We start from the raw sequence: 111,238 nt of genomic DNA on the forward strand, positions 1-111,238 counted from the left end.
GTCCGCATCCGGGGTCGCGCGAGCCGGAAAATTCGGCCGCGCGCAGGTAGCTGACCTGGGTTTTCGTCCGGTACCGGAATTTTCCCGCGAATTCGGCGTTTGGCAGAGCGTGCGCGTGGGCACCTCACCGCACGCGGAGAGGCTCTCCGTGTCGAGTCGGAGGCGACACGGAGAGCCTCTTCGTATTTTCGTGCGCGAGCCGGGTTTCGTGCGCTGGGCAGAAAAGCAGCCACGCGCGACCGGCCTTGCTGCTCCGGTCGCGCGTGGCCTTCAAAGGTTCGGCCCCAGCGCGGATAGGGGGTCGAGCCGTGGCTGGTCTCGGCCGCGCCAAGGCGGCCGAGCGATCTAGTTGGCAGGCACTGCCTGCCCGCCAAGGGTGACCTGCACCGTGCGGCCGTCGGCGAGGGTGAAGGTCGTCTGGTCGTTCGGGGCGCGGGTGCGGATTGCGGCGACGAGCGTGTTGGCGCTGTCGATGACGCGGTCGTCGATCTTGGTGACCACGTCGCCGGACTTCAGGCCAGCCTTCTCCGCCGGGCTGCCCGGCGTGATGTCGCCGAGCTGGGCGCCGCCCTGCGGCGCGTCGGTGACCTTCGCGCCGATGAACGTCTGCGTCGCGTGCCCGGTCTTGATGATGTCCTGCGCGGTACGGCGCGCCTGGTCGATCGGGATGGCGAAGCCGATGCCGACGTTGCCGCCCTCGGATCCGCTGCCCTGGCCGCGTCCCGAGTTCGGGCTGTAGATGGCCGAGTTGATGCCGATGACCTGGCCGCTCATGTTCGACAGCGGACCGCCCGAGTTGCCGGGGTTGATCGCCGCGTCGGTCTGGATCGCGTCCATCACCGTGGTCTGGTCGGTCTCGTCGCCGCCCGCCTGCACCGGGCGGTGCAGCGAACTCACGATGCCCGAGGTGACGGTGCCGGTCAGCTCGTAGGGCGAGCCGATGGCCACCACCTGCTGCCCGACCCGCAGGTCGTCGGACCGGCCCAGCTCGACCGGCGTGAGGTTGCTGACGCCGGACACCTTGACCACGGCGATGTCCGTGGTCGGGTCCCGGCCGACGACCTTCGCCGCGGCCTTCTTGCCGTCCTGGAACACGGCCTGGATCTGGCCGCCGTTCGCGGCGACCTGGACGACGTGGTTGTTCGTGAGGATGTAGCCGTCGCTGCTGAGCACGAAACCGGAGCCCTCGCCCGCCGCGGTACGGCCGGACACCTGCAGCTCGACGACGCTCGGCGACAGCTTCTGCGCCACCGATTCGACCGAGCCGGCCGGCGCGTTGCCGGTCTGCTGCGCGGGTTTCGGCGCGTCGAGCGCGCTCACCGACGAACCGGACCCGCCGGTGAGGTAGCCGACGGTCCCGCCCGCCACGCCGCCGATCACGAGCGAGATGGCGGCGACGCTCGCGAGGAGCTTGCCCGCCGTGCCCTTCTTCTCGCGCTGCGCGGGCACGCTGTACACCGAGGTTCCCGGTGCGCCGTAAGGATTGGCCGGGGCTCCGGCGGGCGGAGTCTGCGTTCCGCCGGGGTACTGGCTGCCGTACGGCTGGCCCGCGGTGGGCTGCTGAGCGCCGGGGATCGGGCCGCTCTGGGGAGACGCAGCCGCGGCCTGAGCTGACCACGGATTCGGCGCGCCACCGGCCGGAGCGGCACCGTACGGCGTCTCGCTGGACGGGGCGGCCCCATAGGCACCGTACTGACCCGCAGGCGCTCCATACGCGCCGGAAGCGTCGCCGCTCGGCGCACCGGAGCCGGACGTTCCTGCCGAGCCCTCAGCGGCCGAGCCGTACGCGGCGGTCGCGTTCGAAGCCGGCTGACCCGCGTCCCCGCCAGCCGAATCGGCTGACGTGGGCTGGCTCGCGGATTGCGCCGGTTGAGCCGGGGTCTGCTGCCAGGCCGCCTGGCCTTCGGCGCCCGGCTGGGCACCCGGGTCCTGGCGACCCGCCGCGGAGTCGGGCACGTGGGGGTCGTTCTCGGTCATATCCTCACCTAAGCGGCTGGGCCTGAGAGGTTCCTGAGTCGAACCTGTGTTTCGTAGATGAGTATGCCGCCAGTTCCGGTCAGCCTGCCGCGCGAAGCCGCTCCGCGATCTGTTCCGGCGTGGCGTCGTTGATCCAGACCGCCATGCCGGACTCGGAGCCGGCCAGGTACTTCAGCTTGTCCTTGGCCCGCAGCACCGAGAACAGCTCCAGGTGCAGCCACGACAGCTCCCGGTCCCGCCGCACCGGAGCCTGGTGCCAGCCCGCGATGTAGGGCAGCGGACGGTCGTACAGAGCGTCGCATCGGCGGAGCACGTCCAGGTACACGCGGGAAAAGTCGTCGCGCTCGGCGTCGGTGAGCGACGGGAGGTCCGGCGTCTGCCGGTGCGGCACGATCTGGATGTGCACCGGCCAGCGCGCGGCAGGCGGCACGAAAGCCGTCCAGTGCTCGCCGGTGGCGATCACGCGCTCGCCCGATTTCTGTTCCGCCGCCAGGACGTCGCCGAGCACCGAGCCGCCGTGTTCGCGCGCGACCGCCAGCATCCGCTCGGTTTTCGGGGTGACGAACGGGTAGCCGTAGATCTGGCCGTGCGGATGCGAGAGCGTGACGCCGATTTCCTCGCCGCGGTTCTCGAACGGGAAGACCTGTTCCACGCCAGGCGTCTGGGCGAGCGCGGCGGTGCGGTCGGCCCAGGCGTCCACCACGAGCCGCACCTGGTCCGGTGTCAGCCGGGAAAACGCGCCGTCGTGGTCGCTGGTGAAGCACACGACCTCGCAGCGGCCGAGGCCCGGCGCGGTCGGCACCAGACCCAAGCCGTCCACAGTGGACGGTTCGCCGGTGGCCTGCTGCGAGAACGACGGGAACCGGTTCTCGAACACGACGACGTCGTAGTCGGCTTCGGGAATCTCGCTCGGCTTGCCCGGCCGGGTCGGGCAGAGCGGGCAGAGGTCGGCGGGCGGCTTGTACGTGCGCGTCTGGCGGTGCGCCGCCATCGCGACCCACTCGCCGGTGAGCGGGTCGCGGCGGATCTCCGAGGCAGCCGCGACCGGCGGGAGATCCCGGGTGTCCTCGGCGAGCCGCTCGTGGACGTCGGTGTGGTCGAAATAGATGATCTCCCGGCCGTCGGCCAGGTGCCGCACAGTGCGTTTCACGCTTCTTCTGCCTCGAGGTTCTCCGCCGTTTCGGCGATCATGAGTTCTCCGACCCGCTCCGCGAGGTCTTCCCGCGCACGGTCGTCCAGTCCGTCGTCGGTCACCACGACCTGCGCTTCTTCCAGGTCCGCGATCGTGGAAATGCCGACGGTGCCCCACTTCGTGTGGTCGGCGAGCACCACCAGCCGCCGCCCGGCCTCCACCAGCGCGCGGTCGGTTTCGCTCTCGGTGAGGTTCGGGGTGGTGAACCCGGGCCCCACCGCCATCCCGTGCACGCCGAGGAACACCAGGTCGAGGTGCAGCGTGCGCAGGCTCTGCACGGCGACCGGGCCGACCAGCGCGTCCGACGGCGTCCGCACCCCGCCGGTGAGGACGACTGTGCGATCTGGCTGCCCCGCATTGCGCAGCACGTCGGCGACCTGGATCGAGTTGGTGACGATGGTGAGGCCCTCGATGCCGTCGAGCGCGTGTGCGAGCGTCCAAGTGGTGGTGCCCGCGGAGAGGCCGATCGCGGTGCCCGGCTTGACGAGGGTGGCCGCCAGTTCGGCGATCGCTTCCTTCTGCGCGCGCTGCCGCACCGATTTCGCCTCGAAGCCCGGCTCGTCGGTGCTCTTGCCGACCAGCGACGTCGCGCCGCCGTAGACCTTCTCCACCAGGCCGCGGCCCGCGAGCACGTCGAGGTCGCGGCGGACCGTCATGTCGGAAACGCCGAGCCTCGCGACGAGGTCACTGACCCGGACCGCACCGGTCCGGCGTGCTTCCTCGAGGATCACCGCCTGTCGCTGCCGCGCGAGCACCGCCACTCCCCAAGCACACCCATCAACTACACAAAATCCTACACGATTCAACATCAGGTGTGCGCGACGTGCAGATCGAGCGTCCCCCTGCCGGGCGACGGCCAAGCGTGGCGGGCCGGATCAGGCGATCGGCGCCCCCGGTAGCCGGATGGTGAGCAGAGCACCGCCTTCGGGTGCCCGGTTGGCGTAAACCGTGCCGCCGTGCCGTTCCGCCGCGTGCTGCACGATCGCCAGCCCGAGGCCGGATCCGGGCAGGGTGCGCGCCTCCGACGAGCGGTAGAAACGGTCGAACACCTTGGGCAGGTCTTCCTCGGCGATGCCGGGTCCGGAGTCCGCGACCTCGACCACCGCGGTGCCGTCGCCGAGCGGACGCAGCGTGACCCGCACCCGCGAGCCCTGCGGCGAGAACTTCACCGCGTTGTCCAGCAGGTTCAGCACTGCCCGTTCGAGCGAGCTGTTGTCGCCGGTGAGCACCCACGGCTGCAGCGAGACCTCGAACTCGATCTCGCCCGCCCGGCGGCGCGCCCGGTCCAGCGCGCGCTCGACCACGTCCATCAGGTCGACGCGTTCGGCCTGCTCACGCGGTTCGTCCTGGCGGGCCAGCTCCACGAGGTCGCCGATGAGCTGGGTGAGTTCGTCGAGCTGGCCGCGGATGTCGGCCTCGATGTCGGCGCGGTCCTCGTCCGGCAGCGACGGCGCGCCCGGACGGCTCGCGGACAGCAGGAGTTCCAGGTTGGTGCGCATGGACGTGAGCGGGGTGCGCAGCTCGTGCCCGGCGTCGGCGACCAGCTGCCGTTGCCGTTCCTGCGAGTCCGCGACCGTGCCGAGCATGATGTTGAAACTGTGCGTGAGCCGGGCGAGTTCGTCGTCGCCGCTCACCGGGATCGGACGCAGGTCACCGGTCGCGGCCACCCGTTCGGCGGCGGACGTCAGGCGGTCGACCGGGCGCAATCCGGCGCGCGCGACCGCCGTGCCCGCGCCCGCGGCCACCACGATTCCGGCACCGCCGACCAGGAACAGCACCACGGACAGCTGGTTCAGCGCACGCATCGTCGGCGCCATCGACTGCGCCAGCACGATCGCCTGCCCGTGCCCGAGCGGGACCGCGGCCACCCGCATGCCCGTGGTCACGTCGGTGCGCAGCGACTGCGGAAGCACACCGGTCGCGACGCGCATCTCGGCCGGGCCCACCGGCGGCCGCGTGCCCGGCTGCGGATAGATCAGGTCGCCGGTGAGGCCGTTGAGCTGGCCGATCTGCAGGTCAGCGCTGGCGAGCAAGGCTCCCGGCACCTCGCGCAGCTGGTCGGTCGGCACCTGCGGCGAGTTCGCCGCGGCTTGTGCGCGGGCCAGCAGGTTGTCGTCGAGCTGGGTGAGGAGGTTGTTGCGCACCACCAGGTACGCGCACAACGAAACCAGCGCCACCGCGCCCGCCACACACGCGGCGGCGAGCAGCGTGACGCGACCGCGCAGCGAAAACCGGCGAGTGCTCCACCGGGTGCCGCGCGGATCGGGGACCTCCCCAGCCGGCGCGGCCTGCTCGCCCGCCGGGTGATCGGTCACGGCGGGGTCTCGCGCAGGACGTACCCCACTCCACGCACCGTGTGGATCAGCCTCGGTTCGCCCTCCGCTTCCGTCTTGCGGCGCAAATAACCGACGTAGACCTCCAGCGCGTTGCCCGACGTCGGGAAGTCGTAACCCCATACTTCCTCCAGGATCCTTCCGCGGGTCAGCACGTGCTTGGGGTACGAGAGGAACAGCTCGAGCAGCGCGAACTCGGTGCGGGTGAGGCTGATCTCGCGGCCGCCGCGGCGGACCTCGCGAGTGCCCGGGTCCAGCGTGAGGTCGGCGAACGACAGCACCTCCGAAGTCTCGCCCTGCTGCGCGTCCGGAGCGGCGCGGCGCAGCAGCGCGCGCAGCCGGGCGAGCAGTTCCTCCAGAGCGAACGGCTTGGGCAGGTAGTCGTCGGCGCCGGCGTCGAGGCCGGAAACCCGGTCGGAGACGGTGTCGCGCGCGGTCAGCACGAGAATCGGCAGGTCGTCACCGGTGCTGCGGAGCCGGCGGGCCACTTCGAGCCCGTCGAGACGCGGCATCATGACGTCGAGAACCATCGCGTCCGGACGGTTGGCGAGGATCGTCTCCAATGCCTGCGCACCATCGCTCGCCAGCTCCACGGTGTAGCCGTTGAACTCCAAAGACCGCCTGAGCGATTCACGGACGGCACGGTCGTCGTCCACTACGAGGATGCGCATGCCGTCAGTCTTACGCAGAGTGCTGAGACCCGCCTAAGAACACACGCAGAACACACAAAGAGCATCCGGGACGACTGCGGGCACGAGGCACATCCGCACTGGCCGCGCCGGGGATCGCGGACGCGGAAATCACAGCGAACGCTCTTCCGGCGGCCGCGCGACGGGAGCGTTCCAGTGTCGCCAGAGCGTAAGCACCCGGATCGCGACCACGACCACGGCGGAGAAGGTGGTGACCACCCCGGCCGGGAGGCTCAGCGCGTGCCCCGCCCAGACGCACACCGCGCCGGTCAGCGCGGCCATCGCGTAGATCTCCTTGCGCAGCACGAGCGGAATCTCCCGCAGCAGCAGGTCGCGGACCGCGCCTCCGCCGATGCCGCTGGTCATCCCGATCAGACAGGCGGCGTACCCGGTCGTGCCCGCGTTGAGCGCCACCGTCGTCCCGGAGGTGGCGAACACGCCGAGCCCGACCGCGTCCGCGAGCAGCACCGCGTGCCGCAGCCGGGCGACCTGCGGATGGAAGGCGAACACCACCAGCGCCGCCGCCGCGCAGACGGCCAGGTACGGCCAGTTGCGCAGGGACGTCGGCGGGTGAATGCCGAGGAGCACGTCGCGGATGACGCCGCCGCCGAGCGCCGTGGTCAGGCCGACCACGACGACGCCGAACACGTCCAGCCGCGCCCGGACCGCGGCCAGCGCCCCGGACGCCGCGAACGCCACCAGCCCGAGGAACTCGAGCGCGGTCAGCAGCATCTGCTGGTTCTACTGGTCGAGAAGCCCGCCGCGATAGGCCAGGAGCGCGGCCTGCACCCGGTTGGCCGCGCCGATCTTCGACAGCACCGCCGAGACATATCCCTTCACCGTCGCCTCGGACAGGTGCAGCCGCCCGCCGATCTCGGCGTTCGAAAGCCCCTGCCCGATCAGCGCGACGACCTCGCGTTCGCGTTCGGACAGCGAGGCCAGGAGTTTGCGCGCCGGCTGCGCGGCCCGCTGCTCGTCGCGGTGGCTCTGGACCATCCGCACGGCCACGCCCGGGTCAAGGACGGCACCGCCTTTGGCCAGGTCGCGCACGGCCCGCAGCAGCGCCGCCGGGTCGATGTCCTTCAGCAGGAAGCCGTTGGCGCCGAGCCGCAGCGCGAGGCTGACGTACTCGTCGATGTCGAAGGTGGTGAGCATGGCGACGGTCGGCGGATCAGGCAGGGCGAGAATGGCCCGAAGCGCGCGAATGCCGTCGTCAGGGGCGCGCATCTTGATGTCGAGCAGCGCGACGTCCGGGTGATAACGACGGGCGACCTCGACCGCCGATCTGCCGTCGCTTGCCTCGCCCACGATCTCGATGTCCGCGGCCCCGGACATCATGGCGCGCAGCCCCGACCGAACTAGTTCCTCGTCGTCGGCGAACATGAGCTTGATCAACGAAGCCCTCCGGCAGACCGTGGGTTGGAGGCGGCTCCCCGCACCCGTTACGGAAGATTACCTACTGTTGTTCACGGTTTCGAAACCAGACACGACCAGGTGACTCGACTGGTCCACCGGAGCGGCTGAGAACAGGACCCAACCCGGTTGCATGTCACCCACTTGAGTGAGTTCATGAGGTGGGTCTCACCGGGTTGCGTAACCGATCCAGAGGAAAGGATCAGCTGTCCGGGCGTTCGTTCCTGGCTTCGGGGTTATCCGGCGGTGAGTTCCGCGCGCACCCTCGCTGGCCCCCGCGGTGACTCGACGGCGATGACCTGGGTCACATCCGAAACAGCTCCGGGTTGACCGTGCCGCAGCGGCATGGTTTCGACTGGAGTCCGTCCGGCCGCGAACGGAATGAGAGACCCCATGGCTTGGAGCACGCGCGAGATCGCCGAGCTAGCCGGCACCAGCCTGCGCGCGGTCCGGCACTATCACGAGGTCGGCCTGCTCGCCGAGCCGGAACGTCTCGCCAACGGGTACAAGCAGTACGGCGTCGTTCACCTAGTCCGGCTGCTGCGCATCAAACGCCTCGTCGGCCTGGGGTTTTCCCTCACGCAGATCGCCGACCTCGGCGAACGCGACGACCATCCGGCGGAGGCTCTACGCACCCTCGACGCCGAACTGGCGGCCACGATCGAACGCTTGCAACGAGCCCGCGTCGAACTCGGGTTCATCCTGCGCGAGTCGGCCCCGACCGAACTGCCCACCGAACTCGCCACGGCAGCCGACCGTCCGATGACCGAGGCGGACCGTTCGTTCGTCACCGTCATGAGCCGCGTACTCGGCCCCAAGGGCATGACCGCCTACGCCGATTTCGTGCAGAACCCGACCGCCGATCCCGTCGGTGACGAGTTTGAGTCTCTGCCGCCCGATGCCGATGAAAAGACCCGCGCCGAGCTGGCTCAGCGGATGTTTCCGTACCTGCGCTCGATGTACCGGGAGCATCCGGGGTTGACCACCCTGGGCGAGGACGCACCGCGCGGCAAGAAGTACGCCCGAGAGACGATCGACAAGGCGTTCGCGGACCTCTACAACCCGGCCCAACTGGACGTCCTGCGACGGCTCAGCGAGACGATCCGTAGTGCCTCACCTGAGCTGAGGTGACGACCGGTGCCGCGGCGATCATCAGTGCGCTGCGAAGCCCTCGCGCAGCGCCGTGAACAGCCGCTCGAGACGACGGCGGTGATCTTTCGCCAACGCTTTGTCCGGCTCGCCTTCGACGCGGCGGCGGGCAGTTTCCACCAGCACCGCGCTGTAGCCAGCCATGAAGAATGCCGCGAGCAAAACCCGGTCTCCCTCGAAGTTCGGGTCTTGGAACAGCTCGTCGGCCAGCGTGGTCTGGAGTTCGGCACCGATAGCTCGCGCGCGGGCGATCAGCGCGGGCGAACCGGCGACGGTCCGGAAGAACGGTGCCGCACGAGCGCTGAGTCCCGATAGCGGTGCGCGCTCGTCGCAGAGGCGGAAAGCCAGGTCCTGCAAGGAAGTCAGGACATCGACGTCCGGCGCGCGGTCTCGGACGGCGACGCGCAGCAGGTCGGCGGCGTCGGTCGCTCGGTCCAGGAAGAGGTCTTCCTTGCGCGCGAAGTGATTGAAGACCGTCACGCTGGAGACGCCAGCCTCGCGCGCGACCTCGGCGACCGTGACGGCCTCGTATCCGCGCTCCAGGAACAGCCGGTTCGCCACCTCCAGGATCCGGGCACGCGTCTGCGGGCCTCCTCGTTCGCCGGTTCGGGGCATGGGATCCTACTTTCTTGTGTCACTAAATTTAGTCAGTTAAGATAGCAGCAGAGGGGGTCAGTCATGAGCGAGCGAGCGTTTCCCGCGCCGTCCACTGTCAGCGAGCAGGCCAGGGCCTGGCTGGCTTTCGACGTCGGCGAGTTGACGTATCCGGACGCGGACGACACCGACGGCTGGCTCGCGCTGGCCGCCCAGGCGAATCAGTCGACGGCTCGGCGGTTCCCCATCGCCGAACTGCCGGTGGCGGTCGAAGACTTCGAGGCCGACGGGGCGATCGGGTACGCAGCCAGGCCGCACGGGGCCGACGGCGAGGCGATCTTTCTGTGGATGCACCCGGGCGGCCTCCTGGTCGGCGGCGGCGAAGCATGCCGGGCGACGACTGCCAAGACCGCGTTGTCGACGGGCATGCTCGTGTGGGGCGTCGACTATCGGCTGCCGCCGTTGCATCCGTATCCGGCCGCGTTGAACGATGCGCTGTCGGTGTACCGCCGCGCGCTGCGGGAGCGTGAACCGTCGCAGGTGTTTGTCGGCGGGGATTCCGCGGGCGGAAACATCGCCGCCGCGCTTCTGTTGCGCGCCAAGGATATGGGGTTGCCAATGCCTGCCGCGTTGGTGCTCAACACCCCGCAGATCGACCTGACCGAATCTGGCGACACTTTCCAGACCCTCAACGGCGTCGACAACGTCCTCCGCAGTTTGGCTCCGACAAACGCCCTCTACGCGGCGGGAGCCGATCCGCGAGATCCTTACCTGTCCCCGATTTTCGGCGATGTTTCCGGCTTTCCGCCGACCTTTCTCAAGAGCGGCACCCGCGATTTGTTCCTGTCGAACACAGTTCGGATGCATCGAAAGCTGCGCGCCGCGGGCGTGCCGACCGAGTTGCACGTGTTCGAGGCGATGCCGCATGGCGGGTTCGGCGGCGACAGCCCAGAGGACCTGGACGCGGCGGCGGAACAGCGACGTTTCCTTGCCCAGCACGGAGCGTTGCGCCGAGGCTGAGAAAAACCGTTTGCCGCCGCGCAGCTCCGCTCGCTATTGCTAGAAAGAGCAGACGGAGAGGCAATGACGGACGAACGCAAGACTTTCGAGATCAGGGTCGGTGTTTACGCGACCGAGGATCAGGCGCGGGAGCTGATTGAGCGGATCAAGCTGCTGCTGTGCCCGGAACCCGAGCATGCCTCGCCCTGTCCGGTTCCCTGGGGGATTGGCTTGCTGGCCGAGGACGATTTCCCGGACGACGTCAGCTATCCGGAACTCGAACAGCAGTATCTGATCGAACGCGGGCTCGGTCGCGAGTAGACCTCGTGGAGGCGGTCAGCTGCTGATCGTTGACCGATGCGGCTCGAACGCAGGTTGTGGTGCGTCGCAAAGAACATCGGGCCGTTCCGTGATGAAACCGGGACCGGCGAATCGGAGAGCGCCAGCGGCCCGTCACGACCCCCTCGACCGTGCGGACCGCTGGTCGCGCCTTCTCGATCATCCTCGCTCGCCCACCGGTTGCAAGTCAAGTGTATTATGTCAGCACCGAGGGAAAGGGCTGGCGTGCCGAAGAAGGTCGACCACCGTGAGCGCCGGGAGGAGATCGCCCGCGCGCTGTGGCGGGTGGTGGAGCAGCAGGGCTGGAACCGGGCGACGATGCGCGAGGTCGCCCGCGAGGCGGGGGCCTCGCTCGGGCAGGTGCAGCACTATTTCTCGACCCGGACGGCGATGCTCACGTTCGCGATGGAGTTCGCCGCGGAGCACACCTCGCACCGGGTCGCCGAGGGCCTGGCCGGTGCCACGCATCCTCGCGAGGTGCTGCGCGTGACGCTCGCCGAGATGCTGCCGCTGCACCCCGACTCCCGCGCGACGAGCCGGATGAGCGCCGCGTACGTCCTCGAAGCCCTGCACGACCCGGAGTTGCACGCACGGCTGCGCGACGAGTTACGAGAGAAGCGCGCGATCGTCGAGCACCTGCTCCGGCAGGCCATCGCTGACGGGCACATTCCCGCGGATCGCGACCCAGAGGTCGAGACGAACCTCGTTCTCGCGCTGACCGGGTTGACGCCGCTGCTGGACCTCGACGTGATCGAGCCCCGCGCCGCGCTCGCGGCTATCGATCGGCATCTGGACCAGCTGTTCGTCCAGCCGCCCCGACGAGGCAGTGCTGCACGAGCGGGCCGAACCGGCTGACCAGCTCGTCGATCGACGACGACGCGATCGGCTCGATCCGCACGACGTACCGCGCCACGGTGAGGCCCAGGAGCTGGACGTTGACCATGCCCGCCCGGTCCGCGGCGTCCGGAGTGTCGAGCAGCTTCGCCAATCGCTGGGTGATTTCCCGGTCGACATACTCGCGAATGAGCGTGTCGGACTGGTCCTCGGCCGGGGCTGACCGGGTGAACATCGCGAGCGGGGTCCGGCCCGAGGCGTCCAGGTTCTCCAGAAGCGTCCGGACGATGCGCTCGCCGAGGCCGTCGAGTCCGCCGGCGAACACCGCCTCGATGGCCGGCGGGAGCTGCGCGGACATCTCGACCGCCGCGGCGAAGAGGCTCTGCTTGTTGCCGAAGAAGTAGAACACCATCGCGGGATCGACACCCGCCTCGGTCGCGACCGCGCGCACCGTCGTGCCGCCGTAACCGCGCTCCCGGAACAGCGCGCGTGCCGCGTCCAGGATTCGCTGCTTGCTCTCCGCCCCGGTTCGCCAGCGTCCGGGGCGCGCACTCTGTTCTGCCATGACGCCGGTGAGTCTAGCCGAGCTTTCTTCATCGTTGGTGGAGTTTCGAGTCGAGTCGCGCTAGCCTGAACTTCATCAGTGATGAAGAAAAAAGGGGCACGGATGAAAGTGATCGTGATCGGCGCAGGTCTGGGTGGGTTGACGCTCGCGCAAGGGCTGCGTCAGGCGGGGATCGACGTCGCCGTCTACGAGCGAGACGGCGCGGAGGGGCGCATGCAAGGGGTAAGCCTGCATGTGGACGATCGGGGCGCTTCGGCGTTGCGCGGATGCCTGCCGCCGGCACACGCCGCGATGGTCGAAGCCACGATGGGCGGGCTGCGCGAGCAGACGCTTTCGGTGTCCGAAGTGGACGGAGCACTCGCGGTCGTTGGCGCTCAACCGTCCGCCGCGCGACCTGGACGGCAAACGCATCGTCCTTTGCTGCGTGCGGTTTTGCTGACCGGCTTGGCGGACGCGGTCCACTTCGGAGCGGAGTTCACGCGGTTCGAGCAGCAAACGGACGGCACGGTCAAGGTGTGGTGTGCCGACGGTCGCACGGACACGGCGGACGTCCTGGTCGGCGCGGACGGGATCGGCTCGGCGGTCCGCCGTCAGTATCTGCCGCAGGCGCGAGTGGTCGATTCGGGGCAGCGCATGCTCATGGGCGCTACCGCGTTGCGGTTTGCGGCGGGATTGCCGGACTTGATCGGCAGCAACCCCGCCGTCGCCCGGGTGGGAGACCTGACGATGGTGCTGGCCGCGCTGCGGTTCACCTCGCCGCCGATCGTGGCGCGGCAACGATTGCTGCCCGCTCTGCACCACGATGCGGTCGCCTCGCTCGAGGACTACCTGATGTGGGCACTGCCGGCCACGCGGGAACAGCCGGACCTGCCTCCCGTCCTGCGGCGGATCGTCGACGAGGCGTGGCCGGAAATGACGTCCACGCTGCGCATCGGGACGATCCCGCCGGTCCCCGCCTGGCCAGCCAGCCCGGTGACGGTTCTCGGCGACGCCATCCACCTGGCGCGAGGGTTCGGCGGCAACCTCGCGATGCAGGACGCACACCGTCTCCGCGAAGCCTTGATCGAGGCCGACCGCGGCCGGGTCGATCTGGTCGAGGCGATCGGTGCCTACGAAGACACGATGCGTGCCTCCGCTCCGGTGCCGGTCAAGGCGAGCGCATGAGCTTCTCCGTCCTAACTGAGAAGTCGTTGTCCCTGTTCGCCGCGATGGGCGGCTGGCGCACGGTCGCCGAAGGCGTCGCTTCCCGGGTGCTGTTTCTGATCACCTATTTGGCAACCGATCAGGTGTCGACCTCCGCGTTGGTCGCAGTCGGTGGAGTGGTGGTTTTCGCCGTGATCCGGGTCTTCACCGACCGGAAGTACTGGCAGCCGGCGATCGGGCTGGCCATCTTCGGAGTCTCGGCGTTACTGGCCGGGAGCACCGGGAACGCGGTCGACTTCTACCTGCCAGCCGTGCTCACCCAGGCAGTCGGAGGCGCGGTGTTCCTGCTGTCCATTCTGGTGCGGTGGCCAGTGCTCGGACTGGTGCTGGGCGCGGCCCGCGGCGAACGGTTCAGCTGGCGGCGGGACCCTTCACAGCGCCGACGTTACCAACTGTGCACGGCGATCTTCCTGGCGAAGTACGTCCTCGCCACGGCGGCGTTGCTGCCGTTGTACCTGACCGAGCGAGTGACCCCGCTCGGTATCGCCGCGACATTACTGGGCGGCGCACCCGCGATGGGCGTGTGCGCCTACCTGTGCTGGCGGGTGCTGCGCGCTCAAGCCGCCTGACTAGTCCCCGATTTCCTCAAGGGGAAACCGATCGCTGAACGCAGGTTTGAGGTCGCTCAACCAGACCGCGGCAGGGTCGTACTCAGCGAAGAACGGCCTGCCGACCAGATCCGGATTGCGGGCTTGGATCAAGTGCAGGGCGAACACCTTCCGACCCGCCACCTCGACCACCCCGTCCACGCAGACCTTGCCCGCCGTGGTCGACATCGAGGGCCCCCGCACGGTCCGCGCCAGGCCGGAGACCGCGGCATACGCGCCGCGAAAGATCTCGTACCCGCGCGCGAGCGGCACCGCGAAGTAGTCCGCCGGACCGGTGTCCCGCTCTACGAACATGTAATACGGGACCATGCCAAGGCGCACCTGCCGGCGCCACATCGCTTCCCACACCTCGCGCGAATCGTTAATGGAACGGATCAGCGGCGCCTGGGTGCGGATCACGGCCCCGGTACTGCGGATCCGGGAAATCGCCTGCTCGACAATCGGGGTTTCGAGTTCTCGTAGATGGGAGAAATGGGCCATCAAGGCCAGATTCCGGCCCGAGCGGACGACCTGCTCGAAAAGCGCAAGCAAATCCGCGGCGTCCGGATCGGTGACGAACTTGCGCGGCCAGAACGCCAATGCCTTGGTGCCGACCCGAATAGATTCGATCTGGTCGAGCGCGAGCAGGGGTTCCACATACCGCCGCAGCACCGTCGCGCTCATGATCATCGCGTCGCCGCCGGTGATCAGCACATTGGTGACCTCGGGGTGTGCGAGCAGATAATCAACGAGTTCCTCGGCTCCACCGTCATCGGCCGCGATCCGCAAGCCGGGCTCACCGACGAACTGCGGCCAGCGGAAGCAGTAACTGCAATAGGCGTGGCAAGTCTGCCCCTGGCGCGGGAAAAACAGCACCGTCTCGCGGTATTTGTGCTGCAAGCCCTCCAGCACGTTTCCGTCCAAAACCGGCCGGTTGAGCTGCATCTGGCCCGCCGGGTGCGGGTTGAGCCGCATCCGCACCCGATGGACGGCCTGCTGTACCTCGTGCTGCGGTGCGTCGCGACGCAGCAGGTCGGCGATGTGCGCGACGTCCTCCTCCGGCAGCATGTCCTTCTGCGGGAACATCAGCCGGTAGATCGGGTCGTCCGGGGCCGATGACCAGTCGATCAGCTCATCGACCACGTAGTTGTTGGTCCGGAACGGCAGGACTTCCGCCACCGCTCGCACCGCCAGCCGCTCGGCGGGCGGCAATCCCGCGCGGGCGGTCAACTGGTCCAGGTGTCTCGCGGTGAAGGCGCGGAATCCGCGCTTCATCGAGGTTGGCTGGGTGGTATCCATCAGGGTCACGTGCGCACCTTCGCTCCGTTGACGGAGGCCGCGAAGCGCTCGCTCGATGAGGGCGTCTTCGCGGCTCAGCGTTCATGGTCGTCGTGTTTCTCCTTGAGAAAAGAGCGTCAAGAAACCAGCGCACCATGATTCACCAGGGGAATCCGCGCGCTGCTATTATGCTCGACGCTTTACACTTCGGACGCTAAAGAAAGTCTCGTCGCACATCGTCCCCCATTCAGCCGAGCCCGAACGGCCGGTATTAGCGGTGCTTGAACTGTGGCGTGCGTTTGGCGAGGAAGGCGTCCATGCCTTCGCGCTGGTCTTCCGTGCCGAACAACGCTTGGAACATGCGCCGCTCGTAGGTCAGCCCCTCGGAAAGCGGGCTTTCAAACGCCCTGTTCACGCAATCTTTGGCAAGCATCACGCTGGGCATGCCCAGGCCGCAAATGGTGTCGGCCGCGCTCAGCGCTTCCGGGATCAGCGCATCGGCTGCCACCACCCGCGACACGAGCCCGGCGCGCTCAGCCTCGGCGGCGTCCATCATCCGGCCGGTCAACACCATGTCCATCGCCTTGGCTTTACCGATCGCACGCGGAAGCCGCTGCGTCCCGCCAGCGCCAGGCACGATGCCCACCGTGATCTCGGGCTGGCCGAACCTGGCCGTGTCGGCGGCGATGATGAAGTCCGCCATCATCGCCACCTCGCAGCCGCCGCCGAGTGCGTAGCCGGCCACCGCGGCGATGACCGGCTTCCGCACCTGGCGCATCGTTTCCCAGTTGCGCGTGATGAAGTTGGTTGTGTAGGCCTGCATGAAGTCGTAGTCCTTCATCGCCGCGATATCGGCCCCAGCGGCGAATGCTTTCTCGGTGCCGGTCAGCACAATGCAGCCGATGCCCTCGTCCTGGTCGAAGGCCAGCAGTGCCGCGCCCAGTTCGTCCATGACCTGGTCGTTGAGGGCATTCATCTGCTTCGGCCGGTTGAGCTGAATCAGACCGGTCTTCAGCGGGCGTTCGCCGTGCTCGCTGGTGAGCAGGTATTCATACGGCATGGCGTTCCTCCTGGACGGTGGGGGTCAGGTGGGCCGACCGCTGGATTCGTCGAGCGATCGGCTCATCTGATCAACTGCTGGACGCTGCAGCAGGTTGACACCCGCGGCGACCGCCAGCAACACCGGCGACACCCAGAAGCCGGCCGAGATGTTTCCGGTGGCATCCGAAATCGCGCCCGCCAGCACCGGGGAGACGGCCTGTCCGAACGCGAACGCGACCGTCAGCAACGCAATGGCCGCCGTCCACGACGAGACCGGCAGCTGCCGCTGCGCCACGATCGTGATCGCGGTCGGACCGGCCAAGAAGCTGCCCCCGAAAAGGATCGCGGACACGAACATCGCCGCCGCGCTTCCGGGAAAGATCAAAACCGGCAAGGTGCCCAGCATGACCGTCGCGAACACCATGGACGGCCCCCGCGACTCCCGGATAACGCCAAGCACCTTTCCCCAGAGCAGGGTCGCCACGGCCGACACCAGTCCCAGTACCGACCAGAACCAAATCACCTGTCCGCTGCTGCGCCCTGCTCCTGCAACAACGCGATAATGAACGTCATGTAGCCGACATAGCCGGCTCCGAACAGCCCATATCCGACAAAAGTGGGCGCGACCTTGCGGAATTCCCGGCCCCGCAACAAGGCGATGCGGCCGCCCGTCGGCTCTTGCACGCTACGGGCGGCCCACCACGCTGCTGGCAGGCACACGGCACCGATGAGGCCGAGAACAATCCACCCCTCCGGCCATTGCTGCGGGCCACTGCCCAGAACGATGGGAATGGCCACGCCAGCCAGCACAATGCCGACCCCCACGCCGGCGACGTAAAGACCGACGAGCGTGCCGCGCCGGCGCGGGTCCTGCGCCGGGCAGATCGCGGACGCCAATCCGGCCCCGAGGATAAAGGTAAGCGCCGTCGAGGCTCCTCCGATGGTCCGCAACACCACGAGGGTGAACACATTCGTGGTGGCCGCGGTAACCAGGAGAATTGCGACACTTACGGCGAAACCCAGGAGAAACGTACGCGCCATACCCCAGCGGTAAGCGATCCATGCCGCTACCAGCGCACCCACGACGTAACCCGCTCCGTTCGCGGTATTCATCGCGCCAGCCTCGACGTACGTCCATCCCAGGTCCGCCCGCATTGGCGGCAGCAGCAAGCCGTAAGAGAAGCGGGAGAGTCCCAATGCGACCGCCGCACCCCCGGACAACCCCAGCGCTGTGATGACCTCCCGCCACATTCGCCGTCGACTGTCGTCAGCTTTCGGGGGTAGCTCTGCTGCCACTGCCAGTTACCTCGAGACGCCGTTGTGAAGGAACACCGGTTAGCTGCTCCGCGTCCGTTACGGGGCAGCCCGTTCCACTGTAGCGAGGGGCTGGTCGTTGTTCACCACGAAGAAGCACAACACCTTCAGCGGATCGGGGCCGGGCACCCGCGCGTAATGCACCGCGTCAGTGGGAACCGTATAGGAACTGCCGACGACGTGGTGCTGATCCGGCTTGCCTTCGACGCACAAGTAGAACTCGCCGCCGATCACGTAGCCGGTCTCGATACCGGGGTGGGTGTGCGGAGACGCGCTCGTGCCGGCCGGGACCTCGATGATGCTCGTGTTGATGACGTATCCGTTGGGGAACTCGGTCTTCTGCAGAAGCGTCCGCTTGATGCCTCCCTGGACATGCACAGCGGCGGTTGGTTCGTTGGAAACTTCGACGTCGGGCATGCTGCTCCTCCTAGGGCGGATTCCTACATTTTCTTGTCAGGCACTACGCCTTGACGCCAACTGCCGCCAGAGCGGTGCGCGGGACTTCCGCGATGTAATGCTCTTGCTCGCGTCGGACCGAGATCGGCCCGAGCGTCTCCTCGACGAGAGGTTCAAGACTCGCCTCGATGTCCTGCTGCGAACCGGAGATCTTGCAGAGATCGTAGGCGCGGTATAAATGCATGAGCGCGTTGCGCTTTGCTTCCTCAGCCGTCTGCGCCTCCAGGATAAACGGGTCATTCATATCATGGATTTCCACCTCGGGAAAGCCAGCATCCGCGAATAGGTTGCTGATTTCCTCCCGAGTGAGGTGTTTGTGGGGATGGCCCGTGCGCGAATACGGATGCACAACATCGTCGAAGAACCGCGCAGCACCTTCGCCGGCCTCGAATGCGTGCACCACGAGCCGGGCGCCGGGCTTGAGCGTGCGATATGACTCCGCGACGGCCAACTGCCGCACTTCCGGGCTCAGGAGTTGCGTGCCGTAGCCAATGAGAACGCCGTCCAATGAGTCGTCTCGAAACAGGCTCCTGGCCGCGGACTGGCGAATATAGGGCAACTCCCCTGCCCGGCACGAGCTGATCATCAGGTTCGAGATATCAGCCGTGAACACGGTAGGAGCATCGTTTCCGAGAGTCGCCGCCAGCCGCGCTACGGTGCCGCTGCCGCCCAGGACATCAAGCACCCGAAGGTCTGGTCCGGGGGTGTCGCGAGAGAACCGCTCCAGGAGGCTCACCATGCCGACCCGCCGGCTGTTCGAACTGTTCTGCGCTTGGCTCCAAGCCTGCCCGCGGCCTCCCGTGTCCTGATCTTCGAACTCCCAGGACAACGTGTTGAGTTCCTTGAGGTAGTCCTCGATCGCGTCGGCCTCGATGCGTTCCGGGTCGAGCAGTTCGTACAGCCTGGGGTACTTCGTGCGGATCTCTTGCAGATACCCTTCAAAGGTAAGATCGGCTATGTAGGTGCTGCTGGTCATCGGACTGCCTCCGAACGAATATCAGGCGTAGCCGTCGAGCGGGTAGGACCAACTGTGGCGATGTCGTCGAAAATTCCGAGCACGATCCGTTCGGCGTCGACGGTCTGTCTCGACATAATTCCCGGCCGCGGCAAGGCATGGGTGTAGAAATGCGGGCCTTCGACCACGTACCCGACGGCCCACATCCTGGAGTGCACTCGGCCGTCAGCCTTTTTCACCCGCAGGTTCTCGTCGATGTCGATCCCGGACGGATGGTAATCCCCGTTCATAAACGGCCGGATCACACCGCGCCGCACAAGGTTCGCGGACAGTGGAGACGAGTCAGTACAGGGCGAGTACTTGTCGAGCCTTGAAGAAATTACCACATCAGCGGCGATCTTTACTGGACCGTCCGGGAAGTCGAGTGAGATCCGGTAGTTGTTATCCGGCGTCTCAATCCTGCTGGCAGCACCGCCGGCGACTTCGAGGATCCCAGCCTCGAACAGAGCCAGCCATTCTTCATTGCGGCGCAACGGAGGGCCAAAGGTAACCCGGTTCACGATCGGGTCGAACTGCTCGACGAAATAACGATGCGAGGCCGGGGTCAAGCCGCCGTACTCCACCGCTGCGCGGAACCCCTCGCGAGAATCCCGCAGGACGTCCGTCGCGGCCTTGACACCGCTTGTGAGGTTTCCCCGATACGCTTCGCTGAGATCGTTGGTCATGAGCGTCAGGAACCACTGGCGAAACTCGGCCGGCGAGCTGAAGTGCTCGTCTTCCAGCGGCCACAGGATCTTCCGGATCAACCGAGTTTCCTCGGGCGTCGGCGTGAAGCCGGATGCGTCGACCTGCTCGTCGCTTTCGGCCATCCGGTAGGCATAGGCCATTTCAGTAATGAGCAGCGGGAGAAGGTCAGCCTTGAAGTCGATCCGCGCATCGCCCCGCGCCATGGCGTCGGCACGAAGTTTGGCCACTGCCTGCGGTGTGAAGAACTGGCAGATGTGGCGTCCAGTCTGCCCTTTCTGGTTGATCCCGCGGGCTGCGAAAGGCAGTGCCTGACGAGAGCAGAGCCAGAGCCGCGGCTCGCGTCCGGAGGCTTTGTACACCAACTTGCCCTGCTCAGTCCGGTACGTGCCACCACGGCCCAAGGTCAGCGCGGAGACCACATCGTGCGCAGTAAGACCGAGCCCCTGGACCGCCACCCGCGCCTGGCTCGCGATCGTGTCCAGCTTACTGATGGGATAGGGAGACGCGAAGTAAGCGAGATGCGGATTCGCGGCTCGGTTATCTTGCGCGAAGGCAGCCAGCCGCCGATCCTCGTCTGTCGGCACGCGTTGGCCGTGCCCCATGGCGAGCACGGAATAGCGAGCAAAAACTGTCTGCCCGTTGTCGAGATCAATCGCGTACGCATCGTTCTCGAACCGCACGTCAAGCGCCCGTGCACGCACGTGCTGGACCTGGATATTGAGAGGCAACGCGGAGACGATCTCACGGCCGAAGGCCGCCAGGTACTCGCCGAGGACGACGCGCGGAAGGTGGGTCATCTCCGCGCTATTGCCCTGTTTGACGGCCCAGTCGAGCACCGATGGCGTGCTGTCATCTCCGACCGCACTCACCGGCGGGCGCACCGTGACCTGAGACGCGAGCGTGTTGATCAGAAGATGGCTGGGCTGATCCGTGGGATGGCTTCCCTCGCCGAGGTTTCCAGGATCAATCACCAGCACGTCAAGGCTTACGTCGTGCGGCAGCCGCGCGCGATGCTCCACCAGCCGCTCAAGGATGGTGAGCGCCCGGGGGCCGCCGCCGATGATGGCGAGCCGGAAGCTAGACATTGGCCGCGTCCGCGCGCGAGTCTTCGAAAGCCAGGCTGGCGACCGGGGCGGTGTGCACCATCGCGATGTCCGGACTGAGCGGGGAGGAGGGAAAAGCGGTCCGCACCAACGGATCGTGCCCCGGGATGATGTGGTCCAGGCTCTTGGCGCGGGCCGCGATACGCTCGTAGGCGTCGAGATACTCCTCCAGGTCGACAAAGCTCTGGAAGGGAATTCCCCGACGCAGATTCTCGTAATAGTGCACGGCATCGCTGGCGAGGATGATCTCCCCGCGCGCGGTGGCGACCGTGACGAACTGCAGCCCTTTGGTATGACCGCCGCACAGGTGCACAGAGATGCTTGGCGCGATCTCCTGGTCTCCCTCGACGAAGTTCAGCCGGCCCTCGTACAGGCTCTGCACGGCGGCAGCCACGTCGTCGGCCTCGTAGGTCTTTCGCAATTGCTGATGTCGCATGCTAGGCCCGGTGCAAAACCGCATCTCAGCGGTTTGCATATGGACCTGCGCGCCAGGAAATGCGGAGATGTTCCCAGCGTGGTCATAATGCATGTGCGTCACGATGACGTCGCTGACGTCGTTCGCGGTGACACCCAAGCGTCCCAGCAGGTCGAGCGGATGCGAGTGGTAGTGCCGCTCACGCCGGACAGCGGTTTCAGCCGTGAAACCGGTGTCGACCAGCACGGTGCGCCCTTGCCCGCGAATCAGCCAGACAAAGAAGTCCAGCGGCATGTCCGCCTCGTGAAACGGGTCCACGCCGAGAAAGTTGGCAGCGCTCTTACGGCCGTAGTGCGAGGCGTAGCGCAGAGCGAAAACCTCGTAGACAGGCGAATCGGAAACGCTTGGGGCCATCACTGGGCCGCCCCCGGTAGACCTTGAGAGATCATGGCTCTAGAACGTAGCGGACATCAAACACACTGGGCAACAGTTCTCGTTGACTAAGCGGAAAATAACCGACCGCGCACGACTGCACCATCCGGTCAAACCTGTTGGCGCACAACGAAAAGCCCGACGCACGGCCGGGCTCTTCGGTCATGAACGACAAGCGCGGTACAGTTCTGAAATCCAGAACTCAGAAGTCGCCTGTGGCACCTCGTTTGTATCGGCTTTCTATCCCATTTAATGAGCGCCTTTGACTGAGGCCAGCGCCAGCCTGGACGTCGGCGCAGCCCACGGCCAGTTAAACGCCTGGTTGCGGTCCGACGCGCGGGCCGATACGATTAATCGCGTACCCCCAGAACAGACACTACCCGGTATTGCGATTCGGCTGCCTCAGTTCCTCGGCAAGGTTTTTCCACCGTTCAGCACACACCAAGGCGAGTTCGGCGAAGTTGTCTCGGCGGTATTCAGGAAGACCCTGAATGAGATTGTTCCGCTGGTCGTCATTGATGTCGCAGATACTGAGCCATTGCAGTAAGGTCCGCGCGACGGCGTTGAACCGCAAGGAAGGATCCTTGCGCAGGCCCTGCAAGTCCGGACCGGTCGAACGCTGCCGAGACGGCCCCGGGATCACCCTGTTCTTCGCATACTTGATCGGCACCGGGTCGTCACCGCGCCGCAGCCGATCACGGACATCGCGAGCCGTTCCCGTCGAGATTCCGGCCGTGCTCGCGATCTCACGCAACGGAGCATCCGGCCGTTCCGCGATGATCTTGGCAGCTGCCCGCCGCCCTTCCGCGGTGTTCAGCGGCCGCACCCTGCCGTCTTTGCCGATCCGCGTGTGCGACTGAGAGGAATTGCCAGTCGCACGGCTTCGGATCGCCCCCACCGTCGGCGCGCTCAGCCCGGTCACGTCGGCGATAGCCCGATCGGACCACGCCGGTTGCGACTCCAGAATCCGCAAGACCGCCGCCTCGCGATCTGCTCGGGTAAGCGGAAGCCCATGCCGCACATTCGACTGTACGGACTGCACGAATGCTTCGAAATCCGTGCCCTCGAAGTACTTAACCGCGATTTCCGTGTCTCCACGCCGACGAGCAGCGAGGATTCGGTGGGTCCCATCGATCACCCGCATAGTTGACCGATGCACCAGAACCGGCGGCAGCCGCGCACCCGCGCCGGCGAGCAATTCGACGTGCTTAGAGTCCTCCCCGTCAAGCCGCGGCGAGCCGGCAAGTATCAACGCATCAAGCGACACTGAATCTGACACTGTTTCCCCCAGCCCAGATGCCCGAGTCGTTCACCTCAGACCGAGATACCACTGTCGCAGACGTGATCCCTCGTTGGCAATCGTTCATCCGGGCAAGCCGACAGGTCATGGCAGCGGACGCTCGCAGTCCCTCATCGCATGGCCCGGAGGCGGAGGCGTGCACCCTGGCTTCGGCCCATGCAGCTCCATCGTCCCGACGGCTGGACCGGCAGTCGTCCTGCCGATCGTGCTGTCCGCATTCCCGTTCATCGGCGTACAAACAGGACGGAATGCCACCCAGCCAGACTGTCATGGAAAGTCACTTCAATGGTCCGGCTTTTGTGGATCATACGGGGCGGCATTCGGCGTTGGTGATCGATAGTGGTCTCACCGTCCCGTCGCCTGATGCATCCGGCCGCGATTCCAGCGACTGTCACCCGCAACCGCGCTGAAGCCGTCGGGTTGCCGGACGATCAGCACAGGCAGAATGGATCGCTCTCCGGTCGGCATAACCTGAAAATCGTCGCCGGACGTTTTCCCGCAGCAGGCTTCAGCACGGTGTCGCATAGCGCAGGACCTGAGCGGAATTGAGCAGTTCTACGTAGGTCCTGGAGAGTAGGTGCACCCGGTTTGCGCAGGTAGGTGCCCCGTTCGGGGGTAGCAAGGTTGATCTAGCCGTCCTTGCACCCGTAGCGTGACAGGCCGACTACGGGAGGGGTCTGATGGGGTTCAGAACGGTGCCGGACGCGTTGAGAGCGGCGGGCGGTGCGGCTAGGGAGAAAGTGGGCAGGCTGCGCGAGGCGGACTGCGCCGAACCGGTAGGACGGATCGGCGGAGCAGTGCGGGGCGGTAAAGCCGAGGCCGCAGCCGGGAACTGCCGGGCGTCCTTGTCTGCGACATTCGCGCAGTGGTGCGCTCAGGCACAGCGCTTCGGCGAGCACCTCGGCGATGCAGCCGGTCGGTATGAACGCGGCGACCACGCGGCGGCAGGGGTTTTCCCGTCCGCGCCGGGGATGCGGGCACCGCGCTGATGGTGTCGCTGGCCGATGTCCGCGCCTGGAACCCCGGCGCGTTGGACGAGATCTGCTCGACGCTGCGGGCCCGGACACAGATCCTGATCAACGACGGCGACGACTACGGCAAGGTCATGCCCGTCGAGGGCTGGACCGGTCCTGCCGCCGACAGCGCCGCCGACCAGCACCGAGCGCACATGCGCGGCCTGGACAGCATCGCGGCCGGCGCCGCGGCCCTAGGCAAGGCGGTCGGGCAGGCCGCTGATGCGATCCTCGGTGTTCAGGCTGCGGTGAAGAACGCCGACGAACTGGCCCGCAAGTACGGGTTCGCGATCACCGCCGACGGCGCGATCGTCTGCGTCTACGCGGACCAGCCGCCACCCGAGCTGCACCCCGAAGACCGGGCCCGGGCACAGGCGCAGCTGACCGACGACGTCGCGCAGATCCTGCGCACCGCCAACGACATCGACGCCGATCTCGCCACGGTGCTGGACCGGGCCGCGGCGGGCCAGTTCGGCACCGGCGACGAGTCCACCGTCGCCGCCGCGGCCGCCGACGGGCTGAAAGGCCCCGGTTTGACTCTGCCCGAACCGCCGGCGGGCGCGACTCCGGCCCAGAACGCCGCCTGGTGGGCGACCCTGTCCCCAGCGGGCCGGGACATCCTGCTCCGGGACCGGCCGGGCGCGATCGGGGCCATGGACGGCTTGCCAGGCTCGGTCCGGGACACCGCGAACCGAGCAGTGCTCCACCAGCAGCGCGCCGACCTGCAACGCGAGCGAGAGGACCTGCGGCACCGGTTGGACGGGGTGAAACGCAGCGACCCGGCACAGCAGCGGGAGTACCACGAGCTGAGCAACCAGCTGGAAACGCTGGGCACCAAGATCGCGTCTCTGGACTCAGTCCAGGCGACGATGGACAAAGGCGGGCGACAGCTGTTGTACCTCGATGCGAGCAAGCCCCGCGTTGAAGCAGCCATCGCTGTCGGGAACATCGACACCGCTCGCAACGTCGCGGTGTTCACACCGGGATTCACCACGTCAGTCAACGGCGATCTTGGAAACTACGACCGGAACATGGACGACCTCAAAAAGGAGGCCGGACGGATGGACGATCGCTATGGCGGAGGTCCGACGGCGACAGTGACCTGGATCGGCTACCAGGCTCCGCAGTGGGATGGGATCGCCGACCCCAGTCAGTCGGTGCTGACTCCGGACGCGGCCAGAGCGGGCGGCGAGAGCCTGGCGAAGTTCTACAACGGGATCGGTGCCGGGCATGAGGCGTCGAACACGCCGCTGCACCTGACCGCGCTCGGGCACAGCTACGGGTCAACCACCACCGGCTACGCCCTCGGCCACGACACCCCGGTGCAGGACGCGATGCTGTTCGGCTCTCCCGGCCAGGGCACCGACCATCTCAAAGTTCCGGAGGGGCACCTTTTCGCCGAGCAAGACTCCGGAGACACGCTCGTCCCGAATTACGGCAACACCGGCGCGCTCGGCCCCAGCCCGTACTTCAGCCCGGACGCGAGCAGCTATCACCAAATGTCCACCGACGCCAGCATCACCGAAGCTGGCCCCCGCAACGCGGCCGAAGGCCACTCCGGCTACCTCGACGCCCAGTCGACGAGTATGTACAACATGGCCGCCATCACCACCGGACATGCCGACCTCGCCCAGTACAAGGGCACTGTCTACGCCGACGGTCCCCGATGACCCGAACACCGGCGTTTCTTGCCGTGGCGTTGCTCGCCCTCGCCTTGGCCGGGTGCAGCGTCGAGAAGTCGCCCTTCCCAGGAGACAAAGTGGACCGAGACCCGGAAGAAGTCTGGGCGGCCTTGATGCGGCTGCCCGACAGCGACCAAGCCCGCCAGCAATACCGGCAACTCGACGCGGAACTGCGCCAGGCGCTAACCGCTGCCATCCCCAAACTGTCTCCTTGGAAACTCAGCGAGAACAACCCCGGCTCACGGGCGGCGTGCGGTGCCCGGTTCCCCGGCGTCGGCAATGACGGAGAGAGCGAAAGCCTGGGAGATCACAGGGTTCCCGGAAACCTGCCGGACGCCGATTACGAGAAGGCGCTGACCATCATCGGTACCGTCGCGCAGCGCTACGGATTCGACCCACGCCCGCAACGGCTGCACGACGCGCCCGGCTCGCACGACGCCATGTTCCACAACATCGCCGACGAAGGGGAATTTCGTTCGGCACCGCGCAGAACACCAGCCTCGGCCTCGACCTCGGCTGTCATCTGCTCCCCGCTGCCAAGAAACGAGGCACGCCCTCGGGCTGAGCAGCAGGCATGCTCTCGCCGCAGCGACAAAGGTGGCGCGGCACTGACGTCGGGGCGTGCAGTCCCCTTGAACTACTGGCGAGCCTATGGGAGTCCGTCGCGCCGCGTACGAGTAGATGCAACGATTCCGGGGCCTTCCGAGTTCGAACTTCCCTGCTCGAATCCGGCCTGACCTGTGAGAGTGTGCCCCCGGCAGGGCTGCCAAAGGATGGGAACGGGTCTGGCCAGGGAATCTTCACCGGGACGTTGGTAGTTGAGGCGAGCTTTGTCCCGTCCGCTCGAACTCTTCGTGCCGGTGCCCGGCCGAGGTGGGGTCCAAAGGCAGGTCCAGATGGCGAGAACGGGACTGTTCGGGCCTGGTCTTCGGGTTCGGTGTCGTGAACCGTTCTATTGCAGTGCTCGGCAGATGCGAGATGAGCTGGCGGGCCACGGGCGAGAGATTCGCTGGTGCTCTTGTCGACGGTTCGCGTGCCCTTGACGTTGTCGGCGATCTTGCGAATCGACAGGGGACGTCTTCTGGGTATCCCGGTCTGGGGCCTGGCCATCGGCTGGCCGTGTTGCCAGTGGCGGGTTACGGGTGGCGAGTGGTGTCCAGCGCGCGCAGGCTTGTGCGGAGGTCGTCGGCGCGGGGATGGCCGTATTGGTCGTAGAGGGCCAGCGCGTCGCGCCAGCAGGACTTGGCCCGGTCGATGTGGCCGGTGTCGCGCAGGCAGGCACCGAGAGTGTCCAGGATCCCGGCAGTGTCTTGGGGAATGCGGTGGTGGGGTTCGATGGCGAGAGCGTTCTCGCACTGCGCGATTGCCTCCCGGAGATCTCCTAGGCCCTGTCGGGCCCGCGCGATCTGGTGTAACGCGAAGGGTTTTCCCTGGTCGTCGTGGGCGGTCCGACGGAGGGAAAGACTGCGTTCAGCGTGCCGCAGGCCCTGCTGGTAGTCCCCCAGCCCGGTGCAAAGGTCGCTGAGATTGCCCTCGACCACCCCTTCCAGTCGCCCCCTCTGAGAACCCGATGCCAGTGGGAGCGCTGCCAGGAAGCGGTCCCTCGCCTGCGCGTGCTGCCCCTGTTCCAGCAGCACCAAACCGAGGTCGTTGAGCGCCCATGCCTGCAGTTCCCGATTGCCGAGGTCACAGGCCAAACCAAGTCCTTCCAGTGAGGCGTTGTGGGCCTCTCGCAACTGCCTCACCGTCCAATGCGTGGTGCCCAGGTCCAGGAGAGCGTGGGCTTCGACGGTGCGATCTCCGCCGCGGCGGGCAGCGGCCAGCGCAATGCGCGAAAGGTCGAGCTGTCTCTTCTGCCGCCCCAGCCGATACAGGAACCCCGCCGCGGCGGTGGCGAGCAGGATGGTGAGCGGGATGCGGCCGTGCCGGTCGGTGTCGCGGGCCACAGCCACCAGGTTGTCCTGTTCGCTCTCAATCCACGCCCAGGCCCGTGCGGCGTCGGGAAACTCGATCCGCGGATCGGCACGGACTTCCAGGTTCAGCGCTGGACGCCAGCCGCAGTGTGCGGGAAACAGGACCTGGTGGGCGGTTTTGGCGTGGTGGGCGTACCACTGCCACATCCGCTCGCGTGCCTGCTCGCGGTGCTCGGGCGGGTCGTCGGTTTCGGCGCGGTGGGATGCGTAGGCTCGCAGCAGGTCGTGCAACCGGTACCGGCCCCGTCGCACGGGTTCGATCAGATGCGCGGCGGCGAGCGCGCCCAGCACCCAGCGAGCCCCGGGCAAATCCAGGCCGGTGACAGCGGCGGCCGCTTCGGCACAGAACTCCGGCCCGGGGTGCAGCCCCAGCCGCCGGAACACCCGCGCTCGTTCGTCGTCCAGCTGCTGGTACGACCAGTCGAACACCGCGCGCACCGCCGCCCGTTCGTCCCCCTCCCGCGACAGGACGTCCAGTCGGTAGCGCTCGTCCGCCATCTCCGCGATCACCTCGGCCACCGTGGTGTCCGGCCCGGACGCGTAGCCGGCGGCGATCCGCACCGCCAGCGGCAGCCGCCCGCAGCACCGGACCAGCTCCCGGACCGCGTCCGGCTCGGCGGCCGCGCGGTCCTGACCCACGATCCCGCTCGCCAGCGTGATCGCCTCCGGCTCGCTGAGCAGATCCAGGGTGAGCCTGGCCGCGCCCTCGGTCACCACCAGCCCGGTCAGCCGGTCCCGGCTGGTCACCACCACCACGCATCCGGCCGTCCCCGGCAGCAGAGGCCGCACCTGCTCCGCGGCATTGGCGTTGTCCAGCACCATCAGTACCCGCCGCCCCGCCAGCAATGACCGGAACGTCGCGGCCTTCTCCGCCGTGCCCGTCGGGATCCGCTCGCCCGGCAGCCCCAGCGCTCGCAGGAACCCTTCCAGCACCTCGCCCGGGCTGGCGGGATCACCCGGACCGTAGCCACGCAGGTTCGTGTGCAGGGTGCCGTCGGGAAAGAGGTGCTGCACGCGATGCGCCCACCAGACCGCCAGCGTCGTCTTCCCGATCCCCGCCGCGCCGTCCACGGCCGAGATCACCACCGACCCGCCGGTACCCGCATCGTCGACGGCACCGTCACTGCTGGGCTCGGCTTCCGCGGGCAGGAGTGCGTCCAGCGCCGCTACCTGCTCCGCGCGGCCGGTGAAATCCCGGACCACCGACGGCAGCTGCCGAGGCACCGAACCTCCGGTGCCCGTCGCGGTGCCGGCCAGTGACAACTGACCGATCGACCCGGCCTGCACCACTGTGCCGCGAACCTCGCCACTCGTCTCGTTGCGGAAACCCGCCCCTTCCGACACGAAACCAGTGTCGCGCCAGCTGCCCCGGCGGCGGTGCGGGAACAACCAGCTCCACCCGCACGGACCACGAGTGTCCCCGACCCGGCAACTGGTCTCGGCTCCCTCAAGATCGTCTGCGGTGTCAGGTATGCCACTCACCCAGCGTCGTTTCAGGCTTCTCGCTGGTCGAGCTTGTGAGCACGCAGGCGGCAGCTGTCCGGATCGGTGGTCGTCTCGATCAGCCTCGCAGGGTCAGCAGGCGACGGGGTGTGTGGTAGTCGTACTGGTAGCCAGGGTCGCGAAAACCCAGGCACAGAGCGAACGGTTTGCTGCCGAATTCCCGTTGAAGGGAACGCCAGTTTCGGGCTAGGTATTCAGTCGCCGCCCACGTCGTATCTCCTCGACGCCCTAGGCAAAATATCACCGTCGTGCCACGTGCGGTGTCGTGTATTTTTTCGACTACGGCGAGGTCTAGGGATTCTGATGTGACCAGTTGACCGAGACCTGCTCCGTTGAGCACCTCGACGTACTTCATTTCGGGCGGCGGCCGCTGATCGTCGGTGTCCGAGTATTCGTTGGAGATTCGGAGACTTATCAGATTCTCCTGCAGATACAGTCCGCGGATGCTGTTGCGGGTGGCTGCGCCGACCACGATGAGGTTGCCGCTCAGGTCGGAGAAATGCTTGGGGTCATCGCTTGACGCGGGGCTCACGTTGTTGCGGAAGTCGTAGCGGTGACGCCCCAGGTAAATCGCGTCGACCAAACCGCGGACCAGATCCGGAAGGCGAAAGGACGCCGAGCCGAACAAGCGGGTGATCGCCTCGGATGCGCGCAGTTCATGCAAGGAAATAGAGTAGCCTCGCGGGCGGGAACTTGTCGCGGTGGTCCACAGGTTAGACAGGCAGACGATCAATTGCTGATTCGTGTGCAAGCCGAAGAAGCTGCGGAAGCGCCGTTGCGCGATCCTTGCCATCATTGCGACTGCGAGGCCTAATCCGAGCCAGAACACGATGTTTGCGATGACGTTGGTAGCGATGTCCAACAACATTCGATCAGCATCGTCGCTGTACTGGTCTCACCTCCGGGCAGTGACCCAATCGTTATGCGGAGCACCACGGCAGGAGCTATCCGCGCTCGTCGGAAGACATCAGCGGCGCTTGATCAGCGGCATAGCGAATGCTCGCTGGAGCTGGCAGCCGCTCCTGGCCCGGGTCGGACGTCGAGTGCCGCGGTGGCCGGAACTGGTGCAGGCCGAGGATCTGCCCGAAGACGCCGCTCGGTGACAGGACAAACAAAATCGGGAGAGATGTCGGACATCTCCCGTTCCCATCCTTGCTGTGCCCCCGGCAGGATTCGAACCTGCGACACCGGCTTTAGGAGAGCCGTGCTCTATCCCCTGAGCTACGAGGGCCTTGACGCGCTGCAGCCTACATCCTAGCGGTGGCCTGAGCCGGGTCTGCGGCTGGTGAAGTCAGGTACGCCAGTGCCATTTCCGCCGCCTCCTCGGCCCACCTGGTCCATGACTGGTCATCTGGCCAGAAACGGCAGGTCGCGGCCCGGTGGATGCAAGCTCCGATGATCGTTCGGGCGGCCATGTCCAGACCGGCCGGGCGAGGTGACAAGGCTTCCAGCAGGGCGTCCTGGATCGCGGACAGCGCGGCCAGGCCGCGGTCTCGGCCGTCGGAGCGTTGGGCGTCCAGCAGGTCGGGGAAGATCCGGTCGTGCTCGGCGAAGGTGTGCGCTAGGGCAGACACGAAGGCGGTGAACGTCGGGCGAAGGCCGGGGGACGCCGAGCTGAGGGCGTCCCGGACGTTGGTTTCCAGCTGGGTCAGCAGCTGATCCTTCACCGCGTACAGCAGCTGCTCCTTGCCGTCGAAGCGGCGATAGATCGTGCCGACCGACATCCCCGCTCGAGAGGCGACCTCGGCGATCGTGAACGACTCCAGGCCGCGCTCTGCCAGCACGTGTTCGGCGGCCGTCAGCACCTTCTGCAGCGAGGCCCGGCTGCGCGCTTGTTGCGGCGGGCGGAAGCCCTCGCTGTTCTGACTCACCTGCCGCACGGTACCCGAACCAGATGCGAATGGTAATTTCGGTTCACATTGAGGGAGGGGCCATGGTGAGCATCGAGGTGCACCGCGCCTACGTCGACTTTCCGATCTTCGACGCCAAGACCCGGTCGCTGAAGAAGCGCGTGCTCGGGAAGGTCGGCGGGAGGATCGGCACCGGGGCGAGGGTGCCGGTGATCGAGGCGCTGCGGGACGTGTCGTTCCGGCTTGCGGAGGGGGCTCGGGTCGGGCTGGTCGGGCACAACGGGGCCGGGAAGTCCACGCTGCTGCGGTTGCTGTCCGGGATTTACGAGCCGACCCGGGGCGTCCGGAGGGTGACGGGGCGGGTCGCGCCGGTGTTCGATCTCGGGGTAGGGCTGGATCCGGAGGTGTCCGGGCGGGAGAACATCCTGGTCCAGGGCCTGTTTCTCGGGATGAGCCGCAGGCAGATGGCGAAGCGGGTCGAGGAGATCGCGGAGTTCACCGAGCTTGGCGACTATCTGCACCTGCCCTTGCGCACGTACTCGGCCGGCATGCGGGTGCGGCTCGCGCTCGGGGTGGTGACGACGATCGATCCGGAGATCCTGCTGCTCGACGAGGGGCTCGGCGCGGTCGACGCGGCGTTTCTCGCCAAGGCGCGCGATCGGCTCAAGGATCTCGTGAAACGGTCCGGGATTCTGGTGTTCGCGAATCACTCCGACGAACTGCTCGCGGAGTTTTGCGATACCGCGCTGTGGATGGACGAGGGGCAGGTTAAGCAGCAGGGGTCGTTGGCCGAGATTCTTGCTGCGTATAAGTCTGCGGTCGGTTAGAGCGGAAGAAGCGATCCGCTGCGTTTCACTGTGCGGACTACGGGGGCGGTTTCCATTTGCTGGATCCCGTCCAGCGATCCGATTCGGTCGGTCAGATACTCGTACAGGTGCGCGGCGTTACGGCAGGCGATCGCGGCGACCAGGTTCGCTGGACAGGTGGTGACAGCGGCGAACTGCACCTCTTCGTGTTCCGCCAAGGCCTTCGCGACCGATGCTACCGCTGATGGGCGGACGACCACCCACAACCGCGCCTCTGCCTGGAATCCCAGCGTACGGAGGGAAATGTCCAGCTGATACGACAACACGCCAGCCTGGCGCAAGGCTTCGATCCGACGCTTTGCGGTCGATTCGGAGAGGCCGGACGCTGCGGCGAGTTCGCCGTAGCCCGCACGGCCGTCCTCTGCCAGGACCTGCACGAGGCGGCCGTCTGCTTCGTCGAAAGTGATCTCTTCAGCTGGATCGACTGGTACTCGCAGTTCGGCAATCTGCTTGTCCGACAAAGCCGATAGACCGCCTGGGCGCGCGAATCCCCGCAGCATCTGATGTGCGGAGACGGACGTGATGCGGCTGCTTCGCGGGAGTTTGTCCAGCAGCAACACATCTGGTTCCGCAGCGATGGACGACTGCGTCGTGCACGCGATTTCCGTGCCGCCGGAGAGCAAATGGACCCAGAACGTGTCCGGACGCTTGGCCAGCGCCGCCGCGATCGGCATTCCGGACCCGGGTGTACAGGAGAACCGGACCGTCCAAAGCGCGTATCCCAGCTTCGCACTGGCGACCGCACCGACGACTCGAAGCACCCCGGCCTGCCGCAGCCGCCGGTAGCGCCGGCCGACGGTGTTCTCCGAAACGCCGAGCACGTCCGCGATCCGCGCGAATGAGGCCCGGCCGTCGAGGTCGAGGGCGTGGATCAGCTGGCGGTCCACGGAGTCCAGCGTGACGGGTTTCATCACTTCACGGTAGCTGATGACGGTATCCGTCATTGGAGGGCAGTTTGCTTGAGGTGTACGCCGTGGCTCGATCACTCTTCGGGAGCTGATCGAGAGAAAGGAACCGGCTGTGCGCAAATGGGGACCGTTGGCGGCGATCTGCCTCGGGTCGTTCATGTTGATCGTTGACACCACTGTCGTGACGGTGGCGTTGCCGGAGATGGCTCGAGGGCTGGGAGCCTCGCTGGCCAGCATGCAATGGGTGGTCAATAGCTACACCTTGGTGCTCGCCGTTCTCGCGTTGAGCGCGGGGGCGATCGGTGATCTTTTCGGGCAGCGCAAGGTGTTTGCCGGCTCAATCACGGTGTTTGCCGTGGCGTCGTTAGGGTGCGCGCTCGCGCCGAATGCCGGGGTGCTGATCGGAGCGCGAGCGGTGCAGGGAATCGGCGGCGCGGCGATGATGGTGGCCGCGATGTCGTTGCTGGGAGCCAGTTATGAGGGCAAAGAGCGCGGCACCGCGTTCGGGGTCTGGACCGCGGTGCTCGGCGGAGCCGGCGCGGCGGGGCCGTTCCTCGGCGGCGTTTTGACCCAGTGGGCGGGCTGGCAGGCGATCTTCCTCGTCAACCTGCCGTTGAGCGTGCTGACCTTGCTGCTGACCAGGAAATTCCTGAGCGAGTCGCCGAAACAGCCGTCCGACGTCCGGATCGATTTCGGCGGCATGCTGTCGTTCGGTGTCGGTTCCGGTGCGTTGGTCTACGCGTTGATCCGGGCCGAGGACAGCTGGACTTCCGTGCCCACGTTGGGTTTCTTCGTCCTCGCGGCCGTGGCACTGGCCGTTTTCGGGATGGTCGAACGACGTGCCGCGCGTCCGATGCTCGACCTCACGCTGTTCCGCCGGGCGGCTTTTGTGACCGTGCTGATCGTGGTCGTCGCGAGCGCGTCCGTCTTCGCCTGCCTGATTTACGCCTCGATCTGGCTGCAATCGGTGCTGCACCTCAGCCCGACCGCGGCGGGGCTCGCGCTGCTTCCGCTGGCGGCGACCTCTTTCGTCTCCTCGATGCTGATCGGCAAGCGGCTGCACGCCATACCGCCGGGTATCGTCCTCGGTATCGGTGCCCTGCTTGCCTTCGCGGGCTGCGGGCTGGCCTGGGCAATGCTCGACCGCGATTCGCTCAGTCTCCTGCCCGGACTGATCGTGACCGGTGCCGGAATGGGCATCGCCGGACCGGCCGCCAGCACCGCGATCCTCAGTTCGGTGCCCCGGGACCGCGCGGGGATGGCGTCCGGTGCCATGGCCACTTTCCGTCAGCTCGGCCAAACCCTTGGCGTCGCCGTGCTCGGACTCGTTTACACCAGCAGGGCGGAACTCGCGGACGTTTTCCTAGTCACGGCTGGGCTCAGTCTCGTCGCCGCCGTGCTCAGCTACCTCGTGCTTACTCGAAACACTGCCGGTGCGCCGTCACGAACTCGCGGAAGCTCCGCGGCCGCTGGCCGGTGACGTCCTCGACGGTGGAAGTCACGGTTTCCGCGCCGCCGTCCAGGTACGTGTTGCACACCTCGACCAGCGCCTTCGCGTGAAACGCGGACATTCCGGCTTCGGCAAGCGCGGAAAGGGCTTGCTCGTTGGACATTCCCCGGTACGCGATCGGACGGCCGAGTACCTCGGACAGCACCGCCGCGGCCTCGTCGTAGGTCAGCGCTTCCGGGCCGGTGAGCGCGTACGCCTTGTGCTCGTGACCGTCCTCGGTCAGCGCGCGAAACGCCACGCGGGCGATGTCTTCGGCGTCCACGAACGCGATCCGCGCGCGGATCAGCGGGCTGGCGAAGAAATTCCCGGACCGGATCGTCGCGGCCCAGTTGCCCGAGAAGGCCTGCAGGTAGAAGTTCGCCCGCAGAAACGTCCAGGACAGCGGCGACGTTTCCAGCATCCGCTCGACCGGACGGTGCAGCCGGGCGATCGGCGTGAGTTCCTCGTCCGCCCGCCACAGGGACTGCTTGACCACGTGCGAAACCCCGGCGGACACCGCGGCTTCGACCACATTGGACTCATTGCCGGTCTGGCCAGGGCTCATCGCGCCCAGCAGGAACACCTTCGACACCCCGGCCAGCGCCGGTTGCACGGTGGCCGGATCGGACATTTCGACGGTGACCGCGTCGATTCCGTCCGCGGCGGCTTTCCTGGCTTTCTCCGCGGAATGGTAGGCGGCGCGGAAGGGCACCCCGGCCGCGCGCAGCTGGGTGACCAGCGCCGAACCCACATTGCCGCTCGCACCCGTCACCAGGATCATGCGCCCCACCTTCGTATGTAAGACGGGGCAGTCTAGTGGATCAGGCGTTCGCCTGGGCTGATTCCGCTTGAGCCCGGCGCTGCACCAGCTCCTCGACCGCGGACGGCAGCGTCGTTTCGAAATCGATGAGTTTCGCCCAGGTCGGCGTGACGACGATGCGGACCATGCCGTCGGCGTAGAGGGAGCGGATTTCGGCCTCCCATTCGACCCGCTGCTCCGGCGTGATCTCGTAGGAACCGTTCATCTCAAGGTATTCGTCCGGAATCCCGTCGACGTAGTCCAGCTCGGCGCGACCGCGGATGAGCAGGATCTTCGGCGGGTGCACCTCGGTGTCGATGGTGAGCGCGACCATCGGATTCGCCCGCAACGCCGCCAGTTTCGCCGAGTTTTTCGTGGTGCACATGACGACCTCGGCGCCGTTCCAGCTGAACGAAATCGGGATGCTGCGCGGCGTGCCGTCCTTCGCGACGTAGGCCAGCCGGGTCAGGTCGCGGGCGAGCAGCTCTTGGCTGAGCGGGCGGTTCAGGACTTCTGGCGATCCGCTGCGGTTCCATCTCGGTCTCCTTCGCTTGGTGCGGCCAGGTACTGCGGAGACGGAGCCCGGACAGCGTTCTCGACATGGCCTCGATAGTGACCTGAGTCACACTGATAACTACAACACTTGTACAACTGCTTGACAGTTATCCGGCGAGTGGCGTTGAGTGCTTCTGGTGCCTGGAAAACGCGGGGAGGTGAGGGCGATGCGCGATACGAGCCCGGGGCGAAGTACGCCTCCTGAACCCGGATCGTCCCCGCTTTCCGGCATCCCCGGTTAATCCGGGGTGCCCCGATCGGCCCAGCACGACGGCCGAGAGGAGTGTTCGTCATGGCCACCGACACCACCGTCCGCATCGACCGGCGCACCACCGCGGTCCTCGACGAGGAGCACGTCGGCGACATCCGCGGCGCGCTCGGCACCATCGAAGCGGGCGATTCCGCGCCGCGGACCGGCCTCAGCGCCAAGCTCAAGACCCTGCTCGCGATCGTCGGGCCGGGGTTGATCGTGCTGGTCGGCGACAACGACGCCGGCGCGTTCGCGACCTACGGCCAGGCCGGGCAGAACTACGGCCCGAAACTGCTGTGGACCCTGCTGCTGCTCGTGCCCGTGCTTTACGTGAACCAGGAAATGGTGCTGCGCCTCGGCGCGGTCACCGGCGTCGGGCACGCCCGGCTGATCCTCGAACGCTTCGGCCGGTTCTGGGGCGCGTTCTCGGTGATCGACCTGTTCCTGCTCAACGCGCTGACCCTGGTCACCGAGTTCATCGGCAGCACGATGGCGACGCGCTACCTCAGCCTGCCGACGGTGCCGTCGGTGGTGCTGGCCGCGGCCGTCATCATCGGAGCCGCGTTCACCGGCAGCTTCCGGCGGTTCGAGCGGATCGCGATCTTCTTCTGCCTCGGTTCGCTGACGCTGATTCCGGTGTACGTGTTCGCGCACCCAGCGTCGGCTGGCATGCTCGGCGGCCTAGTGCCGACCATGCCAGCGGGGCCTGGCGGGATGGCTGAGCTGATGCTGCTGATCATCGCGATCGTCGGCACCACGGTCGCGCCGTGGCAACTGTTCTTCCAGCAGTCCTACGTGATCGACAAGCGCATCACGCCGCGGTTCATGCGTTACGAGAAGGCAGACCTGTGGATCGGGCTGGTCGTGGTGACGATCGGCGCGGCCGCGATCATGGGGATCGCTTCGGCAGCCTTCGCAGGGACCGGCACGTCGTTCACCGACACAGCTGGCGTCACGAACGGCATCGAGGCTTACGCGGGACGTACGGCGAGCGCGCTGTTCGCCGTGGCACTGCTGGACGCGTCGATCGTCGGGGCCTTCGCTGTGTCGCTTTCGAGCGCGTACGCGATCGGTGACGTCTTCGGGATGAAACACTCGCTGCACCGTGGGGCGCGGCACGCGAAGGGCTTCTACGCGGTGTACGCCGGTCTCGTCGCGCTGTCGGCCACCATTGTGCTCATCCCGGGCTCGCCGCTCGGCCTGCTCACCACGGGGGTGCAGACGCTCGCCGGGGTGCTGTTGCCGTCGGCGACGGTGTTCCTGTTGCTGCTGTGCAACGACAAAGCGGTGCTCGGACCGTGGGTCAACGGACGGCTCACCAACCTGTTCACCTCCGTGGTCGTCGGGGTGCTGGTGGTGCTGTCAGTGATCCTCACCGCGGCGGTGCTGTTCCCGGACATCAGCGCGGACCAGATCTTCCTGATCATGGCGATCAGTGGAGCGATCGGCGTCCTCACAGCTGGGTACGCGCTGCTTCGCCGCCGTCGAAGCAGCGCGCCGATCGATCGCACCGGGCGCGCGGAGTGGCGAATGCCGCCGCTGCCGTACTTGCCGCCGCCGGAGATGTCGACCGGGCGCAAGATCGGGCTGACCGCGCTGCGCACGTATCTGCTCCTGGCGATGGCCCTCGTCATCGCGAAGCTCATCCAGCTGGCGTTAGGTTAACTCTGCGTGAGATTACTTCTCAGCGTGCACACAGGGAGTGTGCACAACAGTGGGAAACCATGACGCCCCGGCACAGGAAGGTCCGATGACCTACCCCCATGACAGACGTGCCGCCGCGTCCCGAGCCGCGGCGGCGCGCGCTGTCGCAGCCCGTGCCGCGGCCCGGCGGCGACGGATCACCGGCCGGGTCGCGCTGGCCCTCGCGGCCGCGTTGACGCTCTCGCTGACCGGCTACGGCTGGGCGGCCTACCACGGCGTCGTGTCCGGTTTACAGGTCTCCGACGTGCTCGACGGGGAATCGACCTCCAGCGGCGGCGACACCAACATCCTCATCATGGGCCTCGATTCACGGCTCGACGAGAACGGCAATCCGCTGCCGAAGGACATCTACAATTCGCTGCACGCCGGGGATCAGCAGGACGGCGGCTACAACGCCAATGTGCTGATGCTGCTGCACGTCCCCGGCAACGGCGGCAAGGCAACGTCGATCTCGATTCCGCGCGACGATTACGTTCCGCTCGCGGGCTGTCCGGACAACGTGTGCAAGGGCAAGATCAAGCAGGCCTACGGGCTGGCGTTCGACGAAAAGGCCAAACAGCTCGTTTCGCAGAACGTCACCAAATCCCAGCGCGAACAACAGGCGCGGGACGCGGGCCGCCGGGCGGAAATCGACACCGTGCGAAAATTCCTCGGCAATGTCCCGATCGACCATTTCGTCGAGGTCACCCTGGTGGCGTTCCTGGAGATCGCGCAGGTCGTCCAGCCGATCACGGTGTGTCTCAACGAGGACACTCAGGACAGTTACTCGGGCGCGAACTTCCACGCTGGCCAACAGGAGATCTCCGCCGAGCAGGCCGTCGCTTTCGTCCGGCAGCGCCGGGATTACGTGCACCCGAAACTCAACTTCACCGACCTCGACCGCGAACGCAGGCAACAGGCGTTCATCTCTTCGCTGGCTTACCAGCTCAAACAGGGCGGGGCCTTCACCGATCCGACGAAACTCCAGGGAATTCTGGACGTCGCGAAACAGAACACCGCGGTCGACAGTTCACTGGACCTGCTCGCGCTCGCGAAACAGGCGACCAGCTTGACCGGCGGCAATGTCCGTTTCGTGACTCTTCCCGTTGACCATTTCGGCAAGAACCCGTCGGGCGAAGACGTCAACTTCGTCAATACCGCGCAAATCCAGTCAACGGTCGCGCAACTGCTCAGCGACGCCCCGGAGCCGAGCCCCGCCGCCTACGTGACGCCGATGACACACGAAACCAGCAGCACCCCCGCGTCGCCGCCGGTCTTGGGCGGAGGCGGAATCCCTTGTGTGAAATAACTTCAGCGGACGGCCCGCGCGCCTTAATGTCCGCTCGGGGCGGATAAGGCACAATCGGCCCGGCGCGTTCTTTCCGGCGCCGAACAATTCGGCGGACGGCGGGTGCGCGAGTGAGTAAGACACGGAACAGACGAAGCCGGGTTCCGGTCGCGATCGTCGGCTGGCTGTCCCGGCCGCTGGCGTCGTTCCACCTCGTGCTCGCGCTGTGCGGTCTGCTCACCCTGCTCGGGGTGATCATGGTGCTGTCGGCGTCGTCGGCACAGCCCGGCGGCGTGTACAGCACCTTCCAGAAGCACGTCATTTTCGTCCTCATCGGCCTGGTCGCGTTGTGGGCCGGGCTGCGGATTCCGTTGCGCCGGATCAGATCCCTCTCGCCGATGCTGATGCTCGTCACGCTGGGGCTGCTCGCGCTGGTGCTCACCCCGCTCGGCGCGAAGGTGAACGGCGCGCAGCGATGGTTCGCGCTCGGTCCGCTGACGCTGCAGCCGGTCGAGGTCGCGAAAGTCGCGTTGACGTTGTGGGGCGCGCACATTCTCGTGGTGAAGGCCCGGCTGCTGCACCACTGGCGGCACCTGCTGGTGCCGTTGGTGCCGGTCGCGCTGCTGATCTTCGCACTGGTGATGGCGCAGCCGAACCTCAGCGGGACGATCTCGCTCGGCATCGTGCTGCTGTCCCTGCTGTGGTTCTCCGGCGCGCCCGGACGGCTTTTCGGCGCGCTGCTGGCCGGCGGCGTGGCCGGTTTTGTGGTGCTCGCGCTGGTCGCGGACTACCGGCTCGCGCGCGTGTTGTCGTTCCTCTCCCCCGACGCGGACACCTCCGGCGCCGGATATCAGGCGGTGCAGGCGCAGTACGCGCTCGCCGAGGGCGGGTTGTTCGGCGTCGGGCTCGGACAGGGCGCGTCGAAGTGGAAGTACCTGCCGAACGTGCAGAACGACTTCATTTTCGCGCTGATCGGCGAGGAACTCGGGTTCCTGGGCTGCGCGGTGGTGCTGCTGCTGTTCGCCGGGCTCGCGCTGGTCGGCCTGCGCATCGCGACGCGCAACCTCGACCCGTGGATCCGCATCGTCGCCGCGACGATCACCGTGCTGCTGGTGGCACAGGCGGCGGTGAACATCGGGTACGTCGTGAACGCGCTGCCGGTCACCGGGGTCACGCTGCCACTGGTGTCGTACGGCGGGACGTCGCTGATCGTGACGATGTTCCTGTTCGGCGTACTCGCCAGCTGCGCCCGTCACGAACCGGCGGCGGTGGCGGATTTGAACCATCTTGGCCCGGGCAAGATCGGCCGGATCCTGCGGTTGCCGGTGCCGGAGCCGTACCGACCGGTGCGGACATCGGCGAAAACGACTCGGGCACGGCGGCCGGAGTCAGCGCCCAAACGCCGGAGGACACCGCAGCTGGCGGAGGGACAGCGGGCGAAGCGTTAGAGCAGCGCCCGGAGGTGCGCGGCTTCCGGCGCGGGAATCGACCGAGCCAGGTATCGCTCTCGAACGCGGCCTCGCCGCCTCGGCGCGAAGGCCATCACCGAGCAACTGGCGCACGGACAACGCGCGAAAAGCTAAAGCAGCGCCCGAAGATGCGCGACCTCCGGTGCCGGAATCGACCGAGCCAGATACCTCTCGTCCAGTGGCCGCACCTGCGCACGCAACTCCCGCGCGGCCTTACGCGGCAAGCCATTCAACGCCCACCCGAGCCGGATTCGCGCGACTTCCGGGTCATCCGTCGGGCCGTCATCGTCGCCGTGCTCCGTGTGCCGGTCCAGTTGCCGGTAGGACGCGTGGACGAAGCGGTTCCACGCGGCGAGCGCTTCGGCGATTCCACCGAGGTAGAGATGGGCGCGTTCGTACTGCGCGATTGCCCGCAGTGCCGAGGAGGAAACGCGCGGAACTTGCGCGTGCGGCGGCTTGGCCTGGACGTAGTCCGGCTCGCGGAACCGCAACCGTGCCGGGGGTCTACGCGGCATGGCCCTTTCTGATCTTCATACCGGCCATCCTGCCAGATTTCACCGCTTCGGCCAATGCCACGAAGGCTGGTCAAGCCGCCCCTGCCCGGCCACCACCGTCGCGCCGAATTCCTTTTCCAGTTCCAGTACTGAGGCGTCCTCCAGGAAGCGCACCAGCAGCTGTGAATGCGACACCACCAGCAGTTGCGTCTTCTTCGCCGCGGCGGTGATCAGCGCGGCCAGCGCCGGCAGGAGGTCTGGGTGCAGGCTCGTTTCCGGTTCGTTCAGGACCAGCAGCTCCGGCGGGCGCGGGCTGAGGAGGGCGGCGGCCCACAGCAGGTAGCGCAGGGTGCCGTCGGAGAGTTCGGTCGCGCTCAGCGGGCGGAGCAGGCCGTGCTGGTGGAAGCGGAGGTCGAAGCGGCCGTCGGTGGTGGTGACTTCGACCGACGAGCGGGGGAAGGCGTCGTCGATCGCGGTGGTCAGGGCGTCGGCGTCGATGGATTCCTGGATGGTGCGCAGGGCCGCGGCCAGGTCGCCGCCGTCGTGGTCGAGGGCCCACGTGCGGGTGCCGATGCGGCTTTGCCTCGCGGGCGCGTCGGCGTCGGTGCGGAAGTGGTCGTAGAACCGCCAGGCGCGGACTCGGTCGCGCACGATCAGCAGTTCCGGGCACAGGCGCGGGTCGGCGAACTCGCTCAGCATGCTGTCGGTCAGGGCGATCGAGTGGCCGCTCTCGGCCCACAGGCCGGACTCGTCGCGGATGCGGACCCTCGTGCCGGAGCGGTCGGCCAGCAGCGCGGACGGGCGCAGGACCGGGCCGTGCCAGACGCATTCGCGTTTGTATTCCGGGTCGAGGTTGAAGGCGGTCGGAGGTTTTGCGCGAACGGGGACGGGCAGGCCGAAGTCCAGTGCGTAGCCGAATTCGTCGCCGGAGTAGCCGAGTCGCAGGCCGATGGGTTTGGTCCGCTGCAACGGTTGCACCGGGGTCCGGCCTTCGCGCACGGACCGGCCGATGGTCTCCGGGCCGGCCCACAGCGTCGACGGCAGGCCGCCTTCCCCGGCGAGGGCGGCGACCGCGCCGTTGCGGCCGGCGTCGGCAAGCAGCCGCAGCGCGCGGTACAGGCTGGATTTGCCGGTGCCATTCGCCCCGACGATCACGGTGAGCTGCGACAACGGCAGCACCAGGTCGCGCAGCGAGCGGTAGTTCTGAATCGCCAGGGTGGTCAGCATGTCACCTCCGGGGGCAGGTCGAAGCGGGGGAACAGCTCGGGTTCGAGGAACCAGGTGACGGTGCGGATCCGGTCTCCCCACGGTGCCAGCACGAGGATTCCGGCGGGGCGCGCGGTAGTTCCGCCAGGTTCGGTGAGGTAGCAGGCGAAGGCCGGATGGGTGTTGGCCCGCGTTGGGAGCAGCCGGAACCGGCGGGTGCCGCGCCATTCGCTGAACATCGTGAGGAACGCGGCGACCGCTTCCCGGCCGACGTATTCGTGTGGTGCGGGCGGCATGGCGAGCCAGCCGTCGTCGGTCAGGAGCGCGACCACGCCGTCGACGTCTCCCTCGCTGAACGCGTCCGCGAAGCGTTGCGCAATCTCTCGTTCCCGTGGTGCCGGCGGAGCGGGTTCGACGGTTTGCCTCAGCTGGGCCCGGGCGCGTTGCAGAGCGCCCTTGACCGCGGTGGCGCTGGTGTCCAGCAGGTCCGCGACCTCGGCGGTGGAGTAGTCGAGGACGTCCCGGAGCACGAGGACGGCGGCCTGGCGCGGTGGGAGTTTCTGCAGCGCGGCGACGAACGCCAGCTCGAAGGTTTCCTTGGCACCGTAGTGGACGGCGGGGTCTGGTGCGGGCTGCAGCCAGGTCACCTCGGTGCGACGGCTGGGCTCGGTCGGGGTGAACGGCGGCGACGGTTCGGCGGGGATGCGGCGGCCGGCGTCGCGCAGCGCGTTGAGGCAGCGGTTGGTGGCGATGCGGTACAGCCAGGCGCGCACCGAGGCTCGGCCGGCGTAACCGTCCAGGCCGCGCCAGGCGGCGAGGAGCGTCTCTTGCAGCAAGTCTTCGGCGTCGGTGAGGGAGCCGAGGAGGCGGTAACAGTGCACCTGCAGCTCGTGCCGATACGGCTCGACCAGCTCGCGGAAGGCGTGCGCGTCTCCGGCGCGAGCACGGTCGAGGATGTCCTGGGCCACCTTCCGCATCCTGCCACCGTTCCGTTTCCGGGGCGGGCGGTGTCTCTATCGGTGACCCGTGAGAAAGGCGAAACGATGAACCCTGTCGACGACCTGGCTGCTGTCCTCGATTCCACCAGTGCGCTGGTCGCTGGCGTGTCGCACTGGGACGCGCCGACGCCGTGCCCGGAGTGGACTGTCCGCGAACTGGTGAACCATCTGGTCCTCGGACACCGGCTGTTCACCGGCGTCCTGCGTGGCGAGGCGGGTGGCTCGCTGGACCCGCGCACTGCCGACGCACTCGGTGACGATCCGGTCGCTGCTTATCGGGAAGCGGTGGTCAGGTTGCTCGCGGCATTCCGGCAGCCGGGGGTGCTGGAACGGGTGGTCGAGGTCCCAGCCGGGAGGGTTCCGGGGATCGCCGCGGTGCATCTGCGGATCGTCGAGGAACTCGTGCACGGCTGGGACCTCGCCCGCGCCACTGGGCAGGAACCGAGCTTCGCGGATGACGTCGCGGAGCGGGAAATCGGGTTCAGCGCGGCGAAACTCGGTGATCTTCCGCCGGAGCGGAGTCCGTTCGCACCGCCGGTGCCGGTCGCCGAGGATGCGCCGCCGTTGGACCGGCTGGTCGCGTTGCTCGGCCGCTCGCCGAGTTAAGCGACCCGGAATTCCAGCAGGCCGCGCTGATCGGTCAACGGGGCCGCCGATTCCAGCTTCAAACCCGCCGACTCGGCCAGCGTGCGGAATTCCTCCACGCGCCGCTCCCGGCCGCCGAAATGGACCAGCATGACCAGGTCCATTTCGGTGCGCGCGTGAATACCGCTGACGGCTTCAATGGCAAGAATCCGACCGGACGAGCCCGCCGCCTCCGCGCACCGCTCCAGGACGCGGCGGGCGTTCGCGTCGTCCCAGTTGTGCAGGATGTCTACCAGCACATAGGCATCCGCGCCGGACGGGAGCGGATCGAAGAAGCTGCCGCCGTGCACCGTCACCCGGTCGGCGAGTCCGCGGGAAGCGAAGGCGGCACGGGCTTCGGTCGCGGTTGGTTCGAGGTCGATTAGCTGGGCACGCAATTTCGGATTCGCTTCGAGAATCGCGGCGAGCAAATCTCCCCGGCCGCCGCCGACGTCGACCACCGTGTCGAAGGCAGACCAGTCGATTCCGGCGAGCACCTGTGGTATCTCCGTGCGGAAGCGAGTGATCATCTGCCGGTCGAAGGACTGCCGCAGATGCGGTTGCTCGGACAGATCAGTCCAGAAATCCTTGCCATACCGGCGGGAGTAGGCCGCCTCGCCCGTCCGGACGCTGTGCGCCAGCTCGACGAACGCGAGTTCGGCGCGACCGGCGGCGCGGTCCAGGTGCAGGAGGTTGGCGAGGCCGTTTTCGTTGTCCGCACAGAGATTCGCGCCGTATGCGGTGGTCAGGTAGCTGTCGCCGGCGCGTTCGACCACGCCGAGAGTGACCAGGTGGCCGAGCAGGACGTCGAGCGCGATCGGCGAGAGGTCCAGTTCGGCGGCGACGTCGTCGACGGTGCCGGGGGCGCGCAGCCGGTCGGGCAAACCCAGGGTGACCGCGACTCGCAAGGCCATCGGGGTCGCCAGGCTGGCAGCGCGGAGGAGGTGGTTCACGTCATCACTCACGTGACTCCACTTTGCCAGCCTGGTCAACCGACTTTTCCGGGCCACACGGCGGTTTCGGCGAACTCGGCGAAGCTGCGCGGCGGACGGCCGAGCGCGCGTTGAACACCGTCGGAAACGTGCGCGTCGCGGCCTTCGCGGAGCGGTTCGATGACGTCGGCGAAGATCTCGGCTTCCACCCGCGGCAGGCCTTGGTCAACCAATTCCGCGATGTAGTCCTCGATAGACAGTGGAACGTAACGGATCTCGCGGCCGGTTACCGCGGAAATCGTGGTGACCGCTTCATCCAGCGACACGGCGCGCGGGCCGGAAAGTTCATAGCTCTGGCCCGCGTGGCCGTCTTCGGTCAGCGCGGCGACGACCACCGAGGCAATGTCTTCAGCATCCACAAAGGTCGCCGCGCCGTCGCCCGCGGGCAGCCGCAACTCGCCAGCAGCGATGGCGTCGGCGAAAAATCCCTCGTTGAAGTTCTGCGCGAACCAGCCAGGGCGGCTGATCGTCCACTCCAGACCGCTTTCCCGCACGGCCGCCTCGCTGTCCGCGATACCGTCGCGCATTCCGGTGCGGTCGCGGACGTAACCCGGGTCGTCGATGCCGCGTCCAGAGGCCAGCACTATCCGCCGCACGCCGTGCTTGCGAGCCTGCTCAACGAAAGGCCGCACGAGATTGGTGCCGTCGAGTTGCACGAGGTAAGCCGCGCGGACGCCCTCCAGCGCGGCGTCCCAGGTGCTGGCGTCGGTCCAGTCGAAGGGGTGTTCGCCGGAGCGGGCGGCCGCGCGGACGGGATGCCCGGCGGCGCGCAGCCGGGAGACGACGCGACGGCCGGACTTGCCGGTCGCGCCGGTGACCAGGATCGGATGTTCAGCCATGCGGCCAGTCAACTGGCCGAACAACGGCCGGGACATGGTTGAGAAGCTCGCGTCGATGTCTGTGCGGATACGCTGGCCGGGTGGACGCGGTAGCGGAATTGCTCGCGGACGTCCGGGCGCGCGGCGCGGTCTTCCGCCAGACGGTCATGCCGTCGCCGTGGGCCTTGCGGGTCGCCACCGGGACGCTGACCCTGGCCCGGATGCTGCGCGGAGAAGCGTGGATCGTGCCCAACGGTTTCGAGCCGGTCCGGGTCGGCGCGGAGGACGTCGCGATCGTCCGCGGCGACGTGCCGTACGTGGTGGCCGACGATCCAGCCGCCAAACCAGCGCACACCGTCACCGCCGCCGACTACTGCCCGCCGCCCACCGCCGGTCGCACCTGCGGAGATCCGGACGAGAACGCCGCCGTGCTGCTCAGCGGAGCGTTCGAAAGCCGCGAAGAGCCCAGCGGACGGTTGCTGCGGGCGCTGCCGGAGGTACTGGTCGTACCGGCCTGCAGCCCGCACCCGCCGGCCGAGGCGTTCGCCGACGAAGTCGGGAAAGACCAGCCAGGACAACAGCAGATCCTTGACCGGATGCTGGACTTGATGCTGGTTTCCGCACTGCGCACCTGGTTCGGCACCACGCCGGTACCGACCGATCCCGTGGTGAGCGCCGCACTGAAACGCATGCACGAGAACCCCGCCCGTGCCTGGACAGTCGCGGAACTGGCGGCGGAGGCGGGAGTGTCGAGGGCGGCGCTCACCCGGCGGTTCACCACGCAGGTTGGCGAACCGCCCATGGCCTACCTGACCGGCTGGCGTATCTCAGTGGCCGCCGAGCTACTACGCACCACTGAGTACACAGTGGACACTATCGCCCGGAAAGTAGGCTACGCCAACGCTTTCGCGCTCAGCGTAGCCTTCAAGCGACGGCGCGGCATCCGACCGAGCGAGCACCGCGCCAGTCACAAAAGCTCGGTGTGATACTTCGCCGCGAGCGCCTGTGCCCGCTGGTCTCGCTCGGCCTTCTCCGCGTCGGTCAGCTGCGGCGGCGTCGAATCGATGCTCGGCACCGGATCCGCGACCTGCCGGAACAATTCCTCCTGCCCGGCCGGGGTGCACATGCAGTACATCCGGGCGGGCCGGTCGGAGAGGTTGCGGAAGAAGTGCGGCGCGTTGGCCGGGATGTTCACCGTTTCGCCGGCGTGCACGACTGTTTCCTCGCCGCGGAAGGTGAATCGCAGCTCGCCTTCGAGCAGGGTGAACATTTCCTCGAAGTCGTGCCGGTGCGGCGGCGGGCCGCCGCCGGGCGGGACCCGCATGTCGATGAGGCAGTAGCGGCCGTCGGTCTGGTCGCCGGAGACCAGGATCGAGTAGAGGTCGCCGGCCAGCGCGAGGTGCTCGGCGTCGTCCGGGCGGGCGACGGTGAGCTGGCGGCCCGGATCGTCCGGGGGAAGAGCGGTCATCGATTCTCCCTGCGAGGCAACGAAATCCGAGCGCGGACACCGTGGCAGAAATCCGGAACATTTCGTCCGCTTATTCAGACTAGCCTAGTCTGACGGACAGTGTCCAGGCACCGCGAGGAGAACCGATGTCCCGTCCGCGCAAGGTCCGCAAGGACGCGGAGGCCAACCGCGAACGTCTGCTCGCCGCGGCCGCCGCGGCGATGCTCCGGGAGGGCCGGCACGTTCCGCTGGCCACGATCGCGGCCGAGGCCAGCCTCGGCATCGGCACGCTCTACCGCAGCTACCCCGACCGGGACGCGCTGCTGCAGGCGTTGGAGCACCGCGCGTACGGCCTGCTCAACAGCCTCCTCGACCAGATCGAGGCCAGCGACGACGGCACCGGCCTCGACGCGGTCGCCCGCTACCTCGAAGGCACCGTCGAGATCGCCGACCAGCTGGTGCTGCCGCTGCACGGCGCTCCCCCGCTCGTCACCCCGGAAGCCGTGGCGGCCCGGAAGTCGATTTACCGGCGGCTCGACTTCTTCCTCGCGACCGGCCGCGCGGACGGCAGCATCCGCGGCCCGGTCAACGCCACCGACCTCATCGCGTTCAGCACCCTGCTCACCCAGCCGAAGGCGTCCGTCCTCGACTGGGCCCACCTGGCGAGACGCCAGATCGCGCATTTTCTCAACGGCATCGCGACCGCGGGACCGGTGGAAGTGCCTGGTCCGGCCGTCGAGCGCGACGACGTCGAGCAGGCCTTCGAGACGCGGGTGAACAGTTAGAAGGTCTTCCGAACGATCGGCCATGTTACCGTCGGGCGTCGTCAAGGAGGTGGGGATGCCCGCAGCAGGCACCCGCAAGCCGATGCGCGAGCGGTTCCGCGAGCAGGTCCGCGAGGAGGTCAAATCCGCCGCGCTCGACCAGCTCGCGGCCGGCGGCGCGCAAGCGATCTCCATCAACGCGATCGCCAAGCAGCTCGGGGTATCCGGACCGGCGCTGTACCGCTACTTCTCCAGCCGCGACGAGCTGCTGACCGTCCTCGTCATCGACGCGTACAACGACCTCCGCGAAGCCATGGCGGACGCTCTCGACACCGAAGCGCCCGACGCGGAAGCACGGATCCGGCTGCTGGCCGCCGCGTACCGGGCCTGGGCCCGGGAAGAACCGCATCGGTACGAACTGCTGTTCAAGGCACCGTTTCCGGGGTACGACGCGCACGCCAAACCACTCGCCGAAGCGGCCCGGTCGCTGATGGGCGTGGTGCTGGGAGTGCTGCACCACCCCGATTCCGCCGCGGAAAAGCCGGCCGCGTACCAGAACGAGGAAGTGCTCGAAGCCCGGTCCGCGAACACCGAGAACCACCAGCTGGCGGTCGCGTTGTGGTCGCGGCTGCACGGCTTTGTCAGCTTGGAGATCGGCGGCGGCTTCACCGCGATGGGCCTCGACGCCGACACGCTGTTCGAGACCGAAGTACAGGTGCTGACTGACCGGGTGCGCCGCGCCTCGTAATCACCGGCGGGACGCGCGCGGCTTCGCTCCCAGCAGCACCGCGACCACGGCTCCCGCCACCATGCACGCGCCGACCACCCACAGACCGGTCCGTTGTGTACCGGTCAGATCGCGCAGCCAGCCCGTCACATACGGCGCGACGAACCCGCTCAAGTTGCCCAGTGCGTTGATCAACGCGATCCCGCCCGCAGCCGCCGTGCCGGACAGGAAGTTCGACGGCAGCGCCCAGAACGTCGGCAGCGCCGCGCACACGCCCATCGCGCAGATCGTCACCGCGGTCATGGTGGCGTAAGGGTTTCCGAGATACAGCGCGACCGGGATCGCCGCGCCGCCGACGAGCATCGGCAGTGCGACGTGCCACTTCCGTTCCCCGGTCCGGTCGCCGTGCCGCGCCCACGGGACCATCACCAGCGCCCCCACGACGTACGGGATCGCGTTCACCAAACCCGCCTGCAGCACGGTCAGTTTCGTGCCGAACTCCTCGCCGAACCCGGCGATGATCGTCGGCAGGAAGAAGCCAAGCGCGTACAGGCCGTAGACGACCGCGAAGTACACGAAGGCCAGCCCGAGGATCCGCGGGTGCGTGAGCGCTTTCCGCAGCGGCCAGTGGTGTTCGGCTTCGGTGGCGCGGCGTTCGGCGTCGAGTTCGCTGGTGAGCCAGTCGCGTTCCTCCGCCGACAGCCACTTCGCGGTTTCCGGCCGGTCGCTCAGGCAGAACCACGTGACGACCGCCAGCAGGATCGCCGGAACGCCCTCCACCAGGAACATGAACCGCCAGCCGGACAGCCCGAACACGCCATGCCCGCCGGTGATCAGCAGGCTGGAGACGGTCGAGCCGATCGCGCTCGACACCGGCACCGCGCACATGAACAGTGCGACCGCCTTCGCCCGCTGCGCCGCCGGGAACCAGTACGTCAGATACAAAATGATGCCGGGGAAGAACCCCGCCTCGGCGACGCCGAGCAGGAACCGCAGCACCACCAGCGTCGCGGTGTTCGGCACGAAGGCCATCGCGACGGCCACCGCGCCCCAGGTGAGCATGATCCGCGCGATCCAGCGACGCGCGCCGAAGCGGTGCAGCGCGAGATTGCTCGGCACCTCGAGGATCAGGTAGCCGATGAAGAAGATCCCGGACGCGAGCCCGAAGGCGGTCGCGGTGAGGCCGAGTTCCTTGTTCATCCCGTTCGGACCGGCGAACCCGATGTTGACCCGGTCCAGGTAGTTGACGAAGTACAGCAGCATCAGCAGCGGCATGATCCGCGCCGCCGCCTTGGCCATGACCCGGTTGCCCAGCGCGCTCGTCTTCGTCGACATGTCCGGATCTCACCCGTCCGGACCCCGCCGCGTCAAGACTTCGCGTACTGCTCGGCGACCGCGGTGAACGCTTCCTTCGGTTCCCAGTTCAGCCCCGGGTACGCGGTGCCCGAACGGCCCTCCAGCACCTTCACCAGCCCGAAGCTCGCCAGGTCAAGATCGTCCGGGTAGTTGTAGAGCGCGAACAGGAACACGAACGCGCTGTCCACGCCTTCCGCGTCGAAGATCTCCAGCAGTTCGCGCAGGTACGCGGCCTGCCCGGCTTCGTCCCGCTCGTACTCGCCGTCGATACGGAGTGGCTCGCCGGTTTCCTTGTCGTACTCGACGATTTCCATGCTCCGCGGCGCGACGTCGCCGGAACCGCGCCAGGTCGCCGTGCCGAATCCGGTGATCGCGACCGGTTTCCCTTGCGCCACCAGCGTTCGTACGCCTTCCTGGAAGATGTCGGCGACCTCGGCGGAGCGGATGAGTTCCACCGTCACGAAGTCGAACCGGCTCCAGTCGACCTGCTCGAACTGGATGCACGCGTAGGTGATCTTGCCGTGGAACCGCGCGCGCACGACCCGGACCGCGGTGTCGAGAAACGAGTCGAGTTCCTTGACCACCGCGGCCAGCCGCTCGGCGCGGCCTTCCGGTTCGGAGAGCAGCAAACCGACGCGTTCGGTGACGTCCGCGCCGGGCAGGAAGCCGTGGTTCATCACGCTCAACTCGACGCCGGTCACGAACACGACGTTCGCCCCGGTGGCGCGCAGCCGCTCCGCGCGGGTGGCGCAGTCGGCGAAGAGGGCGAGGATCTCGTCGTGGGTCAACTCCAGCGGATACGGCGAGAACCACACCTCCAGCCCCAGTTCGGCCGCCCACCGCGCGGCCTGTTCCAGCCGCTCCGGATCGCCGCCGACGATCTGCACCGCGGTGCAGTGCAGGTCGTCGCGGATGATCGCCAGCTCCCGCTTCACCACCTCCGGTTCGAAGCTCTCCCGCGATGACCGTCCATTTCGGACGAACCCGGTCTCGTACGTCATTCCCTTGCCACGCATGGCGGATTCCTCTCGGTCGGGGACGCCGCCCACCTTACGCAGAAAACTTGCGTGCACGCAAGTTTGCGTATGCGCACAAAGACTGCGAGACTGACCGCGTGACCGGATTGCGCGAACGGAAGAAGCAGGCCACCCGCGTCGCACTGCGCGAAGCGGCGCTGCGACTGGCGATCGAACACGGCCCGGCGAACGTGCGCGTCGACGACATCGCCGAGGCGGCCGGCGTCTCGCCGCGGACCTACAACAACTACTTCTCCAGCCGCGAGGAGGCGATCGTCGCGGCGGTCACCGCGGACCGCGAGAACCGGATCGCCGCCGCCGTCGCCGCACGCACCCCGGACACCCGGCTGGCCGAGGCGATCCTCGACGCGATCGCGGAGCAGTACACGGATCCCGGCGAACAGAGCCGCGACACCCTGCTGCTGATCACCACGAATCCCGGGCTGCGCACGGCTTTCCTCGACGCCCCGGCCGCACTGGAAGATCCGCTGCGGGAAGCGATCGCCGCCCGGATCGGGAATCCGCAGACCGCGCGCGTCCTGGCCGCCTCCGTCGCGGCGGCGGTCCGGGTCGCGCTGGAGCAGTGGACGCAACCGGCGGGCAACGGCCTGGTCGTGGTGTCCGGTTCACTGCCGGACCTCCTGCGACAGACGCTCGAACCGCTCGTTCCCGCCCTCGACGCCGCGGAGACCGCGCGCTAGACCGCGATCTCCTCGAAGATGTGCGGGTACGACACGATGTCGTCGGGAAACTCGGCCGCCACCCGCTGAAACTCCGGATTGCCCAACGCCGCGGCGAGCGCTTCGGTCGATTCCCAGACCGCGACGTTCATCAGCAGCTGGCTGCCCGCCGTACCCCGGTGCATCCGCAGGGACACAAACCCCGGCTGAGCCTTCATGAAGTCGGCCTGCTTCCGGAAGAGAGCCAGGAACGCTTCGGTCTGCTCCTCCGGCACGAAGAAGGTGTTGGCAAGGACGATGGATCCGGTCTTTTCCTTGAACTGAGCGAACATCGGCGTGCGCGGGTCGAGACTCTGCAGCTTGGCCATTTCCGGAACTTCCTCTCATCACCTGGATAACTAGCAGTGCTAGCGACAAGTTCGACGCTAGCACTGCTGCCGCTCGATTGTCTAGCAGTGCTAGCACTAGCCCAGGCCAGTGAATCCCTGCCCAGATCGCTTTCAGCTCCGACATTCTCTTCACAATTTTGTGAAATACTTGTACCTTCTGAACTACTCAGAGGGGAAGGAGCGACGATGACCCGTCAGGCAGGACTCCCGCTCGAAAGGGGCGCGTGCCCGTTCGATCCGGCACCGGCCCAGCGCACGGAAGAACCCGTGGTGCCGATGACGTATCCGGACGGCACGCAGGGCTGGTTTGTCACCGGGTACCAGGAGGTGCGGGCGGTTCTCGCGGACAAGCGGATGTCCGCGCGAGCGGAACTGGCGAGGGTCCCGATCGACCTCGGCCCGATGCCGCCGCCGAAGCCGGCCGAGCCGGGGATGTTCAGCGGGATGGACGACCCGGACCACCACCGCTACCGCAAGCTGCTCACCGGGGCGTTCACCGTGCAGCGGATGCGCAAGCTGGAGGACCGGGTCGCCGAGATCGTCGATCACCACCTCGACGCGATGGCCGCCGCGGGTGGCCCGATTGACCTGGTGGAAGCGTTTGCGCGGCCGGTTCCGGCAATGGTGATCTGCGAACTGCTCGGCGCGCCTTGGGAACGGCGTGACGAGTTCGGCCGGCACGCCGCCGTCATGTTCGCCAAGGACGCCGCGATGGAGGACCGGATCGACGCGGGACAGGGCGTCGTCGCGTTCATCGCCGAGCAGGTCGAGGAGAAACGGGCGAACCCGAGCGACGATCTGCTGTCTGATCTGGTCCGCGGCGGCGAGCTGACCGACGAGGAACTGGCCAACATCGGCATGATGCTGCTGGTCGCCGGATTCGAGACGACCCGCAACATGATCGCGCTCGGCACGCTGGCGCTGCTGGAGAACCCGGAGCAGCTGGCGAAGTTCAAGGCCGATCCGGACCTCACCGCGGGCGCGGTCGAGGAGCTGATGCGCTACCTCAGCGTGATCCACATCGGCCCGATCCGCACCGCGCTGGAGGACGTCGAAATCGGCGGCGTGGCGATCAAGGCGGGCGACTCGATCGCCATGTCGCTGCCGGTCGCGAACCGGGATCCGGAGAAGTTCCCGAACCCGGACGAGCTGGACGTCACGCGCAAGGCGACCGGGCAGCTCGGTTTCGGCCACGGGGTGCACCAGTGCCTCGGGCAGCAGCTGGCGCGGGTCGAGATGCGGATCGCGCTGTTCCGGCTGTTCGCGCGGTTCCCGGACCTGCGGCTCGCGGTGCCGTTCGCCGAGGTGGAGCTGCCGGACGACGCGTCGATCCACGGTCCGGTGCGGCTGCCGGTCACCTGGTAGCCGGAGTAGCCTGGCAGCGGCGGATCGAACACCGGAATCGAGGTTTTCCGCGCTGTGCAAGGTAATGCTCTGATCGGTGCCTTCACCTTCGTCTGGTTCGGGATGGTGCTCGCCATCTCGTTCCTGGAAGCCCCGCTGAAGTTCCGCGCGCCGGGGGTCACCATCCCGATCGGCCTCGGCATCGGACGGCTGGTGTTCCGGGCCTTGAACATCGCCGAGGTTCTGCTCGCGGCCGGGGTGGTGGTCACCGTGGTCGTCGGGCGACCGGCTACCGCGGTGACGGTGCTGGCGGCGGTGGCCGTGGTGGTGCTGATCGGGCAGCTGGGGGCGGTCCGTCCGGCGTTGAACCGGCGGACGGACCGCGTCCTCGCCGCTCCGGAAGGCACGGAGCTGCCCCGGTCGCGCGCGCATTTCCTTTACATCGCAACGGAAACCGTGAAGGTGCTGGTACTGCTCGTGCTCGGGATCCTGACCGTGGCGGGCTAGCGGCTCACGCGAACCCTTCCAGCTCGGCGATCCGGCGGAACACCTCCCGCGTGTCCACTCGCTCCATCTCCGGGTCGAGTTCGTAGTAGACGGCGAGCACGTTCTGCGCGAGGCGGCCCCGTTCGTCCAGGTCGGCGAACCGGCCGAGCGAGATGTCCCGCATCGCTTCCTCCGAGGTCATGCCCCGGCGGTGCCGGTCGGCAGCCTCGACTTGCACGAACTCCAGGTAATCGCGGACCGCGCGGATGCCGTCGGCGTCGGTGACCGGGCCATGGCCGGGGACGACGAACTCCGCGTCCATCGCCAGCATCGCGTCGCAGGCGGCGATCCAGTTCGACACCGGGCCCGCCCAGGTGATCGGGGTGCCGCCGATGAACAGCAGGTCACCCGCGTACAGCACGCCCTCGTCGGGGACCAGCACGACGCTGTCGCCCTCGGTGTGCGCGGGGCCAAGGCAACGCACTTCCACCGCGACGCCGCCGATGTCGAGCTTCAGCTGCTCGGCGAAGGTGCGGGTCGCCGGGGTCGCGGTGATGGAGTCGAAGTCGAACGGGCTCAGGATGTGCTGGGCGAAGCGACCCAGCGGGCCTTCCTGATGCAGCACGCCGCGCATGAGGTCGGGACCGTTGGTGCGCATCTCTTCCGCCGTCGCTTCGGAAGCGATGATGGAAGCGTCGGCGACCAGTTCGTTGCCGAACCAGTGGTCTCCGTTCGCGTGCGTGTTCACCACCGTCTTGATTGGACTGTCTACTGTGGTCCCTTGAAGCTCGGTCAGCATTTCCCGGGTCATCGGCACGTCGAAGAGCGTGTCGACCAAGAGGGATTCGCCGCGGCCGGCGATCAGCCCGGCATTGCTCCACCCCCAGGTTCCGTCCGGGACCAGCCAGGTCGAGCAGTGTTCGGTGATCCGGTGATGTCCTTTGGTATAGGGAACATCCTTGGGTGTGCGCGGAAAACTCACCACTTACCTCCTAGGAATGTGCACCTCGGGTGCACCCTGATATGAAGCCAGTCCCGCACCTTCGGGTGCGATCTGCCGCTGTCCCACCGGGTTTCGCAGCACGCCGACCCCGGAAGCGGCGAGTTCCACGACGTCGCCCGGCTGGATCCAACGGTCCAGCTCCAGGCCGCAACCCCCGCCGACGGTGCCGAGCGCGAAGAACTCCCCCGGATACACCGGTTCGTCCAGCGACGCCCACGCGAGCACCTCGGCGAACGAGAACTGCCGGTCCTTTGTGGACCCGGACGCCCACGTTTCGCCGTTGACCGTGGCCGACATCCGCACTTCCCACTCGTCGACCTCGTCCATGGTCACCACGCACGGCCCCATCGCGGTGCAGAAGCTTTTCCCCTTGGACGGCCCGATGGTCATGCTCATCTCGAACATCTGGATGTCGCGGGCGCTGACGTCGTTGAAAATCGTGACGCCGGCAATGCGTCCGGCAGCCTCGGCCGGGGTCAGGTTTTTCCCGCCGCCGGAGGTGAAGAAGCCGAGTTCGAGTTCGAAGTCGAGCTGCGCGGTGTAGGACGGCCACAGCAACGGCTCATCCGGCCCGATGACCGTCTCGGCGTTGCCCTGATAGCAGATCGGCATCGCCGCGAAAGCAGGCGGAACCTCGAGGCCAGAGCCCGTGGCGTGCTGGTTGTAGGTCAGATAGTCGCGAATCCGGCGCGGCCTCGGCACCGGTGCGAGCAGCCGGACCTCATCGCGCGGAAGCACTGCCGGATGACCGTCGTCGACCAGCGCATCACCCCGGTCGGCCGCGGCGTCGGCCAGCAGAAGCGCCTGCTCAGCCAGGCCCCGCGCCTCCGCCCCGCCCTCGAAGAACGCGACCATCTCGGTCGGCGGGGCAGCCCCTCGATTCTCCGCACGCAAGACCCGAGCCGGATCCACCACGGCCTCGCCGTGCAGGACCCCGAGCCGGGCCGTCCCCGCGGATTCATAGGTGACCAGACGCATCGCCGCCTCCTTGTACTGGAGTCTGACTTTGGACTTGAGTCCAACAAGAAGGTAAGCTATGCCCGAGAAGGCACCAACGTCAAGGGCCCCCATTCGGCAGGCGCCGGGGAGAAATGATGGTTGACTGCGAGTCATGACAGCAGAAGCGACGGGCGATCGGCGGACCAGGCAGCGGCACGAACGCCGGGACCGGCTGTTCCAGGCGGCCGTGGAGCTGTTCGTGGAACGCGGCTACGACAACACCACGATGGAGGACATCGCCGAACGCGCCGACACCGCGCGCGCCACCGTGTTCAACCACTTCCAGCGCAAGACCGCGTTCCTCGACGAATGGAGCCTGCGCCGCAGGGAACGCGCGATGACCGCGGTGCGCGCCGAGCACCTGGAGGACCGCCCGCTGCGCGACATGCTCAGCCGGTACCTGATCGAACTGGCCCGCAACAGCATCGACTCCCGGGCCGAAACCGTCGCCTGCATGGGCGCGGCGATCCACTCCACCAACGTGTTCGGCAATCCGGAACTGGCCCGCCAGTTCGCCGCGTTCGTCACCCGGGCGCAGGAGGCGGGGAAATCCGGGCGGACATCGATCCGGCTCAGGCTGGGCTGCTACTGGCCACGTCGTATTTCGGAACGCTCAGCGCGTGGATCGAGAGCGAGGCGGCGCCGTTTGATCTCCAGGAGCATTTACTGCACATGCTGGAGATGATTTTGCGGGGGATCGCGGTGCAGTAGACGCACTCACGACACGCCGGCGATCCCCGACAACAACTCGCCCATATCGACCACCACCCGCGATTCGCCGCCATCCAGCGGCACCGCGGTAATCCGGCCGCCAAGATCGGACACGTAAGCGACCTCGTCATCCACCGCCAACCCGATCGCCTCGGTGAATCCGCTTGCCAGGATCTCCGGCTCGGCGCCCTTCTCGCCCGGGACCGGAATCGGCGCGCGGTTCAACGTGTTGCCCTTCGGGGCCGCGCCGCGGTCAGTCCAGTACAGGTACCCGCCGTGAATCTCCAGGTCGATCGGCTCTGGCAGGTGATCCCACAGGGTCTCGATATCGGACCGGTCCCGCGCGGTCTCGCCCGGCGGAATCTCCAGCCCGGCCCGGAAAATCCGGCCGACGCCGCCCTTCGACGGGCCCTTTTGCGTCCAGTAAAGATGCGTAGCATCCACCGTGACCCCAACGCATTCCTGCGTCCCGCTGTCGTCCGGCTCGTTCACGATCAGATCCGTCAGCCCGGTTCCATCCGGACGCACCCGGGAAATCCGATAGCCTTCCCGGTCGCCCCAATAGAGCGAACCGTTGTACGCCAGCTGCTTCCCGGTGGTCAACGCTCCATTAGGGACCACATCGCGCGCACCAGTGCCATCAAAGGACACCGCGTGCAGGCCGCCATTGCGCGCCGAGTAGTCGAGGCCAGCCTCACCCGGCACCGAAGGATCCCGCGAAGGCATTCCCATGGTGGTCCAGTAAACGGTGCCGTCGGCGACGACTACGCCATCCGGCGAGACACCGGCGTCTTTGTACAGCGGGGTAACCTGCCCGTCGGGAAGCCCGACGCGGTAAATCGTCCCGGTGCGAATGCCCAGCACCACTAGCTCGCTGAACATTGTCACCTCCACTCTGGACGGTGTGATCCCCTGGGGATCAACGGATTCGTGTAATAGCCCGGAGTTTCCGACATCCGGATCTGCTCGGTGACACCGCGATAGCGGCCGAGCGGAGTGTCCGCGGTGAACGTCTCGGGATCGAAGTACTCGTGTCCTGGCGCGACCCCGGCGACCTCGGCGGCGTAGGACTTATCGAAGATGCCCAGGCTCAGCAACCACAAGGCGACCCGCGTCAGCGAAACCTGCACCCGGTACGAACCGCCCCATTCGGCGCGGAGCATGAGGGCGCGCAGGATTCCCAGCTGCAGGAACCACGACGTGATGTAGTCGTTCACCACCGGCACCCCGGGCAGCGACGGGACTCCGCCCTCGCCTTCCAGCAGCATGACGCCGGACAGGCAGCCCGCCGTCTGGTCGAAGCCGACGCGACCGGACCACGGGCCGGTGCTGCCGTTGAGCGTCACCTCGGCGTGGATGATTCCGGGCCGGATTTCGGCGGCGGTTTCCGCGTCGAGACCGTGCCGCGCGAGGTATCCCGGACGGCGGTTGGCGTAGAAGATGTCCGCGGCGGCCAGCAGCCAGTGCATCCGTTCCTGGTCGGCCGGGCGGCGGAAATCGAGCTGGGTGGAGCGAACGCCCACATTGGACGTCGCGTACAGCACCGGCAGTTCGTATTCGCCCGGATCCCAGACGTTCAGCACGTCCGCGCCGTGCAACGCCAGCGCCCGGCCGCAGCCGGCACCCGCGATGATGTGTGCCCGGCCGAGCGCACGGATTCCTTCGAGCGGTGTGGAAGGGTTGCGGTGCAACGGTTCTGGCGGGCTGTCGCCGATCCGCTCCACAATCACCGGCGGCATCGTCGACAGCACCGACTGATACTGCTCGCTGACCATCAGCTCTTCGGTCGTGCGCACCACCGGCATGATGACGCCCGCGGCTTCGGCGGCATCTTCCAGCTCGAAGGAGTTCCATTGCGAGATTGCTTGCTGCACCACGGCATCCCGTTCGGGAACGCCGAGCAGCGCGGCAGCATCGTTGCGCAGCTTCGGATACGGGCTGATCGGGTGCACCCAGCGGCCGTCCGCGGTGGCGTAGAACCGATCCGTGCCGAACGCCGGGTCGACGCGCGCCGGATCTCCTTGCGGGTAACCGTCGAGCAGTTCCCATTTCTTGTCGTAGAACGGGCACAGCCGGTGCGGCGCGGTCCGCAGGTCCATCGAAATGTTCTGCCCGCGTCCGCCGCGCAGCTGCCAGATCTTCGCCACCGCAACGGATTTCGCCGCCAACGCGATCGACGTTGCTCCGGCCAGCCGCAATGCGCCCGGCAGTACCGGGTCGGCTCCGGTGAATTCGATCCGGCCGCCGGCGTCGGATTCCTGGAGGCCGACGGAGCCGAGCAAATCGGCCAGCGGCTGGTGCAAATCGTATTCGTCCGAAGTGGCTGGTTTGGCGAGTGCGGCCTCGAGCTGTTCGGTGAGAGTCATTCCTTCTCCAGCGCGTCCAGCAACGCGCGAGTACGGCTGTCCCGCGCATCCACCCGCTGTGCGTAGGTGTCCGCGGTGCCGTAGGTCTGCTCGACCTCGTCGATCACCGTTTCGAGATGCTCCCGGTCCGGGCGGCCGATCTCGAATTTCATCTGCGAGCCCACGTGGCTCACCAGGTGCCGGATTCCGTCCGGCCCGCCGCCGAGGTGCATGCTCTCGAACGGCCCGATGGTCGCCCAGCGCGGCCCGAGCGAGGCTTTGACCAGCTCGTCCAGGTCGCCCGCGGAAATCACGCCCTGCTGCACGAGGTACATCGCCTGGTCGTTGAAGACCTTCTGCAGCCGGTTCCCGACGAACCCGGGAACTTCCTTCTTCAGGGTGATCGGCTTCTTGCCCAGCCCGCGGTAGACCTCGACGGCCTTCGCCACGGTTTCCGAGGAGGTCGAAACTCCGGGCACCACCTCGACCAGCGGCATCAGCTCGGGCGGGTTGAACGGGTGCCCGATCACGATCCGCGCCGCCGCCGCGTTGCCCTCGGCGATCACCGAGGGCAACAGCGACGAGGAGGAGGACGCCAGTACTACGTCGTCGCGCGTGGCGGCGGCGAGCGTCGCGAACATTTCCCGCTTCAGCTCGATCCGCTCCGGGCCCGACTCCTGGACGAAGTCGGCCCCGGCAGCGGCTTCCGCGAGGTCCGCGACTGCCGTGGCGGGTAGCCCGGCGAGGTCCCGGGCGACGATTTCGCCCAGGTCAGGACGCGGGTCGCTGACCCGAACCGTCCAGCCCGCCTCGGCGAACAGCCGAGCCCACGACACTCCGATGACCCCAGCGCCAACGATCGCGACGACCGGCATGGCGCACTCCTTTCTCAGGCGGTGACCGCGTCCGCGTTGTTGAGCAGCGCGCTCGGCGGCGTCAGCAACGCGTCCGACGCTAGCGCGCGGCGACGGGCCGCGCTCACTCCGCCGTAACTCTCCGTAATGGCGATGAGGCGCGCCGCGTGGTGCGCGACCTCCGATTCGTAAGTCATTCCGATCCCGCCGTGCAGCTGGACGATCTCCTCGGCGGTCGCGGTCGCCGCGTCGCACACGAACACGAACGCGTCGTCGGCCGCGGCGGCGAGGTCCACTGTGGAGGCTCCGTTGTCGTACGCCTCGACCGTCGCGGTGGCCCACAGCGCCAGCGAACGAGCCAGCTCGACCTTCGCGTACAGGTCGGCGGCGCGGTGCACGAGCGCCTGGAACGCCGCCAGCGGAACCCCGAACTGCTTGCGGGTCTTGAGGTATTCGACGGTCATCGCGAGCCCGGTCTCCATCAGGCCGATCGCTTCGCCGGTCACCGCGACCCGCGCCCGCGAGAACGCGATCCGCAACGCGGCTGCCACGTCGGCGTCCGCGGTACCGAGCAGAACCGCCGGAGTACCAGCGAATTCGACCTGCGACGTGTGGCCCCAGTCCGCGGCCCGGCCGTCCACGCGGGTGATGCCCGCCGCGGTCGCCTCGACCAGGTACACCCCGGTGCGGCCGTTCTCGTCCACCGCGGTGACCAGGAACTTGTCGGCCTGGTCGGCGTTGCGCACCGGCGACTTGACGCCGGTCAGCGCGGAACCGGCCGCCGAAACCGACGGCGCGACGCCCCACGGACGTCCCGGCTCGGCATGTGCGACCGCGATCGTGGTGCCGCCGCTGGCCAGCACCGGCAGCAGCTCCTTGACCTGGTCGTCGGTGCCCAGTTCGGCGATGATCCACGACGGCAGGAACACGCCGTCGAGCAGCGGTTCGGCCGCCGCGTGCTTGCCCATCGCCTCCAGCGTCGCGTAGACCTCGACCGGGCCGGCGTCGGCGCCGTCGTGGTCGGCAGAGATCGGGAGACCGGCGAGCCCTAGCTCGCCGAGGGTGCTCCAGACCTGGTCGTTCCAGCCGAGTTCGCTGCTCGTCGCGGCCGCGCGGCCGCCCGCCGGGTAGCCGCGGCCGACCGCCGTGTCGACGGTCTCGAACAGCAGCTTCTGGTCTTCGTTGAATTCGAGGTTCATGAGTCGCCGTCCCTTACAGACCGAGGATCGTCTTCGCGATGACGCCGCGCTGGATTTCGTTGGAGCCGCCGAAAATCGACAGCTTCCGCTGGTTCAGGTACTGCGCCGCGGCCACCATCGCGGCCTCGTCCGCCCGCACCGGCGACTCGGTGTCCAGCAGCATGCCGTCCGAACCTGCCGCGCGCATGCGCAGCTTCGTGAGGGCCTGCAGCGCCTGCGTGCCCTCCATCTTGAGCAGCGACGACACCGGGCTCGGCTGGCCGTTTTCCGAAGCCGCGGTGACCCGCATCTGGGTCGCTTCGAGCGCGAGCAGCGTGGTTTTCGCGGTGTGCATGGCCGCGCGGAATTCGGCGTCGCCGGAGAGCGGACCGTCCTCAGTGGGCAGATCGGCGGCCGCGGCGGCGAGATCGGCGAAGATCCGCTGTCCGGTGCCGACCTGTGCGATGCCGTTGCGCTCGTTGCCGAGCAGGAACTTCGCGTACGTCCAGCCCTTGTTCTCCTCGCCGACGAGGTTCTCCGCCGGGATCACCACGTTGTCGAAGAAGAACTCGTTGACCTCGGCAGACCCGTCGACCAGCTTGATCGGACGGCGCTCGATGCCCGGCGTGTTCAGGTCGAGCAGCAGGAAGGACAGGCCCTGCTGCTTGCGCGGCGCGTCCGGGTTGGTCCGCGCGAGCACGAACATCCAGTCGCCGTACTGGCCGAGCGTGGTCCAGGTCTTCTGTCCATTGAGGACGTAGTGGTCACCTTCGAGCTTCGCGGTGGTGCGCAGCCCGGCGAGGTCGGAACCGGCCTCCGGCTCGGAGAAGCCCTGCGACCACCAGATGTCGAGATTCGCGGTGGCCGGAAGGAACTTCTTTTCTGCTCCTCGCTGCCGAATTCGGCGATGATCGGGCCGACCATGCTCGCGTTGAAAGCGAGCGGCTGCGGCACACCGTTGCGCTGCAGTTCGGACGCGTAAATGTGGGATTGCGTCGGAGTCCAGTCCTTGCCGCCCCATTCGACCGGCCAGTGCGGCACCGCGAGCCCGTGCTCGTTGAGAATCCGCTGGCTCGTGACGATGTCGTCCCGCGTGATCAGGCCGAGCGTGCTGCGCTTGCGGATATCCTCCGGAATCGCGCCGAGGAACACCTCCCGCAATCCGTCTCGGAACGCGAGGTCCTCTTTAGACAGTTCGAGATCCATCGATCAAACCCCTTCAGTGGTGCGTACGGCTCCGACGACTTCGGCGGTGCTCGCTCCGGCGCGTTCGGCGTGCCTGCGGAACCCGGCCGGGGTCCGCGAGAAATGCAGCGGGCTCTCCACTACGCGGATCGTGCCCTCGGTCGGGTGTTCCCGCTCGGTGATCAGCCCGACTTCCTGAACGTACGGGTCGGTCGGCAGGTCGGCGATGTCGACGACGACCGCGTACGGAACGTCGTGGGCGGTCAGGTACTCCTCCCACTCCGCGGTAGTGCGGCTGGCGGAGTTGGCCAGCACCTTCTCCACCCCCGCGGTGAAAATCTCCCGGTCGATCACCGGGGAGTCCCAGGCCGGATCGGCCGCGGCGTCCTCGAGGCCGGCGCCGATCAGCAGCGTCCGCACGGCGTCGTTGGTGTAGGGCACCGCGGCGATCGCGCCGCCGTCGGCCGTGCGCATGGCCGCGTGCGTGTCGCTGAGCGAAAGCGGGTTGCCGACGTCGCCGGCGGCCGGCACGAAAACGTCGCCCGCCAGGTGCTCGACGAGGTTGACCGCGATCATCGCGTCGGCCATCGCCAGCTCGACCTGCTGGCCCTTGCCGGTGCGCTGCTGGTCGAAGAGCGCGGCGAGGACACCGTTGAGCAGGTAGAGCGCGGCGGTCTTGTCGGCGATGAAGGTCGGGACGAACTGCAGCGTGCCGCCCGCCCGGTCCTGCAGGCTGACCAGGCCGGACGTGGCCTGGATGACCTCGTCGTAGGCGGGCCGGTTGGCGCGCGACGAGCCGGGCGCGAAGCCCTGCGCGTGGGCGTAGACGAGGCGCGGGAAGCGTTCGCGCAGCTGCTCGTAGCCGAGGCCGAGCCGCTCCAGCGCGGCGGCGCGCATGTTGGTGACGAGGACGTCGGCGTCGGCGAGCAGGGCGAAGAGGTCTTCGCGGCCGGCGGGGTCCTTGAGGTCGAGTTCGATACTGCGCTTGTTCTGGTTGACCTGCATGTACAGCGGGGCCATCCCGGGCGTGCGGCCAGTGTTGGCCGGCGAGTGCCGGGCGACGTCGCGCAGCGGTTCGACCCGGATCACGTCGGCGCCGAAGTCGCCGAGGATCTGCGTGGCGTACGGGCCCATCACCGCGGACGACAGGTCGAGCACCTTAACCCCGGAAAGCGGTCCGGTGGCATCCATCTTCGCGGTCCTCCCGTTGACGATCTTTGGCTTCACCACTGACGCTAAGCGCTTGCTCACCAGAAGGGAATGACCGAGTGCATCAGATCGGTATGACCACGGTGATAACACCGTGAGTACGCTGCACTTCGTGGAGATTCACCACCTGCGGTACTTCCTCGCGGTCGCGCGCGAGCTGAACTTCACCCGCGCCGCGCGGTCACTGAACATGTCGGTGCCGCCGCTCAGCCAGCGCATTCGCGACCTCGAACGCGAGCTGGGCGAACCGCTCTTCGACCGCTCCACCCACCACACCCGGCTGTCCGAGGCGGGCGAAGCGCTGCTGCCGCTCGCCGAATCGGTCGTTTCGGGCTTCGACGCCATCCCCGACCGGATGCGCACCCGCGACCAGCGCGCCGACGTCCGGCTCGCCATCCCCGACGTCCTCAACCCCGCGCACCGCCGCCAACTCAGCGAATCGATCCGAGCCCTGGACGGCTCCTACCGCTTCACGCTGCGGCAGATGCCGTCACTCGGCATGGAATCGGCGCTGCTCAGCAACTCGCTCGACCTCGCGGTGTCGCATCTGGGCACTTCCGACGACCGGCTGTCCACGATCGTCCTGTACCGCGAACCGCTCGGCGCCGTGGTGGACGCGTCCCGGTTCCCCGGACGGACCTCGCTCACCCTCGCCGACCTGCGCGGCTTTCAGTATCTGCAGGGCCCGCGACACTGGGACCTCGGCTCCCGGCGCGCCGAGCAGCTCGCCACCAAGGGCGTGCTGGTCGATCCGGAAGCACAGTTCTCCGACGTCAGCGGTCTGTTGATCTTCTTGCGCAGCACCAAGAGCTTCACCCTCGTGCCGATCGAATCGGCGACCGTGCTGGCGCTTGACCCGAACGAATGCGCGGTCCTGCCGATCGACGATCTCGTCGCCACGCTGACCACGTTCCTGATCCGGCGCACCGCCGACACGCGACTGGATCCGGTGGTCGAGGTGCTGCGGCACGCCCGCGTCCCCGACTGACCCCGGCCAACGCCCCACCTGCGGGTTCACCCCATCGTGACAACTTTACATTTCGACCCCTCTTGTCAATCGAGGTGTACATGTCTTACCTTCATGTAAAGCCAGCCAACGGAGGAGGGCGCGATGAGCGAGATGACCGGCACGGTGCCGCTGGGGTCGACCGAACGATGGACCGACAAGAAGCGGTACCTCTGGCTGATCGGGCTGGTCGTGCCGTCGCTCGCGTTCCTCGCGATCGGGCTGCACGCCGCGACCGGATGGGGCGTCTGGTTCTGGATCGGCCCGATCGTGATCCTGGCGATCGTGCCCGCGATCGACCTGGTCGCCGGCCTCGACCGGAGCAATCCGCCGGACGACGTGATCGAGCGCCTCGAACAGGACCGGTACTACCGGTGGATCACCTATCTGTTCCTGCCGATCCAGTACGTCGGGTTCGTGTTCGCGTTCTGGCTCATCGCCCGCGGCGATCTGTCCATTGCGGACAAAGTCGGCCTTGCCATCTCGATCGGCTGCATCGGCGGGATCGGCATCAACACCGCGCACGAACTGGGCCACAAGAAGGAAAGCCACGAGCGCTGGCTGTCGAAAATCGCGCTGGCGCAAAGCTTCTACGGGCACTTCTACATCGAGCACAACCGCGGCCACCACGTGCGCGTCGCGACTCCGGAGGACCCGGCGTCGAGCCGCGTGGGCGAAAGCTTCTACCGGTTCTGGCCGCGCACGGTGTTCGGCTCGCTGAAATCAGCGTGGGGGCTGGAGCGCAAGCGCTACGCCCGCCGCGACAAGCATCCGTTCCGGATCGGCAATGACGTGCTCAACGCGTGGCTGATGTCCGCGGTGCTGTGGGTGGCGATGGTGGCCTGGCTCGGCGTCGGGATCCTGCCGTACCTGGTGATCCAGGCGGTGATTGGGTTCTCGCTGCTGGAAGTCGTGAACTACATGGAGCACTACGGGATGCTGCGGCAGAAGGTCGGCCCGCCGGAGCGCCGTCGCTACGAGCGCGTGGATCCCAGCCACAGCTGGAATTCCAACAACATCGCCACCAACGTCCTGCTGTATCACCTGCAGCGGCACAGCGATCACCACGCCAACCCGACGCGCCGCTACCAGACCCTGCGCGACTTCGCCGAATCTCCGGTGCTGCCGACCGGGTACGCCGGGATGATCGTGCTCGCGCTGTTCCCGCCGCTGTGGCGCCGGGTGATGGACCAGCGGGTGCTCAACCACTTCGAGGGCGACATCAGCCGGGCGAACATCCAGCCGTCGAAGCGGGAGAAAGTCCTTGCCCGGTACGGCTCTGCCGCCACGGAAACTGTTGCCGTACTGGACGATGTGCGCGGCGACGCCAGCGAGGGCGGGATGTGCCCCGGCTGCGGATACGTCTACGACGAGCAGCGCGGCGACCCGCGCGAAGGCTTCCCGGCCGGTACGCCGTGGTCGTCCATTCCGGACAGTTGGTGCTGTCCCGACTGCGGCGTAAGGGAAAAGGTCGACTTCGTTGCTCCCGGAAGGATGAGTGTGTGATGCGGATCGAAGCGGATTTGAACAAGTGTGACGGACTGGGCATGTGCGAAGCGATGGCACCGGACTTCTTCGAGGTGGGTGACGAGGGCACGGTCGTCGTGCTCGACGGGAACCCCGGCGAGGAGCACCGGACCGACCTCGCCGCGGCCGTCGACGCCTGCCCGGTGCTCGCGTTGAGGCTGGTGTCATGACGCTCGCGGTGGTCGGCGCGTCGCTGGCGGGACTGCGTGCGGTCGAATCGGCGCGGCGGACCGGATACGACGGCCGGATCGTGCTGGTCGGCGCGGAGGACCGCCTGCCTTACGACCGGCCACCGCTGTCGAAGGCTTTCCTCGCGCCAAACGGACCCGTTGCGGTGGAACCGTTTCTCAGCGCGGACGACCTGCGCGGCCTCGGTGTCGAACTCCAGCTGGGCACTCCCGCAACGGGACTCGACCCCATCGCCCGCGAGATCCACACCGCCGACGCGACCATCCCCTACCACGCGGCGGTCATCGCCACCGGAGCCACCGCGCGAGTTCTCCCTGACACAGCGAAGATCTCCGGCATCCACTCCTTGCGCACCGCCGAGGACGCCGCCGCCATTCGGTCTGCCTTGGACAGTGGTGCTAGGACAGTCGTGATCGGAGCAGGTTTCATCGGCTCCGAAGTCGCTTCCGCCGCCCGCAAACGCGACCTGCCAGTGTCCATTGTGGAAACGCTAGAAACGCCTTTGGTACGCGCGGTCGGCTCCGAGGTCGGCAACGTCTGCGCCGACCTGCACCGCGCGGCAGGCACCGACCTCCGGCTGGGCACCAGGGTCACCGGCTTCACCGAGGAAAAGGGCGCGGTGACCGGAGTCCGGCTGTCCACCGGCGAAATCCTGCCCGCAGACCTGGTCGTCGCCGGAATCGGCGCGGTCCCGGCCACCGGCTGGCTGCGCGACAGCGGGCTTCTGCTGCACGAACGCGACGGCGGCGTGATCTGCGACGGCACCCTCGCCGCCGCACACGGCGTCTACGCGGCGGGCGACGTCGCACACGTGGCGAACGCACTGTTCGACGACGAGCTGATGCGGCTGGAGCACTGGACGAACGCGGCCGAGCAGGGTGCGGCCGCGGCTCGGCACGCGCTGGACCCCGCGAGCGCGCGGGTGTTCAGCGCCGTGCCGTACTTCTGGTCCGATTGGTACTCGCACCGCATCCAGTTCGTCGGAACCCCGCGCGCCGACGAGGTCAGCATGATCCCGGCGGAACACGGCGTCACCGCGCTCTACCGGCGAGGCGACCGGCTCGTCGGCGCGTTCACCGTCGACCGGCCGCGCGACATCATGAAGTACCGCAAGCGGATCGCCGCCCGTGCTCCCTGGTCCGAGGCAGTCTCCTTCGCCAACGAAATGGCCGCCTAGAATGACGACCATGAGCGTGCTTCCGGTGCCCACTGGCGGCCAGTACCGGCAGCCCATCATCACCGCCGCCATCGAACTCACCGCGAAATCCGGCTGGTCAGCGGTCACCATGGCCCGGCTGGCCGAGCTGGTCGGAGTGAGCAGGCAGACCGTCTACAACGAGATCGGCTCGAAAACCGCCCTCGCCGAGGCAATGATCTCGCACGAACTGCGCCGGTTCCTCGCCGTCGTGAGCACGGCGTTCGACCGGCATCCAGACGACCTGGTCGAGGCGATCTACGACGCCGTCCGCGCGGTGCTCGAACTGGCCGACGACAACATCCTGCTGCGCGCCATCGCCTCCGCGACGCACGGCACGGACAACGAATTCCTGCCCCTGCTGACCACCCGCGCGGGCACCCTGCTCACCGAAGCGAAAGCCGTCCTGCGCGGCCGGGTCCGCAGCTACGCCCCGCCACTCGACGACAGCCAGCTCACCGTGGTGATGGACCTGGTCGTGCGCACCGTGCTGAGCCACGTGATGCAACCGTCCGGCACCCCCGCCGAAACCGCCGACGGCCTCGCCTGGGTCGCCACCCGCGTACTCGGCACCGCCCCGTCGGCGTCGATGCGCACCCGCTCGTAATCGAGGTGCGCGGCTGAGGCACCGCGTGTCAGCCTGCCGCGCGTGAACCGTGAACGACTCTCCGCACTCGCCCACACCCGGCATCCGATCGCGTCCCCGATCAGCGACGAAGAGGTCCAGCGCCTGCTCGACCGCGGCATCCCGCACGAGGACGCCGCTGTGCTCGACCTCGGCTGCGGCGGTGCCGAATGGCTCATCCGCGCCCTCGTCGCGTACCCGAAACTCCGTGCCGTCGGCGTCGACACCTCTGAGTTCGCCCTCTCCCGCGCCCGGGCGGCAGCGGCCGAACGAGGCGTCGCCGACCGACTGACCCTCCACCAGCAGCCCGCGACCGAATTCCCCGCCGCGGGCGAGTTCGACACCGTCCTGTGCGTCGGTTCCACCCACGCTTTCGGCGGACTGCCGGACACCCTCGCCGCGCTCCGCGCCCACGTCCGCCCCGGCGGCCGCGCCCTGATCGGCGACGCCTACTGGGAATCCGCGCCGGCCCCCGCCGCGCTCGAGATCTTCGGCGACCTGCCCGATCTGCCGGAACTTCTCGACCAGGTGATCTCCGCCGGCTGGACGCCGACCCACGGCCACACCAGCACCCGCGGCGAACTCGATGCGTACGAATGGTCGTGGACCGGCAGTCTCGCCGAATGGGCCCTCGACCACCCGGAAGACCCTGACCAGGCCGAAGCCCTCGCCGCCGCGGCCACCCACCGCGACGAGTGGCTCCGGGCTTACCGGGACTCGTTCGGCTTCGCGTGCCTCGTGCTGCGCGCTTGACAAAACTTCTTGTCAATGCGACGTTCGACCCGACCCCAACCCCGAGAAAGGGCAGCGCGATGACCGACCTGGTCCCGTTCCTGATGTTCCAGAAGCGCGACGCCGCCGAGGCGATGGCCTTCTACACCTCGCTGTTTCCCGGCGACTCCGTGCTGTCCGAGGAGCGCTACGGCGCCGGCGGCCCCGGTCCGGAGGGGACGATCGTGATGGCCGAGTTCACCGTCGCCGGGCAGCGGGTGCGGTGCAGCGACAGCTTCGTCAAGCACGGCTTCGACTTCACCCCGTCGACGTCGCTGTTCGTCACCGTCGACTCGACCGACGAACTCAAGCGGCTCTACGAGGCACTCGGCGAAGGCGGCGGAACGCTGATGCCGCTGGACGACTACGGCTTCGGCCCGTTCGCCTGGGTGAACGACCGGTGGGGCGTGTCGTGGCAGCTGAGCGCGAAGGGCTGAGTGTCGCAGCAAGATCCACGTACGGTTTCTTTTTGCGATTGCTAACCAAGACGGATCCGCAGCTCGAGAGCAATTCCCCACGCTATTGGCTTAGTGACAGTTACCGCGAAAAGGAATGTCGACCCGTTAACCACGGACGGGTTAAGCGCGAATATTCCGGCACCGCTATGGTGGGCATTGGGAGGTTGGCGATCAGCCTGAGGGGGGCCGATACCACATCCCGGGGCCAGCCGTTTGACCTGCGAGAGTCCGCCTAGCCGGCGCGGCTCGGGGCAAACGGCTGGCCCTTTCCGTGCACTGCGAAATCAAGAGCCACGACTGGGTGACAGGCACGGTTTCCGAAGGCAGAACCCGGGCCGGGGAGAATGCCGAAGGGAATGGGGCTCGCTACCCCGAGCCGATCAGGGCCGAACGTCTGGACTCGGCTCAGCCCCCGCGATCCGTTCGACCAGCTCGTCGCGGTACTCCCGCACCGCCTGGTACTCCGGTTCGTCGCCGGTCGCTCGCTTCAGCGCGCCTTCCAGGATCTTCAGCCCCTGGCGTACGTCGCCGCGCGCGTCCGCCTGTCTCGCGGCGTTCTCCAGTGCTTTCGCGAGCTTCGTCTGGGCCTCCGGTTCCTTGGCCGCGGTGTGGATCCGGATCCAGTTGCCGCCCGGATCGATGACGGTGAACCCGGTGTAGCGGTCGTTGCGCAGCCGCGGCCGGGTCATCCGCGGGATGCCGGAGACGAGCAGTTTTCCGTGCACGGAACGCATCCCCGCCGCGAAAGCCTCGAACAGCTCGCCGATGTCCGGCACGATGACCAGGCACGTGCTGTACGACTGCGCCGGGTCGTAGCCCTCCATCCCGAAGAAGTGCAGATTGATGTCTTCCCGGCGCAGCGCGACGTGCGGGTTGGGCCGCGTCTGCCGATAGGTGATCTCGAAGCCGAGCATCTCGTAGAACGACGCGATCTCGTCGATGGAGGGACAGGGCAGGAGCGGAATGGTCAATTCGTTAGCCACCAGCGGAACCTAAGCCCGAAACCGCCAAAACGACACGGAGGTATTTGCTCGTGCGAACGACGGCTCAGCGGTTCCGGTACAGCCACCAGACGTCCCGGCCGAAGGACCAGCTCAGCGTCGCCACCGCGAGGCCGGCCAAGACCGCCGGTGCGAGCCCGGCCGCCGCGGCCGTCAGGGCGATTCCTTGCAACGCCGCGACCGCCTTCCGCGCCCAGCTAGGGCGCAGCGGTGCCCGAAGCCACGGCCAGAGGCGCGCTGCCGCCACGAAGGCGTACCGCATCAAGCCGATCGCCAGCACCCACGGGCCGACCGACATCGAGACCAGGACACTCAGCACCAGGATCAGGAACGCGTCCGCTTCCATGTCGAACCGGGCGCCCAGCGCGGAGACGGTTCCGGTGCGGCGCGCGACGTAGCCGTCGAGTGCGTCCAACGCCAGCGCGACCGCCGCGATGGGGACGACCAAAGCCAGCGGCGGGTGCCCGCCAAGGCGGTCGGCGACCAGCGCGGTGACGCTGCCGATGAGCGCCGCGCGGGCGAGCGTCACCTGGTCGGCCGGGCCGAGCCGGTAGACCCGGATCCGCCACGCGCCCTGGGTGAGCAGCACCAGCAGCCCGAGCAGGTAGGCCACGCCGACCGCCCATCCGGCGAGGCCGAGGCCGGTCGTCACGGTCAGCAGGGTCAGCAGCGCGAGTTGCGCCAGCAGCGCGGGGGCCTGCTGGACGACGGTTGAACCCAGCTCGGCCGGAGTTCGTGTACAGGTGGTGACAGCCATCTCTCCTCGATCCGGCAGCAACGGAGGACAACCTTGACACGGGCGGCGCAGGCCTTCTGGTTCACTTCGGCCGGAGGCGGGGAGATCCGATCGGCCGAGCTGGCTGCTCCGCGAGCCGACGAAGTGCTGGTCCGAACACGATTTTCCGCACTGAGCCGCGGCACGGAAAGTCTCGTGCTGCGCGGCGGAGTGCCGGCGAGCCAGTACGACATCATGCGCGCGCCGTATCAGGAGGGCGACTTTCCGTGGCCGGTCAAGTACGGCTACCTGAACGTCGGCGAAGTCCTTTCCGGACCGCCGGAGCTGGCTGGCCGCACAGTGTTCTGCCTCTACCCGCATCAGACCGAGTACGTCGTGCCCGCGTCGGCGGTCACCGTGGTGCCAGACGACGTTCCCGCGGCGCGGGCGGTGCTCGCCGGGACCGTTGAGACCGCGGTGAACGCGCTCTGGGACGCGGCGCCGCTGGTCGGCGACCGGATCGCAGTGGTCGGGGCGGGCATGGTCGGCTGCAGTGTCGCGCGGCTCCTGTCCCGGTTTCCCGGCGTGGACGTCCAGCTCGTCGACCCCGATCCGGCGCGCGCGGAGGTTGCGGAGGCGTTCGGCATCCGTTATGCCACCCCGGAAACCGCACGCGGCGACCTCGACCTCGTGGTGCACGCCAGCGCGACCGACGCCGGCCTCGCACGCTCGCTGGAGCTGCTCGGCCACGAGGGAACGGTGGTCGAGCTGAGCTGGTACGGCGACCGTCAGGTGTCGGTGCCGCTCGGCGAGAACTTCCATTCGCGACGGCTCACCGTGCGCGGCAGCCAGGTCGGTACCGTCTCTCCAGCACGTGCGAGGCGACGCGGTTACGGCGACCGGATGGCGCTGGCGTTGCGATTGCTGGCCGACCCGGCGTTCGACGCGCTGATCACCAGCGAATCCGCCTTCGTCGAACTGCCGGACGTCGCGGCGCGGCTGGCGGACGGAACTTTGCGCGGACTGGCTCATCGGATCACTTACCGGTAAAGGAGAAACGCGTTGTTCAGTGTCACCGTGCGCGATCACATCATGGTCGCCCACAGTTTCCGCGGCGAGGTTTTCGGCCCGGCGCAACGCCTGCACGGCGCGACGTTCGTGGTCGACGCGACGTTCCGACGGTCCGAATTGGACTCGGACAACATCGTCGTCGACATCGGGCTCGCCACCCAGCAGCTCGGCGCGGTGCTCGCCGACCTGAACTACCGGAACCTGGACGACGAACCCGATTTCGCGGGCATCAACACCTCGACCGAATACCTCGCCAAGGTCATCGCTGACCGGCTCGCGGACCGCGTGCACGACGGCGAACTCGGCGAGAACGCCCGCGGACTGGCGCAGATTTCGGTAACCCTGCACGAATCCCACGCCGCCTCCGCCGGATACGAGCGTTCCCTGTGACCACAGTGGACTCTTCCGGTTACGAGCCGGAATGGCTGCGGCTGCGAGAGGCGGCCGACACGGCGGCCCGGGCGGCCGATCTCGTCGCCCTGCTTCCCGACAGACCGGCGGTCATCCGGGATCTCGGCTGCGGCACCGGAGCGATGGGTCGCTGGCTGAGCGTCCGCCTTCCGAAGCCGCAACGGTGGATCCTGCACGACCAGGACCCGCGGCTGCTGGAGATCGCCGCGCGCAGCCTTCCGCCGGGAATCAGCGTCGAGACAGAACAAGCCGACGTGACCCGCTTGGACTTCGGCGACACTTCACTGGTCACCGCTTCCGCACTGCTGGATCTGCTTACCAAGGAAGAGATCCAGCGGTTAGTAAAGTCCTGTGTGGACGCTCAAAGCCCAGCGCTGTTCACCTTGTCGGTGACCGGCTCGGCAGAAATCGCGCCCCGGGAAGCTGGCGACGAAGCACTCAACGCCGCCTTCAACGACCACCAACGCCGGGACGGAAAGCTAGGTCCGGAAGCGGTCGACTTCGCCGCAGCGGAGTTCACCCGGCACGGCTGGACAGTCCACACCAGACCCTCACCATGGCAGCTAGGCCCGGAGCACCAGGAACTCATCACCGCCTGGTACCGCGGTTTCGTGGCCGCGGCCCGAGAACAACAGCCGGAGCTGACCATTCCCGCAGATCGGCAGATCACCGCCGTCACCGTGCGCCACCAGGATCTACTCGCTCTCCCCTGATTCCCGGCGCGCCCGGGCCCGGCGTTTGCCCTCGTGCATCGCCGCGACCCGGGCGATCGGGATCGTGTGCCCCTCGGCCACCAGCTCCGCCGGAAGCTCCTGCGGCTCAGGCAATTCCTCCGCCCACGGATCCGAGCCGCCCAGCAGCTCCACCGCGGTCTTCACCGTGAAATCGGACGGTGTGACGTCGTCCGCGTCCGCCCAGCGAACCGGGAACGACACCGGCGCGCCCGGCCGGATCCGCGGGCTGTACACCGCCGCGACGGTGGTACCGCCACCCGCCCGGGTCGAATCGAGAAACACCTTGCCGTGCCGGTCTTCCCGGATGAACGCCGTGGTCGCCAGCTCCGGATCGATCCGCTCCGCCCGCGCGCCGACCGCCCGGGTCGCCGCCGCGACGTCCGCAAAGGACAGACCGGCGACCAGCGGCACGAACACGTGCACCCCCTTGGACCCGCTGGTCTTCAACGCACCGGCGAGCCCGACGTCGGCCAGAGCTTGGCGCACCAGCCGAGCCGCCGCCACCGCGACGCTGAAATCCGCGCCCTCCGGCGGATCGAGGTCCATGATCAGATCGGTCTGCCCGACCGGTTCCACCCTGGTCAGGGCGGGATGCAGTTCGACCGCGCGCTGATTGCCGAACCACAGCAGCGTCCGGCGGTCGTTGCACAGGCCGTAGGTGACTGTCCGGTGCGAACTCTCCGCCCACAGTTTCGCCCGCGGCACCCATTCTGGCGTGTACTTCGGCAGGTTTTTCTGCATGAACGCGTCCTGCCCGCGCAGCACCCGCATCACCGACAGCGGACGGTCGCGCAGCACCGGAAGCAACCGGTCCGCGACCGCGTCCAGGTAATCGACGAGGTCGCGTTTCGTGACCCCGGCGTCGACGAACAGCTCCTGGTCAAGGTTGGTCAGGGAAACCCCTTCGCGCACCTCATCCGCTTTGCCCATACCGCCAACCCTTGCCGACCGCCGCATTCCGGTCAACCACTTAGACGAGGGGTTTCCCGTTACGCAGCCGCCGCCGGAAGTCGGCGAGGCAAGCGTCGTAGGGGAAACGGCGCACCCGCACCGGAAGCCGTTCGACCGTTCGGCCGATTCCGCGCATCAGCCGATCGAACCGGCGCTGGTCGGCGGCCGACCACTCCAGCCGCATCTGCTCGCGGAACACCTCCGGCAGGAACCCGGTCGTCACGAAGCGATGGAACCGTCCGAAGAGGAACGAGAACGGCCGCGGCAGGAATTCCAGATTCGCGATGGCGGTGAGGTATTCCCGCATCCGGTCGTCGATGTCCACCTGCGCCAGGCCTTCGTCCCAATACGCGGCGAAGTCGGCGGGCCAGTCCTCCGGACGCACCTGCAACGTCGTGCCCAGCACCGCCGCCTCGGCGTACCACGATTCCGGAGCGGGACGGCCGAGAAAAGCGCGATGCACGTCCTCGACGCCGTGGCACAGGCAAGCCGCGACCCACAGCTGCAACTCCCGGTCGAAAGCGCGGTACTGCACCGGACTCGCCTCGGTCGAAACCACCTGAGCGTGCACCGAATTCACCGCCCGCCGATACGCCGCCCGGTCCGCGTCGGTGCCCAGCACGGCCACGGCAAGGTAGGTGACGGTCGTCCGCGTGCGCTTCAGCGGATGTTTGAACAGATTCCCTGAATCGACCCGGCTTTCCATGACGCCGTAGCCGACCGCCGGCCGGCCCAGCTGCATGATCACGTTCGCGCCGCCCGCGAGCAGGCTGACGCCGAGCATGCCGTCCTGGAGCATCCGTCCAGGGGAACGCTTCCGTTGACACCTTGTCAAGAGCCGTCAAGCACGCACGACCCGCACGTCCGCCACCTCCAGCAGGCCGTCCAGGTGCACTTTGGCCCGCCGCTGTGCCGGATCGACCACCAGCCCGTCACGCCGGGCCAGGTCGAGAACGCGCGTCGCGAGCGGCAGCACCAGATGCCGTCCCCAGCAGCGCTCGTCGCTGTGCCCGAACGGGAGGTAGCCAGGGTGGTCGTCCGGGTCCAGCGCGGCCCAGCGGTCCGGCCGGAACTCGTCGGGCGCGTCCCACAGTTCGGGGTCGCGGTGGCTGAGCAGCGGCAGCAGCAGGACGTCGTCCGCCGGGCCGATCCGGGCGTCCACCTCGGGGAATTCCGGCGAACGCACACGCAGGATGTTCCACGACGGCGGCAGGAGGCGCAGCGCCTCGTTGAGCACGTACTCGGCCGGAATGTCCTCGTCCAGCGGCGAACCGAGCCACAGGGCGTTCGTGACCAGCGCGGCGACGGTGAAGCAGATCGGCCCGGCCACACGGCGGTAGAGGTACATCGCGAAACGGCGCTGCTCGAAGGTGTCGGCCTCCAGCACCATCCGCGCCAATGCCGACAAGGCGACCTCGGGCGCGGGCCGTCCCCAGAGCGCGGCTCCGGCGGCGACCGCCGACCAGGTGATCTTCGGCGTCAGCTCCAGCCTGCGGTCGACGAGGATCCGGAATCGCCGCTGTTCGCGGCCGAACACCAGGTCCCGCAGGTAGTTGTGCGGTACGGCGGGCCACTCGCCGGCGAGGTCCGGTTCGCCGAGCGGCTTCTTGAGCGCGGCCCGTACGTCCGCGCCGACCGCTCGCATCAGTGCGGCCGATTCGGGCCGCGTGACGACCCGGCCGAGCACCGGCTTGAACGTCGGCCGTTCCTCGGCGTTCGCGGGCCTGCTCCGCAGCAACTCGTCCATCAAACCGGCCCCGGCGACGCCGACCGTGTCCGGTTCCAGCCGGAAGAAGGATTTCCCCCGATAACGGTCGAACAGTTCCTGAAGGCGCGGCGCGAATACCACTTGGCGCACTTTGTTCCGTTCAGCGGGAATAGTCACCGGGCAGCTCCTCTACGGCGCGGGACGGCCGGTCCCGGACATTCCGGGACCGGCCGATCCTCTTCGGACGAGACCGTCAGATCCAGCCGTACCAGGCGTAAGACTTCAGGCTCTTGCCCGGAAGGGCCTTGCGCACGAGTCGAACAAGCTTCACGGAAATTCCTCCGTATTCTCGAACACTCCAACCGCACTCGCGGCCGTCGCCGACATTACGGCGAACTCTCGGAATGCGCCGCAAGACGACCTGAACGGCCTACTCCGGCCGAACTTTTCGGGAATTCCGGCCAGAATTCATTTGCGAGCGAGGGTCGGCGTCGGTACTCTTTCGCCGCCCGCGGTACTCAGAGCACCGAGCGGGCGAACTCGATCAGCACGCGCGCGGCGGGCCCGGCCGGGCCGTCGGACCGCCACGCCAGCGCCAGCTGCCCGCGCAGCTCCGGCCGCAGCCGCAAGGTGTGCAGCTCCTTGGCGTAATAGCGCGCCAGCGATTCCGGGACCAGTGCCACGCCGAGGCCGCGCATGGCGAGCTTGGCCAGCACGTTCGGGTCGCTCGCCTCAATCGTCACCCGCGAATGCAGCCCGGCCGCGGCGAACCCGCGATCCAGCACGCCGCGCATGCCGGTGCCCTTCGGCAGGCAGATCAGCGACCGTTCGGCCAGCTCAGCCAGGGTGATCGAGGCGCGATCGGCGAACTCGTCGCGCGGCGCGGTGACGGCGACCAGCTCCTCGTCGAGCACGGTCTGTGTGGTGAGCCCAGCGGGCACGCCGTCGGCCAGGCCGATCACCGCGACGTCTAGCCGTCCTTCGCGCAGAGCATCGACCATCAGGTCGGAATTCGCTTCGCTGAGCGTGATTTCCACACCGGGGTAGCGTTCAGCGAACTCGGCCAGGAACTCCGGCAGCTCCACCGGCCCGAGGGAAGTCACCATCCCCATCGCCACCTGGCCGCGCACCAGCCCTTCGTGCTCCGCGACCGTTTCCCGCACCGCCGCGACCGCCGCGAGCGCGGCCCGAGCGTGCGGCAACGCGGCCTCGCCAACGCCGGTGAGCCGTACCGTGCGACCGGACCGGTCGAACAACGGCTGCCCCAGCTCGCGTTCCAACCGCCGGATCTGCGCGCTGACCCCGGGCTGCGCGACGTGCATCCGGGCCGCCGCGCGGGTGAAATTGGCTTCCTCCGCGACCGCGACGAAGTACTCGAGCTGATGCAGTTCCATAAGCACTGATTCTAGCCGCTGGAACTAGTATCTCTTGGACTTATCGCTGCCCAGCCAGCAGGCTGAAGCCATGCAGACGTTCACCCCTGATCAGGCCGGTTACCGCGAAGAGATCGCCGGATTCCAGACCGGCATCACCTCCACCCCGAAGCTGGTCGTCGCCGCCACCAGCGCGGACGACGTCGCCGCCGCGGTCCGGCTCGCCTCCGAACGCGACCTGCCGGTCTCCGTGCAAGCCACCGGCCACGGACTCCGCGCACCGGCTGAGGGCGTGCTGATCTCGACGCGACGGATGACCGGCGTGACCGTCGATCCGGACCGCGGGGTGGCACGCGTCGAAGCCGGAACGACCTGGGGCAGCGTCATCACCGCCGCCGCGGAGCACGGGCTCGCGCCGCTGAGCGGTTCGGCACCGGGCGTCGGCGTGGTCGGCTACACCCTCGGCGGCGGGTTCGGCCTCCTCGGCCGGCACTTCGGCCTGGCCTCAGACCGCGTCCGCTCCGCCGAGATCGTCCGGCCCGACGGCACGCGCACGACCGGCCCGCTCGACGCCGGGATCGTGACCGCGCTGGAGTTCTCGCTAGTGCCGGTGACCACGCTGTACGGCGGCGGGCTGTACTTCGACGCCGCCAAGATCCCGGACGTCCTGCGCATCTGGCGCGACTGGACCACCGACCTGCCCGACACGGTCGGCACCTCGGTGGCGATGCTGCCCTACCCGGACCTGCCGATGGTGCCGGAACCGTTGCGGGGCAAGCACATCGCACACATTCGCGTGGCCTACCTCGGCACTGACGGCGACCAGCTCGTCGCGCCGCTGCGGGCGCTCGGCCCGCTGCAGGACACGCTCACCACGATGCCGTACACCGATTCCGGCCAGATCGCCGCCGAACCGCCCATCCCGCACTCCTACCTCGGCGACAACCGCGTGCTGCCGACGCTGCCGGACGACGTGCTGAGCACTGTGCTCGACCACGCCGGCCCGGCCGCGCCGGTGCCGACTGTGCTGATCATCGACCTGCTCGGCGGCGCCTACCAGCACTCATCGGCACCGGATTTCACCGCCGATTCGCGCTACACCGTGCGCGCACTGTCGCTCGTCGAACCGGACGCGGCGACCGTGCAGGCCGCGCACGCCAAGCTGTTCGCTCCGCTGGACCCGATGTCGACTGGACGGCTGCGGAGCTTCGTCTATGGACAGCCGCTGAAGTAACTCAGCGCTCGAGAACGAAGACCGGGATCAGCCGCTCGGTCTTCTTCTCGTATTCCGCGAAGCCTTCCGCGTGCTCGACCATCTTGGCGTACAGCCGGTCGCGCTCGGCGCGGTCGGTCACGAGCTTCGCCGTCGCCGGGAACTTGTCGGTGCCGATCTCGACCGTGACCGACGGGTTCGCGACGAGGTTGTGGTACCAGTCCGGGTTGGTGTCCGCGCCGCCCTTGGACGCGACGATCACGACCCGGTCACCGTCGGTGGTGTACACCAGCGGGCTCACCCGCTCCTTGCCGCTCTTCGCACCGGTGTGCGTGAGCAGCACCATGTTCTTCCCCTCGAACATCCCGCCGACCTTGCCCGCGTTCGCGCGGAACTCGTCGATGATGCCCTGATTCCAGTCCGACATCGGAGAACTCCCCTGTTTTGATGATGTAACAGCAAACCTAGGTTCGCGCGAATCCGGCTGTCAACACACGCGGAGGTACTGTCGCGGCATGGCCACCGAATCCGGCCCGACCGTCGAGGACGGGGTCCGCGAACTGCTGCTTCTCATGCCCCGCCTGGTCGGGCGCGCGAAGCGGACGCCGCCGCCTCCGGAACTCGACGACGTCGCGCTCGCGCCGCGCCATCTGTCGCTGCTGGCGTACCTGTTGTTCGACGGCCCGATGACGGTCAACGAACTCGCCGGACGGCTCGAAATCGCGCCCACCACGGCAAGTCTGATGATCGGCGACCTGTCCCGGCAGGGCGTGCTGGAACGCACCGAGGACCCTGACGACCGGCGGCGCACCATCGTGAGCATCCACACGGACAAGCGCCCGGCCGTCGACGCTTGGCTCGCGCGAGGGGCGAAGGCGTGGGAGGCGGCGTTGTCGCCGTTGAGTCCTAGCGAGCGGGCGCTGGTGATCAGGACGTTGAAGGCGTTTGAGGACTACGGCTCACGAGGCGACTAGCCACCGCGCCTGCGGACCAGCGCACGCCCGGGGCCAAGCCGCGTCGTGCTGGTACCACCACGCCTCGCAGGCTCGCCCGTTCGGCAGCGTGTATCGCGGCGGCCCCGGCGCCCGGCGCAATCCGGCCGCCTCCAGCGAACGGCCGCTGGCGACGTTGCCGACCTCCGCGCCCGCGCGGACCCGCGATAGCCCGAGATGCTCGTGCGCCAGCACGAGACCGGCGGCGAACAGGTCGCGGCCGAAGCCTTGCCCGCGATATTCCGGCGCGAGATAGCCGCCGGTTTCCGGGCCGCCGTCCTCGCCCGCGTGCACGCTCACGAGCCCGGCGCAGCGGCCTGCCACGAGATCGATCGCGACGACGTCCACCGAATGCGGGTCCGGCGTGGTCCAGTCCGGGCCGGTGCCGGGGACCACGCGCAGCGCCTCGCCGCGCATCGGTTCGGCCACCACGGAGTCGGCCAGCCAGCCGAGCCAGCGCTGCGCGGCCGGGTCGCTGCCGCCCGCGACCGCCGCCGCGTACTCCCACGCGGTGGGGGTGCGGAAAAGGAACCGGCCGAGCGCGAAGGCGTGTCCCCGGCGGTCGCAGGTGCGCTTCGCCATCAGCCGTCCGCGGCGGGTCAGCCGGCTCACCAGAGGTGCATTGCTCACAAACGCCATCGCGCCGGAAATGCTACCCCTCGCCGGTTACTGGTCCGGCCAGAAGGAGGCGGGTCGGTCACGGACGGCACTGTATGGTGAGCGGGTGACGGCCGTACCGGAAGCAGCCGATGCCGACAGCGGGCGCGCGGCCCAGCCCCGGCACCTCATCGTGTCGGTCTACGGCGTGCATCACCAGGCAGGCGGCGAGTGGCTTTCCGTCGCCTCGCTGATCGATCTGCTCGCCGCGGTCGGGGTCGACGAGCCCGCCGTGCGGTCGTCGATCTCCCGGCTCAAACGGCGCGGGGTACTCGAAGCGGTGCGCCGCGACGGGGCCGCCGGGTACGAATTGTCCGGTACCGCACTGGATTTGCTGCACGAGGGCGACGAACGCATTTTCCGCCGGGACCGCGCGAAACTCGGCGACGGCTGGCTGCTCGCGGTGTTCTCGGTGCCGGAAGCCGAACGGCACAAGCGGCACGTGTTGCGGACGCAGCTGTCGCGGCTCGGCTTCGGCACCGCGGCCTCCGGCGTCTGGATCGCGCCGGCCCATCTGTACGAGGCCACCGTCGGCACGCTGAACCGCCTCGGTCTCGCCGACTACGCCGATCTGTTCCGCGCTGAGCACCTGGCGTTCGGCGACCCGCGCGAGAAGGTTCGCGAGTGGTGGGACCTGGACCAGCTGGACGAGCTGTACACGGCGTTCCTCGAAGAGCACGAGCCGGCGCTGCGCCGGTGGCAGCGCCGCCGTACGACACCCGCCGACGAAGCGTTCGCCGATTATCTCCGCGTGCTCACCGGCTGGCGGCGGATGCCGTACCTCGACCCGTGTCTGCCCGCGGAATTGCTTCCCGACGGCTGGTCCGGCATCCGCGCCGCGGAGGTGTTCTTCACGCTGCACGACCGGCTCGAGGAAGCCGCGCGCAACCACCTTCAGCGGTTGACCACCGCATAACCCTGCACTTCCACCAGCGCCTCGACGTCCCACAGCCGGTTCACGCCGATACCAGCCATCGCCGGGTAATCCGCGCCTACCAGCCGTTTCCACACGCGGCCGATCTCGCGCGCGTGCGCCTTGTAGTCGTCCATGTCGACGATGTAGACGGTCAGGCTGCACAGGTCCGCGGGTTCGCCGCCGGCCGCGCGCAACGCGGTGAGCAGGTTGCCGAGCGCGCGCTCGAACTGCTCCACGACACCGTCGCCGACGATCCGGTTGTCCGCGTCCAGCGCGGTCTGCCCGGCGAGGAACACCAGCTGGCCCCGCGCCGCCACCGCGTGCGAGAACCCCGACGGCTTGCCCAGCTCGGGGGGATTGATCCGCTCCATGCCGGGGAGCGTAACCCATCTATCGTCTTCTTGACGACCGTAGGACATGCGACATACCCTGGGTCGCGTGCGGATTTCAGTAGTCGGCGGCGGGCCTGCGGGTCTCTACTTCGCCGTGCTCGCGAAACAACTCGGCCCGGACCACGAGATCACGGTCTGGGAGCGCAACGCGCCGGATGACACGTTCGGCTTCGGCGTCGTCTTCTCCGACGAGACGCTCGGCGGCATCGAACACGCCGACCCGGCGGTACACGAGGCGATGAGCCGGGAGTTCGCGCGCTGGGACGACATCGACGTGCACTACCGCGACACGGTGTCCACTTCGGGCGGGCACGGATTCGCCGCGATGAGCCGCAAGCGGCTGCTCGCGATTCTTCAGCAGCGGTGCCGCGAAATGGGCATTGATGTCCGTTTCCGCAGCCTCGCGCCGGATCCAGCCGAGTTGGCCGCCTCCTCGGACCTCGTTGTCGCCGCGGACGGCGTGAATTCCGCAGTGCGCACGGCGTTCGCCGATTCGTTCCGGCCGGCCGTCGAGACCCGGCAGTGCCGCTACATCTGGCTCGGCACCGACCTCGTGTTCGACGCGTTCAAGTTCTATGTGCTCGAAACGCCGCACGGAATCATGCAGGTCCACGGTTATCCGTACGGCCGCGACGGCAGCACGTTCATCCTGGAGATGCACGAGGACGTGTGGCAGCGGGCATTCGGCCCGATCGCCGCCACCGGACTCGGGCCCGGCGAGAGCGACGAGAAGTCGATCGAGCTGATCCGCGAACTGTGCGGCGATATTTTCGACGGACATCAGTTGCTGGCCAACAACTCCAAGTGGGCCACCTTCGGCACAGTCCGCTGCGAAAGCTGGGTCCACGACAATGTCGTGCTGCTCGGCGACGCGGCACACACCGCGCATTTCTCGATCGGTTCCGGCACCAAGCTGGCGATGGAGGACGCCCTTGCGCTCGCCGCGTGCCTGCACGAACAGCCGAGTGTTCCGGAAGCCCTTGCGGCATATGAAGAAGAGCGACGCCCGGTGGTCGCGTCTACGCAGCGTGCGGCGCAGGCGAGCCTGGAGTGGTTCGAGAATCTGGCGCAGTACACGCATCAAGAGCCAGAGCAGTTCGCGTTTAACCTGCTGACTCGCAGCCGTCGCGTCACTTACGACAACCTGAAGCTGCGCGACCGGGAATTCGCCGCCTCGCTGGATCAGTGGTTCGCTGATTCGCTCGGCACTTCCGTCGCGCCGCCGATGTTTCAGCCGGCGCGGATCGGCTCACTGGAATTGCCGAACCGGATCATCGTGTCGCCAATGGACATGTACTCCGCGGTCGACGGCGTACCCGGCGAATTCCACTTGGTACACCTGGGAAGCAAGGCGCTCGGCGGGGCTGGGATGGTCATGACCGAGATGATCTGTGTGTCCGCCGAGGGCCGGATCACGCCGGGCTGTCCCGGGCTTTACACCGCCGAACAGGAATCGGCGTGGCAGCGGATTGTCGAGTTCGTGCACCGCGAAACCCCGGCGAAGATCGGCTTGCAGCTGGGACATTCCGGGCGCAAGGGTTCCACAAAACTGATGTGGGAAGGCATTGACGACCCGCTGCCCGAAGGCAACTGGGAAGTCTGCGCGCCGTCCCCGCTGCCGTACTCGCCGAACAACCAGACGCCACGCGAGCTGACCGTCGACGAGCTGGCCGAGATCCGGGACCAGTTCGTCTCAGCCGCGGAAGCCGCCGCACGCGCTGGTTTCGACCTGCTCGAACTGCACTGCGCGCACGGCTATCTGCTGTCGTCGTTCCTGTCCCCGCTCACCAACCAGCGCACCGATTCCTACGGCGGCTCCCCGGAAAACCGGCTGCGCTTCCCGTTGGAGGTCTTCGACGCGGTCCGCGCGGTATGGCCAGCCGACCGTCCGCTGACCGTCCGGATCTCGGCCACCGACTGGTTCGAGGGCGGCAACGACGCTGACGAAGCCGTGGCCATCGCCCAGGCTTTCGCCGAACACGGAGCGGCCGCGATCGACGTGTCGACCGGCCAGGTCGTAAGCGAAGAGAAGCCGAAGTTCGGCCGTAGCTACCAAACGCCGTACGCCGACCGGATCCGCAACGAGGTCGGCCGCCGCTACGGCACCGCGGTGATCGCCGTCGGCGCGATTTCCTCTTACGACGACGTGAACTCGCTCATCCTCGCCGGACGAGCCGACCTGTGCGCACTCGGCCGAACGCACCTGTTCAATCCACAATGGACCCTGCACGCGGCCGCCGCGCAGGAGTACCCGGTGGCGTGGCCGAAACAGTGGGCAGCGGGCAAACGCCCACCACAAACCGGCCGCACCGACGGACCGGAGCCACGATTGGACCTGGTCCGCACCGGTGGCCACCAAACCGCCCACGCCCGCTGGCGACCGGAGGAAGCCTGATGAACGCCTTCGCCTTCACCCCGGAACAGACCGCCTACGCCGCTTCCGTACGCAAGATCGCCGCCGAACAGCTGGCCCCGCTGGCCGCCGCCGGTGCCGAGGGCTCGGTAAACCGCCCGCTGTTGAAGGCAATGGGCTCGCACGGTCTGCTGGCTCGGCTGTTCCCCGGCGTCGAAAGTGGACAGCCAACCCGGCAAGCCGCCGCGACCGACCTGTGCCTGCTTCGGGAAGCACTCGCCACGCAAAGCACCGAAGCCGAAACCGCGTTGGCGTTGCAGGGCTTGGGCAGCTACCCCGTTCTTCAGTCCGGTTTGGACGAACAAGTCCAGCGCTGGCTCCCCGCCGTCGCCGCCGGTGATGCCGTCGCCGCGTTCGCACTGACCGAACCGGACGCCGGATCCGACGCCGCCGCCCTGCAACTCGCCGCCGAACCAGACGGCGACGGCTGGCGGCTCACCGGCACGAAAATGTGGATCTCGAACGCTCCCGAAGCCGATTTCTACACGGTCTTCGCCCGCACCACCCCCGACGCCGGTTCACGCGGGGTCAGCGCCTTCGTCGTCCCCGCCGACCGCGCGGGCATCAGCGGCGAACACCTGGACCTGGTGAGCCCGCACCCAATCGGCACCGTGGTCTTCGACGGCGTGCAAGTAAAGCGCGACGAACTGCTCGGCGAAGAGAACCGCGGTTTCGCCGTGGCAATGCGGACTTTGGACTTGTTCCGCCCGAGCGTCGGCGCATTCGCTGTCGGCATGGCACAAGCCGCGCTCGACGCGACCGTGGAATACACGGCGTCGCGGGAAGCGTTCGGCGGCCCGTTGGTGAATCAGCAGACGGTTGCGCACACGCTGGCCGAAATGGCGACGCGCACGGAAGCTGGCCGCTTGCTCGTGTACGCCGCAGCGGCGGCTTACGACGCGGGCGAGGAGAACCTCGCCGGCCGCGCGGCAATGGCGAAATTGTTCGCCACCGAAGCCGCGCAATACGTGGTGGATCAAGCGGTGCAATTACACGGCGCACGAGCATTGCGGCGGGGACATTTGCTGGAGCATCTCTACCGAGAGGTCCGAGCGCCGCGCATTTACGAAGGCGCGTCGGAGATCCAGCGGACGATCATCGCGCGTTCCTTGCGGCGGCGCGGATGAGCTGGCGTTCGGTGTACCCCTCGCACCGAACGCGTCCGCGCCGCCTGCTGGTGTTCTAACAAGCAGGCGGCGCGCGGGACAAACTATTCGGCCAGGGCTTAACGGCTCCGCTTCGGCTTCCGGTCCAGCCACAGCTGCGCCGCGATCAGCGCGACCGTCCAGCTCACCCAGGCCCCGAGCGCCGCGATCGACTGGCCGAGCGCGATCTCGCTGCCGCCGAACGTGGTGGCGACCTGCGGTTCCAGGAAGATCGCCGCGATCGGGCCGATCAGCCGGTTCAGGATGATCGACATCGTCAGCGCGAAACTGCGGATCATCCAGCGGCGATGATCCCCGAACCGCCGCTCGCGGACGGCTCGGTAGCCCGCCCACGTGCAGCCCAGCCACAGCACCGCGAGCAGGACGTCGCTGGCGCGGGTCACCGGGCCGAACGGGGTCGCCGCGCCGATCGTCAGTGCCATGAGGCCGGACGGGAGCACGCCCGCGAACACGTAAGCGCGGCCGGAATAACGGTGCAGGACCGGGTATTTCCGGCGGATCCAAGGCCAGACTTGCAGGAGCGCGGTCACCATCGCGATCGAGCCGAAGACGACGTGGCCCACCAGGAAGAGGTAGTGCGCGGGGAACGTCGACGGAACCCTCGACTGGGCCGGGTCGAAGGCCAGGTACGGGGGCAGCGCGTAAGCGAGGAAGGCGACCACCACCAGTCCCAGCGGGGCGATCCAGGGCCGCCGCCACCAGTGGTTTTTCGGCTCGATCCGTACCGTTCGCTCCGCGGTGGGCTGCGCCTGCGGTGGTCGAAGATCCGTCCCCGCCGTCATGTCGGCCTCTCTCCCTTGTCGGTTCTCGGCTCCTTCGAACGTAGGACGGGCGACTTTGGAGAACCATGGTGCCGACTGGCGTCGCGGAGGTGGGGGCAGCCTTACCCTCGGCCAGGTGACCCCCGGACGCGCCGCGCGGGGAACCTCCACAGACGCTGATTCCCGCGCCCGGGACTTAATGCGGTGCCGCGGGTGCGTTTACAGCGCGTCTGCCCAGGGCGAGAAACCCGATCCGACTGCCGACCGACCGGAGCGAGGTGCGCGGTCTGTGAGGGGCACCTTCACGGAATCTGATTCCCTCAAGGTGGCCCTCACAGACCCGCCAATACGGTCAGGTGGACATCAACCGGGCGTTTCACCCTGGGCTGGCGTCCCATGTGGACAGTCCGAGGCTGAGGCCACCCGGCTTAAGTCCCTCGGCAGGGGAATCCAAGTCCGCGAAGGAGCCCTTCACGGACCGCACTCAGCGGAAGCCGCGCTGCCCATTGCCGCAGAGGTTTAGACCAGGCATAATCCCCTTACTTTGTTGCCCGCCACAACAAAGCACTCCCGTTCAGCCTCGCCGGATCGCTCCCCGAAAACCGAGGTGACAACGCATGTCCAGGTTCCTCAGACGGCTCCCCACCGCCCTCGCCGCCGCGCTGCTGGCGCTCGGCCTGCAGACCGCCCCAGCCGTGCTCGCCCCTCCCACCGCGGCCGCCGCGGAAAGCTTCACCGACGATTTCAACGGCCCAGCCGGGGCCGCCGCCGACGCGTCGAAATGGAACTACGAAACCGGCGACAACAGCGGCAACAACCACGAGCGCCAGTGGTACACCGCGGGCGCGGCCAACGGCGCCCTCGACGGCCAAGGCCATCTCGTGATCACCGCCAAACGCGAAAACTCCGGCCACACCTGCTGGTACGGCACCTGTCAGTACACCTCCGCCCGGCTCAACACCGCCGGGAAGTTCAGCCAGGCCTACGGGCACGTCGAAACCCGGATGAAGATCCCGCGCGGGCAAGGGATGTGGCCCGCGTTCTGGATGCTCGGCGGCGGAAACTGGCCGGGCGACGGCGAAATCGACGTCATGGAGAACATCGGCCGCGAACCCGCCACCGTGCACGGCACCATTCACGGACCCGGCTACTCCGGTGCGGGCGGAATCGGAGCGGCCTACAACGGACCCGTCTTCGCCGACGGTTTCCACACTTACGCGGTCGATTGGTCGCCGAACAAGATTGTCTGGTCGGTCGACGGCAACGCTTACCAGACGCGCACCCCAGCCGACCTGAACGGCAACCGCTGGGTCTTCGACCATCCCTTCTACCTGATCCTGAACCTCGCCGTCGGCGGCGACTGGCCTGGCGATCCGGACGGGAGCACGCAGTTCCCGCAGCAACTGGTCGTCGACTACGTGCACGTGACCACGAGCAGCGACGGCGGAACCGGCGGCCGGATCATCGGCATCGGCGGCAAGTGCGTCGACGTGCCGTGGGCCAATCCGGCGAACTTCACTCAGCTGCAGATCACCGACTGCAACGGAAACGCCGCGCAGAACTGGACCGTCGGCGGCGACGGGACCATTCGCGCGCTCGGCAAGTGCATGGACGTCAAGTATTCCGGCACCGCCGACGGCACCCCGGTCCAGATCTACGACTGCAACAACAGCAACGCACAGCAGTGGGTCGTGACCGCGGCGCACGACATCGTCAACCCGCACGCGAACAAATGCCTCGACGCCGCCGGGGTCAGTTCGCAGAACGGGACGAAACTGCAGCTGTGGACCTGCACCGGCAACGTCAACCAGAAGTGGTCGGTGAACCAGTAGCCGTCCACCGCGGGCAAAAGCGAGACGGCGGGCCGTGACCTCCCCCGGTGACCACGGCCCGCCGCGAACACCGCGTGGGCCGGGCGGGAACCAAGGTCAACCGCCCGGCCAAGGGCCACCGTCCGCGCGTCGGCTGGGGGTCCCGACGCCCGGGGCGGCGCTCTCACGCGGCCCACTGCCGAAGGTAGCCAGACCGCGCGCACCGTGGAGCTGTCCCCGTGGCAGCAGGGGCCAAACGGCCACTCTCACTGCCTTCCTGGGCAAACCGGCCGGTTTCGGCCGAACCCGTCACCGGGCCGCGGCAAGCTCCGCGTAGGCCTCGACCAGCTGCGCTTCCGCGTCGTCGAGGTAGACGGCGAGCATCTCCGCCGTACGGATCCCGTCACCGGTCGCGAGCACGTCCAGGATTTCGTGGTTCCGCGGCAGATACCGCTCATGAAAGCGGCGCGGATCGGCCATCACGTGGAACACCAGCCGCAGCTCCGCGGCGAGCGCCTGCATCAGTTCGACGATGCGCTCGCTGCCGGTGAGCGCCGCCAGTTCCGCGTGGAAACGGATGTTCGCGGTACCCAGGTCCTGCCACTTCGCCTGTTTCGCGGCACGGTCACCGTCCGCGACCGTGCTGGCGATCTTCTCGTACGCCGCCGGCTTCTCGGTCACCTCGCGGACCGCCGCGCACTCGATGATCTTGCGGACCCGGTAGATGTCGCGCACGTCCTCGACGCTCGGCACCCGCACGAACACCCCGCGGTTCAGCTCGTGCACCAGCAGCCGTTCGTGGGTCAGCAGGCGGAAGGCCTCACGGAGCGTATTGCGCGAGACCCCGAGCGCAGTGCCGATGTCCTGCTCCGAAAGCCGTACCCCAGGCAGGAAGTACCCCTCGGAAACACGCGTGCGCAGCACGCCGGCGACCCGCTCCGCGGTGCTCGTCCGGCCGAGCAGGCCGCGATCCGCTTCCAGGCCCATCGGCTCTCCGTCAGTGACCACGTCGCCCAGCGTAGCCAGCGGACGGTGAACAATAAAATGAGGGACTTGTGGAATTGTTCAACGATCCGTACGGTAGCGGCCATGTGACTCGTGCCACCATGAGTTCGTCCCCTTGTGAGGTGCCCTATGAACGTCAACGTCGCCGACGGCACCGCGAACGCGGCCCGCCCGTTCGGCTGGTATCGCTCGCTCGGCCACAAGGGCCGCCGCGCCTTCCTCGGCGCGTTCGGCGGCTACGGCCTCGATTCGTTCGACTACCAGACCCTGCCCTTCGGCCTGGCCGCGATCACCGCCTACTTCGGCATCACGTCCGGCGAAGCGGGCCTGCTCAGCACCGTCACGCTGGTCGTTTCCGCGATCGGCGGCGTCGGAGCCGGCGTGCTCGCCGACCGCATCGGCCGGGTCCGGACGCTGCAGCTGACCATCGCGATGTACACGATCTTCACCGTGCTCTGCGGGTTCGCGCCCAACTTTGAAACGCTGCTGGTCTTCCGCGGTCTGCAGGGTCTCGGGTTCGGCGGCGAATGGGCGGTCGGCGCCGCGCTGGTCGCGGAGTACTGCTCGGCCAAGTACCGCGGCCGCACGGTGGCGTTCGTGCAGAGCGCGTGGGCGGTCGGCTGGGGCCTGCTGGTGATCGTCTACACGGTGCTGTTCAGCGTCCTCGACCAGGACATCGCCTGGCGCGTGCTGTTCTGGGTCGGCGTGCTTCCGGCGCTGCTCGTGCTGTGGGTGCGGCGCAGTGTCGAGGACGCGCCCGAAGCGGCCGCGCGACGGGTCTCGGCCAAGGTCAAGGGCTCGCTCGCCGGGATTTTCCGGCTGAACCTGTTGCGCACCACGGTGTTCGCCGCGCTGCTCGCGACCGGCGTCCAGGGCGGCTACTACACGCTGTTCACCTGGATGCCGAAGTATCTGCAGAGCAGCCGCGGCCTGTCCGTGGTCAACACCGGCGGCTACTTCGCGCTGCTGATCCCCGGTGCGTTCATCGGCTACGTCTGCGGCGGCTACCTCACCGACCTGCTCGGCCGGAAGAAGACGTTCCTGCTGTTCTCGGTCATTTCCGCGCTGCTGATCGTGCTGTTCGTACAGCTGCCCTACGGCGCGAACGGGCTGATGCTGCTGATCAGTTTCCCGCTCGGCTTCTCGACTTCGGCGATCTTCAGCGGCTTCGGCGCGTACCTCGCCGAGCTGTACCCGACCGAGCTGCGCGCCACCGGACAGGGCTTCACCTACAACTTCGGCCGCGCGGTCGGTGCCGCTTTCCCCGCCGTGGTGGGCTTTCTCGGCGCGGGCGGCGCGATCGTGCTCGGCGCGGTCGGCTACGCGATCGCCGCGGCGGCGCTGCTCGGCCTGCCGGAAACGCGAGGCAAGGAACTGGTGGAGCTATGACCACTTCCTACGATCCGTCAACGCTCACTCCGGCACAGGCCCGCGCGCTCTTCCGCGCCGGCACCGAACGCCCGACCACCGGCTGGGCCGACGGCTACGCCCAGACCAACCTGATCGCGGTCCCGGCGGACTGGGCCGAAGACGTCCGCGAGTTCTGCGCACGCAACCCGCGGCCGTGTCCGGTGCTCGACGTCAGCGAACCTGGCGACCCGACCACCCGGCTCGCGCCCGGCGCGGACCTGCGCACCGACCTGCCGCTGTACCGGGTCTGGCACAACGGTGCGCTGACCAGCGAAATCACCGACGCCACCGGGGTGTGGCGCAGCGATATGGTCGCGTTCTCGATCGGCTGCAGCTTCAGCTTCGAGACGCTGTTGCGCGCGGCCGGCATCCCGCTGCGGCACGTGGAGCAGGGCCGGAACGTCTCGATGTACGTGACGAACCGGCAGTGCGAACCGGCCGGACGGCTCAGCGGGCCAATGGTGGTGTCGATGCGGCAGATTCCGGAAAACCAGGTCGAGGACGCCGCGGGAATCACCGCCGCGATGCCCGCGGTGCACGGCGCTCCGGTCCACGTCGGCGACCCCGCTGAGCTGGGCATCGCCGATCTCGGCCGACCGGATTTCGGCGATCCGGTCGACGCCGCGCCCGGTGACGTGCCGGTGTTCTGGGCGTGCGGCGTCACCCCGCAGGCGGCGCTGATGGCGTCCCGGCCGCCGTTCGCCATCACGCACGCCCCCGGGTACATGTTCCTGACCGACCGGCCCGATCGCGATTACCAGGTGGGATGACATGGACCTCAACAGCGACCTCGGAGAAGGCTTCGGCGCCTGGACGATGGGCGACGACAAAGCCATGCTCGACATCGTGACCAGCGCGAACGTCGCGTGCGGCTTCCACGCGGGCGACGCGAGCGTGATGCGCCGCGTGTGCGAACGCGCGGCCGAACGCGGCGTCACCATCGGCGCGCACGTCGGCTACCGCGACTTGGCCGGCTTCGGCCGTCGCGCGCTCGACATCGCGCCGGAAGACCTCGCCGACGAAGTGCTGTACCAAATCGGCGCTCTCGACGCCTTCGCGCGCGCAGCACACAGCTGTGTGCGTTACGTGAAGGCGCACGGCGCGCTGTACAACACCGCAGCTGTCGATCCGGAGCAGGCGGCGGCGCTTGTCGAAGGCGTACGGCGCTATCACGCGGATCTGGCGCTGCTGTGTCCTCCGGATTCCGAAATGCTGCGCGCGGCTCAGGCGGCGGGCGTGCCTGCGTACGCAGAAGCGTTCGCCGATCGCGCGTACACACCTGAAGGGCGGCTGGTGTCGCGAAAGCTGCCAGGCGCAGTGCTGCACGACGCTGACGAAGTCGCCTCGCGGGCGCTCACCATGGCGTCCACCGGCGAGGTCGTCGACGCTGACGGCGGCAAGCTCACCTTGCGGGCGGATTCCCTTTGCGTACACGGAGATACGCCCGGCGCGGTCGAGCTGGCCCGGCGGATTCGCGAGCTGCTCACTGAATCCGGAGTAGTACTGAGGCCGTTCGTGTGAGCACTGTGTTGCGCTACGGCCGTTCCGCGTTGCTAGTGGAAGTCGATGACGTGCTCGGGTTTCAGGCGGCCTGCGAAGCCGCCCAGCCCGAGGGCGTCGTCGAACTCGTTCCCGCCGCACGCACCCTGCTGGTCCGTTTCGACCCGGTCCGCACCGACGCTGACACGTTAACCCGCTCGTTGACTTCGTTGTCCACAATGGACGTATCCGAGCGGGCGGCCGCCACCGTCACCCTGCCGGTGCGCTACGACGGCGAGGACTTGGCGGACGTCGCCGAGGCCACCGGGCTTTCTGTTTCCGAAGTCGTGCAACGGCATTCGGCCGCCACCTACGTCGCGGCGTTCTGCGGTTTCGCACCCGGTTTCGCCTACCTGACCGGCCTCGACCCAGCGTTGCACCTGCCGCGCCGCCGCACGCCGCGCACGCGCGTGCCCGCTGGTGCGGTGGCGATCGCCGGCGAGTACAGCGCGATCTATCCGCATCCGTCGCCCGGCGGCTGGCATCTGCTCGGGCACAGCGGCGCGCAGGTGTGGAACGTCGACCGCGAGCAGCCAAACCTGCTGGTCCCCGGCACCCGAGTGCGGTTCGAGGCGATTCGGTGACCGGCAAGATCGAGATCCTCGCGCCCGGCCCGTTCGCGACCGTGCAAGACCTTGGCCGTCCCGGATACGCGGCCGTCGGCGTCGGCCGGTCCGGCGCGGCCGACCGGGGGTCGCTGAAGCTGGCCAACCGGCTCGTCGGCAACCCGGAAACGCACGCGGCGCTGGAGGTCACCCTCGGCGGGCTGCGGTTACGGGTGTCCGAACATACGGTCGTCGCGGTCACCGGCGCTCAGCTGCCGATCCGCGCTGGCGGCCGGGCTGCCGCCGTCGGTGCGCCGATCGTCCTGCGACCCGGCGACGAACTCGAACTCGGCGTCGCGTCACTCGGTCTGCGCAGCTATCTCGCGGTGCGCGGCGGTCTCGACGTGCCGCCGGTGCTCGGCGCCCGCGCCACCGACACGCTGGGCAAACTCGGCCCGCCGGTACTCGCGGCCGGAATGTCGCTGCCGATCGGTTCCGTCGTGCACCACGAACCGTGCGTCGACCTCGCCCCGCTGCCGCGGCTGGCCGAGGAACCCGTGCTGCGCCTGGAACCCGGGCCGCGGCTGGACTGGTTCACCCCGTCCGCACTGTCCACTTTGCTCACTGGCACCTACACCGTGACGAACGACCTCGACCGCGTCGGCGTCCGCCTCGACGGCCCGGCGCTCGCCCGCGCCCGGATGGGCGAACTGGCCCCGGAGGCCGCCGTTCCCGGCGCGCTCCAGGTGCCGCCGTCGGGGGTGCCGATCCTGTTCCTCGCCGACCATCCGGTCACCGGCGGCTACCCCGTCGCGGCGGTGGTGGACGAGGCCGACCTCGACGTCGCCGCCCAGCTCAGGCCTGGTCAGCGGGTCCGGTTCACAGCCCCGAAACCCGCAGCGTGAGGTTGAGCCGCCCGGTCAGGCCAAGATCCGGATCCGCGGTGCCCGGCAACGTTTTCGGCACCCCGTGGAACGCCAATCGCGCCGGGCCACCGAACACGAACAGGTCGCCCGAGCGCAGTTCGACATCGGTGTACGGCCGGTTGCGGTTCTCGGTGTTGCCGAAGCGGAACACGCACGTGTCGCCGAGGCTCAGCGAGACCACCGGCTCCGTCGAACGCTCGTCTTTGTCCTGGTGCATGCCCATTTTCGCGGTGGCGTCGTAGTAATTCACGAGCGCGACGTCAGGCTGGTAATCATCGGCGGGCTTGCCGTAGGCGTCGGCGATCGCGCGGCGGCCGAGGTCAGCCAGCCAGTCCGGGAACGGCTCCACTGGCGAACCGTCCTCACGCAACCGGTCGTAGCGATAGGGCAGCCATTGCCAGCCGAGACAGACCGTGCGCACCGACATCACCCCGCCGTTCGGCAACCGGGTCGAGCGGTAACCGCGCCAGCCGCGACAGGCCGTGACGAGGTCACGTTGTTCTTGTGCGCTAAGCCAATCCGGGACGTGCACCGCACCTGGGGAGATCTCCCGGCGCGGCCGCGGCAGCAGCTCCATCACGCCGCCCCGGGGCCGGTAGCCGCAGGAGTCACCCTGATGGGCGCTCCTGCGGCGGGTTCCCCTCGCCACTTGCCGCCAAGCTTCGGAGAATTCCACACCACCGCGGCACCCGCCAGGCCTTCTTCAGCTACAACTCGGACTCGCCACACACGGTGTTCGACAGTCACCACTCGTCACCCGAACTCGACCACAGTCACCCCGGCCCGGGCAGGCACCGGTTCACTCATCGCAGCGAGCGCGGCTGGCACTCCGTCCAACCGGATCCGCGTGCCAATCAACCCAGCCAGATCGATCCCGGACCGCTCGACCACCCCGAGCAGTTCGGGGTACTCATACGCCTGCAACCCATGGATCCCGACGATCTCCAGCTCACCGCCGACCACCCGATGCATCGGAATCGGCGGCACCCCTGGCTGGGCGGCATCAACCCGGCCTGAACGTGCCGGCCGCGCTTGCGCAGACTGCCCACCGAAGCCGCACAGGTGACCGGAGAGCCGAGACAGTCCAGCGACACGTGCGTACCGCCTTCAGTGCGCTCACGGACGTACGCAGCCAACGCTTCCGGCCCGTCGAACGCACCGGCGTCCACGCTCAACACCGCGCCAGAACGCTCCGCCAACGCGCGCGCCTGCGGCGAGACGTCAACCGCCACCACCTTCGCGCCCGCAGCAGCCGCCAACAGCACCGCGGAGATGCCTACGCCGCCACAGCCGTACACCGACACCCACTGTCCCGCGCGTACGCCGCCCTGGCGCAACACTGCGCGGAAAGCTGTCCCGAAGCGGCAACCGAGCGCAGCAGCCTCCGCCGAAGACATCGAGTCCGGCAACGCGACCAGGTTCGTCTGCGCGTGCTCGATCGCGACCAGCTCGGCGAACGAACCCCAGTGCGTCGCGCCGGGTTGGAACTCGTCGTCGCAGATCTGCTGGTCACCCTTGGCACACTGCGCGCAGACGCCACACGCACACACGAACGGGACGGTCACCCGATCGCCCTCCGCCCAGCCCTCGACCCCGCTGCCGACCTCGACGATCCGCCCAGCGAGTTCATGCCCGGCCACGTGCGGCAACCGGACCGCCTCGTCGTGCCCCTGCCAGGTGTGCCAGTCGCTGCGGCACACACCGGTCGCCTCGACGGCGATGACGACCCCGCCGTCCGGAGTCACCGGATCCGGTACCTCACGCACTTCGGGAAGCACGCCGAACTCTTCGATCACGACCGCACGCATGGTTCGATCGTAGAAGCCGCGAGTTTCCGTTCACCCGGGCCCGCACGCCCCCAATGCCACATTGGTTGCGTCACATGCACCCAACGCCACATTCGGTGCGTCACATGCACCCAATGTGGCGTTGGGGCGCTCTTGGGCAGCGAGCCGACGCGGCGGGCAGGGGCGGCTGTGAGAACGCGGCGGACGACGGCGCGCGGACGTCGGGATGCGCCAGCGCACTCGCCGCCCGCCGCGGCCGGGCGCGCTCAGGAAAGCGGCTGGCCCGGCTGATGGAACTGGCCGCGCGGACGCGGCGGGCCGAGCAGCCTGCGCAGCGACCCGTCCGGGACGCCGAGGATCTGCTCGAGATTTCGCAAGGCCCGCAAGGATTCCGGGCGTTCCGGGCGGCAGCGGCCGGACTGCCAGTGGCTCAACGTCGCGAGGCTGACCGTCGTTCCTCTGCCCCGCAGCCGGTATCTGATCCGTTCGAGGCCAAGCCCACGGGCCCGGATGGCCGCGCGCAGCGCTTCAGCGAACGGGCCGGTTTCGAGCAATTGCCCGAGATCCCGCCCCGTCGCCCTCCCCCGGTCGATCGTCGGTGTTCGCTGACCGGTCATCGCACACGCTCCGAACCACGTCTCTGGGAAACCTCGGAGCGTAGGCCGGATAACGCATGATCGGAAGAGCTGTCACCCTTGTGCGGACAGTGCACTGGCGATCGCGGCAAACGGTTCCGCGTAGCCGGAATTGACCGTGACACAGGAAATCCCCCACCGCTCTCGCCAGCGGAGAAGCATTTCCCCGGCGGCGTCGGGGTTTTCCGGCAGCACGGTCACGGCTTTCTCCGCGACCAGCTGCGGTACGTCGACTCCGGTGTAGCGCGCCAGCTGCGGGGATGGCTTGTCCCCGATCGCGGTGAGGTTCACCGCCACTTCGACGTCCCGGTCTCCCGCGAACGAGCGAAAAGTGTCCACAATGGAGTCAGCCTGGTCCTCGGTGGTGCGCGGTCCCCAGGAAAACGTGACGACGTCCGCGGTGCGCCCGGCGAGCGCGAGCATTTTGGGACCGGAAGCAGCGAGCAATAACCGGGGCCGGTCGGGGCGCTGCGAAAGCATCTCGATCGTGTCCGCCAACCGGGCGATGCGTTCACCCGGCGAAGCGAACTCGCGCCCGAGCGTCGCGGCGTGTTTCCCGGCTCCGGGATGGCCGACGCCGAGCCCCAGCAGGAAGCGACCGCCCGTCGCCTGATGCAGTGAATCCGCCTGCCACGCGAGGTTCCGGGGATCGCGGAACGGATCGGCCAGCACGAAGGTGCCGACGGTGAGCTTGCTCGTGACCGCGGCGGCGGCCGGAACGAGCGTCAACGGGTCGAGCCCGCCGACCGGATCGGTCGCGAACATCGTGTCCAGACCGAGTTCCTCGATCCGGCGAGCCTGCGCGGTCCAGGAGCCCAGATCCGGAGCGAACCCGGAGACGATGCCGAAGCGGAACGGCTTGGTAGTGGTCATGCCGACCATCGTCGGCGCACGCCCCCGCCCGCACATCCGTCCGGCGGCGACACTCCCGCGTACGCTCCCGAGCGCAGCCCTCAGCGCAGAGTGACCGACAACGCCTGCGCGATCTCCTTGCCGATGGCGTGCGTCGCCGCGTCCGGCGGCTGCCCAACCTTCACCACCATCGGCCCGCCGAACGGCTGCCGCTCGACCACCTCGATGCGCTCGCCAAGCCCGATCGCGTGCTCGGTGAGGTAGCGCAGCAAGTCCGGATCGGTGTCCCACACCCGGACGATCTCGCCGACCGCACCAGGCGGCAGATCGTCGAGAATGCGCATCGGCAGCTCCTCGACGCTGCCGTCCGGAGCCGGAATCGGATCACCGTGCGGATCGCGCACCGGATTGCCGAGCTTCGCCGCGATCCGGTCGACCAGCCGATCGGAGACGGCGTGCTCCAGCGCGTCGGCCTCGGCGTGGACCTCGTCCCAGGTGTAGCCGAGTTCGGAGACCAGGTACGTCTCGATCAGCCGGTGCCTGCGCAGCACCGACCGCGCGAGCTGACGCCCCTCGCCCGTCAGCTCGATGCCGCGATAGGGCACGTGCGCGACGAGACCGAGCTGCGAGAGCTTCGTAACCATGCCCGACGCCGACGAAGGACTCACCTCCAGCCGCCCGGCCAGCGACGCGTTGGTGACCGCCTCGCCCCGTTCGACCAGCCCGTAAATCACACGCACGTAGTCCTCGACCGACGACGACTTCCGGACGGAACCATCTCCCATACCGCCTACGATACGGGGCCCGACCCGCCGCGGTTGCCCGGTCAGGGACGCCACGGCCATTCTCGCGAGGATCGCCGCGGTTGCGTGGTCAAGCTCGCCGGGGCTGCACAGCGAAGCCCACTGCGGCCGCCCGATCAGGGCGGCAGCAACACCCGCCGTCACCCCAACCTGAGTCGCCAACGACGCCCGATCAGGCTCTCCGCAACCAGCCAAGTCAGCAGTACCGGCGTCGCCTGGTCAGGCTCGCCGCACCCAGTCCAGTCAGAGATACCGCCATCGCCTGGTCAGACTCGCCACACCCCGCCCGGCCGCCGCGACCGGCACCCCAGCCAAACTCGCCGCGACTGCCCTGCGGGCCCGTCCCAGCCGCCCGTCCAGGGCAACAGAGGCACCGGGCTCACCGCAACCACCCCAGCCCCCGCCGCCCCGCGTTCACCCAGCAAAGCCCGCCCCAGCCGCCCAGCCCGGGGCACCTGACCAAACCCGCCACAGTTCCCAGCGAACCTCGCCACAACCAGCCCACCCACCGCCTGGCGAGAGCACCCAAGCTCCCCGCCGCGATCAGCCCCAGTCAGCCCCTCCGCAGCGCAGTCACGGCCGCCACCGGTACCGGACCCAGCCCGGTACCGGCTCCGCGCCAAGCTGTGCGTAGAACGCCTCCGCCTTGGCATTGCCTTCCTGCATGTCCCACTCGACCCGCCCCGTCGTCCGGGCGCGCAGTGCGTCCAGCAGTTCCCGGCCCAGTCCGTGCCTGCGGTGTTGCGGGCGGATGAACAGGTCGTCGAGCCAGATCCCCGGACGGCCCTCCCACGTGGAGAAATTCCAGCTGCAGAAGGCGAACCCGGCGACGACGTCCGGACGTCCCGGCGGCGTGCAAATCAGCACCCACGCCTTCGGTTCCGGGCCGAACAGGTGGCCGCTCATTTCGGCGCGGTCGAGTTTGAGGTCGTGTTTGTCCTCGTAGACCGCGTGTTCCTCGATGAGGGCGCAGATCTCCTCGACATCCTCGAAGACGGCGTCACGGACGGGCATCGGGCGCCCCTTTCTGGTTCTGGCCGGTTTTTGTCGGTGGTCGCGGCTACGGTTCAGGTATCAGTGCAGGACCAGTGTCGGTGTCAAGCAAGAAGGGAGTGACAGCTATCGATCGATGAACCGACAACTGAATAAGCGGACGTGGCCAAAGCGACGACAGCATCCCGATCACGCGGCCTCGTAACGAAGTTCGCCGCCCACCGCGGTGCCGAGCACGCGTGCTTCCTCCACAGTGGACAATGGATCTGCGGACAGCACAACGAAGTCCGCGAGCTTCCCCGGTTCCAGGGTGCCGAGGTAGCTCTCCGCGAAGGTGGCGTAGGCGGAGCCGTAGGTGTAGGCGCGCAGGGCTTCGGCGGGAGTCAGTGCTTCCTCGACCGCGAATGGTTCGCCGGTGGCGGTGCGGCGGTGGACCATGTCGGCGAGGCCCAGCAGCGGGGCACCGTCGACGACGGGACGGTCCGAGCTGGCTGGCAGCACGCATCCGGCGTCGAGCACGCTGCGGAGGCGGTAGCACCAGGGCACCCGCGATTCGCCGAGCGCCGCGCGCATGCCGTCGCCCAGTTCGTTCACGAACCGGCCCTGCGGGGACGCGATGAGGCCCAGCGCGGCCAGGCGGGTCAGCTCCTCGGGCGGGAGGACGGCGCAGTGCTCGATGCGGTGCCGGTGGTCGGCGCGCGGGTTGGCGGCGAGGGCGGCTTCGTAGGCGTCCAGGACGACGGTGACGGCTCGGTCGCCTATGGCGTGCGTGGCGATTTGCCAGCCGGCGTCGTGGGCTTGGCGGATGGTGCGGGTCAGCTCGTCCTCGGGAACCTGGAAGTAGCCGCGGTTGTCCGGTTCGCCCTCGAACGGTTCGTGCATCGCGCAGGTGCGGCCGATCAGCGAGCCGTCGGCGAAGAGCTTCATCGGGCCGATGCGCAGCCACTCGTCGCCGAGGCCGGTGCGCAGGCCGAGGTCCAGGCCGAAGCCGGCGCCGTCGGGCAGGTCGTGCAGCACGCTCGCGGCCACCATCACAGTGCTGCGCACCCGGAGCACGCCGCGCTCGCGGGCGAGCTGGTACGCGGCCAGTTCGGCGGGGTCTCGCCGACCAGGCCGCCGCCGATGCCGGCTTCCTGGACGCTCGTGATGCCCTCGGACAGGTACTGCTGGCTTGCCCGGTCGAGCCCGCGGACCACCGATTCGAGCGGGGTCGGGTACGTCAGCGGACGCAGGAGCAGCTGCGCCTGCTCGCGCAGCAGCCCGGTCGGCGAGCCGTCGGCGGAGCGGACCACGTCGCCGCCGACCGGGACGTTCGCGAGGTCCAGCCTGTCCAGCACCGCGGAGTTGACGAGCGTCATGTGGCCGGACGTGTGCTTGAGCCGCACGAGCATGCCGGGTGCGGCGCGGTCTAGGCCGTGCCGGTCCGGGTGCTCGCCGCCGGCGAGTTTGTTCTGGTCGTAGCCGCTGCCGACGACCCAGCTCCCGGCGGGCAGCTCGGCCGCGCGGCGCGCCACCGCGGCGTACACCTCGTCGACGGTGCGGCAGTCGCTGAGCGGCACGTCGTCCAGGCCCATGCCGAACCAGGCCATGTGGTTGTGCGCGTCATGGAACCCGGGCGCGACGAACCCGCCGCCGAGGTCCACCCGCCGGCGGGCGGACAGTTCGCGCGCGTCGTCGCCCAGCGCCACGATCCGGCCGTGCAGCACCGCCAGCGCGGTGTCGCCGGTGACCAGCCTGGCGTTCTCGTACACCGCGTCAACCTGCATGCCTTTGACACTATCGATCGATCGATCGAACGTCTAGGCTTGGCGGCATGAGCACCGTTGACCTGGCCGTCGAGGGCGGCATCGCGCAGATCCGGCTGAACCGGCCCGAGCGGCTCAACGCCGTCGCGCCCGTGCTGGTGGACGACTTCCTGACCGCACTCGAAGCCGTCGCGCACAGTGACGCCCGCGTCGTGCTGCTCTCCGGCAACGGCCGCGCCTTCTGCGCCGGACACGACCTGAAGGAGCCCACCCCCGAGGGTGACTCCCGGGCGAGGCTGGAGCGGCTCCAGGACGTCACGCGCCGGCTGCGCGCGCTGCGTCAGCCGGTGATCGCCGCCGTGCACGGGTACGCGATCGGCGCGGGCGCGGAGTTCGCGCTGGGCTGCGACCTGGTGCTGGCCGCCGAGGACGCGGTGTTCGCGTTCCCCGAGGTGTCGCTGGGCCTGAGCGTCACCGGTGCCGCTTCCAGGCTGCTTCCGCTGCTGGTCGGGCCGGTCAAGGCCAAGGAGCTGCTGCTGCTCGGCGACCGGTTCGACGGCCGTCGCGCGCACGACATCGGCCTCGTCAACGCCGCGGTCCCGGCGGACGAGCTGATGCCGCTCGCGCTCGGCTGGGCGGAGAAGATCGCGCATCACCCGCCGGAGGCCGCCGCGATGGCGAAGCGGGCGCTGGACGCGGGGATCGACCACGCCTTCGATTCGGCGCTGGAACTCGAGGTCACCCACGCCTTGATCACCGAGCACTCGGCCGCCGTCCGCGAGTCCACCGAGGCATTCCGGAGCCGGGCGTGACGCCGCTGCAGAACGTCGACACCCTGGTCGCGCTGGTCACGCGCGCCGCGCAGCTCTGGCCAGAGCGCACCGCGTGGATCTTCGACAGCACCGGCACCCGGTTCACCTTCGCCGACGTCGACGAACGCAGCGGGCGCCTGGCGAAAGCGCTCCAGGACCAGGGCGTCCAAACGGGCGACCGAGTCGCGGTGATGCTGCGCAACGAGCCGGAATTCCCGCTCCTCTGGCTCGCACTCGCCAAACTCGGCGCGGTGCTGGTCCCGGTGAACATCAACTACCGGGAATTCGACGGCGCGCACGTTCTGCGCCACTCCGGCGCGCGGCTCGCGGTGGCCGCCGAAGAGTTCGTGGAACTGCTGGAGAAAATCGCGCCGGAAACGTCCGTGGAACGCGTCCTCACGCCAGACGCGCTGCGGTCGGAAACGCGTTACGAACCGGGACCGGTCGTCGCCGAACAACCGGTGAACATCCAGTACACCTCCGGCACCACCGGCGCGCCGAAGGGCTGCGTGCTGCCGCATCGGTACTGGACCACGCTCGCGATCGGCCTCGCCACCGGCTTCCCCGCCGTCAGCGAGGACGACATTCTGCTTACCGCACAACCGTTCCACTACATTGATCCACAGTGGAACGTCGCGCTCGCGCTGGCCGCCGGAGCGACGCTCGTCGTACTGGACCGCTTCCACCCCTCCACGTTCTGGGCGAAGGTCCGCGAGTACGAGGTCACCTGGTTCTACTGCCTCGGCCTGATGCCGACACTGCTGCTGCGCCAGCCGCCGCATCCGGACGACCGGAACCACCGCGTCCGCGCCATCAGCGCGTCGGCGATCCCGCCCGACCTGCACGCTCAGCTGGAGCAACGCTGGGGCGTGCCGTGGTACGAGGCGTTCGGGATGACCGAGACCGGCGGGGACATCCGGGTTTCCGAGGCCGATCACGACGCCGCGGTGGGCACCGGCTGCATCGGGCGGCCCACTCGCGACCGCGAGGTGATGATCGCCGGCGAAGACGGGAAACCGTTGCCACGTGGGGAAACCGGCGAGCTGCTGATCCGCGGTATCGGGCTGATGCACGGCTATCACGAGGATCCCGAAGCGACCGCGCGCGCCTTCGCCGGCGGCTGGTTCCACACCGGCGATCTCGCGCGGATGGACGCCGAGGGGCGCGTCTACTACCTCGGCCGCACCAAGGACATGATCCGCCGCAGCGGCGAGAACATCTCCGCCGACGAAGTGGAGCGCGCGCTGTTGCAGCACCCATCGGTGCAGCTCGCGGCCGTGCTCGCGGTGCCGGACGAGCTGCGCGGCGAGGAGGTGAAGGCGTACATCGTGTGCGGCGAGAACCGGCCGTCGCCCGAGGACCTGGCGGAGTTTTGCGCGCAGCAACTGGCGTACTTCAAGGTGCCGCGGTTCTGGACGTTCGCCGACGATCTGCCGCGCACGCCGTCGGAACGCGTCGCGAAAGGCGAGCTGCGCAAAGCCGCCGACCTGCGCGCGGGTTCCTGGGACCGCAGCACCGGGGAGTGGCTGTGAGCAGCGGCGAGCGGGTCCGAGCGGCCGCCGTGAAACTGTTCGCCACCAAGGGTTTTCACGGCACAGGCATTCGGGATCTGGCGCAGGAGGCCGAGCTTTCTTCGGCGACGCTCTACCACTACATGGGCACCAAGGAAGATCTTCTTGTCGAGATCATGACGACCTCGCTGCGCCGACTGATCGACGCGGTCGCGAAGGCCACCGCGGGCAGTGACGATCCGGTGGTCCGGCTGCGCACGCTGGTCGCGTTGCACGTCCTCGCGCACGCCGCGCAGCCAGGGGAAACCCGCGTGGTGGACAACGAAGTCGACGCGCTTTCGGCTCCAGCGCGTGCTCAAGTCGTCGCGCTGCGGGACGAATACGAGCAGTTTTGGGCGCGCGCGATCGAAGACGGCGTCGCGACGAACGTGTTCCACACCGCACAACCGGCCGTGACGCGGCTCGCTTTGCTGGAAATGTGCAGCGGCGTGGCCAGGTGGTATTCGCCGAAGGGGCCGCTGAAGCTCGAAGGCCTGGCCACGCACTACGCCGAACTGGGGTTGCGGATGCTCGGACATCCGGTCGCAGTGCGTGCCGATGATCTCCGACAATGCCTCGCAGTGGTCGCCCAAGTGTGGGACTTGCCTGTCCAAGAGGGCTTTTAGCGCCATACGCCTTGCTCAGACGGCGAACGTGGGGGACGCTCGAAGGGTGACTGAGCAAACGATCCAACTCGAACTGGACGACTCGGGTCTCTCGCCTGGCCTGCCCGCACCCTCAAACCCGCGCGATCAGGTCCAGGACGTCCCGTATCGGCCAGTCGAGTTTCGCGACGACGATCTGCCCAGCGCCCTGGAACGCTGCGCAGTGTGGCTGAGGCAGGCCCAGGAGTGGCTCGGAGAACCGCTCGACGTCCTCGCGATTCACCTAGACTACGACGAGCGACAGGGTTCGCCCTACTACGACGTGAAAGTGCTTTGCAATGAGGAGGACCTAGCCGGGGTCCCCATCGCGATGCGCAACAACAAGTAGCACTCGTTATCCACGCCGCGAAGGCCCTCTCGGACTCCGAGGGGGCCTTCGCCGCGTTCGGGATAGGGGCATGACAAACCGCGCCGCACCCCGGCAAGATCGGAGGCAGACTAGGGAGGGTGTGCCGGTGACCGAAATCGTGGTGCGCTGGTCCGAACCGCTGCCCGCGGAGGACCGCTACCTGAAGCTGCTCGACGACCTGGAGCGAGGCCGCTACGACGCCTACCGGCTCGAAATCGACCAGCGCCGCTTCCTGACCGGCCGGGTGCTCGCGAAGACGCTGGTCGCCGAACGGCTCGGCGGCGCGGCGGAATCCGTGCGCTTCGACGCGACCTGCGACGACTGTGGCAAACCACACGGCCGCCCGCGCGTGCCCGGATCGGACCTCGTCCTGTCGATCTCGCATTCGGGCAATCTGATCGGTCTCGCGGTCACTGACGGGGTGCCAGTGGGCCTCGACGTCGAAACCGCCAACCGCAAGGCGGACGCCTCGCTCGTCGACTACGCGCTGAGCCCGGCCGAGCGGGAGGCTGTCGCCGGCCTGTCGGACGAGGAGCGTTCGGCGGCGTTCTTCGTGTACTGGACGCGCAAGGAAGCGGTGATGAAGGCCACCGGCAAGGGCCTGAAAATCCCGTTGCAGAGCATCACGTTCTCCCGCTACGACGCCCCGGCCGAGCTGCTGGTCTCCGGCGACGAAGCGCTCGACCCGGCCCGGACCCGGCTCGCGGACCTCAAGGCGGCGGACGGCCACCGGGCGGCGGTCGCGGCGCTGACCACGGACAACCTGGACGTCACCGAGGAGCGCTGGCTGCCGTAAAGCTCGTGAGCGGCAATCCCGGTTCTAACCGTGATCAACACTCACGAGGCGCTGTCGTCGAGCCCCATCGCGCCGAGGAGGGTGCGGAACTTCGCGATCGTCTCGCGGTACTCGATGTCCGGATCCGACGCGGGCACGATGCCGCCGCCCGCGTAAAGCCGCATCGACTTCTCCGCCACCTCGGCGCACCGGATCGCGACAGCCCACTCTCCGTCGCCCGCCGCGTCGACCCAGCCGACCGCGCCCGCGTAGTAGCCGCGGTCGAACGGCTCCAGCTCCTGCACCAGGTCGCGCGCGGCGACGGTCGGGGTGCCGCAGACCGCCGGGGTCGGATGCATCGCGGCGGCGAGGTCGAGCGCGGTCACTGAGCGGTCCGCCAGCTCGCCGGTGATGGACGTGCGCAGATGCCAGATCGCGGGCGTGGACACCAGCTCAGGGCCGGCGGGCACGTCGAGCTTGCGGCAGAAGGGCCGCAGCGCGTCGATGACGTAGTCGATGACCAGGTCGTGCTCCTCGCGGTCCTTCGCGGACGCGAGGAGGGCTTCGCCGTTCGCCCGGTCGGTCTCCGGGTCGGCTGAACGCGGCATCGACCCGGCGTGCGGGGTCGTGAACACGGAGTCGCCGGCCCGGGAAAGCAGCAGCTCAGGGGTGGCCCCGACGAGGGTGCGGCCGCCGGGCAGTTCGGCGGCGTAGGTGAAGTGGCGCGGGTTGCCGCGCGCGAGGTTGCGCACGATCCCCTCGACCGGGATCGGTGCGTCGAATTCCAGCTCGAGCGCACGGGCCAGCACGGCCTTGCGCAGGTCGCGGTCGTGCAGAGCGGCGACAGCGGCCCGCACGTTCTCGCGGTGGCCTTCGGCGGACGGGAGCCGCCGGGTGGCCGCCGGAGCGGGCAGGTCCGCGGCGGGCGGCGCGGCCGGGGTCTCGGCCTGGGCGCGGTGCACCGTCCGGGGCAGCACGAGGTGCCCCGGCGAGGAAGCGCCGGGTCCGGTGTCGAACGGCAGCACGCCGACAGCGAGCGGCACGCCGGATCGCTCCAGCTCAGCGGCTGCCGAGCGGGCAAGGCGGCGCGGGTCGGCGTCGGCGACGGTGCCGAGCGCGCCCTGCGCGAGCAGGGCTCGCCGGGCGGTCGCGAACAAGAAGTCGCCACGCTGGTAGCGGACGGTGGTCTCGGCCGGGGTCGCCGGCGCGGTACTGGTCGTCACTCCACCAGCGTCTCAGGATCCGGGAGCGCCGCGGGGAAAGTGTTGCCGGAAGAACACCTTCGCGAACACCTTCCCCGCGGCCGCCGGATCGGCGTTACTTGAGCGCGTCGATCAGCGCTTCGCGCTGCCGTTCGCCCAGGCCGGCGGCCCGGCGGTCGGGGTCGATCCCCGCCTGCTCGAGCAGCGCGGCGACCTTGACCGCACCGAGGCCGGGCACCGCCTTGAGGAGCTGCGTGACCTTCGTCTTGCCGATGGTCTTGTTCTCCTTGGCCTGCTTGAGCACCGACTCGATGCTCTCCTTGCCGGACTTGATCGAAGCGAGCAGCTCCGAGCGCGCCTTACGAGCCTCTGCCGCCTTGGCGAGGGCCTCGGCGCGCTGCTCCGGAGTCAACGTGGGCAGAGCCAACGTAATGTCCTTTCCTCTCAGGTCTCCGCTTTCGCGGCCGACGGTCTCAGCCGATGCTTGCAGCTGCAAGCGCTGGCCAGCCGTCACTTACCACGGCCCCAGTAAACGCCACGTGCCCGCGGTCCGCGCAACCGACACGCACTTATCACCCGTCGACAGGCACGGCGGACCTGCGCGAGGGGACCCCTCGCGACCTGTGAAAACGGCCCGGAAGGGCCCTTTTCGGCCCCATTAACTCACCCGAACGGGAGTGTATTTCCGCACAGTTAACACAACGCATTTTCTTGTCCCGCAACAGAAAGCGCGAAAGAAGTGGATCATGAACGGGCGGGGCAGCCACCCGATGGCGGGATGCTCGCGCCAAGTCGTGACCGAACTTGTTCGTGCCCGATCCGGCGGATGCGCATTAGAGTCGGGCGCACCCCAGTTCACCGGCGAACCAGCACCACGGGAGTCACCCATGTTGAGCACGATGCAGGACGGACAGCTGTCGCTCGCGAAGCTGCTGCGCCACGGCACGAAGGTGCACGCGAAGAGCGAAGTCGTCACCTGGACCGGTTCAGAAGCCCGCCGGGAGACGTACGCGGAACTCGGCAAGCACGCCGCCCGGCTGGCGAACGCGCTGCGCAGTCTCGGCGTCACCGGCGACCAGCGGGTCGGCACGTTCATGTGGAACAACGCCGAGCACCTCGCCGCCTACCTCGCGGTGCCCGCCATGGGCGCGGTGCTGCACACCCTGAACATCCGGCTGTTCCCCGAACAGCTGGTTTTCGTGGCGAACCACGCCGAGGACCACGTCATCATCGTCGACGGGACGCTCGTGCCGCTGCTGGCGAGCAACCTGCCGGGGATGAAGACGGTCAAGCACGTCGTCGTGGCCAACGGCGACGCGTCCGCGCTCACCGCGCCCGAGGGCATCACGGTGCACTCCTACGACGAGCTGCTGGCCGCGCAGTCCGACGAGTTCGACTGGCCCGAAGTCGACGAGCGGGCCGCGGCCGCGATGTGTTACACCTCCGGCACCACCGGTGACCCGAAGGGCGTCGTCTACTCGCACCGGTCGATCTGGCTGCACTCGATGCAGGTCTGCATGTCCGACAGCATGCGGCTGGCCCAGGAGGACCTGGCGCTCGCGATCGTGCCGATGTTCCACGCGATGTCGTGGGGCCTGCCGTACGCGGCGATGATGGTCGGCGCCTCGCTGCTGATGCCGGACCGGTTCCTGCAGCCCGCCCCGATCGCGGCGCTGCTGGCCGCGGAGAAGCCGACCTTCGCCGCCGCGGTGCCCACGATCTGGCAGGGCCTGCTCGCGCACCTGGACGCGAACCCGCAGGACATCAGCCACGTGCGCGAGGTGGTCGTGGGCGGATCGGCCGCGCCGCCGTCGCTGATGCACGCCTTCGAGGAGCGCTACGACGTGCCGATCCTGCACGCGTGGGGCATGACCGAGACGTCGCCGCTCGGCAGCGTCGCGCGTCCGCCGGCCAGCGCGACCGGCGAGGAGCGCTGGGCCTACCGCTACACCCAGGGCCGGTTCCCGGCGTCCGTGGCGGCCCGGCTGATCGGCGACAACGGCGAGGAACTGCCGTGGGACAACGAGGCGGTCGGCGAGCTGGAGGTGTCCGGTCCGTGGATCGCCGGCGCGTACCACGGCGGAAGCGACATCGACCCGGAGAAGTTCCACGACGGCTGGCTGCGCACCGGTGACGTCGGCAAGATCAGCCCGGACGGCTTCCTGACCCTGACCGACCGCGCCAAGGACGTGATCAAGTCCGGCGGCGAGTGGATCTCGTCGGTCGACCTGGAGAACGCGGTGATGGGCCATCCGGCGGTCGCCGAGGCGGCGGTCGTCGGCATCCCGGACGAGAAGTGGGACGAACGCCCGCTGGTCGCCGTCGTGGTGAAGGAGGGCCAGCAGGCCACCGCCGAGGAGCTGCGCGAGTACCTGGCGGACAAGGTCGCGAAGTGGCAGCTGCCGGAGAACTGGACGTTTGTGGAGGAGGTGCCCAAGACGAGCGTCGGCAAGTTCGACAAGAAGCGGCTGCGCGCGTCCTACTCCGAGGGAAAGCTCGACATCTCACACCTCTGAGCGGTAAATCTCCGGCGAGTTGTCGGCCTGGGAAGGGCTTCGTGAGGGAATCTGTTGCAGGCAAGGAGCCCTTCCCAGCACGTCGGAGGAGAACTGGGGATGCAGCAGCGGAGCAGGAGGTCGTTCCTGTCGTTGGCGGGAACGGCGGCGGTCGGCGCGGTCGCGGCGGCGTGCGGTTCGAACACCGGGCGTCCGGGAGACCCGCCGCCGTCCACGGCGATGTCGGCGGGAGCCCCGACCACGTCGCAGGCCCCGAAGGTCACGCTGCAGCAGTGGTACCACGCCTACGGCGAGGACGGCGTGCAGGAAGCCGTCAAGAACTACGCGGCCAGCTATCCGGGCGCGAAGGTCAACGTGGTGTGGAACCCGGGCGACTACGACTCGAAGATCGTCACCGCGCTGCAGAACAGCCCGCTGCCGGACGTCTTCGAGGCGCAGGTGAAGATCGACTGGGTCCGGCAGAACCAGGTGGTGTCGCTCGACGACATCATCGGGCCGGTCAAAAACGACTTCAGCCCCGCCGTGCTGGCCGCGCAGACCGTGGAGGGCAAGGTCTACGGCATCCCGCAGGCCACCGACACGCAGGTGCTGGTCTACCGCAAGAGCATGCTGCAGGCCGCGGGCGTGCAGCCGCCGCAGACCGTCGACGAGCTGATCGACGCCGCGGGCAAGCTCTCGAAGGACGGCGTGAAGGGCCTGTTCGCGGGCAATGACGGCGGCGTCGGCACGCTCACCGGGCCGCTGCTGTGGTCCGCCGGGCTGGACTACCTGAAGAACAATAACCGCGAGGTCGGCTTCGACGATCCGCGCGCGGCCGCCGCCTTCAGCAAACTGCATACGCTGAACGCCAACGGTTCCCTGCTGCTCGGCGCGCCCGCCGACTGGTCGGACCCGGGCGCGTTCGTCGACGGGCTCTGCGCGATGCAGTGGACCGGTCTGTGGAACATCCCGAAGATCCGCGACACGCTCAACGACGACTTCGGCGTGCTGCCATTCCCCAAGCTGGACGACAGCGGCAAGCCGTCGGTGCCGGTCGGCGCGTATGGCGCGATGGTCAACGCGAAGAGCGCACATGTCAAAGAGGCCAAGGCATTCGTGAAGTGGCTGTGGGTCGACCAGACCGACAGCCAGCTGGAGTTCGCCACCCGCTACGGCTTCCACGTGCCCGCGCGGCAAAGCCTCATCGACAAGGCGGACACGCTGCGCACCGGCCCGGCGGCCGACGTGGTGAAGTTCGTGAAGGAGAACAGCCACCTCATCGGCGGTCCAGTGTGGACACAGACGGCGAACACCGCGCTGTCCGACGCGGTCGCGAAGATCGCCAAGGAGGGCGCGGACCCGGTGGCGCAGACGAAGGCCGCGGTCACCGTCGCGCAGTCCGAGCTGAAACGCCTGTTCGGATGAAGCTGTCCCGGAAAACCCGGGACACGCTGGCGTTCTGGGGGTTCGTGGGTCCGTTTCTGCTCGGTCTGGCGATCTTCGCCTACGTGCCGATCGGGTGGAGCCTGTACCTGTCGTTCTTCGACGCGCGCAACACGGTCACCCCCAGCGTCTTCGTGGGCCTCGACAACTACGCGCAGATGCTCTCCGACGGCCCGTTCGTCGCGAGCCTCGGCACGTTCAGCGTCTTCGCGGTGTTCATCGTGCCGCTCACCTTCGCGCTGTCGCTGGCGTTGGCGGTCGGCGTGAACCAGCTGCGGTTCGCGAAGGCGTTCTTCCGCTCGGTGTTCTTCCTGCCGTTCGCGTGTTCGTACGTGGTGGCGTCGCTGGTCTGGAAGACGTCGCTGTTCTCCGGCGTCCGGTACGGACTCGCGAACACCGTGCTCGACGTCTTCGGCATCGATCCGGTGGCCTGGACCGGCACCGTGCACCCGCCGCTGTACTGGGTGGTGCTGGTGACCGCCCGGCTGTGGCTGCAACTCGGCTTCTACATGATCCTGTTCCTCGCCGCGCTGCAACGGATTCCGCAGCATCTGTACGAGGCGGCCTGGCTTGACGGCGCGAAGCCGGGCTGGCAGGTCTTCCGGCACATCACGCTGCCGCAACTGCGCGCGACGTCGGTGGCCGTGCTGTTGCTGAACCTGATCAACGCCTACCAGGCCTTCGACGAGTTCTACAACATCATGGGCGATTCCCGGGGTTATCCGCCGTTCGCGCGGCCGCCGCTGGTGTACCTCTATTACACGTCGCTCGGCTCCGGCGGCCAGGATCTGGGCCGCGGCAGCGCGGGCGCGATCATCCTGGCGTTGCTGATCGCCGTCGCGACTCTCCTGCAGGGCAAGTTTTTCCGCTTCGATCGGAGCGCGACATGATCCGCGCGGTGCTTCGCTGGACGGCGCTCATCGTGTCCGCGATCCTCTTCCTGCTGCCGTTCTATCTGTTGCTGCGCAACGGTCTCGCGTCCCGCGCGGAGATCACCGCGCCGGGCTGGACGCTCTGGCCGAAGCAGATCCACTGGGAGAACTTCACGAAGCTGTTCGACCAGCAGGACGTGCCGTTCGCGCGCAGCATCGTGAACTCGGTGATCGTCGCGGTCCTGCAAACCGTCGGTCTGCTGGTGGTGTGCTCGCTCGCCGGCTACGGGCTGGCGCGGGTGCCCTACCGCTACTCGAAGCCGGTGTTCTACGCGGTGCTGGCGACGCTGATGATCCCGACCTCGGTGACGTTCGTGCCGAGTTTCGTAGTGGTGTCGACGCTGGGCTGGCTCTCGGATTTCCGCGGCCTGGTGATCCCCGGCCTGTTCAGCGCGTTCAGCGTTTTCCTGTTCCGGCAGTACTTCCTGGACTTCCCGAAGGAACTGGAGGACGCCGGCCGCGTCGACGGCCTGTCCCGCTGGGGCGTCTTCCGCCGGATCGTGGTGCCCAACTCGCGCGGTTTCTTCGCCGCGATCGCGGTGATCACCGTCATCGGGAGCTGGAACGCGTTCCTGTGGCCGCTGATCATCGCGCAGTCGCCGGACTCCTGGACGGTGCAGGTCGCCCTGTCCGGACTGCTGACCGCGCAGAACCCGCAGCTGAACCTGCTGTTCCTCGCCGCGGTGCTGTCGATCGTGCCGATCGTGCTGTTGTTCGCGTTTCTCCAGCGATATCTGGTACGCGGGGTCACCGAATCCGGGTTGAAAGGCTGAAACCCGCCCCGCCGGGGGCCGGCCAAGCGTAACGTTCCGCGCCTACCCGCCGACGACTCAGCGTCGCCCACAGTTCGCAGGAGTGCACGCCATGACGGATCCCTATCAGCAGCAGCCCTACCCCGGCCAGGACCCGGCGCAGGGCCATCCGTCCGGGCCGGTGCCCGCGCCGGGGTATCCCGTGCCGTATGGGGCACCGGGGTATGGGGCGGCGTATGGCTCGCCGTATCCGCCGGTGGCGCCGTTGAAGACGAGCGGGCTGGCGATCGCGGGGATGGTGGTGGGGATTGTTGCGTTGATCTTCTTCTGGGTGCCGTTCTTTGACATCGTCGCCGCGGTTACCGCGATTGGGTTGTCGTGGGCTGGGATGGTGCAGGGCGGGAAGCCTGGGTGGACTGGGCAGGGGATGGGGATCGCCGGGCTGGTGTGCGGGATTCTGGCGGCTATTCCGGCGGTGATCTTCTTGATCTGGTTCATCGTGTCGTTGTCGGCGGTGGGGGCTACCTGCGCGATCTATTGCTGAGGGGTCTCTGGGGGTGCTCGTCGCCTGGCGGCGACGTTGCGCCCGGTCCTCGTGAGGGGCACCCCGAAGCCTGATTGTGACTACGGACGGAGGGTGCTTGTCAAGGCGGGAAAGATGCCTTGACAAGCACCCTCCGTCCGCGTTTTGGCTTCGTATCGGGGTGCGGGGGTGGTGTGGGTGCGCTGGTGGGTTGGGTGCTTTGGCGGCGGTTTCGGTGGGGGCGTGGGCTAGGTAGGCGGTTCGTGAAGGACTCCTTGAGGGAATCTAGGTCCGTGAAGGTGGCCCTCACGGGCCTTGGCCAGCTTGGCGATCAGCACCTCCGTTCGGCGGTAGTGGGGTGCTCGCCTGTGTGACA

Annotated in this window: 112 protein-coding genes, 1 tRNA gene and 4 pseudogenes (1 of these 117 only partly in view); 54 read left to right on the plus strand and 63 right to left on the minus strand. The window is 68.0% G+C overall.

The features are described 5' to 3' along the window. On the plus strand, positions 1-54 hold the 3' portion of the coding sequence (locus RPX00_RS07525; protein WP_406638741.1) for a hypothetical protein. The gene continues 399 nt to the left of window position 1, outside the view; only the last 54 of its 453 coding nucleotides appear in the window; the start codon falls outside the window, past its left edge; its stop codon occupies positions 52-54. A gap of 291 nt (positions 55-345) precedes the next feature. Here the strand turns inward: RPX00_RS07525 and RPX00_RS07530 are convergent, their stop codons facing one another. The 7 genes from RPX00_RS07530 to RPX00_RS07560 all read right to left on the minus strand — a co-directional run bounded on the left by RPX00_RS07530 (position 346) and on the right by RPX00_RS07560 (position 7,586). Further along, positions 346-1,977, minus strand: a complete 1,632-nt coding sequence (locus RPX00_RS07530) for a trypsin-like peptidase domain-containing protein (protein WP_406638742.1) — start codon at positions 1,975-1,977, stop codon at positions 346-348. Between the two features lie 79 nt (positions 1,978-2,056). Further along, positions 2,057-3,127, minus strand: a complete 1,071-nt coding sequence (gene galT, locus RPX00_RS07535) for a galactose-1-phosphate uridylyltransferase (RefSeq protein WP_406638743.1) — start codon at positions 3,125-3,127, stop codon at positions 2,057-2,059. Next, positions 3,124-3,924, minus strand: coding sequence for a DeoR/GlpR family DNA-binding transcription regulator (locus RPX00_RS07540; protein WP_093575557.1), 801 nt, complete (start codon positions 3,922-3,924; stop codon positions 3,124-3,126). The genes galT and RPX00_RS07540 overlap by 4 nt, the downstream gene beginning before the upstream one ends. 120 nt (positions 3,925-4,044) lie before the next feature. Then, the gene (locus RPX00_RS07545; protein WP_406638744.1) at positions 4,045-5,484 is read right to left on the minus strand and encodes an ATP-binding protein; all 1,440 of its coding nucleotides are present in this window, start codon (positions 5,482-5,484) and stop codon (positions 4,045-4,047) included. Beyond that, entirely contained in the window at positions 5,481-6,173 is a 693-nt protein-coding gene (locus tag RPX00_RS07550; RefSeq protein ID WP_009083592.1) for a response regulator transcription factor, read from the minus strand. Before RPX00_RS07550 ends, RPX00_RS07545 begins: the two co-directional genes overlap by 4 nt. 129 nt (positions 6,174-6,302) lie before the next feature. Next, positions 6,303-6,923, minus strand: coding sequence for a trimeric intracellular cation channel family protein (locus tag RPX00_RS07555; protein WP_406638745.1), 621 nt, complete (start codon positions 6,921-6,923; stop codon positions 6,303-6,305). A gap of 9 nt (positions 6,924-6,932) precedes the next feature. Then, entirely contained in the window at positions 6,933-7,586 is a 654-nt protein-coding gene (locus RPX00_RS07560; protein WP_378299992.1) for a response regulator, read from the minus strand. Between the two features lie 411 nt (positions 7,587-7,997). Between RPX00_RS07560 and RPX00_RS07565 the strand changes: the two genes are divergently transcribed. Further along, entirely contained in the window at positions 7,998-8,735 is a 738-nt protein-coding gene (locus tag RPX00_RS07565) for a MerR family transcriptional regulator (RefSeq protein ID WP_406638746.1), read from the plus strand. 21 nt (positions 8,736-8,756) lie between these two features. Here RPX00_RS07565 and RPX00_RS07570 read toward each other — a convergent pair whose 3' ends face one another. Beyond that, entirely contained in the window at positions 8,757-9,368 is a 612-nt protein-coding gene (locus tag RPX00_RS07570; RefSeq protein ID WP_406638747.1) for a TetR/AcrR family transcriptional regulator, read from the minus strand. A gap of 63 nt (positions 9,369-9,431) precedes the next feature. On the opposite strand from RPX00_RS07570, the gene RPX00_RS07575 reads away from it, so the two are divergent. From RPX00_RS07575 to RPX00_RS07585, 3 genes are all read left to right on the plus strand, one after another. Continuing rightward, the gene (locus RPX00_RS07575; protein ID WP_406638748.1) at positions 9,432-10,367 is read left to right on the plus strand and encodes an alpha/beta hydrolase; all 936 of its coding nucleotides are present in this window, start codon (positions 9,432-9,434) and stop codon (positions 10,365-10,367) included. A 63-nt stretch (positions 10,368-10,430) separates the two neighbouring features. Further along, positions 10,431-10,667, plus strand: a complete 237-nt coding sequence (locus RPX00_RS07580; protein ID WP_406638749.1) for a hypothetical protein — start codon at positions 10,431-10,433, stop codon at positions 10,665-10,667. 243 nt (positions 10,668-10,910) lie between these two features. Then, on the plus strand, positions 10,911-11,540 hold the full coding sequence (locus RPX00_RS07585) for a TetR/AcrR family transcriptional regulator (protein ID WP_406638750.1): 630 nt from the start codon (positions 10,911-10,913) through the stop codon (positions 11,538-11,540). Here the strand turns inward: RPX00_RS07585 and RPX00_RS07590 are convergent. Beyond that, positions 11,461-12,084 (minus strand): TetR family transcriptional regulator, encoded by a 624-nt coding sequence (locus tag RPX00_RS07590; RefSeq protein WP_406638751.1) that lies wholly within the window; start codon positions 12,082-12,084, stop codon positions 11,461-11,463. The genes RPX00_RS07585 and RPX00_RS07590 overlap by 80 nt on opposite strands. A gap of 102 nt (positions 12,085-12,186) precedes the next feature. Between RPX00_RS07590 and RPX00_RS07595 the strand changes: the two genes are divergently transcribed. Both RPX00_RS07595 and RPX00_RS07600 read left to right on the plus strand, forming a co-directional pair. Continuing rightward, positions 12,187-13,248, plus strand: coding sequence for an FAD-dependent oxidoreductase (locus RPX00_RS07595; protein WP_406638752.1), 1,062 nt, complete (start codon positions 12,187-12,189; stop codon positions 13,246-13,248). Next, positions 13,245-13,856: a DUF3159 domain-containing protein gene (locus RPX00_RS07600; RefSeq protein ID WP_406638753.1), complete on the plus strand. Its 612-nt coding sequence runs from the start codon at positions 13,245-13,247 to the stop codon at positions 13,854-13,856. Before RPX00_RS07595 ends, RPX00_RS07600 begins: the two co-directional genes overlap by 4 nt. Here the strand turns inward: RPX00_RS07600 and RPX00_RS07605 are convergent, their stop codons facing one another. From RPX00_RS07605 to RPX00_RS07640, 8 genes and pseudogenes are all read right to left on the minus strand, one after another. Then, positions 13,857-15,182, minus strand: coding sequence for a KamA family radical SAM protein (locus tag RPX00_RS07605; protein ID WP_406638754.1), 1,326 nt, complete (start codon positions 15,180-15,182; stop codon positions 13,857-13,859). A 241-nt stretch (positions 15,183-15,423) separates the two neighbouring features. Further along, positions 15,424-16,212 carry an enoyl-CoA hydratase gene (locus RPX00_RS07610; RefSeq protein ID WP_406638755.1) on the minus strand — a complete coding sequence of 263 codons (789 nt, stop codon included), beginning with the start codon at positions 16,210-16,212 and terminating at the stop codon, positions 15,424-15,426. A 24-nt stretch (positions 16,213-16,236) separates the two neighbouring features. Continuing rightward, positions 16,237-17,444: pseudogene (locus tag RPX00_RS07615) on the minus strand (YbfB/YjiJ family MFS transporter). A 102-nt stretch (positions 17,445-17,546) separates the two neighbouring features. Continuing rightward, on the minus strand, positions 17,547-17,924 hold the full coding sequence (locus RPX00_RS07620; protein ID WP_406638756.1) for a cupin domain-containing protein: 378 nt from the start codon (positions 17,922-17,924) through the stop codon (positions 17,547-17,549). Positions 17,925-17,967: 43 nt separating this feature from the next. Then, the gene (locus RPX00_RS07625) at positions 17,968-18,939 is read right to left on the minus strand and encodes a class I SAM-dependent methyltransferase (RefSeq protein WP_406638757.1); all 972 of its coding nucleotides are present in this window, start codon (positions 18,937-18,939) and stop codon (positions 17,968-17,970) included. Then, positions 18,936-20,750, minus strand: coding sequence for an FAD/NAD(P)-binding protein (locus RPX00_RS07630; protein WP_406638758.1), 1,815 nt, complete (start codon positions 20,748-20,750; stop codon positions 18,936-18,938). The genes RPX00_RS07625 and RPX00_RS07630 overlap by 4 nt, the downstream gene beginning before the upstream one ends. Next, positions 20,743-21,501, minus strand: a complete 759-nt coding sequence (locus tag RPX00_RS07635) for an N-acyl homoserine lactonase family protein (protein WP_406638759.1) — start codon at positions 21,499-21,501, stop codon at positions 20,743-20,745. Before RPX00_RS07635 ends, RPX00_RS07630 begins: the two co-directional genes overlap by 8 nt. 490 nt (positions 21,502-21,991) lie before the next feature. Then, positions 21,992-22,882: a ParB/RepB/Spo0J family partition protein gene (locus RPX00_RS07640; RefSeq protein WP_406638760.1), complete on the minus strand. Its 891-nt coding sequence runs from the start codon at positions 22,880-22,882 to the stop codon at positions 21,992-21,994. Between the two features lie 713 nt (positions 22,883-23,595). On the opposite strand from RPX00_RS07640, the gene RPX00_RS07645 reads away from it, so the two are divergent. Genes RPX00_RS07645 through RPX00_RS07655 form a run of 3 tightly spaced genes read left to right on the plus strand, consistent with a single transcriptional unit; the run spans position 23,596 to position 26,347 of the window. Then, the gene (locus RPX00_RS07645; protein ID WP_406638761.1) at positions 23,596-23,904 is read left to right on the plus strand and encodes a hypothetical protein; all 309 of its coding nucleotides are present in this window, start codon (positions 23,596-23,598) and stop codon (positions 23,902-23,904) included. Beyond that, the gene (locus tag RPX00_RS07650; protein ID WP_406638762.1) at positions 23,904-25,598 is read left to right on the plus strand and encodes an alpha/beta hydrolase; all 1,695 of its coding nucleotides are present in this window, start codon (positions 23,904-23,906) and stop codon (positions 25,596-25,598) included. Before RPX00_RS07645 ends, RPX00_RS07650 begins: the two co-directional genes overlap by 1 nt. Then, a complete protein-coding gene (locus RPX00_RS07655; RefSeq protein WP_406638763.1) occupies positions 25,595-26,347 on the plus strand; it encodes an LppA family lipoprotein in 753 nt (250 codons plus the stop codon). The genes RPX00_RS07650 and RPX00_RS07655 overlap by 4 nt, the downstream gene beginning before the upstream one ends. A gap of 399 nt (positions 26,348-26,746) precedes the next feature. Here RPX00_RS07655 and RPX00_RS07660 read toward each other — a convergent pair whose 3' ends face one another. The 4 genes from RPX00_RS07660 to RPX00_RS07675 form a co-directional block, all read right to left on the minus strand. Then, positions 26,747-28,927, minus strand: coding sequence for an ATP-binding protein (locus tag RPX00_RS07660; protein ID WP_406638764.1), 2,181 nt, complete (start codon positions 28,925-28,927; stop codon positions 26,747-26,749). Between the two features lie 217 nt (positions 28,928-29,144). Then, the gene (locus RPX00_RS07665; protein WP_406638765.1) at positions 29,145-29,954 is read right to left on the minus strand and encodes a hypothetical protein; all 810 of its coding nucleotides are present in this window, start codon (positions 29,952-29,954) and stop codon (positions 29,145-29,147) included. Positions 29,955-30,244: 290 nt separating this feature from the next. Continuing rightward, positions 30,245-30,317: transfer RNA gene (locus tag RPX00_RS07670), tRNA-Arg, on the minus strand. Between the two features lie 16 nt (positions 30,318-30,333). After that, the gene (locus tag RPX00_RS07675) at positions 30,334-30,957 is read right to left on the minus strand and encodes a TetR/AcrR family transcriptional regulator (RefSeq protein ID WP_406638766.1); all 624 of its coding nucleotides are present in this window, start codon (positions 30,955-30,957) and stop codon (positions 30,334-30,336) included. A 62-nt stretch (positions 30,958-31,019) separates the two neighbouring features. Between RPX00_RS07675 and RPX00_RS07680 the strand changes: the two genes are divergently transcribed. Further along, positions 31,020-31,763, plus strand: coding sequence for an ABC transporter ATP-binding protein (locus RPX00_RS07680; RefSeq protein WP_406638767.1), 744 nt, complete (start codon positions 31,020-31,022; stop codon positions 31,761-31,763). Here the strand turns inward: RPX00_RS07680 and RPX00_RS07685 are convergent. After that, positions 31,760-32,947: an Lrp/AsnC family transcriptional regulator gene (locus RPX00_RS07685; protein WP_406638768.1), complete on the minus strand. Its 1,188-nt coding sequence runs from the start codon at positions 32,945-32,947 to the stop codon at positions 31,760-31,762. The genes RPX00_RS07680 and RPX00_RS07685 overlap by 4 nt on opposite strands. On the opposite strand from RPX00_RS07685, the gene RPX00_RS07690 reads away from it, so the two are divergent. Beyond that, positions 32,868-34,190 carry an MFS transporter gene (locus RPX00_RS07690; RefSeq protein WP_406638769.1) on the plus strand — a complete coding sequence of 441 codons (1,323 nt, stop codon included), beginning with the start codon at positions 32,868-32,870 and terminating at the stop codon, positions 34,188-34,190. The genes RPX00_RS07685 and RPX00_RS07690 overlap by 80 nt on opposite strands. On the opposite strand, the gene RPX00_RS07695 is transcribed toward RPX00_RS07690, so the two are convergent. Beyond that, on the minus strand, positions 34,126-34,980 hold the full coding sequence (locus RPX00_RS07695; RefSeq protein WP_406638770.1) for an SDR family oxidoreductase: 855 nt from the start codon (positions 34,978-34,980) through the stop codon (positions 34,126-34,128). The two genes, RPX00_RS07690 and RPX00_RS07695, sit on opposite strands and share 65 nt — an antisense overlap. A 40-nt stretch (positions 34,981-35,020) precedes the next feature. After that, complete coding sequence (locus RPX00_RS07700) at positions 35,021-35,506, minus strand: pyridoxamine 5'-phosphate oxidase family protein (protein WP_406642820.1); 486 nt, start codon at positions 35,504-35,506, stop codon at positions 35,021-35,023. Between the two features lie 339 nt (positions 35,507-35,845). Between RPX00_RS07700 and RPX00_RS07705 the strand changes: the two genes are divergently transcribed. The 3 genes from RPX00_RS07705 to ftsW all read left to right on the plus strand — a co-directional run bounded on the left by RPX00_RS07705 (position 35,846) and on the right by ftsW (position 40,222). Next, positions 35,846-37,468, plus strand: coding sequence for an NRAMP family divalent metal transporter (locus tag RPX00_RS07705; protein ID WP_406638771.1), 1,623 nt, complete (start codon positions 35,846-35,848; stop codon positions 37,466-37,468). 85 nt (positions 37,469-37,553) lie between these two features. Beyond that, positions 37,554-38,795 carry an LCP family protein gene (locus RPX00_RS07710; protein ID WP_406638772.1) on the plus strand — a complete coding sequence of 414 codons (1,242 nt, stop codon included), beginning with the start codon at positions 37,554-37,556 and terminating at the stop codon, positions 38,793-38,795. Between the two features lie 110 nt (positions 38,796-38,905). Next, entirely contained in the window at positions 38,906-40,222 is a 1,317-nt protein-coding gene (ftsW, locus tag RPX00_RS07715) for a putative lipid II flippase FtsW (RefSeq protein ID WP_406638773.1), read from the plus strand. Positions 40,223-40,353: 131 nt separating this feature from the next. Here the strand turns inward: ftsW and RPX00_RS07720 are convergent, their stop codons facing one another. From RPX00_RS07720 to RPX00_RS07730, 3 genes are read right to left on the minus strand one after another with little or no spacing between them, the layout of a single operon-like run. Next, complete coding sequence (locus RPX00_RS07720) at positions 40,354-40,758, minus strand: hypothetical protein (RefSeq protein ID WP_406638774.1); 405 nt, start codon at positions 40,756-40,758, stop codon at positions 40,354-40,356. Between the two features lie 39 nt (positions 40,759-40,797). Continuing rightward, positions 40,798-41,964: an AAA family ATPase gene (locus tag RPX00_RS07725; RefSeq protein ID WP_406638775.1), complete on the minus strand. Its 1,167-nt coding sequence runs from the start codon at positions 41,962-41,964 to the stop codon at positions 40,798-40,800. Beyond that, positions 41,958-42,920, minus strand: coding sequence for an RNA polymerase subunit sigma-70 (locus RPX00_RS07730; protein WP_406638776.1), 963 nt, complete (start codon positions 42,918-42,920; stop codon positions 41,958-41,960). The genes RPX00_RS07725 and RPX00_RS07730 overlap by 7 nt, the downstream gene beginning before the upstream one ends. Before the next feature lie 66 nt (positions 42,921-42,986). Between RPX00_RS07730 and RPX00_RS07735 the strand changes: the two genes are divergently transcribed. Beyond that, on the plus strand, positions 42,987-43,547 hold the full coding sequence (locus tag RPX00_RS07735; protein ID WP_406638777.1) for a TIGR03086 family metal-binding protein: 561 nt from the start codon (positions 42,987-42,989) through the stop codon (positions 43,545-43,547). Here the strand turns inward: RPX00_RS07735 and RPX00_RS07740 are convergent. Both RPX00_RS07740 and RPX00_RS07745 read right to left on the minus strand, forming a co-directional pair. Beyond that, complete coding sequence (locus RPX00_RS07740; protein WP_406638778.1) at positions 43,544-44,530, minus strand: methyltransferase; 987 nt, start codon at positions 44,528-44,530, stop codon at positions 43,544-43,546. The genes RPX00_RS07735 and RPX00_RS07740 overlap by 4 nt on opposite strands. Positions 44,531-44,553: 23 nt before the next feature. Next, entirely contained in the window at positions 44,554-45,396 is an 843-nt protein-coding gene (locus RPX00_RS07745; RefSeq protein ID WP_406638779.1) for an SDR family oxidoreductase, read from the minus strand. 80 nt (positions 45,397-45,476) lie between these two features. Between RPX00_RS07745 and RPX00_RS07750 the strand changes: the two genes are divergently transcribed. Beyond that, entirely contained in the window at positions 45,477-46,361 is an 885-nt protein-coding gene (locus RPX00_RS07750; RefSeq protein WP_406638780.1) for an AraC family transcriptional regulator, read from the plus strand. Here RPX00_RS07750 and RPX00_RS07755 read toward each other — a convergent pair. Continuing rightward, positions 46,343-46,843, minus strand: coding sequence for a cupin domain-containing protein (locus tag RPX00_RS07755; protein WP_406638781.1), 501 nt, complete (start codon positions 46,841-46,843; stop codon positions 46,343-46,345). The two genes, RPX00_RS07750 and RPX00_RS07755, sit on opposite strands and share 19 nt — an antisense overlap. Positions 46,844-46,968: 125 nt before the next feature. On the opposite strand from RPX00_RS07755, the gene RPX00_RS07760 reads away from it, so the two are divergent. Both RPX00_RS07760 and RPX00_RS07765 read left to right on the plus strand, forming a co-directional pair. Further along, complete coding sequence (locus RPX00_RS07760) at positions 46,969-47,607, plus strand: TetR/AcrR family transcriptional regulator (RefSeq protein WP_406638782.1); 639 nt, start codon at positions 46,969-46,971, stop codon at positions 47,605-47,607. 55 nt (positions 47,608-47,662) lie between these two features. Beyond that, complete coding sequence (locus RPX00_RS07765; RefSeq protein WP_406638783.1) at positions 47,663-48,334, plus strand: TetR/AcrR family transcriptional regulator; 672 nt, start codon at positions 47,663-47,665, stop codon at positions 48,332-48,334. Here RPX00_RS07765 and RPX00_RS07770 read toward each other — a convergent pair whose 3' ends face one another. After that, positions 48,335-49,648: an MFS transporter gene (locus tag RPX00_RS07770; protein WP_406638784.1), complete on the minus strand. Its 1,314-nt coding sequence runs from the start codon at positions 49,646-49,648 to the stop codon at positions 48,335-48,337. It lies immediately after the preceding gene. A 32-nt stretch (positions 49,649-49,680) separates the two neighbouring features. Further along, positions 49,681-50,685, minus strand: coding sequence for a hypothetical protein (locus tag RPX00_RS07775; RefSeq protein WP_406638785.1), 1,005 nt, complete (start codon positions 50,683-50,685; stop codon positions 49,681-49,683). 98 nt (positions 50,686-50,783) lie between these two features. On the opposite strand from RPX00_RS07775, the gene RPX00_RS07780 reads away from it, so the two are divergent. Further along, positions 50,784-51,386 carry a TetR/AcrR family transcriptional regulator gene (locus RPX00_RS07780; RefSeq protein ID WP_406638786.1) on the plus strand — a complete coding sequence of 201 codons (603 nt, stop codon included), beginning with the start codon at positions 50,784-50,786 and terminating at the stop codon, positions 51,384-51,386. Here RPX00_RS07780 and RPX00_RS07785 read toward each other — a convergent pair. After that, positions 51,383-51,733, minus strand: coding sequence for an antibiotic biosynthesis monooxygenase family protein (locus RPX00_RS07785; RefSeq protein WP_406638787.1), 351 nt, complete (start codon positions 51,731-51,733; stop codon positions 51,383-51,385). The genes RPX00_RS07780 and RPX00_RS07785 overlap by 4 nt on opposite strands. A 207-nt stretch (positions 51,734-51,940) precedes the next feature. Between RPX00_RS07785 and RPX00_RS07790 the strand changes: the two genes are divergently transcribed. After that, positions 51,941-53,119: a cytochrome P450 gene (locus RPX00_RS07790; protein ID WP_406638788.1), complete on the plus strand. Its 1,179-nt coding sequence runs from the start codon at positions 51,941-51,943 to the stop codon at positions 53,117-53,119. 102 nt (positions 53,120-53,221) lie between these two features. Beyond that, the gene (locus tag RPX00_RS07795; protein ID WP_406642822.1) at positions 53,222-53,605 is read left to right on the plus strand and encodes a hypothetical protein; all 384 of its coding nucleotides are present in this window, start codon (positions 53,222-53,224) and stop codon (positions 53,603-53,605) included. A gap of 4 nt (positions 53,606-53,609) precedes the next feature. Here RPX00_RS07795 and RPX00_RS07800 read toward each other — a convergent pair whose 3' ends face one another. Next, positions 53,610-54,566, minus strand: coding sequence for an MBL fold metallo-hydrolase (locus RPX00_RS07800; RefSeq protein ID WP_406638789.1), 957 nt, complete (start codon positions 54,564-54,566; stop codon positions 53,610-53,612). A 3-nt stretch (positions 54,567-54,569) separates the two neighbouring features. Next, complete coding sequence (locus tag RPX00_RS07805; protein WP_406638790.1) at positions 54,570-55,565, minus strand: fumarylacetoacetate hydrolase family protein; 996 nt, start codon at positions 55,563-55,565, stop codon at positions 54,570-54,572. A 133-nt stretch (positions 55,566-55,698) separates the two neighbouring features. Here RPX00_RS07805 and RPX00_RS07810 point away from each other — a divergent pair, with 133 nt between their 5' ends. After that, complete coding sequence (locus RPX00_RS07810) at positions 55,699-56,271, plus strand: TetR/AcrR family transcriptional regulator (RefSeq protein WP_406638791.1); 573 nt, start codon at positions 55,699-55,701, stop codon at positions 56,269-56,271. Positions 56,272-56,303: 32 nt separating this feature from the next. Here the strand turns inward: RPX00_RS07810 and RPX00_RS07815 are convergent, their stop codons facing one another. The 7 genes and pseudogenes from RPX00_RS07815 to RPX00_RS07845 all read right to left on the minus strand — a co-directional run bounded on the left by RPX00_RS07815 (position 56,304) and on the right by RPX00_RS07845 (position 63,050). Further along, complete coding sequence (locus RPX00_RS07815; protein WP_406638792.1) at positions 56,304-57,179, minus strand: hypothetical protein; 876 nt, start codon at positions 57,177-57,179, stop codon at positions 56,304-56,306. 2 nt (positions 57,180-57,181) lie between these two features. Continuing rightward, the gene (locus RPX00_RS07820) at positions 57,182-58,663 is read right to left on the minus strand and encodes a CoA transferase (protein WP_406638793.1); all 1,482 of its coding nucleotides are present in this window, start codon (positions 58,661-58,663) and stop codon (positions 57,182-57,184) included. Then, complete coding sequence (locus tag RPX00_RS07825) at positions 58,660-59,517, minus strand: 3-hydroxyacyl-CoA dehydrogenase NAD-binding domain-containing protein (RefSeq protein ID WP_406638794.1); 858 nt, start codon at positions 59,515-59,517, stop codon at positions 58,660-58,662. The genes RPX00_RS07820 and RPX00_RS07825 overlap by 4 nt, the downstream gene beginning before the upstream one ends. Positions 59,518-59,531: 14 nt before the next feature. Continuing rightward, positions 59,532-60,695 carry an acyl-CoA dehydrogenase family protein gene (locus RPX00_RS07830; protein ID WP_406638795.1) on the minus strand — a complete coding sequence of 388 codons (1,164 nt, stop codon included), beginning with the start codon at positions 60,693-60,695 and terminating at the stop codon, positions 59,532-59,534. A gap of 13 nt (positions 60,696-60,708) precedes the next feature. After that, entirely contained in the window at positions 60,709-61,695 is a 987-nt protein-coding gene (locus RPX00_RS07835) for an acyl-CoA dehydrogenase family protein (RefSeq protein WP_406638796.1), read from the minus strand. Further along, positions 61,608-61,880: pseudogene (locus tag RPX00_RS07840) on the minus strand (acyl-CoA dehydrogenase); the annotation flags it as partial. The gene RPX00_RS07835 and the pseudogene RPX00_RS07840, both read right to left, overlap by 88 nt. Before the next feature lie 3 nt (positions 61,881-61,883). Further along, complete coding sequence (locus tag RPX00_RS07845; RefSeq protein WP_406638797.1) at positions 61,884-63,050, minus strand: CaiB/BaiF CoA transferase family protein; 1,167 nt, start codon at positions 63,048-63,050, stop codon at positions 61,884-61,886. Between the two features lie 112 nt (positions 63,051-63,162). Between RPX00_RS07845 and RPX00_RS07850 the strand changes: the two genes are divergently transcribed. From RPX00_RS07850 to RPX00_RS07880, 7 genes are all read left to right on the plus strand, one after another. Further along, the gene (locus RPX00_RS07850) at positions 63,163-64,056 is read left to right on the plus strand and encodes a LysR family transcriptional regulator (protein WP_406638798.1); all 894 of its coding nucleotides are present in this window, start codon (positions 63,163-63,165) and stop codon (positions 64,054-64,056) included. A gap of 123 nt (positions 64,057-64,179) precedes the next feature. Further along, the gene (locus RPX00_RS07855; RefSeq protein WP_406638799.1) at positions 64,180-65,580 is read left to right on the plus strand and encodes a fatty acid desaturase; all 1,401 of its coding nucleotides are present in this window, start codon (positions 64,180-64,182) and stop codon (positions 65,578-65,580) included. Continuing rightward, entirely contained in the window at positions 65,580-65,771 is a 192-nt protein-coding gene (locus tag RPX00_RS07860) for a ferredoxin (protein ID WP_406638800.1), read from the plus strand. The genes RPX00_RS07855 and RPX00_RS07860 overlap by 1 nt, the downstream gene beginning before the upstream one ends. After that, positions 65,768-66,967: an NAD(P)/FAD-dependent oxidoreductase gene (locus tag RPX00_RS07865; protein ID WP_406638801.1), complete on the plus strand. Its 1,200-nt coding sequence runs from the start codon at positions 65,768-65,770 to the stop codon at positions 66,965-66,967. Before RPX00_RS07860 ends, RPX00_RS07865 begins: the two co-directional genes overlap by 4 nt. A 1-nt stretch (position 66,968) precedes the next feature. After that, positions 66,969-67,592 carry a TetR family transcriptional regulator gene (locus RPX00_RS07870; protein WP_406638802.1) on the plus strand — a complete coding sequence of 208 codons (624 nt, stop codon included), beginning with the start codon at positions 66,969-66,971 and terminating at the stop codon, positions 67,590-67,592. 42 nt (positions 67,593-67,634) lie between these two features. After that, complete coding sequence (locus tag RPX00_RS07875) at positions 67,635-68,363, plus strand: SAM-dependent methyltransferase (protein WP_406638803.1); 729 nt, start codon at positions 67,635-67,637, stop codon at positions 68,361-68,363. A gap of 59 nt (positions 68,364-68,422) precedes the next feature. Further along, the gene (locus RPX00_RS07880) at positions 68,423-68,818 is read left to right on the plus strand and encodes a VOC family protein (RefSeq protein ID WP_406638804.1); all 396 of its coding nucleotides are present in this window, start codon (positions 68,423-68,425) and stop codon (positions 68,816-68,818) included. A 401-nt stretch (positions 68,819-69,219) separates the two neighbouring features. Here the strand turns inward: RPX00_RS07880 and RPX00_RS07885 are convergent, their stop codons facing one another. Both RPX00_RS07885 and RPX00_RS07890 read right to left on the minus strand, forming a co-directional pair. Then, positions 69,220-69,822 (minus strand): hypothetical protein, encoded by a 603-nt coding sequence (locus tag RPX00_RS07885; protein ID WP_406638805.1) that lies wholly within the window; start codon positions 69,820-69,822, stop codon positions 69,220-69,222. Positions 69,823-69,886: 64 nt separating this feature from the next. Beyond that, a complete protein-coding gene (locus RPX00_RS07890; RefSeq protein WP_406638806.1) occupies positions 69,887-70,597 on the minus strand; it encodes a CDP-alcohol phosphatidyltransferase family protein in 711 nt (236 codons plus the stop codon). 33 nt (positions 70,598-70,630) lie between these two features. On the opposite strand from RPX00_RS07890, the gene RPX00_RS07895 reads away from it, so the two are divergent. From RPX00_RS07895 to RPX00_RS07905, 3 genes are read left to right on the plus strand one after another with little or no spacing between them, the layout of a single operon-like run. Then, complete coding sequence (locus RPX00_RS07895) at positions 70,631-71,605, plus strand: zinc-binding alcohol dehydrogenase (RefSeq protein WP_406638807.1); 975 nt, start codon at positions 70,631-70,633, stop codon at positions 71,603-71,605. Positions 71,606-71,617: 12 nt separating this feature from the next. After that, positions 71,618-72,016 (plus strand): 6-pyruvoyl trahydropterin synthase family protein, encoded by a 399-nt coding sequence (locus tag RPX00_RS07900; RefSeq protein ID WP_406638808.1) that lies wholly within the window; start codon positions 71,618-71,620, stop codon positions 72,014-72,016. After that, positions 72,013-72,750: a class I SAM-dependent methyltransferase gene (locus RPX00_RS07905; RefSeq protein ID WP_406638809.1), complete on the plus strand. Its 738-nt coding sequence runs from the start codon at positions 72,013-72,015 to the stop codon at positions 72,748-72,750. Before RPX00_RS07900 ends, RPX00_RS07905 begins: the two co-directional genes overlap by 4 nt. Here the strand turns inward: RPX00_RS07905 and RPX00_RS07910 are convergent. From RPX00_RS07910 to RPX00_RS07930, 5 genes are all read right to left on the minus strand, one after another. Continuing rightward, positions 72,733-73,701 (minus strand): DNA polymerase domain-containing protein, encoded by a 969-nt coding sequence (locus RPX00_RS07910; protein WP_406638810.1) that lies wholly within the window; start codon positions 73,699-73,701, stop codon positions 72,733-72,735. The genes RPX00_RS07905 and RPX00_RS07910 overlap by 18 nt on opposite strands. A gap of 40 nt (positions 73,702-73,741) precedes the next feature. Next, positions 73,742-74,521: an oxygenase MpaB family protein gene (locus RPX00_RS07915; protein WP_406638811.1), complete on the minus strand. Its 780-nt coding sequence runs from the start codon at positions 74,519-74,521 to the stop codon at positions 73,742-73,744. Between the two features lie 42 nt (positions 74,522-74,563). Then, on the minus strand, positions 74,564-75,607 hold the full coding sequence (locus tag RPX00_RS07920; protein ID WP_406638812.1) for a cytochrome P450: 1,044 nt from the start codon (positions 75,605-75,607) through the stop codon (positions 74,564-74,566). 76 nt (positions 75,608-75,683) lie between these two features. Beyond that, positions 75,684-75,761, minus strand: a complete 78-nt coding sequence (locus tag RPX00_RS07925; RefSeq protein ID WP_369333442.1) for a tryptorubin family RiPP precursor — start codon at positions 75,759-75,761, stop codon at positions 75,684-75,686. 187 nt (positions 75,762-75,948) lie between these two features. Beyond that, complete coding sequence (locus RPX00_RS07930; RefSeq protein ID WP_406638813.1) at positions 75,949-76,824, minus strand: LysR family transcriptional regulator; 876 nt, start codon at positions 76,822-76,824, stop codon at positions 75,949-75,951. 70 nt (positions 76,825-76,894) lie between these two features. Between RPX00_RS07930 and RPX00_RS07935 the strand changes: the two genes are divergently transcribed. Next, positions 76,895-78,037, plus strand: coding sequence for an FAD-binding oxidoreductase (locus tag RPX00_RS07935; protein ID WP_406638814.1), 1,143 nt, complete (start codon positions 76,895-76,897; stop codon positions 78,035-78,037). A gap of 1 nt (position 78,038) precedes the next feature. On the opposite strand, the gene RPX00_RS07940 is transcribed toward RPX00_RS07935, so the two are convergent. Further along, the gene (locus RPX00_RS07940; protein WP_406638815.1) at positions 78,039-78,443 is read right to left on the minus strand and encodes a nitroreductase family deazaflavin-dependent oxidoreductase; all 405 of its coding nucleotides are present in this window, start codon (positions 78,441-78,443) and stop codon (positions 78,039-78,041) included. A gap of 88 nt (positions 78,444-78,531) precedes the next feature. Between RPX00_RS07940 and RPX00_RS07945 the strand changes: the two genes are divergently transcribed. Next, on the plus strand, positions 78,532-78,990 hold the full coding sequence (locus RPX00_RS07945) for a MarR family winged helix-turn-helix transcriptional regulator (RefSeq protein ID WP_406638816.1): 459 nt from the start codon (positions 78,532-78,534) through the stop codon (positions 78,988-78,990). On the opposite strand, the gene RPX00_RS07950 is transcribed toward RPX00_RS07945, so the two are convergent. Further along, positions 78,976-79,647 (minus strand): GNAT family N-acetyltransferase, encoded by a 672-nt coding sequence (locus RPX00_RS07950; protein ID WP_406638817.1) that lies wholly within the window; start codon positions 79,645-79,647, stop codon positions 78,976-78,978. The genes RPX00_RS07945 and RPX00_RS07950 overlap by 15 nt on opposite strands. An 85-nt stretch (positions 79,648-79,732) precedes the next feature. Here RPX00_RS07950 and RPX00_RS07955 point away from each other — a divergent pair, with 85 nt between their 5' ends. Next, a complete protein-coding gene (locus RPX00_RS07955; protein ID WP_406638818.1) occupies positions 79,733-80,581 on the plus strand; it encodes a PaaX family transcriptional regulator C-terminal domain-containing protein in 849 nt (282 codons plus the stop codon). Here the strand turns inward: RPX00_RS07955 and RPX00_RS07960 are convergent. Then, positions 80,560-80,952, minus strand: a complete 393-nt coding sequence (locus RPX00_RS07960; protein ID WP_406638819.1) for a RidA family protein — start codon at positions 80,950-80,952, stop codon at positions 80,560-80,562. The two genes, RPX00_RS07955 and RPX00_RS07960, sit on opposite strands and share 22 nt — an antisense overlap. A gap of 67 nt (positions 80,953-81,019) precedes the next feature. Between RPX00_RS07960 and RPX00_RS07965 the strand changes: the two genes are divergently transcribed. Both RPX00_RS07965 and RPX00_RS07970 read left to right on the plus strand, forming a co-directional pair. Beyond that, positions 81,020-83,368: a bifunctional salicylyl-CoA 5-hydroxylase/oxidoreductase gene (locus RPX00_RS07965; RefSeq protein WP_406638820.1), complete on the plus strand. Its 2,349-nt coding sequence runs from the start codon at positions 81,020-81,022 to the stop codon at positions 83,366-83,368. Further along, positions 83,368-84,513, plus strand: coding sequence for an acyl-CoA dehydrogenase family protein (locus tag RPX00_RS07970; protein ID WP_406638821.1), 1,146 nt, complete (start codon positions 83,368-83,370; stop codon positions 84,511-84,513). Before RPX00_RS07965 ends, RPX00_RS07970 begins: the two co-directional genes overlap by 1 nt. Before the next feature lie 98 nt (positions 84,514-84,611). Here RPX00_RS07970 and RPX00_RS07975 read toward each other — a convergent pair whose 3' ends face one another. Further along, on the minus strand, positions 84,612-85,235 hold the full coding sequence (locus RPX00_RS07975; RefSeq protein ID WP_406642824.1) for a DUF2306 domain-containing protein: 624 nt from the start codon (positions 85,233-85,235) through the stop codon (positions 84,612-84,614). Between the two features lie 695 nt (positions 85,236-85,930). Here RPX00_RS07975 and RPX00_RS07980 point away from each other — a divergent pair. Next, a complete protein-coding gene (locus RPX00_RS07980; protein ID WP_406638822.1) occupies positions 85,931-87,145 on the plus strand; it encodes a ricin-type beta-trefoil lectin domain protein in 1,215 nt (404 codons plus the stop codon). A 288-nt stretch (positions 87,146-87,433) separates the two neighbouring features. Here the strand turns inward: RPX00_RS07980 and RPX00_RS07985 are convergent, their stop codons facing one another. Next, positions 87,434-88,111, minus strand: coding sequence for a GntR family transcriptional regulator (locus tag RPX00_RS07985; RefSeq protein ID WP_406642826.1), 678 nt, complete (start codon positions 88,109-88,111; stop codon positions 87,434-87,436). Between the two features lie 147 nt (positions 88,112-88,258). On the opposite strand from RPX00_RS07985, the gene RPX00_RS07990 reads away from it, so the two are divergent. From RPX00_RS07990 to RPX00_RS08010, 5 genes are read left to right on the plus strand one after another with little or no spacing between them, the layout of a single operon-like run. After that, positions 88,259-89,518, plus strand: a complete 1,260-nt coding sequence (locus tag RPX00_RS07990; RefSeq protein WP_406638823.1) for an MFS transporter — start codon at positions 88,259-88,261, stop codon at positions 89,516-89,518. Further along, positions 89,515-90,309, plus strand: a complete 795-nt coding sequence (locus tag RPX00_RS07995; protein ID WP_406638824.1) for a putative hydro-lyase — start codon at positions 89,515-89,517, stop codon at positions 90,307-90,309. The genes RPX00_RS07990 and RPX00_RS07995 overlap by 4 nt, the downstream gene beginning before the upstream one ends. A gap of 1 nt (position 90,310) precedes the next feature. Further along, on the plus strand, positions 90,311-91,060 hold the full coding sequence (locus RPX00_RS08000; RefSeq protein WP_406638825.1) for a LamB/YcsF family protein: 750 nt from the start codon (positions 90,311-90,313) through the stop codon (positions 91,058-91,060). Next, positions 91,057-91,662 carry an allophanate hydrolase subunit 1 gene (locus tag RPX00_RS08005; protein ID WP_406638826.1) on the plus strand — a complete coding sequence of 202 codons (606 nt, stop codon included), beginning with the start codon at positions 91,057-91,059 and terminating at the stop codon, positions 91,660-91,662. Before RPX00_RS08000 ends, RPX00_RS08005 begins: the two co-directional genes overlap by 4 nt. Next, on the plus strand, positions 91,659-92,528 hold the full coding sequence (locus RPX00_RS08010; protein ID WP_406638827.1) for a biotin-dependent carboxyltransferase family protein: 870 nt from the start codon (positions 91,659-91,661) through the stop codon (positions 92,526-92,528). The genes RPX00_RS08005 and RPX00_RS08010 overlap by 4 nt, the downstream gene beginning before the upstream one ends. On the opposite strand, the gene RPX00_RS08015 is transcribed toward RPX00_RS08010, so the two are convergent. The 7 genes and pseudogenes from RPX00_RS08015 to RPX00_RS08045 form a co-directional block, all read right to left on the minus strand. Then, positions 92,503-93,126 (minus strand): alpha-ketoglutarate-dependent dioxygenase AlkB family protein, encoded by a 624-nt coding sequence (locus tag RPX00_RS08015; RefSeq protein WP_406638828.1) that lies wholly within the window; start codon positions 93,124-93,126, stop codon positions 92,503-92,505. The genes RPX00_RS08010 and RPX00_RS08015 overlap by 26 nt on opposite strands. Before the next feature lie 176 nt (positions 93,127-93,302). Then, positions 93,303-94,357, minus strand: a pseudogene (locus tag RPX00_RS08020) (alcohol dehydrogenase catalytic domain-containing protein). A gap of 245 nt (positions 94,358-94,602) precedes the next feature. Further along, a complete protein-coding gene (locus RPX00_RS08025) occupies positions 94,603-94,953 on the minus strand; it encodes a transcriptional regulator (protein ID WP_406638829.1) in 351 nt (116 codons plus the stop codon). A 72-nt stretch (positions 94,954-95,025) separates the two neighbouring features. Beyond that, positions 95,026-95,844, minus strand: coding sequence for an LLM class flavin-dependent oxidoreductase (locus tag RPX00_RS08030; protein WP_406638830.1), 819 nt, complete (start codon positions 95,842-95,844; stop codon positions 95,026-95,028). 80 nt (positions 95,845-95,924) lie between these two features. Next, on the minus strand, positions 95,925-96,608 hold the full coding sequence (locus RPX00_RS08035; protein ID WP_378299828.1) for a metal-dependent transcriptional regulator: 684 nt from the start codon (positions 96,606-96,608) through the stop codon (positions 95,925-95,927). 591 nt (positions 96,609-97,199) lie between these two features. Next, on the minus strand, positions 97,200-97,640 hold the full coding sequence (locus RPX00_RS08040; protein ID WP_406638831.1) for an N-acetyltransferase family protein: 441 nt from the start codon (positions 97,638-97,640) through the stop codon (positions 97,200-97,202). Between the two features lie 168 nt (positions 97,641-97,808). Beyond that, positions 97,809-99,385, minus strand: a pseudogene (locus RPX00_RS08045) (amidohydrolase). Positions 99,386-99,432: 47 nt separating this feature from the next. On the opposite strand from RPX00_RS08045, the gene RPX00_RS08050 reads away from it, so the two are divergent. The 5 genes from RPX00_RS08050 to RPX00_RS08070 all read left to right on the plus strand — a co-directional run bounded on the left by RPX00_RS08050 (position 99,433) and on the right by RPX00_RS08070 (position 103,536). Beyond that, entirely contained in the window at positions 99,433-100,176 is a 744-nt protein-coding gene (locus RPX00_RS08050; RefSeq protein WP_406638832.1) for an enoyl-CoA hydratase/isomerase family protein, read from the plus strand. After that, entirely contained in the window at positions 100,173-101,708 is a 1,536-nt protein-coding gene (locus RPX00_RS08055; RefSeq protein ID WP_406638833.1) for an ATP-dependent acyl-CoA ligase, read from the plus strand. Before RPX00_RS08050 ends, RPX00_RS08055 begins: the two co-directional genes overlap by 4 nt. After that, complete coding sequence (locus RPX00_RS08060) at positions 101,705-102,352, plus strand: TetR/AcrR family transcriptional regulator (protein ID WP_406638834.1); 648 nt, start codon at positions 101,705-101,707, stop codon at positions 102,350-102,352. The genes RPX00_RS08055 and RPX00_RS08060 overlap by 4 nt, the downstream gene beginning before the upstream one ends. Positions 102,353-102,398: 46 nt before the next feature. Further along, a complete protein-coding gene (locus RPX00_RS08065) occupies positions 102,399-102,719 on the plus strand; it encodes a hypothetical protein (RefSeq protein WP_406638835.1) in 321 nt (106 codons plus the stop codon). Positions 102,720-102,846: 127 nt separating this feature from the next. Continuing rightward, positions 102,847-103,536, plus strand: a complete 690-nt coding sequence (locus RPX00_RS08070; RefSeq protein ID WP_406638836.1) for a 4'-phosphopantetheinyl transferase family protein — start codon at positions 102,847-102,849, stop codon at positions 103,534-103,536. Between the two features lie 41 nt (positions 103,537-103,577). Here the strand turns inward: RPX00_RS08070 and RPX00_RS08075 are convergent, their stop codons facing one another. Then, positions 103,578-104,738 (minus strand): isochorismate synthase MenF, encoded by a 1,161-nt coding sequence (locus tag RPX00_RS08075; RefSeq protein WP_406638837.1) that lies wholly within the window; start codon positions 104,736-104,738, stop codon positions 103,578-103,580. Positions 104,739-104,832: 94 nt separating this feature from the next. Further along, the gene (gene mihF, locus RPX00_RS08080) at positions 104,833-105,144 is read right to left on the minus strand and encodes an integration host factor, actinobacterial type (protein ID WP_050788348.1); all 312 of its coding nucleotides are present in this window, start codon (positions 105,142-105,144) and stop codon (positions 104,833-104,835) included. Between the two features lie 460 nt (positions 105,145-105,604). Here mihF and RPX00_RS08085 point away from each other — a divergent pair, with 460 nt between their 5' ends. The 5 genes from RPX00_RS08085 to RPX00_RS08105 all read left to right on the plus strand — a co-directional run bounded on the left by RPX00_RS08085 (position 105,605) and on the right by RPX00_RS08105 (position 110,883). Continuing rightward, positions 105,605-107,233: a long-chain fatty acid--CoA ligase gene (locus tag RPX00_RS08085; protein ID WP_406638838.1), complete on the plus strand. Its 1,629-nt coding sequence runs from the start codon at positions 105,605-105,607 to the stop codon at positions 107,231-107,233. Positions 107,234-107,332: 99 nt separating this feature from the next. After that, positions 107,333-108,637, plus strand: coding sequence for an ABC transporter substrate-binding protein (locus tag RPX00_RS08090; protein ID WP_406638839.1), 1,305 nt, complete (start codon positions 107,333-107,335; stop codon positions 108,635-108,637). Beyond that, the gene (locus RPX00_RS08095; protein ID WP_406638840.1) at positions 108,634-109,545 is read left to right on the plus strand and encodes a carbohydrate ABC transporter permease; all 912 of its coding nucleotides are present in this window, start codon (positions 108,634-108,636) and stop codon (positions 109,543-109,545) included. Before RPX00_RS08090 ends, RPX00_RS08095 begins: the two co-directional genes overlap by 4 nt. Further along, the gene (locus RPX00_RS08100) at positions 109,542-110,360 is read left to right on the plus strand and encodes a carbohydrate ABC transporter permease (RefSeq protein WP_406638841.1); all 819 of its coding nucleotides are present in this window, start codon (positions 109,542-109,544) and stop codon (positions 110,358-110,360) included. Before RPX00_RS08095 ends, RPX00_RS08100 begins: the two co-directional genes overlap by 4 nt. Positions 110,361-110,451: 91 nt before the next feature. Then, a complete protein-coding gene (locus RPX00_RS08105) occupies positions 110,452-110,883 on the plus strand; it encodes a DUF4190 domain-containing protein (protein ID WP_406638842.1) in 432 nt (143 codons plus the stop codon). The last annotated feature ends 355 nt before the right edge of the window (positions 110,884-111,238 follow it).

This window comes from Amycolatopsis sp. WGS_07 (genome assembly GCF_045278895.1).
Classification (GTDB): Bacteria; Actinomycetota; Actinomycetes; order Mycobacteriales; family Pseudonocardiaceae; genus Amycolatopsis.

What these genes read in the sequence shown, in the direction of transcription:
- RPX00_RS07665 (WP_406638765.1), bottom strand. Translation starts at nt 29,954, where the DNA reads ATGTTGTTGGACATCGCTACCAACGTCATCGCAAACATCGTGTTCTGG.
- RPX00_RS07785 (WP_406638787.1), bottom strand. Translation starts at nt 51,733, where the DNA reads ATGGCCAAGCTGCAGAGTCTCGACCCGCGCACGCCGATGTTCGCTCAG.
- RPX00_RS07690 (WP_406638769.1), top strand. Translation starts at nt 32,868, where the DNA reads ATGTTGATCGTTGACACCACTGTCGTGACGGTGGCGTTGCCGGAGATG.
- RPX00_RS08000 (WP_406638825.1), top strand. Translation starts at nt 90,311, where the DNA reads ATGGACCTCAACAGCGACCTCGGAGAAGGCTTCGGCGCCTGGACGATG.
- RPX00_RS08105 (WP_406638842.1), top strand. Translation starts at nt 110,452, where the DNA reads ATGACGGATCCCTATCAGCAGCAGCCCTACCCCGGCCAGGACCCGGCG.
- RPX00_RS07890 (WP_406638806.1), bottom strand. Translation starts at nt 70,597, where the DNA reads ATGGCTGTCACCACCTGTACACGAACTCCGGCCGAGCTGGGTTCAACC.
- RPX00_RS08085 (WP_406638838.1), top strand. Translation starts at nt 105,605, where the DNA reads ATGTTGAGCACGATGCAGGACGGACAGCTGTCGCTCGCGAAGCTGCTG.
- RPX00_RS07720 (WP_406638774.1), bottom strand. Translation starts at nt 40,758, where the DNA reads ATGCCGCGTAGACCCCCGGCACGGTTGCGGTTCCGCGAGCCGGACTAC.
- RPX00_RS07695 (WP_406638770.1), bottom strand. Translation starts at nt 34,980, where the DNA reads ATGATCCTGGTGACGGGTGCGAGCGGCAATGTGGGTTCGGCGCTGGTC.
- RPX00_RS07810 (WP_406638791.1), top strand. Translation starts at nt 55,699, where the DNA reads ATGACAGCAGAAGCGACGGGCGATCGGCGGACCAGGCAGCGGCACGAA.
- RPX00_RS07835 (WP_406638796.1), bottom strand. Translation starts at nt 61,695, where the DNA reads ATGGGGCGGCAAGGACTGGACTCCGACGCAATCCCACATTTACGCGTC.
- RPX00_RS08035 (WP_378299828.1), bottom strand. Translation starts at nt 96,608, where the DNA reads ATGGGAGATGGTTCCGTCCGGAAGTCGTCGTCGGTCGAGGACTACGTG.
- RPX00_RS07820 (WP_406638793.1), bottom strand. Translation starts at nt 58,663, where the DNA reads ATGACTCTCACCGAACAGCTCGAGGCCGCACTCGCCAAACCAGCCACT.
- RPX00_RS07710 (WP_406638772.1), top strand. Translation starts at nt 37,554, where the DNA reads ATGACCTACCCCCATGACAGACGTGCCGCCGCGTCCCGAGCCGCGGCG.
- RPX00_RS07760 (WP_406638782.1), top strand. Translation starts at nt 46,969, where the DNA reads ATGTCCCGTCCGCGCAAGGTCCGCAAGGACGCGGAGGCCAACCGCGAA.
- RPX00_RS07530 (WP_406638742.1), bottom strand. Translation starts at nt 1,977, where the DNA reads ATGACCGAGAACGACCCCCACGTGCCCGACTCCGCGGCGGGTCGCCAG.
- RPX00_RS07755 (WP_406638781.1), bottom strand. Translation starts at nt 46,843, where the DNA reads ATGACCGCTCTTCCCCCGGACGATCCGGGCCGCCAGCTCACCGTCGCC.
- RPX00_RS08040 (WP_406638831.1), bottom strand. Translation starts at nt 97,640, where the DNA reads ATGCCCGTCCGTGACGCCGTCTTCGAGGATGTCGAGGAGATCTGCGCC.
- RPX00_RS07970 (WP_406638821.1), top strand. Translation starts at nt 83,368, where the DNA reads ATGAACGCCTTCGCCTTCACCCCGGAACAGACCGCCTACGCCGCTTCC.
- RPX00_RS08050 (WP_406638832.1), top strand. Translation starts at nt 99,433, where the DNA reads ATGAGCACCGTTGACCTGGCCGTCGAGGGCGGCATCGCGCAGATCCGG.
- RPX00_RS08090 (WP_406638839.1), top strand. Translation starts at nt 107,333, where the DNA reads ATGCAGCAGCGGAGCAGGAGGTCGTTCCTGTCGTTGGCGGGAACGGCG.
- RPX00_RS07830 (WP_406638795.1), bottom strand. Translation starts at nt 60,695, where the DNA reads ATGAACCTCGAATTCAACGAAGACCAGAAGCTGCTGTTCGAGACCGTC.
- RPX00_RS07620 (WP_406638756.1), bottom strand. Translation starts at nt 17,924, where the DNA reads ATGCCCGACGTCGAAGTTTCCAACGAACCAACCGCCGCTGTGCATGTC.
- RPX00_RS08025 (WP_406638829.1), bottom strand. Translation starts at nt 94,953, where the DNA reads ATGACCGGTCAGCGAACACCGACGATCGACCGGGGGAGGGCGACGGGG.
- RPX00_RS07915 (WP_406638811.1), bottom strand. Translation starts at nt 74,521, where the DNA reads ATGCTCCAGGACGGCATGCTCGGCGTCAGCCTGCTCGCGGGCGGCGCG.
- RPX00_RS07995 (WP_406638824.1), top strand. Translation starts at nt 89,515, where the DNA reads ATGACCACTTCCTACGATCCGTCAACGCTCACTCCGGCACAGGCCCGC.
- RPX00_RS07855 (WP_406638799.1), top strand. Translation starts at nt 64,180, where the DNA reads ATGAGCGAGATGACCGGCACGGTGCCGCTGGGGTCGACCGAACGATGG.
- RPX00_RS07805 (WP_406638790.1), bottom strand. Translation starts at nt 55,565, where the DNA reads ATGCGTCTGGTCACCTATGAATCCGCGGGGACGGCCCGGCTCGGGGTC.
- RPX00_RS08030 (WP_406638830.1), bottom strand. Translation starts at nt 95,844, where the DNA reads ATGACCACTACCAAGCCGTTCCGCTTCGGCATCGTCTCCGGGTTCGCT.
- RPX00_RS07960 (WP_406638819.1), bottom strand. Translation starts at nt 80,952, where the DNA reads ATGGAGCGGATCAATCCCCCCGAGCTGGGCAAGCCGTCGGGGTTCTCG.
- RPX00_RS07630 (WP_406638758.1), bottom strand. Translation starts at nt 20,750, where the DNA reads ATGTCTAGCTTCCGGCTCGCCATCATCGGCGGCGGCCCCCGGGCGCTC.
- RPX00_RS07910 (WP_406638810.1), bottom strand. Translation starts at nt 73,701, where the DNA reads ATGGGCAAAGCGGATGAGGTGCGCGAAGGGGTTTCCCTGACCAACCTT.
- RPX00_RS07575 (WP_406638748.1), top strand. Translation starts at nt 9,432, where the DNA reads ATGAGCGAGCGAGCGTTTCCCGCGCCGTCCACTGTCAGCGAGCAGGCC.
- RPX00_RS07610 (WP_406638755.1), bottom strand. Translation starts at nt 16,212, where the DNA reads ATGCCGTATGAATACCTGCTCACCAGCGAGCACGGCGAACGCCCGCTG.
- RPX00_RS07645 (WP_406638761.1), top strand. Translation starts at nt 23,596, where the DNA reads ATGGGGTTCAGAACGGTGCCGGACGCGTTGAGAGCGGCGGGCGGTGCG.
- RPX00_RS07595 (WP_406638752.1), top strand. Translation starts at nt 12,187, where the DNA reads ATGAAAGTGATCGTGATCGGCGCAGGTCTGGGTGGGTTGACGCTCGCG.
- RPX00_RS07650 (WP_406638762.1), top strand. Translation starts at nt 23,904, where the DNA reads ATGGTGTCGCTGGCCGATGTCCGCGCCTGGAACCCCGGCGCGTTGGAC.
- RPX00_RS07795 (WP_406642822.1), top strand. Translation starts at nt 53,222, where the DNA reads ATGGTGCTCGCCATCTCGTTCCTGGAAGCCCCGCTGAAGTTCCGCGCG.
- RPX00_RS07790 (WP_406638788.1), top strand. Translation starts at nt 51,941, where the DNA reads ATGACCCGTCAGGCAGGACTCCCGCTCGAAAGGGGCGCGTGCCCGTTC.
- RPX00_RS07685 (WP_406638768.1), bottom strand. Translation starts at nt 32,947, where the DNA reads ATGCTGGCCAGCGAGGCTCCCAGCCCTCGAGCCATCTCCGGCAACGCC.
- RPX00_RS07860 (WP_406638800.1), top strand. Translation starts at nt 65,580, where the DNA reads ATGCGGATCGAAGCGGATTTGAACAAGTGTGACGGACTGGGCATGTGC.
- RPX00_RS07580 (WP_406638749.1), top strand. Translation starts at nt 10,431, where the DNA reads ATGACGGACGAACGCAAGACTTTCGAGATCAGGGTCGGTGTTTACGCG.
- RPX00_RS07985 (WP_406642826.1), bottom strand. Translation starts at nt 88,111, where the DNA reads ATGGGCCTGGAAGCGGATCGCGGCCTGCTCGGCCGGACGAGCACCGCG.
- RPX00_RS07745 (WP_406638779.1), bottom strand. Translation starts at nt 45,396, where the DNA reads ATGGCTGAACATCCGATCCTGGTCACCGGCGCGACCGGCAAGTCCGGC.
- RPX00_RS07655 (WP_406638763.1), top strand. Translation starts at nt 25,595, where the DNA reads ATGACCCGAACACCGGCGTTTCTTGCCGTGGCGTTGCTCGCCCTCGCC.
- RPX00_RS07680 (WP_406638767.1), top strand. Translation starts at nt 31,020, where the DNA reads ATGGTGAGCATCGAGGTGCACCGCGCCTACGTCGACTTTCCGATCTTC.
- RPX00_RS07945 (WP_406638816.1), top strand. Translation starts at nt 78,532, where the DNA reads ATGGCCACCGAATCCGGCCCGACCGTCGAGGACGGGGTCCGCGAACTG.
- RPX00_RS07815 (WP_406638792.1), bottom strand. Translation starts at nt 57,179, where the DNA reads ATGTTCAGCGAGCTAGTGGTGCTGGGCATTCGCACCGGGACGATTTAC.
- RPX00_RS07990 (WP_406638823.1), top strand. Translation starts at nt 88,259, where the DNA reads ATGAACGTCAACGTCGCCGACGGCACCGCGAACGCGGCCCGCCCGTTC.
- RPX00_RS07570 (WP_406638747.1), bottom strand. Translation starts at nt 9,368, where the DNA reads ATGCCCCGAACCGGCGAACGAGGAGGCCCGCAGACGCGTGCCCGGATC.
- RPX00_RS07550 (WP_009083592.1), bottom strand. Translation starts at nt 6,173, where the DNA reads ATGCGCATCCTCGTAGTGGACGACGACCGTGCCGTCCGTGAATCGCTC.
- RPX00_RS07940 (WP_406638815.1), bottom strand. Translation starts at nt 78,443, where the DNA reads ATGTCGGACTGGAATCAGGGCATCATCGACGAGTTCCGCGCGAACGCG.
- RPX00_RS07870 (WP_406638802.1), top strand. Translation starts at nt 66,969, where the DNA reads ATGACGACCATGAGCGTGCTTCCGGTGCCCACTGGCGGCCAGTACCGG.
- RPX00_RS07825 (WP_406638794.1), bottom strand. Translation starts at nt 59,517, where the DNA reads ATGCCGGTCGTCGCGATCGTTGGCGCTGGGGTCATCGGAGTGTCGTGG.
- RPX00_RS07845 (WP_406638797.1), bottom strand. Translation starts at nt 63,050, where the DNA reads ATGGATGCCACCGGACCGCTTTCCGGGGTTAAGGTGCTCGACCTGTCG.
- RPX00_RS07980 (WP_406638822.1), top strand. Translation starts at nt 85,931, where the DNA reads ATGTCCAGGTTCCTCAGACGGCTCCCCACCGCCCTCGCCGCCGCGCTG.
- RPX00_RS07880 (WP_406638804.1), top strand. Translation starts at nt 68,423, where the DNA reads ATGACCGACCTGGTCCCGTTCCTGATGTTCCAGAAGCGCGACGCCGCC.
- RPX00_RS07725 (WP_406638775.1), bottom strand. Translation starts at nt 41,964, where the DNA reads ATGCTGACCACCCTGGCGATTCAGAACTACCGCTCGCTGCGCGACCTG.
- RPX00_RS08015 (WP_406638828.1), bottom strand. Translation starts at nt 93,126, where the DNA reads ATGGAGCTGCTGCCGCGGCCGCGCCGGGAGATCTCCCCAGGTGCGGTG.
- RPX00_RS07625 (WP_406638757.1), bottom strand. Translation starts at nt 18,939, where the DNA reads ATGACCAGCAGCACCTACATAGCCGATCTTACCTTTGAAGGGTATCTG.
- RPX00_RS07865 (WP_406638801.1), top strand. Translation starts at nt 65,768, where the DNA reads ATGACGCTCGCGGTGGTCGGCGCGTCGCTGGCGGGACTGCGTGCGGTC.
- RPX00_RS07935 (WP_406638814.1), top strand. Translation starts at nt 76,895, where the DNA reads ATGCAGACGTTCACCCCTGATCAGGCCGGTTACCGCGAAGAGATCGCC.
- RPX00_RS07590 (WP_406638751.1), bottom strand. Translation starts at nt 12,084, where the DNA reads ATGGCAGAACAGAGTGCGCGCCCCGGACGCTGGCGAACCGGGGCGGAG.
- RPX00_RS08095 (WP_406638840.1), top strand. Translation starts at nt 108,634, where the DNA reads ATGAAGCTGTCCCGGAAAACCCGGGACACGCTGGCGTTCTGGGGGTTC.
- RPX00_RS07930 (WP_406638813.1), bottom strand. Translation starts at nt 76,824, where the DNA reads ATGGAACTGCATCAGCTCGAGTACTTCGTCGCGGTCGCGGAGGAAGCC.
- RPX00_RS07730 (WP_406638776.1), bottom strand. Translation starts at nt 42,920, where the DNA reads ATGCGGAAGGTGGCCCAGGACATCCTCGACCGTGCTCGCGCCGGAGAC.
- RPX00_RS07765 (WP_406638783.1), top strand. Translation starts at nt 47,663, where the DNA reads ATGCCCGCAGCAGGCACCCGCAAGCCGATGCGCGAGCGGTTCCGCGAG.
- RPX00_RS07770 (WP_406638784.1), bottom strand. Translation starts at nt 49,648, where the DNA reads ATGTCGACGAAGACGAGCGCGCTGGGCAACCGGGTCATGGCCAAGGCG.
- RPX00_RS07565 (WP_406638746.1), top strand. Translation starts at nt 7,998, where the DNA reads ATGGCTTGGAGCACGCGCGAGATCGCCGAGCTAGCCGGCACCAGCCTG.
- RPX00_RS07705 (WP_406638771.1), top strand. Translation starts at nt 35,846, where the DNA reads ATGGCCACCGACACCACCGTCCGCATCGACCGGCGCACCACCGCGGTC.
- RPX00_RS08100 (WP_406638841.1), top strand. Translation starts at nt 109,542, where the DNA reads ATGATCCGCGCGGTGCTTCGCTGGACGGCGCTCATCGTGTCCGCGATC.
- RPX00_RS07600 (WP_406638753.1), top strand. Translation starts at nt 13,245, where the DNA reads ATGAGCTTCTCCGTCCTAACTGAGAAGTCGTTGTCCCTGTTCGCCGCG.
- RPX00_RS07775 (WP_406638785.1), bottom strand. Translation starts at nt 50,685, where the DNA reads ATGCGTGGCAAGGGAATGACGTACGAGACCGGGTTCGTCCGAAATGGA.
- RPX00_RS07735 (WP_406638777.1), top strand. Translation starts at nt 42,987, where the DNA reads ATGAACCCTGTCGACGACCTGGCTGCTGTCCTCGATTCCACCAGTGCG.
- RPX00_RS07950 (WP_406638817.1), bottom strand. Translation starts at nt 79,647, where the DNA reads ATGGCGTTTGTGAGCAATGCACCTCTGGTGAGCCGGCTGACCCGCCGC.
- RPX00_RS07555 (WP_406638745.1), bottom strand. Translation starts at nt 6,923, where the DNA reads ATGCTGCTGACCGCGCTCGAGTTCCTCGGGCTGGTGGCGTTCGCGGCG.